General features: G+C 61.1%; 101 protein-coding genes (2 of these 101 cut by a window edge). 58 read left to right on the top strand and 43 right to left on the bottom strand.

Annotated features, from left to right (window positions below; translation table 11 throughout):
• Positions 1-528, top strand: partial view of a winged helix DNA-binding domain-containing protein gene (locus VH599_01170; protein ID HEY7346898.1) — the 3' end only. Its footprint begins 600 nt before the window's first position; only the last 528 of its 1,128 coding nucleotides appear in the window; the start codon falls outside the window, past its left edge; its stop codon occupies positions 526-528.
• Here the strand turns inward: VH599_01170 and VH599_01165 are convergent.
• Together VH599_01165 and queA are read right to left on the bottom strand one after the other, a co-directional pair.
• Positions 522-1,091, bottom strand: a complete 570-nt coding sequence (locus tag VH599_01165; protein ID HEY7346897.1) for a GNAT family protein — start codon at positions 1,089-1,091, stop codon at positions 522-524. The two genes, VH599_01170 and VH599_01165, sit on opposite strands and share 7 nt — an antisense overlap.
• A 26-nt stretch (positions 1,092-1,117) precedes the next feature.
• Positions 1,118-2,206 carry a tRNA preQ1(34) S-adenosylmethionine ribosyltransferase-isomerase QueA gene (gene queA / locus VH599_01160; GenBank protein HEY7346896.1) on the bottom strand — a complete coding sequence of 363 codons (1,089 nt, stop codon included), beginning with the start codon at positions 2,204-2,206 and terminating at the stop codon, positions 1,118-1,120.
• A 255-nt stretch (positions 2,207-2,461) separates the two neighbouring features.
• On the opposite strand from queA, the gene VH599_01155 reads away from it, so the two are divergent.
• From VH599_01155 to VH599_01110, 10 genes are all read left to right on the top strand, one after another.
• The gene (locus VH599_01155) at positions 2,462-2,722 is read left to right on the top strand and encodes a hypothetical protein (GenBank protein ID HEY7346895.1); all 261 of its coding nucleotides are present in this window, start codon (positions 2,462-2,464) and stop codon (positions 2,720-2,722) included.
• Positions 2,723-2,950: 228 nt separating this feature from the next.
• The gene (locus tag VH599_01150; protein ID HEY7346894.1) at positions 2,951-4,300 is read left to right on the top strand and encodes a class I SAM-dependent methyltransferase; all 1,350 of its coding nucleotides are present in this window, start codon (positions 2,951-2,953) and stop codon (positions 4,298-4,300) included.
• A 368-nt stretch (positions 4,301-4,668) separates the two neighbouring features.
• The gene (locus VH599_01145; protein HEY7346893.1) at positions 4,669-6,243 is read left to right on the top strand and encodes a protein kinase; all 1,575 of its coding nucleotides are present in this window, start codon (positions 4,669-4,671) and stop codon (positions 6,241-6,243) included.
• A gap of 54 nt (positions 6,244-6,297) precedes the next feature.
• The gene (gene recF, locus VH599_01140; protein HEY7346892.1) at positions 6,298-7,503 is read left to right on the top strand and encodes a DNA replication and repair protein RecF; all 1,206 of its coding nucleotides are present in this window, start codon (positions 6,298-6,300) and stop codon (positions 7,501-7,503) included.
• A gap of 482 nt (positions 7,504-7,985) precedes the next feature.
• Positions 7,986-8,456 carry a GNAT family N-acetyltransferase gene (locus tag VH599_01135; protein ID HEY7346891.1) on the top strand — a complete coding sequence of 157 codons (471 nt, stop codon included), beginning with the start codon at positions 7,986-7,988 and terminating at the stop codon, positions 8,454-8,456.
• A gap of 169 nt (positions 8,457-8,625) precedes the next feature.
• Positions 8,626-9,207, top strand: a complete 582-nt coding sequence (locus VH599_01130) for a sigma-70 family RNA polymerase sigma factor (GenBank protein ID HEY7346890.1) — start codon at positions 8,626-8,628, stop codon at positions 9,205-9,207.
• Positions 9,204-10,790, top strand: coding sequence for a PQQ-binding-like beta-propeller repeat protein (locus VH599_01125; GenBank protein HEY7346889.1), 1,587 nt, complete (start codon positions 9,204-9,206; stop codon positions 10,788-10,790). Before VH599_01130 ends, VH599_01125 begins: the two co-directional genes overlap by 4 nt.
• A gap of 167 nt (positions 10,791-10,957) precedes the next feature.
• On the top strand, positions 10,958-12,046 hold the full coding sequence (locus VH599_01120) for a hypothetical protein (protein HEY7346888.1): 1,089 nt from the start codon (positions 10,958-10,960) through the stop codon (positions 12,044-12,046).
• Positions 12,047-12,077: 31 nt separating this feature from the next.
• The gene (locus VH599_01115) at positions 12,078-13,445 is read left to right on the top strand and encodes a hypothetical protein (protein ID HEY7346887.1); all 1,368 of its coding nucleotides are present in this window, start codon (positions 12,078-12,080) and stop codon (positions 13,443-13,445) included.
• A gap of 141 nt (positions 13,446-13,586) precedes the next feature.
• Positions 13,587-13,853: a zinc-ribbon domain-containing protein gene (locus tag VH599_01110; protein ID HEY7346886.1), complete on the top strand. Its 267-nt coding sequence runs from the start codon at positions 13,587-13,589 to the stop codon at positions 13,851-13,853.
• Between the two features lie 83 nt (positions 13,854-13,936).
• Here the strand turns inward: VH599_01110 and VH599_01105 are convergent, their stop codons facing one another.
• The gene (locus tag VH599_01105; protein HEY7346885.1) at positions 13,937-14,470 is read right to left on the bottom strand and encodes a MauE/DoxX family redox-associated membrane protein; all 534 of its coding nucleotides are present in this window, start codon (positions 14,468-14,470) and stop codon (positions 13,937-13,939) included.
• A gap of 34 nt (positions 14,471-14,504) precedes the next feature.
• Positions 14,505-15,185 carry a TlpA disulfide reductase family protein gene (locus VH599_01100; GenBank protein ID HEY7346884.1) on the bottom strand — a complete coding sequence of 227 codons (681 nt, stop codon included), beginning with the start codon at positions 15,183-15,185 and terminating at the stop codon, positions 14,505-14,507.
• Between the two features lie 151 nt (positions 15,186-15,336).
• Here VH599_01100 and VH599_01095 point away from each other — a divergent pair, with 151 nt between their 5' ends.
• The 5 genes from VH599_01095 (at position 15,337) to VH599_01075 (ending at position 19,939) form a co-directional block, all read left to right on the top strand.
• A complete protein-coding gene (locus tag VH599_01095; GenBank protein ID HEY7346883.1) occupies positions 15,337-16,272 on the top strand; it encodes a hypothetical protein in 936 nt (311 codons plus the stop codon).
• An 18-nt stretch (positions 16,273-16,290) separates the two neighbouring features.
• Entirely contained in the window at positions 16,291-16,719 is a 429-nt protein-coding gene (locus tag VH599_01090) for a hypothetical protein (GenBank protein HEY7346882.1), read from the top strand.
• A gap of 152 nt (positions 16,720-16,871) precedes the next feature.
• The gene (locus VH599_01085; GenBank protein ID HEY7346881.1) at positions 16,872-18,368 is read left to right on the top strand and encodes a PQQ-binding-like beta-propeller repeat protein; all 1,497 of its coding nucleotides are present in this window, start codon (positions 16,872-16,874) and stop codon (positions 18,366-18,368) included.
• Between the two features lie 667 nt (positions 18,369-19,035).
• Positions 19,036-19,578, top strand: a complete 543-nt coding sequence (locus tag VH599_01080; protein ID HEY7346880.1) for a hypothetical protein — start codon at positions 19,036-19,038, stop codon at positions 19,576-19,578.
• Positions 19,579-19,729: 151 nt separating this feature from the next.
• Positions 19,730-19,939, top strand: coding sequence for a hypothetical protein (locus VH599_01075; protein ID HEY7346879.1), 210 nt, complete (start codon positions 19,730-19,732; stop codon positions 19,937-19,939).
• Positions 19,940-20,194: 255 nt separating this feature from the next.
• Here VH599_01075 and VH599_01070 read toward each other — a convergent pair whose 3' ends face one another.
• From VH599_01070 to VH599_01060, 3 genes are read right to left on the bottom strand one after another with little or no spacing between them, the layout of a single operon-like run.
• Positions 20,195-21,319 (bottom strand): DUF2330 domain-containing protein, encoded by a 1,125-nt coding sequence (locus VH599_01070; GenBank protein HEY7346878.1) that lies wholly within the window; start codon positions 21,317-21,319, stop codon positions 20,195-20,197.
• Positions 21,320-21,370: 51 nt separating this feature from the next.
• Positions 21,371-22,729, bottom strand: coding sequence for an MFS transporter (locus VH599_01065; GenBank protein ID HEY7346877.1), 1,359 nt, complete (start codon positions 22,727-22,729; stop codon positions 21,371-21,373).
• Complete coding sequence (locus VH599_01060; GenBank protein HEY7346876.1) at positions 22,692-23,348, bottom strand: DUF1003 domain-containing protein; 657 nt, start codon at positions 23,346-23,348, stop codon at positions 22,692-22,694. The genes VH599_01065 and VH599_01060 overlap by 38 nt, the downstream gene beginning before the upstream one ends.
• Positions 23,349-23,730: 382 nt before the next feature.
• Between VH599_01060 and VH599_01055 the strand changes: the two genes are divergently transcribed.
• A complete protein-coding gene (locus tag VH599_01055; GenBank protein ID HEY7346875.1) occupies positions 23,731-26,277 on the top strand; it encodes a CHAP domain-containing protein in 2,547 nt (848 codons plus the stop codon).
• Positions 26,278-26,325: 48 nt separating this feature from the next.
• On the top strand, positions 26,326-26,847 hold the full coding sequence (locus tag VH599_01050) for an O-acetyl-ADP-ribose deacetylase (GenBank protein HEY7346874.1): 522 nt from the start codon (positions 26,326-26,328) through the stop codon (positions 26,845-26,847).
• A 306-nt stretch (positions 26,848-27,153) separates the two neighbouring features.
• On the opposite strand, the gene VH599_01045 is transcribed toward VH599_01050, so the two are convergent.
• From VH599_01045 to VH599_01035, 3 genes are all read right to left on the bottom strand, one after another.
• A complete protein-coding gene (locus VH599_01045) occupies positions 27,154-28,389 on the bottom strand; it encodes an AI-2E family transporter (protein ID HEY7346873.1) in 1,236 nt (411 codons plus the stop codon).
• 152 nt (positions 28,390-28,541) lie between these two features.
• Positions 28,542-29,444 carry a hypothetical protein gene (locus tag VH599_01040; GenBank protein ID HEY7346872.1) on the bottom strand — a complete coding sequence of 301 codons (903 nt, stop codon included), beginning with the start codon at positions 29,442-29,444 and terminating at the stop codon, positions 28,542-28,544.
• 148 nt (positions 29,445-29,592) lie between these two features.
• On the bottom strand, positions 29,593-30,051 hold the full coding sequence (locus VH599_01035; protein HEY7346871.1) for a response regulator: 459 nt from the start codon (positions 30,049-30,051) through the stop codon (positions 29,593-29,595).
• Positions 30,052-30,388: 337 nt separating this feature from the next.
• Between VH599_01035 and htpX the strand changes: the two genes are divergently transcribed.
• Positions 30,389-31,306 carry a zinc metalloprotease HtpX gene (gene htpX, locus VH599_01030; protein HEY7346870.1) on the top strand — a complete coding sequence of 306 codons (918 nt, stop codon included), beginning with the start codon at positions 30,389-30,391 and terminating at the stop codon, positions 31,304-31,306.
• A gap of 33 nt (positions 31,307-31,339) precedes the next feature.
• The gene (locus VH599_01025; GenBank protein ID HEY7346869.1) at positions 31,340-31,918 is read left to right on the top strand and encodes a hypothetical protein; all 579 of its coding nucleotides are present in this window, start codon (positions 31,340-31,342) and stop codon (positions 31,916-31,918) included.
• Positions 31,919-32,076: 158 nt separating this feature from the next.
• Here VH599_01025 and VH599_01020 read toward each other — a convergent pair whose 3' ends face one another.
• From VH599_01020 to VH599_01005, 4 genes are read right to left on the bottom strand one after another with little or no spacing between them, the layout of a single operon-like run.
• The gene (locus VH599_01020) at positions 32,077-33,303 is read right to left on the bottom strand and encodes a mannosyltransferase family protein (protein HEY7346868.1); all 1,227 of its coding nucleotides are present in this window, start codon (positions 33,301-33,303) and stop codon (positions 32,077-32,079) included.
• Positions 33,284-33,553 carry a hypothetical protein gene (locus VH599_01015; GenBank protein HEY7346867.1) on the bottom strand — a complete coding sequence of 90 codons (270 nt, stop codon included), beginning with the start codon at positions 33,551-33,553 and terminating at the stop codon, positions 33,284-33,286. The genes VH599_01020 and VH599_01015 overlap by 20 nt, the downstream gene beginning before the upstream one ends.
• Before the next feature lie 20 nt (positions 33,554-33,573).
• A complete protein-coding gene (locus VH599_01010) occupies positions 33,574-34,458 on the bottom strand; it encodes a PspA/IM30 family protein (GenBank protein ID HEY7346866.1) in 885 nt (294 codons plus the stop codon).
• 27 nt (positions 34,459-34,485) lie between these two features.
• On the bottom strand, positions 34,486-36,870 hold the full coding sequence (locus VH599_01005; GenBank protein ID HEY7346865.1) for a tetratricopeptide repeat protein: 2,385 nt from the start codon (positions 36,868-36,870) through the stop codon (positions 34,486-34,488).
• A 360-nt stretch (positions 36,871-37,230) separates the two neighbouring features.
• Between VH599_01005 and VH599_01000 the strand changes: the two genes are divergently transcribed.
• The 3 genes from VH599_01000 to VH599_00990 are packed head-to-tail and all read left to right on the top strand — an operon-like array spanning position 37,231 to position 38,651.
• On the top strand, positions 37,231-37,725 hold the full coding sequence (locus tag VH599_01000; GenBank protein HEY7346864.1) for an isoprenylcysteine carboxylmethyltransferase family protein: 495 nt from the start codon (positions 37,231-37,233) through the stop codon (positions 37,723-37,725).
• Positions 37,726-37,751: 26 nt separating this feature from the next.
• Positions 37,752-38,180 carry an ester cyclase gene (locus VH599_00995; protein ID HEY7346863.1) on the top strand — a complete coding sequence of 143 codons (429 nt, stop codon included), beginning with the start codon at positions 37,752-37,754 and terminating at the stop codon, positions 38,178-38,180.
• A 24-nt stretch (positions 38,181-38,204) separates the two neighbouring features.
• Entirely contained in the window at positions 38,205-38,651 is a 447-nt protein-coding gene (locus VH599_00990; GenBank protein ID HEY7346862.1) for an ester cyclase, read from the top strand.
• A gap of 115 nt (positions 38,652-38,766) precedes the next feature.
• Here VH599_00990 and VH599_00985 read toward each other — a convergent pair whose 3' ends face one another.
• The 7 genes from VH599_00985 to VH599_00955 are packed head-to-tail and all read right to left on the bottom strand — an operon-like array spanning position 38,767 to position 44,832.
• A complete protein-coding gene (locus VH599_00985) occupies positions 38,767-40,125 on the bottom strand; it encodes a phosphomannomutase/phosphoglucomutase (protein ID HEY7346861.1) in 1,359 nt (452 codons plus the stop codon).
• A gap of 37 nt (positions 40,126-40,162) precedes the next feature.
• Positions 40,163-41,359 (bottom strand): phosphopentomutase, encoded by a 1,197-nt coding sequence (locus VH599_00980; GenBank protein HEY7346860.1) that lies wholly within the window; start codon positions 41,357-41,359, stop codon positions 40,163-40,165.
• A 23-nt stretch (positions 41,360-41,382) separates the two neighbouring features.
• Positions 41,383-41,811, bottom strand: a complete 429-nt coding sequence (locus VH599_00975) for an HNH endonuclease signature motif containing protein (GenBank protein HEY7346859.1) — start codon at positions 41,809-41,811, stop codon at positions 41,383-41,385.
• Positions 41,808-42,212 (bottom strand): Arc family DNA-binding protein, encoded by a 405-nt coding sequence (locus tag VH599_00970; GenBank protein ID HEY7346858.1) that lies wholly within the window; start codon positions 42,210-42,212, stop codon positions 41,808-41,810. Before VH599_00970 ends, VH599_00975 begins: the two co-directional genes overlap by 4 nt.
• A 37-nt stretch (positions 42,213-42,249) precedes the next feature.
• On the bottom strand, positions 42,250-42,756 hold the full coding sequence (locus VH599_00965) for an aminoacyl-tRNA deacylase (GenBank protein HEY7346857.1): 507 nt from the start codon (positions 42,754-42,756) through the stop codon (positions 42,250-42,252).
• Positions 42,757-42,758: 2 nt separating this feature from the next.
• A complete protein-coding gene (locus VH599_00960; protein ID HEY7346856.1) occupies positions 42,759-43,565 on the bottom strand; it encodes a Dam family site-specific DNA-(adenine-N6)-methyltransferase in 807 nt (268 codons plus the stop codon).
• A gap of 40 nt (positions 43,566-43,605) precedes the next feature.
• Positions 43,606-44,832, bottom strand: a complete 1,227-nt coding sequence (locus VH599_00955) for a 6-phosphofructokinase (protein HEY7346855.1) — start codon at positions 44,830-44,832, stop codon at positions 43,606-43,608.
• A 212-nt stretch (positions 44,833-45,044) separates the two neighbouring features.
• Between VH599_00955 and VH599_00950 the strand changes: the two genes are divergently transcribed.
• On the top strand, positions 45,045-46,265 hold the full coding sequence (locus VH599_00950; GenBank protein ID HEY7346854.1) for a peptidoglycan bridge formation glycyltransferase FemA/FemB family protein: 1,221 nt from the start codon (positions 45,045-45,047) through the stop codon (positions 46,263-46,265).
• Positions 46,266-46,371: 106 nt separating this feature from the next.
• Here the strand turns inward: VH599_00950 and VH599_00945 are convergent, their stop codons facing one another.
• Complete coding sequence (locus VH599_00945; GenBank protein ID HEY7346853.1) at positions 46,372-47,178, bottom strand: class I SAM-dependent methyltransferase; 807 nt, start codon at positions 47,176-47,178, stop codon at positions 46,372-46,374.
• 33 nt (positions 47,179-47,211) lie between these two features.
• On the bottom strand, positions 47,212-48,141 hold the full coding sequence (locus VH599_00940) for a GTPase (GenBank protein ID HEY7346852.1): 930 nt from the start codon (positions 48,139-48,141) through the stop codon (positions 47,212-47,214).
• A gap of 331 nt (positions 48,142-48,472) precedes the next feature.
• Here VH599_00940 and VH599_00935 point away from each other — a divergent pair, with 331 nt between their 5' ends.
• On the top strand, positions 48,473-49,291 hold the full coding sequence (locus VH599_00935) for a methyltransferase domain-containing protein (GenBank protein ID HEY7346851.1): 819 nt from the start codon (positions 48,473-48,475) through the stop codon (positions 49,289-49,291).
• Between the two features lie 9 nt (positions 49,292-49,300).
• Here VH599_00935 and VH599_00930 read toward each other — a convergent pair whose 3' ends face one another.
• Complete coding sequence (locus tag VH599_00930; GenBank protein ID HEY7346850.1) at positions 49,301-50,044, bottom strand: metalloregulator ArsR/SmtB family transcription factor; 744 nt, start codon at positions 50,042-50,044, stop codon at positions 49,301-49,303.
• 575 nt (positions 50,045-50,619) lie between these two features.
• Between VH599_00930 and VH599_00925 the strand changes: the two genes are divergently transcribed.
• Genes VH599_00925 through VH599_00915 form a run of 3 tightly spaced genes read left to right on the top strand, consistent with a single transcriptional unit; the run spans position 50,620 to position 53,251 of the window.
• Positions 50,620-51,618, top strand: a complete 999-nt coding sequence (locus VH599_00925) for an RIO1 family regulatory kinase/ATPase (protein HEY7346849.1) — start codon at positions 50,620-50,622, stop codon at positions 51,616-51,618.
• Between the two features lie 15 nt (positions 51,619-51,633).
• Positions 51,634-52,932, top strand: a complete 1,299-nt coding sequence (locus VH599_00920) for an MFS transporter (protein ID HEY7346848.1) — start codon at positions 51,634-51,636, stop codon at positions 52,930-52,932.
• A 22-nt stretch (positions 52,933-52,954) separates the two neighbouring features.
• Positions 52,955-53,251, top strand: a complete 297-nt coding sequence (locus VH599_00915; protein ID HEY7346847.1) for a hypothetical protein — start codon at positions 52,955-52,957, stop codon at positions 53,249-53,251.
• On the opposite strand, the gene VH599_00910 is transcribed toward VH599_00915, so the two are convergent.
• Together VH599_00910 and VH599_00905 are read right to left on the bottom strand one after the other, a co-directional pair.
• Positions 53,236-54,432, bottom strand: coding sequence for a kelch repeat-containing protein (locus VH599_00910; protein ID HEY7346846.1), 1,197 nt, complete (start codon positions 54,430-54,432; stop codon positions 53,236-53,238). The two genes, VH599_00915 and VH599_00910, sit on opposite strands and share 16 nt — an antisense overlap.
• Before the next feature lie 121 nt (positions 54,433-54,553).
• Positions 54,554-55,078 (bottom strand): hypothetical protein, encoded by a 525-nt coding sequence (locus tag VH599_00905; GenBank protein ID HEY7346845.1) that lies wholly within the window; start codon positions 55,076-55,078, stop codon positions 54,554-54,556.
• 1,062 nt (positions 55,079-56,140) lie between these two features.
• Between VH599_00905 and VH599_00900 the strand changes: the two genes are divergently transcribed.
• A complete protein-coding gene (locus VH599_00900; protein ID HEY7346844.1) occupies positions 56,141-57,763 on the top strand; it encodes a methyltransferase domain-containing protein in 1,623 nt (540 codons plus the stop codon).
• 250 nt (positions 57,764-58,013) lie between these two features.
• Positions 58,014-58,931, top strand: a complete 918-nt coding sequence (locus tag VH599_00895; protein HEY7346843.1) for a hypothetical protein — start codon at positions 58,014-58,016, stop codon at positions 58,929-58,931.
• Between the two features lie 42 nt (positions 58,932-58,973).
• Here the strand turns inward: VH599_00895 and VH599_00890 are convergent, their stop codons facing one another.
• The 4 genes from VH599_00890 to VH599_00875 form a co-directional block, all read right to left on the bottom strand.
• Complete coding sequence (locus VH599_00890; protein HEY7346842.1) at positions 58,974-59,939, bottom strand: WD40 repeat domain-containing protein; 966 nt, start codon at positions 59,937-59,939, stop codon at positions 58,974-58,976.
• Between the two features lie 322 nt (positions 59,940-60,261).
• Positions 60,262-61,698 carry a DUF4032 domain-containing protein gene (locus VH599_00885; protein HEY7346841.1) on the bottom strand — a complete coding sequence of 479 codons (1,437 nt, stop codon included), beginning with the start codon at positions 61,696-61,698 and terminating at the stop codon, positions 60,262-60,264.
• Position 61,699: 1 nt separating this feature from the next.
• Positions 61,700-62,605 carry an LLM class F420-dependent oxidoreductase gene (locus VH599_00880; protein ID HEY7346840.1) on the bottom strand — a complete coding sequence of 302 codons (906 nt, stop codon included), beginning with the start codon at positions 62,603-62,605 and terminating at the stop codon, positions 61,700-61,702.
• 86 nt (positions 62,606-62,691) lie between these two features.
• Positions 62,692-63,543: an SDR family oxidoreductase gene (locus VH599_00875; protein ID HEY7346839.1), complete on the bottom strand. Its 852-nt coding sequence runs from the start codon at positions 63,541-63,543 to the stop codon at positions 62,692-62,694.
• Between the two features lie 248 nt (positions 63,544-63,791).
• Here VH599_00875 and add point away from each other — a divergent pair, with 248 nt between their 5' ends.
• Together add and VH599_00865 are read left to right on the top strand one after the other, a co-directional pair.
• Entirely contained in the window at positions 63,792-64,886 is a 1,095-nt protein-coding gene (gene add / locus VH599_00870) for an adenosine deaminase (protein ID HEY7346838.1), read from the top strand.
• A 126-nt stretch (positions 64,887-65,012) separates the two neighbouring features.
• Positions 65,013-66,026 carry a glyceraldehyde 3-phosphate dehydrogenase NAD-binding domain-containing protein gene (locus VH599_00865; GenBank protein HEY7346837.1) on the top strand — a complete coding sequence of 338 codons (1,014 nt, stop codon included), beginning with the start codon at positions 65,013-65,015 and terminating at the stop codon, positions 66,024-66,026.
• Positions 66,027-66,061: 35 nt separating this feature from the next.
• Here the strand turns inward: VH599_00865 and VH599_00860 are convergent, their stop codons facing one another.
• Positions 66,062-67,384, bottom strand: a complete 1,323-nt coding sequence (locus VH599_00860; protein ID HEY7346836.1) for a transposase — start codon at positions 67,382-67,384, stop codon at positions 66,062-66,064.
• 114 nt (positions 67,385-67,498) lie between these two features.
• On the opposite strand from VH599_00860, the gene VH599_00855 reads away from it, so the two are divergent.
• Positions 67,499-67,714 (top strand): hypothetical protein, encoded by a 216-nt coding sequence (locus VH599_00855; protein ID HEY7346835.1) that lies wholly within the window; start codon positions 67,499-67,501, stop codon positions 67,712-67,714.
• A gap of 155 nt (positions 67,715-67,869) precedes the next feature.
• Here VH599_00855 and VH599_00850 read toward each other — a convergent pair whose 3' ends face one another.
• From VH599_00850 to VH599_00835, 4 genes are all read right to left on the bottom strand, one after another.
• A complete protein-coding gene (locus tag VH599_00850; GenBank protein ID HEY7346834.1) occupies positions 67,870-69,717 on the bottom strand; it encodes an alanine--tRNA ligase in 1,848 nt (615 codons plus the stop codon).
• Positions 69,718-70,091: 374 nt separating this feature from the next.
• Positions 70,092-71,309 carry a transposase gene (locus VH599_00845; protein HEY7346833.1) on the bottom strand — a complete coding sequence of 406 codons (1,218 nt, stop codon included), beginning with the start codon at positions 71,307-71,309 and terminating at the stop codon, positions 70,092-70,094.
• The gene (locus VH599_00840; GenBank protein HEY7346832.1) at positions 71,302-71,478 is read right to left on the bottom strand and encodes a hypothetical protein; all 177 of its coding nucleotides are present in this window, start codon (positions 71,476-71,478) and stop codon (positions 71,302-71,304) included. The genes VH599_00845 and VH599_00840 overlap by 8 nt, the downstream gene beginning before the upstream one ends.
• A gap of 74 nt (positions 71,479-71,552) precedes the next feature.
• On the bottom strand, positions 71,553-72,473 hold the full coding sequence (locus VH599_00835; protein HEY7346831.1) for a WD40 repeat domain-containing protein: 921 nt from the start codon (positions 72,471-72,473) through the stop codon (positions 71,553-71,555).
• Between the two features lie 419 nt (positions 72,474-72,892).
• Between VH599_00835 and VH599_00830 the strand changes: the two genes are divergently transcribed.
• The 9 genes from VH599_00830 (at position 72,893) to VH599_00790 (ending at position 85,955) form a co-directional block, all read left to right on the top strand.
• Complete coding sequence (locus tag VH599_00830) at positions 72,893-74,224, top strand: protein kinase (GenBank protein HEY7346830.1); 1,332 nt, start codon at positions 72,893-72,895, stop codon at positions 74,222-74,224.
• 544 nt (positions 74,225-74,768) lie between these two features.
• The gene (locus VH599_00825) at positions 74,769-76,832 is read left to right on the top strand and encodes a WD40 repeat domain-containing serine/threonine-protein kinase (GenBank protein HEY7346829.1); all 2,064 of its coding nucleotides are present in this window, start codon (positions 74,769-74,771) and stop codon (positions 76,830-76,832) included.
• A 124-nt stretch (positions 76,833-76,956) separates the two neighbouring features.
• A complete protein-coding gene (locus VH599_00820) occupies positions 76,957-78,135 on the top strand; it encodes a response regulator (protein HEY7346828.1) in 1,179 nt (392 codons plus the stop codon).
• 674 nt (positions 78,136-78,809) lie between these two features.
• Entirely contained in the window at positions 78,810-78,953 is a 144-nt protein-coding gene (locus VH599_00815; protein HEY7346827.1) for a hypothetical protein, read from the top strand.
• 226 nt (positions 78,954-79,179) lie between these two features.
• A complete protein-coding gene (locus tag VH599_00810; GenBank protein ID HEY7346826.1) occupies positions 79,180-79,713 on the top strand; it encodes a sigma-70 family RNA polymerase sigma factor in 534 nt (177 codons plus the stop codon).
• 120 nt (positions 79,714-79,833) lie between these two features.
• Positions 79,834-81,477 carry a PQQ-binding-like beta-propeller repeat protein gene (locus tag VH599_00805; protein ID HEY7346825.1) on the top strand — a complete coding sequence of 548 codons (1,644 nt, stop codon included), beginning with the start codon at positions 79,834-79,836 and terminating at the stop codon, positions 81,475-81,477.
• Positions 81,478-81,802: 325 nt separating this feature from the next.
• Positions 81,803-82,909: a Zn-dependent alcohol dehydrogenase gene (locus VH599_00800; GenBank protein HEY7346824.1), complete on the top strand. Its 1,107-nt coding sequence runs from the start codon at positions 81,803-81,805 to the stop codon at positions 82,907-82,909.
• Positions 82,910-83,062: 153 nt separating this feature from the next.
• Positions 83,063-83,872, top strand: coding sequence for an RNA polymerase sigma factor (locus VH599_00795; protein HEY7346823.1), 810 nt, complete (start codon positions 83,063-83,065; stop codon positions 83,870-83,872).
• Positions 83,853-85,955, top strand: a complete 2,103-nt coding sequence (locus VH599_00790; protein ID HEY7346822.1) for a hypothetical protein — start codon at positions 83,853-83,855, stop codon at positions 85,953-85,955. The genes VH599_00795 and VH599_00790 overlap by 20 nt, the downstream gene beginning before the upstream one ends.
• A 31-nt stretch (positions 85,956-85,986) precedes the next feature.
• Here VH599_00790 and VH599_00785 read toward each other — a convergent pair whose 3' ends face one another.
• The gene (locus tag VH599_00785) at positions 85,987-86,937 is read right to left on the bottom strand and encodes a ribose-phosphate pyrophosphokinase (protein ID HEY7346821.1); all 951 of its coding nucleotides are present in this window, start codon (positions 86,935-86,937) and stop codon (positions 85,987-85,989) included.
• A gap of 320 nt (positions 86,938-87,257) precedes the next feature.
• Between VH599_00785 and VH599_00780 the strand changes: the two genes are divergently transcribed.
• From VH599_00780 to VH599_00770, 3 genes are all read left to right on the top strand, one after another.
• A complete protein-coding gene (locus tag VH599_00780; GenBank protein ID HEY7346820.1) occupies positions 87,258-87,407 on the top strand; it encodes a hypothetical protein in 150 nt (49 codons plus the stop codon).
• Positions 87,408-87,422: 15 nt separating this feature from the next.
• On the top strand, positions 87,423-87,560 hold the full coding sequence (locus VH599_00775; GenBank protein HEY7346819.1) for a hypothetical protein: 138 nt from the start codon (positions 87,423-87,425) through the stop codon (positions 87,558-87,560).
• Positions 87,561-87,623: 63 nt separating this feature from the next.
• On the top strand, positions 87,624-90,263 hold the full coding sequence (locus VH599_00770) for a M1 family aminopeptidase (GenBank protein ID HEY7346818.1): 2,640 nt from the start codon (positions 87,624-87,626) through the stop codon (positions 90,261-90,263).
• A gap of 55 nt (positions 90,264-90,318) precedes the next feature.
• On the opposite strand, the gene VH599_00765 is transcribed toward VH599_00770, so the two are convergent.
• Complete coding sequence (locus VH599_00765) at positions 90,319-91,089, bottom strand: LLM class flavin-dependent oxidoreductase (protein ID HEY7346817.1); 771 nt, start codon at positions 91,087-91,089, stop codon at positions 90,319-90,321.
• Positions 91,090-91,640: 551 nt separating this feature from the next.
• Here VH599_00765 and VH599_00760 point away from each other — a divergent pair.
• From VH599_00760 to VH599_00725, 8 genes are all read left to right on the top strand, one after another.
• Entirely contained in the window at positions 91,641-93,446 is a 1,806-nt protein-coding gene (locus VH599_00760; protein ID HEY7346816.1) for a hypothetical protein, read from the top strand.
• 327 nt (positions 93,447-93,773) lie between these two features.
• Positions 93,774-96,269, top strand: coding sequence for a DNA topoisomerase (ATP-hydrolyzing) subunit B (gene gyrB, locus VH599_00755; GenBank protein HEY7346815.1), 2,496 nt, complete (start codon positions 93,774-93,776; stop codon positions 96,267-96,269).
• 51 nt (positions 96,270-96,320) lie between these two features.
• Positions 96,321-97,277, top strand: a complete 957-nt coding sequence (locus tag VH599_00750; GenBank protein HEY7346814.1) for a hypothetical protein — start codon at positions 96,321-96,323, stop codon at positions 97,275-97,277.
• A 467-nt stretch (positions 97,278-97,744) separates the two neighbouring features.
• Positions 97,745-99,403 (top strand): peptide ABC transporter substrate-binding protein, encoded by a 1,659-nt coding sequence (locus tag VH599_00745; GenBank protein HEY7346813.1) that lies wholly within the window; start codon positions 97,745-97,747, stop codon positions 99,401-99,403.
• A 312-nt stretch (positions 99,404-99,715) separates the two neighbouring features.
• On the top strand, positions 99,716-100,678 hold the full coding sequence (locus tag VH599_00740; protein ID HEY7346812.1) for an ABC transporter permease: 963 nt from the start codon (positions 99,716-99,718) through the stop codon (positions 100,676-100,678).
• Between the two features lie 68 nt (positions 100,679-100,746).
• A complete protein-coding gene (locus tag VH599_00735) occupies positions 100,747-101,709 on the top strand; it encodes an ABC transporter permease (protein ID HEY7346811.1) in 963 nt (320 codons plus the stop codon).
• Between the two features lie 19 nt (positions 101,710-101,728).
• Positions 101,729-102,844 (top strand): ABC transporter ATP-binding protein, encoded by a 1,116-nt coding sequence (locus tag VH599_00730; GenBank protein ID HEY7346810.1) that lies wholly within the window; start codon positions 101,729-101,731, stop codon positions 102,842-102,844.
• Positions 102,845-102,863: 19 nt separating this feature from the next.
• Positions 102,864-103,922 (top strand): oligopeptide/dipeptide ABC transporter ATP-binding protein, encoded by a 1,059-nt coding sequence (locus tag VH599_00725; GenBank protein ID HEY7346809.1) that lies wholly within the window; start codon positions 102,864-102,866, stop codon positions 103,920-103,922.
• A gap of 120 nt (positions 103,923-104,042) precedes the next feature.
• On the opposite strand, the gene VH599_00720 is transcribed toward VH599_00725, so the two are convergent.
• From VH599_00720 to VH599_00705, 4 genes are all read right to left on the bottom strand, one after another.
• Positions 104,043-107,300: a hypothetical protein gene (locus tag VH599_00720; GenBank protein ID HEY7346808.1), complete on the bottom strand. Its 3,258-nt coding sequence runs from the start codon at positions 107,298-107,300 to the stop codon at positions 104,043-104,045.
• Between the two features lie 109 nt (positions 107,301-107,409).
• Complete coding sequence (locus VH599_00715) at positions 107,410-107,925, bottom strand: hypothetical protein (GenBank protein ID HEY7346807.1); 516 nt, start codon at positions 107,923-107,925, stop codon at positions 107,410-107,412.
• Between the two features lie 46 nt (positions 107,926-107,971).
• Positions 107,972-108,559 (bottom strand): hypothetical protein, encoded by a 588-nt coding sequence (locus VH599_00710; protein HEY7346806.1) that lies wholly within the window; start codon positions 108,557-108,559, stop codon positions 107,972-107,974.
• Between the two features lie 111 nt (positions 108,560-108,670).
• A complete protein-coding gene (locus tag VH599_00705) occupies positions 108,671-109,357 on the bottom strand; it encodes a helix-turn-helix domain-containing protein (protein HEY7346805.1) in 687 nt (228 codons plus the stop codon).
• A gap of 224 nt (positions 109,358-109,581) precedes the next feature.
• Between VH599_00705 and VH599_00700 the strand changes: the two genes are divergently transcribed.
• The 5 genes from VH599_00700 to VH599_00680 all read left to right on the top strand — a co-directional run bounded on the left by VH599_00700 (position 109,582) and on the right by VH599_00680 (position 112,255).
• The gene (locus VH599_00700; protein HEY7346804.1) at positions 109,582-110,091 is read left to right on the top strand and encodes an Asp23/Gls24 family envelope stress response protein; all 510 of its coding nucleotides are present in this window, start codon (positions 109,582-109,584) and stop codon (positions 110,089-110,091) included.
• A gap of 12 nt (positions 110,092-110,103) precedes the next feature.
• Complete coding sequence (locus VH599_00695) at positions 110,104-110,577, top strand: hypothetical protein (protein ID HEY7346803.1); 474 nt, start codon at positions 110,104-110,106, stop codon at positions 110,575-110,577.
• Positions 110,578-110,602: 25 nt separating this feature from the next.
• The gene (gene amaP, locus VH599_00690; GenBank protein HEY7346802.1) at positions 110,603-111,238 is read left to right on the top strand and encodes an alkaline shock response membrane anchor protein AmaP; all 636 of its coding nucleotides are present in this window, start codon (positions 110,603-110,605) and stop codon (positions 111,236-111,238) included.
• 147 nt (positions 111,239-111,385) lie between these two features.
• Complete coding sequence (locus VH599_00685; GenBank protein HEY7346801.1) at positions 111,386-111,679, top strand: PLD nuclease N-terminal domain-containing protein; 294 nt, start codon at positions 111,386-111,388, stop codon at positions 111,677-111,679.
• A gap of 30 nt (positions 111,680-111,709) precedes the next feature.
• On the top strand, positions 111,710-112,255 hold the full coding sequence (locus VH599_00680; GenBank protein HEY7346800.1) for a DUF1269 domain-containing protein: 546 nt from the start codon (positions 111,710-111,712) through the stop codon (positions 112,253-112,255).
• A 62-nt stretch (positions 112,256-112,317) separates the two neighbouring features.
• Here VH599_00680 and VH599_00675 read toward each other — a convergent pair whose 3' ends face one another.
• The gene (locus VH599_00675) at positions 112,318-115,125 is read right to left on the bottom strand and encodes a LuxR C-terminal-related transcriptional regulator (GenBank protein ID HEY7346799.1); all 2,808 of its coding nucleotides are present in this window, start codon (positions 115,123-115,125) and stop codon (positions 112,318-112,320) included.
• 114 nt (positions 115,126-115,239) lie between these two features.
• On the bottom strand, positions 115,240-115,343 hold the end of the coding sequence (locus VH599_00670; protein HEY7346798.1) for a DUF1269 domain-containing protein. Its footprint extends 544 nt past the window's final position; 104 of the gene's 648 nt are visible here — the last part of the coding sequence; the start codon falls outside the window, past its right edge; the stop codon is at positions 115,240-115,242.

Raw genomic sequence — 115,343 nt, 5'->3', positions numbered from 1 at the left:
GAAGCGGGCGCGGAACTGGCGCGCCGCTATCTCGCGGCGTATGGTCCGGCGGGGCCGGAAGATATGGCGGCCTGGTCGGGCCTTTCGATCAGCGAGATACGGGCTGCCTGGCGTGTTATAGCCGATGATCTGCTTGAGGCGCCGCTTGCCGGGCGTCCGGCCTGGATGCTCAAGACACGCGCCGCCTGGCTGGATGAGCTTGCAGCCTCTTCGCGGGTGGTACGCTTGCTGCCAGCCTTTGACACGTATCTCCTGGGCTACCGAAGCCGAGACCTGGCGGCGCCGCCCCAGTATGCAAAGCGCATTAACGCTGGGGGCGGGATGATCCAGCCGACGCTGCTGGTTGATGGCCGCGTGGTGGGGACGTGGAGGAGCAAGCGCCAGAGAAACGGTCTGGAGGTCGTCATCGAGCCGTTTCACCCGCTTGCGCCAGAGGTGATGCCAGGGCTGGAGGCGGAGATCAGCGATCTCGCGCGCTTTCTGGGGACGGTGGCTGCACTGCGGGCGCTGCCTCCCCTCGCTCAGTGACTATGCTGGGCTTCAGTGGGCACGCCGCGCCATTCATCGGCCAGCATGGCATAGACGACCAGATCAACGAAGTGGTCATAGAGCCATTCGGCCTGGCGGAAGATGCCTTCCTGAGTGAAGCCCAGGCGTTCGGGGATGGCGCGGCTGCGGGTGTTCTCTGCCGCGCAGAGAATCTCGATGCGGTTCAGGCGCAGGTCATCATAGGTATAATCAATGAGCGCCTGGCAGGCGCGGGTGATGAGACCATGCCCTTGAAAGGGCGCGCCCAGCCAGTAGCCAAACTCTGTTCTGCTGTTCTGCCAGTCAATGTAGTTGTAGCCGATGACTCCGGCCAGCGCGCCCCCGAACCAGACGCCTGCCTGGAAGCCATTATTATTGGCGAACTGCTGCAACGCGCCGCGTATGAAGCTGCGGCTGTCGAGGATGGATTGGTTGCTGTCCACCCAGCCGAGCCACTGGCGCAGATAGAAACGGTTCTGATCGACCAGGGTAAACAGTTCCTCCGCGTGGCGCATCTCCAGCAGGCGCAGTTCGGCATCGTTCCCCAGCGGCAGAACAAACATCGTTCCCTTAAACCTCCATCGTGTGACTAGAGAATCAGCATGGCGTCACCAAAGCTAAAGAAGCGATAGCGCCGGGCGATGGCTTCGGCGTAAGCGCGGCGCGTAAGATCAGCGCCTGCGGCAACGGAGGCGGGCGCGCCCACGAAGGCGCTGACCAGCATCAGCAGGCTGGAGCGCGGCAGATGAAAATTGGTGATGAGGGCGTCCACCAGGCGAAATTGATAGCCCGGCGTGATGAAGAGCGCGGTGCGCCCCTGGCATGGCGCGACGGTGGGCGCATCGGGCAGGCTTTCCAGGACGCGCACGCTGGTGGTGCCTACCGCGATGACGCGCCCACCGCGCGCGCGGGCGGCGTTGATCTGCGCGGCAGCCTGTTCGTCCAGGGCGAAGGCTTCACTATGCATCTTATGGTCGCTGGGGTTTTCCTCTTCGACGGGGCGGAAGGTATCCAGGCCGACGTGCAGCAGCACGAAGGCGGTTTCCACGCCCTGCTCCCCAAGCTGCGCCAGCAGTTCGGGCGTGAAGTGCAGCCCGGCGGTTGGCGCGGCGGCTGAGCCTGGCTCGCGCGAGTAGACGGTCTGGTAGCGTTCGGGATTTTCCAGCGGCGCGCGGATGTAAGGCGGCAGGGGCATGGACCCAAGCCGGGCCAGTACAGCCTCTAGCGGCTCGCCAGAAGCTGGCGGCGTAAAGCGCAGGATGCGCCCCCCGGCTTCGGTGCGCGAGACCACGATGGCGGCAAGGATGGGCTGGCCGTTCGTGCCCGCGCCAGGCCGCGAGAAGAGCAGTTCCTGGCCTTCGCGGATGCGCCGACCAGGGCGCACCAGCGTTTCCCAGTATTCCGGGCCGAGGTCGGGACGGCGCGCCAGCAGCAGCGTCTCAATTGCGCCGCCGCTGTCGGCTTTGTGCCCGGCCAGGCGCGCCGGAATGACCCGGCTGCGGTTGGCAACCAGCAGGTCGCCGGGGCGCAGGTAATCGCCGATGTCGCGGAAGTGGCGATGCGCCAGTTCGCCGCTGGCACGATTGACCACCAGCAGCCGCGAAGCGTCGCGCGGCTCGATGGGCGTCTGGGCGATCAGTTCGGGTGGCAGATCGTAATCAAAGTCACTCGTTCGCATGGCACTTTATTGTATCACCTGCTCAAGCGTCTGGCTGCGATGCCACCAGCCAGGAAACCTGCGCAGTATTACCCATGTTGGTGCAACCGGTTGGCTTGCTCCCTGTCTCTTTTGCTCGCTCTCCGCGATCAGCGGAAATACAGCATCCTGCGCATGTGTTTTTACCCCTTCTTGGGTAATCTATGTATGAGATATGCATAATAGCCAGGCATCATTGAGGTTGCCCGGTTCGGCTCTTACTAGAAAGAGATTGGAATGACTCTGCAAAACAAAGAGTGGAATGAAAACCAGGAAATGAATACTAACAGCATCTATGTACCTGAAGAAAACACTGCTGAGTCTTTGGTTATTCAGCCCGCCGAAGGGGAGCGCATGAGCCTCTCACTGCTGCGTCGGCGCGTTCGGGCGGGCTGGTATGAGGATGATGTGCGCTCCAAGGAAGTGAACCGTCTGCTCTTCCTGCGCTGGCTTGTGCGCGAGGGGCTGCTGAGCGAGTGGAACGAGGGAGAAGCGTGAGTGGCGCGCCCCAGCCCCAGGCTGGGGGAAATGAGCAACTCAGGTGATTGTGTTTTGCCTGGTTTTGCGCTATGCTAATTTCAATATCCTCAAAGCGGATCGTCATCAAACGCATAGCTTGTCACGCCACCCTTGGGGTATTCTATCGGAGCATGCCGAAAGGGTCAAGTGATTTTGCACTAAGGGCGATCTCCAGCAGAGCTGCTAGCCCCATGACCTGGAACCTGTATGCCAGCGGAGCGAGAACTCTTTATAGATATTGATCGTGAGCCGGAGAACGGACATCCCCGGCTGTCTGGCATGCCCGCCGCCCAACAGGGCAGCGCCAGCCATCTCTGGCCGCCTCCAGCAGCCAGCCCCGCCAGCCAGGACCGGCGTGATGTGCGCGCCGCGCCGTCAATCTCGCGGCGCATCGGTGATCTGGCGGCGCTGCCCACGATGCCGCTGGACCTCGATCTGGTAGAAAGCCTGGCGGCCCTGGCCCCCAAATCTACGGCGACGCGCCCTCTTTCCCTGGCGGAAGCTCTGGCCGCGATGCAGACGCCCGCGCCGCCGATCACGTCCGAGCCGAATACGCCGCCGCCCGCTGCGGAGCCGCTGCCAGGGCCACCTGAGCCGCCCGCTGGCCGAGCGAACTTCGATCAGATCTATCGCGTTCGTGTCTCTGCTGCGGGGCCGCTGGCGCTGCCAGAGGAGCTATCCCCCCAGGAACCGCCCGACGATACGTATCTGGCACGGTCCTATGATCTGACTCGCCTGGCGACAGCAGAACTGTATGAGCGAGCCATTGTGCCGCTCTGGTCGGCTCCTTTTGGGCGTATGCTGCTGAGCGCCTTTCAGGGGTGTCCGCGCCAGCCTGGCTGGCAGGTGGTGGATGTTGGCTGTGGGACGGGCTACCCGACGCTGGAGGTGGCGAAGCTGCTGGAGCCGGACGGCGATGTGGCCGGGGTGGATGTGTGGGGCGCGGGCATTGAACACGCCCAGGCCAGAGCCAGAGAACTGCGCCTCAACAATGTCGCCTTTCTGGTAGCCGATGTGGCCTCCTGTGACCTGCCGGAATGCTCCTTCGATACCGCGATCTGCAATCTGGGCCTGACCAGCTTTGCCCAGCCCGATGCTGCCCTGAAGGGGATTGCGCGGCTTCTTCAGCCGAATGGCACGCTGATCCTGACGACGAGCCTGCGAGGGACGATGCAAGAGTTTTTCGAGACATATCGCGCGGTCTTGAACGATCTGGGCTTGCTCGACCTCGGTTGGGATGTCGAGCGGCTGATATACCTGCAACCAACGCTGGAACGAGTGGAGGCGCTGCTGGATATGGCGGGCTTCACTGTCGATCAAACGCTGAGCGATCATTTCGCGCTGGAGTTTCCCGATGGCGGCGCTTTCCTGCGCTCGCCCCTGGTGGGCATGCGTTTCTTGCACAGATGGCGGAACGTGATCGGCGATCTGTCGCTGCGTCGGGTGGTTTTCAATGAGGTCGAACGCCGCCTGAACGCGCGCGCCGCTGCCTGGGGGCGTCTGGACTTGATCGTGCCTATGCTCTGTGTCACGGCGCGCCGCCGGGCGCAGGGATAGCAGCTGGTTGATATAATTTATCGTGTGGTCATAAAGCGGGCCATGAACCATCTCAGATTCTGTGAACGTTGACCAGCCGATTTGCTAGCCTCCACAGCGAGCGTTGCTTGCGTAGCGTCGCCATCCCGGCGGCCAACTGAACGCATAAGGGAATGTTTGCCCTGTGGTGCAACGTCCGTCCTGGCCCAGCGTTGAGCCGCCGAGACGGCGGCGGTACGTTGGCAGACGCTGCGCCACTTGCCCGCGTCCGGGCTTGTCCAACGACCATATCATTAGGGATGGTTCATGTCAGCCCGCTACCTGGAACCTCTACCCCGGAAAGAACAGATACAAGGGCATTTTGGCTTGAGGAGGTAATCAAGGAAGAGATGAGTACTTCTTTGGTGTACTGTGCTACCTGTGGGGCCGCCAATCCGCCGGAAGCGGAAGCGTGTTTTGCCTGTGGAAATCCGCCGTTGCGGGCTGCCCCGCCAGCGTCGTCTGGCAGTAGTTCTTTTACCGGCCTGCTTGCCCCGCAATCGCTGCTCAGGCGGCGCTATCGCCTGCTGGCTCAGATTGGCAAGGGCGGCTTTGGCGCGGTCTATCAGGCGGAGGATACGGAACTGGGCGCCCGCAAGGTGGCGGTCAAGGAGATGAGCCAGCGCGGGCTGACGCCGGAAGAGTTGCAAGAAGCCACGCAGGCGTTTCGCAACGAGGCGCTGCTGCTGGCCGGGCTGACGCATCCGAATCTGCCGCGCATCTACGAGCAGTTCAGCGAGGACGGGCGCTGGTATCTGGTGATGGACTTTATCGAGGGCGAAACGCTGGAGGCGCGCTTGAGCCGCATGCCTGGGGGACGTTTGCTGGTGCAGGAGACGCTGAAGATCGGCCTGCAACTCTGTACGGTGCTGGGCTATCTGCACACGCGCCAGCCGCCGATCATCTTCCGTGACCTCAAGCCCGCCAACATCATGATTACGCCCGGCGGAGACATTGCTCTCATTGACTTTGGCATCGCGCGCCACTTCAAGCCCGGCCAGACGAGAGATACCGTCGCGTTTGGCTCGGCAGGCTTTGCCGCGCCGGAGCAGTATGGCAAGGCGCAGACGACCACACAATCCGACATCTACAGCCTGGGCGCGACGCTGCATCAGTTGCTCAGCGGCAGTGACCCGTCAAATAGCCCGTTTCTCTTTGCGCCGCTGCATCTGGCCGAACCGGAGGGGCTGGAGGCGCTGATTATGCGGATGCTGGAGGCAGACCAGGCAAAGCGGCCTCGTGATGTCCATACCATAGGCCAAGAGCTTCAACGCATCAGTGATACTCTTGTTATCAGGCAGGAGTACCCACGCGCTTCAACTGGTTCATCCTTGCCCCAAATGGCGAACGCTCCTGGAACCTCAATGATGCCATCGAAGGGAGCAGCAGCCCACTCATGGACATCATCGCCAAGTAGGAGGACAGTTGTAGATCCTTTATTCGAACGGGGCTTATCAGTAAAACAGAAGATTGGGCTGGCAAGCGTAGGAGGAGTTATCGTATTGAGCGTGGTGGCAGCAGTGATCGCCTGGTCACTTACTTTTCACCAGGCTGTTGTGACCAGCCAGGAAGTTCCATATATTCAGGTAGATACCAGCCCCGACTTTTCCCCAGACAGTCCAGAGAGGGATACGTTCCATGTTGGCGATACGGTCTATGTGACGTTCGTTCTCAGTAATACCAGCCTGTCTAGCGTCCCCGTAAAGCTTTTCTTTGGGGCCACGCTCAAACAGGCTGATACAGTACCAACTGGAGAAAGCTTAGACCATTTTTCTATCGGGATTTTTAACACACCGAAGGGACCAGTATCAGGTGTCCAGGTGACAGACACCGCAACAGTCACTCAGACTGGCATCTACAAATGGGAGGTGGATGATGATCAGGGGAATGCTGAGGCCAGCATTACTTTCCAGGTTGTTTCGTAGACTTCTCCTGGCTACGTTGGACATCGGGCATAAAAAGGCATCAAATAGGGTGGCATGTATCTGCAACGCTTGCGTTTAACCAACTTTCGCAATTATGAAACACTGGACCTGACGCTGCGTCCTGGCCTGTCGATCTTCCAGGGGCGCAACGCGCAGGGCAAGTCGAATCTGCTGGAAAGCATCGCGCTGCTCGCCACCAGCCGCTCGTTTCGGGCGGGCGGCGAGCGCGAGACGGTGCGCTGGGGCGCGCCGGGGCATTTTGCGCGGGTGGATGCCCGGCTTGCCCGCCGCGCCGGGCCGCTGAGTGTGGAGATTGTGATCGCCGATCCGAAGCCGCCCGCTCAGGGCGAAACGCGGCGACCAGAAGGTGTTGGGGCGTTTCAAGCGCCGCCCGCGCTGCGCAAGCGCATCAAGATCAATGGGTCGCCGCGCCGGGCGATGGACCTGCTGGGCCAGGTGAACGTTGTGCTGTTCGCGCCGCCCGATCTTGATCTGGTGATCGGCACGCCGCAGTATCGGCGGCATTATCTGGATGTGACGCTCTGCCAGGTGAGCCATCGCTATTGCCACGCGCTCAGCCAGTTCCAGAAGGTGCAGGCGCAGCGGGCCGCGCTCTTGCGACGCATCCGCGAGAACCAGGAAGACCCGCGCTCGCTCGCCTTCTGGGACGAGCAGTTTGTCACGCTGGGCGGCACGCTGATGCTGGAGCGCGCCCGGTTGATCGAGCGGGTGAATACCGGGGCGCGCGGCTTCTATGAGCAACTGAGCGGCGGCGCAGAAGAGATACAGGTGATCTATCGCCCATCTTTTGCAGGCGCGGGCGCGCCGACGGACAGGACGGTTGAGAGCCTGACCAGCGCCTTTCGCGCCGAACTGTCCACGCTGCGCCGACGCGAGATTCACGCGGGTGTCAATCTGCTGGGGCCGCATCGAGACGATGTGGCTTTTCTGAGCCAGCAGATGGACCTGGCGGTCTACGGCTCGCGGGGCCAGCAGCGCAGCGCCGCTCTGGCAACCAAGCTGGCCGAACTGCATTTCCTGCAAGAAGAGACGGGCGAGCAGCCTATCCTCTTGCTGGATGATGTCCTCAGCGAACTGGATGAGGAGCGCCGCAGCTATCTGCTGGGCATGGTGCGCGGTCTGGAGCAAGTGCTGCTCACGACCACCGAGCGCGCCGCGCTCCCCGCCGACCTGCTCTCGGATGCGGCGTGCTATACGGTGGTCGCTGGCGCGATACAGGAGATGAGCGCGGGCGGATAAGCCCTGGCAAGCAGAGCGATGGCTGCCTGCGTAGCGCCGCCGTCTCGGCGGCCCACCGATGGCTTGCCGAGGCGGTGCGCTCGGAGGAGCAGCAGCCCGCGCTGGTGCAGCGTTTGGCCGCCGAGACGGCGGCGCTACGGATTGAGCGCGCTTGACAAAGCCAGCCTGCGCGCGCTATAGTCATTTCCATGAACAAGCACTCTTTGCTGCCCTCCTTCATATGGAAGGCGCTCCTTCTCACAAGCCTCCTGGCCGCATAAGCACCGGCGCGTTCGCTTATGCGGCAGAACGTGGCGCCAGACTTCCTGCCCCTGCTCGCGGCTTTGCCTGAGTGAGCAGGCGCTTCCTGCTGGGGTCGGTTAGCCGCTTTCTCCCTTCGCCTCAGTTGCTCTGCCCGCTGCGTCCTTCGCCGGGTTTCGCTCATCTGGCTTTATGTCGTCTTGTTCATAGTGGATCGAAAGAGTTGACGAAGGAGCAAAACATTGCATCCAAAGTATAGGCAACGCGGCCTGCAAGCTGTCGTGAAGACGCTTACGCTGCCGCCAGGCGTCACCATTCGCCGCTGGGAGGAAGCGGATTTTCCGACGGTGCAGCGCCTTTCGGCGGCGGAAGGCTGGCCCACCACGCTTGAGCGAGCCGCTGAGGCGCTTGACGCCTGGCGGCGGTCCTGGCCCGCGCTGGCAGCAGTGGCGAATGATGAGGTGATCGGGTTCTGTCGCGCTTTGAGCGATGGATCGATCACGACCTATATCGTGGACCTGCTGGTGGCCCCTGGCTGGCAGCGCCAGGGGATCGGCTCCGCGCTCCTGGAGGCGAGCCAACGGTTGTGTCCCGGCTCGCGGCTTGAACTGCTTGCGCTGGAGACAAGCCGATCCTTCTACGCGCGCGTCGGCTTTCGCTCATTTTATGGATTTCGCCTGAGCTGGCAGGAGCGAGAAGCGAAGCGTTCGTAGAGCAGCGGCCTTCGCGTGCTGTTGGTCAGGCGAAAAACTGGAAGTTCTGTGTCCCCTTGCAGGCGGCTCATGCGATAGCTCTATAGAGGGATACTGACTCATCGTATGACCTCACCTGGCGGGGAATGATGATTGGCCGTCTCTGGCGCGTGACGGAGAAGGAAAGAACGTGAATACGTCGCGTGCGCGCGTTCCGGTGGAAACGTCCACCTTCGCTGCTCTGGTGAACCAGACGCAGCGGGCGCTCTATGGCTATCTGCGTGGATTGATGGCCGATGAAGAGCAGGCGCGCGATCTGATGCAGGATGTCTTCTGCGATGCCTGGCGCGCGGCAAAGCAGGGCATCGCGCCCTTTGATCTGGAGAGCGACGAGCGAGGCAGACAACGCTGGCTCTTTCACGTGGCGCATCACAAGGCGGTTTCGGCGCTGAGGCATCGCAGCCTGATCCGCTGGGAGCCATTGGAGGAGCCGAAGGATGGGGAAGATCGCTTTCTTCAGGAATCAGCGCCATTTGAGGAGCAGATTGTGGAAGGGGCCGTGTTGCAAGCCGCGCTCGCCAGCCTGACGCTGGAAGAGGCATCATGTCTGCTCTTGAACGTTGTCCAGGGCTTTCCCTCGGCAGAGATTGCGCAGATTGTTCATATCAGCCCTGAAGCGTGTAAAAAGCGTCTCTCGCGCGCCAGGCAGCGGCTGCGGGCTGCCTATCTGGCGCGCGCTGCCGACGGGCTTGAGGAGGCGTCGTCCTCATGAAAACACCATCTCTGGGGCCGCTTGCCCCTGGACCGGATTGCAACCAGTTTGCCGATCTGCTGCCGCTGCTGAATACCGCTGAGCTTGCAGAGGCGCGCGGCGCCGAGGCGCGCGCGCATGTAGCTCTCTGTCGCTGGTGTCGGCAGCAGCTAAAGGAATATACCGCTCTGGAAGCGGCCTTGCGACGGCATATCGCTTCACTTTCGGCTGGGTTTCCCGCTGTCTCCCCGGAAGGAGTGATTGATAGCGTTGAACGGCAAGAGACGATGGCTGCCCCGCCAGCGCCGCGCGCCGAAGCTCCCCGGCGTCCGGCGCGCCGTTTTGTTAGCTGGATGGCTCCGTCGGCTGCTGTACTGGTCGTCATTCTCCTGACCGTCGCCATCTTCGTATCGCGTGGCTCACCCTCCAGCAGCGCGCCCCCCAACATTGTGTCTCCTGGCACGCCCAGCGCCCTTCCCAGCGGTATACCCTCTCCCAGCGGCACGCCCTCACCTGTCGGGCGCATACCCGGCGTTCTCTACGCGATTACCAATGAATCCGGCGATGTCTCAAGAGTTCTGGCGTTGCGCCGGGGCGATGGGAAGGTACTCTGGCGCTCCAAACAGAGTGGAGCGTTCTCCAATCTGGTGAGCGATCAGGGCCGAGTGTACGTTCTTCTGGGCGACAGTGAGAGCGTGTCTGTCCTGGCTCTGAGCGCCAGCGATGGCAGCGTCCTCTGGCAGTCGCAGCCGCAGAAGGTCGAGTTTGAGCCGACGCTCACCGCTGCGAATGGGGTGGTCTATTTTGAGAATAGCGTCTATCACAAGGGCGATCAGGGCGATCCGGTAATCACAGTTGCGCCAGCCATTACCGCGTTTCGTGGCAGCGATGGGCATACGCTCTGGCGCTATGCCGCCCCCGACCAGATGATGTCGCCGCCAGCCGTCTTCGGCAGCAGTATGTATGTCGGTGTAGGCGCGGGGGTGGTCGCCTTGCGCGTCAGCGATGGCACGCAACGCTGGCGCGCGCCGCTGGGCCTGGAGGGTTTGCCGTACCTGGAGGGGCTTGGCGTAGATGGCAGCGGCGTCTATGCCTTCGTGGATGAGCGGATACTGGCCCCTTCGAGGGATGACATTATTCCGCATCTCTTCGCGCTGCGGGCCAGCGATGGCGGGCCGCTCTGGCGGTTCGATCCGACGCAGGATGCGGTCTCAGCGCCAGTGGTTGCCGGTGGCGTGGTCTACTTGGGAACGGGCGGCTACTGCGACTCATCGGGATTAACCTGCATAGACGTTCTCTACGCGCTGCGCGCCAAAGATGGCAAGCAGCTCTGGCGCTACGAGACGCCCTCATTCACGCCCATTATTGCCCCCTGGTCCCTGGCCGGGCCGCTGCTTGCCAATGGCGTCCTCTATTTCGTCAGCGGCGATGGCCTCCTGAACGCCCTGCGCGCCAGCGATCAAAAGCTGCTCTGGCATCAGCGTCTCGACAACCCAGGGTTGACCCCGATCCTGGCGTTGACCGATCAGGCGATCTTTGTCCAGACCGACGCCAGTGTTCTGGCGCTGTGGACCAGCGACGGCAGCGTCATCTGGCAGCAATAGACACCCCCTTGAGAAAATTGCCGATAACCCTTTTCTCTGTTCCAAGACTGCGCTATACTGAGAGACGGATGGATGTGTTGTTGGGGGAACAAATGGCGCGCTGAGGCGTCTCATAGTTGGGGGCAGGGCGCAAGCTGATACATGAGGCGGGAGGAGGTAGCTTGCTTATGGGTAATTTCTCCCACAGCGCCAGGACCGAGCGTCGGCGGGGATGGTTTGCGCGGCTGGGCGTGTGGTGGGTGTTGGTGGCGCTGACGCCGACGCTGTTGTTGGGGGCGTGCAGCAATTCCCAGCCCAATCCTGGTTTTGGCGATCAAAAAAATCATATTCACGCCATGCTGGCCCTGCCAGGGAAGCCCGGGCTGGTGCTGCTGGCGACCCATTACGGGCTGTTCCGCACGACAGATGGCGGCAAGACCTGGCAGAAGGTGATGGGCGGTCCCGGCCAGCTTGCCGAGGGATTGATGACGCAGTATCTGACGGTCAGCCCACTCGATCCGCAGCGCGTCTACGTCGAGGCGATCACTTTCTCCGATCTGCCCAAAAGTTCGGGCGTGCCGGGCATCTATACCTCAGCGGATGGCGGCGCAACCTGGAGCCTGATGACGGCGCTCTCCAACCTGCCTTCGCCTGCGGTCTATTATATGGCGGCGGGCATTGAAAACCCGCAGCAGCTTTATATCTATATGCAAGGACTCCAGAAGCAGGGCCTCTATGAAACGCTAGATGCCGGTGTGCGTTGGCAGCCGCTGGGCGCGCTGCCTGATACGCAGTCGTTGGGGCTGCTGGTTGATCCGACGAAGGCAGGGCATCTCTTCGTTTACAGCGAGGAGGGCCTGTTTGCCAGCGAAGACAATGGCGCGCACTGGAAGGCCGCGCCTGGCATCAAGGATGGCATCTTCAAGGCATTGCTCAATGGATCGCTGATCTATGCCAGCGGCGATGATGGCACGTTTGTTTCGCAGGACGGCGGCGCGCATTTTACACTGACGGCGCAGAATCTGGCCTTCCAATTCCTTTCGAGCAGCCCGACCACTCCCACAACTGCCTATGGGGTGAGCGGCTCGTCGTTCTACCAGACGACGGATGGTGGGCAGCACTGGCAGAACCTCAAGATTCCGGCCAGCCGCCTCTTTTTTGCGAGCCTGTCTGTAGAACCGAGCAACAGCCAGCAGGTCTATCTGGGCAATTCGTATCCGGTGACGGTCTACGCAAGCTCCAACGGCGGCCAGCAGTGGTCACAGGTCGCGCCCTGAGCGCCTGGAAAGTCATGAAAAAGTGATGGGTATGATGAAGAAAAGCTGGCGGTTGACCCCATTTCTCCTGGGGCTTGTGCTGGCGCCGCTGCTGGCGCTGACGATCCTGGCGGCAGGGGGAGCGCCGGAGGCGCGCGCCGATGGCGGCGCGCCAAATCTGGCCTATGTTTCGGGGACGAAGGATGGCGTGACGATAATTGACATTGCCAGCCAGCAGATCACTGGCACAGTGCATCTGGACGGCGACCCGCGCGGCATGGTGCTAAGCACCGATAGCCGCTTTCTCTATGTGGCGCTGGCCGGGAAGAACGACGTGGCGGTCATTGATGCGCGCTCCAAACAGGTGGTCAACACTTATCCCACCGGACCCGGCCCGTCGTCTTTGGCGCTCGATCTGGTAGACCCCAGCCATCTATGGGTTGCCAACAGCGGCGGCGATACGGTGACGGTGCTGAATCCCGACAGCGGGAAGCGTCTGGCAACAATTCCGGTGGGGCAGCAGCCTGCAAGTATCACGATTGCCGGCCCAACCAGCGGCATCACCGAAACGGACGCCAGCAGCGAGGTATTGGTGGCGAACCAGGAGGCGGCCAGCCTCACGGTGATTGGTTCGGAGAGCTTCAAGACGCTGGCGACAACGCCGCTGCCCGGCGGCGAAAACCCGATCTGGGTGACGGTTCCCGCCGTTGGTGGCACAGCCTATGTGGCGACGAAACAAGGCCATGTCTTCGGCTTCACCCTGGCAAGCCATCAATTCTTCGGCCCGATTTTCACCGGCCAGGCGCTGCATGGGATGGATTATGACGCCATCACCGGCGAGATATATGTGCCTGATAGCCAGGCCAACGTGATTGACGTGCTGCACCCGGTAGGCAGCGGCCAGGATGTTCCCACGCATTGGTCGAATAAGCCAGCCCAGACGCTTTCGGTGAGCGGCGGGCCAGCCTACGTGGCGATTACCAGCGATGGCTCGCTGGGGCTGGTGGGCCAGCAGGACAGCGGCGATGTAACGTTTCTGGAAGTGACGACACAAAAGACACTGGGTACGGTGCATGTGGGTGGCGCGCCGCAGTTTGTGCTGGCCGGTCCCTTTCCGCCGCTGGTCAATCGCCAGAGCGCGCAGGTGATCCTGATCGTCATCTATGTCGTGGGGGGTATCCTGCTGGTCGGCGGCGTTGCCTGGCTGGTCTGGTGGATGCGCAAGCAAGAGCGACGTATCCGCGAACTGCACGCGCTGGAAGACGAGGAATACGAACGCCAGCTCTTGGCCGCGCAGGCGCTCGATGAAATTGAAAACCAGAATGACATTGAACAGAGCGGCAACGGGGCGCGTCCGCAGCCTCGCCGGAACTCGACGAACCAGCCCAGGCAGAGGGATCAGAAGAAGCGGAAGCACTGAAGCAGGCAGAATCTTCTCCCCGCCTGATTGTTACCGCCCGTCTCCCTATACGTTTGACACCATAGAAGCTCTTCTGTGACGGTCCCTGGCGGCAGGCCAGGGCGAGAGAGCTACCTCGTCATTCATGAAGGAGACGGATTCATGATCGTTTATGGCTACAAAACGGCGAGCGCGGTGATGGGGCGCATCCAGCAGCCCTGTCCCAAGTGTCAGCAGATGGCGGCGCAAACAGTGGTGCGCAAACGCACCTGGGCCACGCTGTTCTGGATCAAGGTCTTCCCCATCTCGAAGAAAACGAGCATGCGCTGCAACGCTTGCGGCAATGAGGTGAAGATTGATAACGCGCAGGCCGATGCCTGGTTTCCTAAAGCGCCAGCAGGTGTGCCACAGCAGCCAACCGAGCGATGAGCCGCCGAGACGGCAGCGCCTGTAGCGCCGCCTGGAAGGCGGCTCATCGCTGGCCGCCTGGAAGGCGGCGCTACAAGTGGTATTCAGGGAGATATAGCATGGGCGCGCTTGCGGCGGAAGGCATCCAGTGACCAGACGCCTGGGACGATGATGAGATGGATGGCAAACAGCAGCCAGAGCACATCGCGGGCAACGCTCCCGATGCTCACGGTTTCGCGGAAGGCGCTCAGCCCCAACGTGCTGCCAAAGCAGCCACAATCGAGCGCCAGCCCCCGCGCCAGCGCCCAGGCCATCGCGGCGATGAAGACCAGCAGCAGCGCGCCCGCAGCGGCAGCCGCCCACCGCTGCATCAGCCCCAGCAGCAGATACCCACCGATCAGGATTTCCAACAGCGGCAGCGCAATCGCCATTGGCTGGACCAGCGCCGTCGGTACGATCTGATAGGCGCTGATCTCCCCGGCAAAGGCGTTTATGTCCAGTGCTTTGCTGACGCCTGCCAGCAGGAAGACGCCGCCTACTACTGCCCGCGAGACGAGCGTGGGGTAAGGACCACGCAGGAAGCTCCAGATCGCTCCCCAGCGTAATCGAGACATGCGAACGGAAGAGGGCGCTGTCATCGGGAGGGCCAATTCCTTGATACTGTCGGGCTGCTCACTGGCTGAGCGCCTGATTGACCTGTTGTTGGAGGGTCGCATAACTGGTTTCACCGCTTCCCGCATAGGTGATGACGCCTTGTTTGTTGATGATGTAGAGCGTTGGAAATCCCTGGACGCCATAAGCATCGCCCGCCTTGAGGCTGGGATCGAAGAGCGCCGGATAGTTCAGGCCATAGGTGTTGGAGAACCATTGAATGTCGCTCATCGAGATAGGCGTCTGGTCCCCCTGCTCATAGTTGCGCCCATAGGGTGAGGCGCTGACGCTCAAGACCTGCACGCCTTTCGCGCCATACTCCTGCTGAAGCTGCTTGAGCGTTGTCGTCTCGTTCTGGCAGTGCGGACACCAGGGGGCGAAGAACTCCAGCACCACGACCTTCTGCCCTTTATACTGCGCCAGGCTGTAGCTGCCGCCATCGGCTGCCGGAAGCGATGCGATGGCGGGGGCGGGCGTGCCGGTTGCCAGCAGCCCTTGCGTGCTGGATGTTCCGGTGGTCGCGCTGCCCCGGCTGGCGATGATAGCGAAGACGATAATCCCGATGACCAGCAGGCCGGTCAGGATGCCTAGCCAGCTTGCGCCGGGGAGATGCGCGATCCGCTGGCCGAGGTTCTGCCGACGCCGCCGAGGACGGCGCGCCGACGGGGGCTTCTGAGCGTTGGGGGTCTTTTTGGTAGCCATAAGGGTTGCTCGCTGTTGTTTCTATAATACCGCGTTGTACACGTCCTATTATGTGCGACGCCTGTCATTTTCCGTTTGCAACATGCTCCTGGACAGTATATGCTTTCTTTGCGCTAACCAGCTAGCTTGTCGCGCTAAGAAAGGAACCTGCATGCTCATCCGCCGCCTCTACTCAGCCTGCGCGCTGCTCTGTCTGGCGCTGCTGACTTCGTGCGGCGAAGCCTCTGCTCCACAGGGGGTCAGCCCGACGCGCACCGCTGGCCCTACAGCGACGGCCAGCGCGCTGCCGTCGCCAACGCCCATTCCCACGCCGATGCGCTACACCTCGCGGGTCATTTTGCGCAGCGTCGGACGCCCCGATGATCTGGCCTTCGATCCACAGGGACGCCTGCTCTTCAGTGACGAACATAACGGGACCGTCAGCCGCTTAAATGCCGATGGCTCGGTCATGGTGCTGGCGCGCGGCCTGCCTGGCCCGGAGGGGGTAGTCGCTTTGCCTGACGGGACGCTCATTATCGCCGAGCAGACGACCCATCAGATCGTTTCGTTAGCGCCAGGGGCAGCCAGGCCCAGGCTGCTGCGCAAACTGCCGGGCAGGCCCAGCAGCGCCCGCTGCAAGGATGGCGTCGATCAGATCGCGCTTGACCCGACGACGAACACGCTGATCATACCTGATAGCCCGACGGGCGAGGTCTATCGCATGAGTCTGGATGGAACGTCGCTCACGCTGCTGGCTTCCGGCATTGCCCGGCCTGTGGGCGCGTTTATTGATGGGCAGGGGATCATCTATGTGAGCGATGAGTGCGGCGGCGCGGTCTGGCGCATCACGCCGACAGGCGAAAAGACGCGCATCGGTGGCTTTGGCATGCCGGATGACGCTGCTCTGGACCCGCAAGGCAATCTGCTGGTCATTGATCTGGCTCCCCGGATTCACGCGCTGATTCGTCTGAACCTGGCAACCGGACACCGGGACACGCTGGGGCGCGATCAATACGCCGAACCGCAGGGGCTGGTCGTGGATGCGCGCGGGCATATCTTTGTGGCCGACGATGCGACGAATGTTATTGTCGAGTATACGCCGATCTAAACGGGAGGCCAGAACAATATGCCAACTTTAGAAGACGCTCTTTTGCTGGCGGCGCAGGCGCATCGCGGGCAGGTGGATAGAGTGGGGCAGCCCTATATTCTGCATGTGCTGCGGGTGATGTTTCGCCTGCAAAGCGAGCAGGAACAGATGCTGGCGGTGCTGCACGATCTGGTAGAGGATACCCCGTATACCTTCGATGACCTGCGGGCGATGGGCTACGGTGAGGAGTTTTTGCAGGCGTTGGACTGTTTGACGCGGCGCTCAACCGAGAGCTACGAGCAATTCATCGAGCGGGCCAGTGTCAATCCCCTGGCGCGGCGGGTCAAGCTGGCCGATCTGGAGGATAACATGGATATTCGCCGCCTTCCGGCAATTGACGAACAAGACCGGGAGCGCCTGAATCGCTACATCGCTGCCTGGCGGCGTATACGCGCCATAGATGGATGATAGATGCTAGAAGGGGTACTTGAGAGACATTTGCCCCCACGCAAGCGTCAGAAACAATAGTCGGGTTCACTATTGCTGCGGCCTGCGCTTGCTTATCCCCTCTGGTAATATGCATCGTGTGATAGGCATGCTGTCAGAAGGAGAATAACCCCATGCTTAGTGCCAGCGCATCCAATTCGGATTTTCGGCTCTTCACGAAGGTGTGCCGCTCTTTGCAAAGAGGCGGCGGCAAGGTTTCGCGTCCGCGAGGCAGCCCCGCAGGCAGGGCAACGCTGGCCTGGTTCTGCGTGTTGGCGTCGCTGCTCCTGCTGGCAGGTTGCGATAAGAGCCTTCCGCCGGAGCAGTCAGCGCATATCACGCCGATCACCCTCACTCCAGGGACGGTGACTCCTACCCCGGTGGCTGCTGTCGATTGGACGATGTACCACGCGAACCCTGCTCGTACCGGCTATGTGCCTGATACGCCTGATCCGCAGCGCCTGAGCAATCTCTGGAAGCAACCCCTCGACGGGGCGGTTTATGCCGAGCCGCTGGTGGTCGCTGGTCTGGTGATTGTGGCGACTGAAAACGATACCCTCTACGCGCTTGACGCGCAGAGCGGGAAAATCCAATGGCAGACCCATGTGGGAACGCCGGTGCCGCTCTCCGATCTGCCGTGTGGCAATATTGACCCGCTGGGCATTACGGGAACGCCGGTCTATGATCCGCAGACGGGATTGGTCTTTGCGGTGGCTGAGATAACAGGCCCGGCCCATATACTGGTTGGCCTGGATGTCAAAACCGGCCAGGTGAAAGTGCGCCGCTCTATGGACCCTGCCGGAGAAGACCCAAGGCCGCACCAGGAGCGCGCGGCCCTGGCGCTCGCCGGGGGAAGAGTCTATGTAGCCTACGGCGGGCTGTTTGGCGACTGTGGCCCCTATCACGGCAAAGTGGTCGCCTCGCGCACCGATGGGACGGGGAATTTGCTTGTCTATCAGGTGCCCACCCCGCGTGAGGCGGGCATCTGGGCGCCACCCGGACCCGTCATAGACGACCAGGGCAATCTCTATGTCTCTGTGGGCAACGGCGAAGTCACGAGAGGAAACTGGGACCACAGCGATTCGGTCTTGAAGCTCTCCCCCACGCTCAAGCTGCTCGATGCCTTTGCGCCCACAAGCTGGCCCAGCGATAATGCCTCAGACGCCGATCTCGGTTCGATGTCGCCTGTGCTGCTGCCAGGTGGGTTGATCTATGCCGATGGGAAGTTGGGCCAGGGCTATCTGCTGCGGGCTGACCACCTGGGCGGTGTCGGCGGCCAGATTCAGGCGCTCTCGGTCTGTCCGGCCTACGGCGGCGCGGCGGTGAGCGGCGCATCCTTCTTCATTCCGTGTCCTGGTGGACTACGCCAGCTTACTATCACCGACGGGCCACGAGTGGTCGTCGGCTGGAGTGCTCCCCAGCAGGTTAGCGGCTCACCAGTGATCGGCGGGCAGACGGTCTACAGCCTCGATCCCTTTGGTGGGACGCTCTACGCGCTGGACATCGCAACGGGGAAGGTGCGCACAACGATCTCCGTTGGCACAACCTCGCGCTTTGCGACGCCGACGATCTACCACAGGACGTTGTTTATCGGCACCATGACGGGTATCACTGCCGTGACCATCGCGTGAGCCTGCTGGCGGTTGAACCCGCGCCTCTACTCACATTCAGATGAAAAGTTCAGCCCATGCGGCAAGACTTGTAGCGCCGCCGTCTCGGCGGCTCAACGCTGGCCTGCCGGACCGTCGCGCTAGAGGGCGAACAGCGCGGCCTCCGCCTGTACCGCCGCCGTCCCGGCGGCCAGCACTTCGCCAGGGCGGGCGTCTCATGCCAGGGCGAGCGTTCGCCAGGGCCAGCGTTGAGCCGCCGAGACGGCGGCGCTACGGGCGAGCCGCCTGGAAGGCGGCGCTACAAGTGGCTCCCCGATAGGTGGTGGAACCGTTTCCGGCTACAGCCCTTGACAGGTTGAACCAGAAACGGTATACTACTCCCATCGCTTCCCTGTTCTCATGTCTTTTTGAGGTGTTGTCTCGCAGAACAGACAACTGAATAACGCGGATGGCATGGCGCGTCGGTGTAAAGCCACCGACACGCCACTCGCCCCGAACCCTGACATAGCCAGGAGTGGGACTGAGTGGTATTGTATCTCACTGTCCCCAAGACCGCTCAGCGGCTCTCTCCTGGTGTGGTTGCCCGACAGTATGTCGAGCAGTGCGCATCGTCGCCCTCGTGGCGTCACCAGGCGAGAGCCGTTTCGCGTCCAACGCCGCGCGTCTTGTGCGCGAAAGGAGCAGGTCTATGTTTCTCTTTGGCCCGAAACGTCCCGATGCTGGCTCGAAGCGCCCCGGGGATACGCCCTTGTCCCGGCGTTCTCAGAGGCACGCCGCGTCTGCTGCCGTCTCGCCGGAGGGGCGCAGGTATGAACTGGCGCTGCTGGTGGCCGGGCTGCCCGCTGCGGGGCAAATAGAGTGCATCCGTCGCTTGCTGCCGCTGGTCGAAAAACGTCCGGCCTGGAACGAAGAAGATGTCGGCGCTGTCCCTGCCGAACAGTGCTGCCGCTGGCGTCCCTTTGCCGATGATCGCCTGAGCCAGCAGACTCCGCGCGGCTTGCTGCTGGTCCTTCAGACCGAAATCGAGAGCGGCTTACGCAGCGCGGCCACCCCGCTCTGGCTGCTCAATCGGATTGTGCGCCGGGTCTGTCTGCTGCATCAGGGCCAGCGCGTCGGCCAGGTCTATCGAGAACTGGAGCGCCAGTTGGGTGACGCGCGGCTGGCGCTGGAATGGGTGAGCCAGATGGTGGCTGGCTTATCTCGCGTCGGCATTTTGGAGGATTGGAGCTAAGAGCGCCTCACACAACCTCCGCACGAGCAGGGGCGGGGGTGTAGCGCCGTCCTTCCAGGCGGCAGGGGTGGGGCCACCCGTCGGTTGTGTGAGGCATTCTAAAGCCGCAGGAAAGGAAAGCAACGATGGCCGATGAGAGCGATAGGCGCCCATGCTGGTGGTGCGCGCCGGGCGCGATCATCCGCGCATGAATCAGGCTATTGACGCTTTTGTAGTTGAGGCGCTCAAGCAGAACGCGCCCATCGAAGTCATCAATTATCCAGAGGGCCGTCATGGCTTTGATGGACTGGACGCGACGGACCGGACCCGGCAGATCATTCAGCAAACGCTGACATTTCTGAAAACGCATCTGAGCGGCTAATATCTCATCTTCTTGAATACTTGAGGCTGCTCCCTGTAACGCTGCCTTCCAGGCGGCGAGACGCTCGAAAGCACGGGCGCTCGCCCCCAGGTCAACGTACCGGCAGGCCAGCGTTGCGCTAGCACGGAGGCTGGCGGTACAGGCAGGTGGCCTCCGCCTGTAGCGCCGCCGTCCCTGGCGGCGAACGGCGGGGGGTGTGGCGCGCCCCGTAAACGTTGCCCTGCAAAAAAACTGTCGGGGAGAGAGGGGGCGGCCTTACTCGCCGACCCGCGCAACAGGTTTCGCCGGTTTCTTACCCCTGAAGAGCCAGACAAGTCCGGCGATCATCGCCAGCGCGATCAGCACCATCAGCACCGCTTCGGGCGTCCCCAGCGGCAGGCTGGGCAGCCAGGACGGCGGCGCGTTCTTTTCGGCGTTGTCAACGACGGCCATTGGCGCTGTGCCATAGGGGGCCAGCCGGATCACGCCCCTGGGGCTGACGCCCATATCATAGGTGACGGTATTGTTGGAAGCGTCCAGGCTGAGATAGGTCAGCCAGCTATCGGGCCGGACCCAACTCATATTGCGGTCCGTAGAAAGATCGCGGTAGAGCGAGGGGTTCAACTGTTCCTGAAAGACCACCTTCATGCCGGGCGCGCCAGGAACCTGGCTGCCCACAGAGGATTGCCCGACCACAGCGTTCATATCAGTGGTGCTGAGCGGCTGATCGGTCAGGAAATAGAGATCGGCATGCACATCGGAGTTGCCCAGGGCCAGCACTTCCAGCGGCACCCAGGGATGCGCGGTCTTCATCGTAATCAGAATGGGTACGCCGTCGCCAGAAATCTGATGGCGAGCCTGGGCAATGGATGTATCGTATTTTGCCGCCATAAAGATGGGGCTGCCCAGGGCGTAATCGAGCAGATGGGCGCGCGTTTCGTCATTGATAAAGAAACCATTCTGTTTGGCCCATTCCAGCACGGCCTGGCCGCTGCCGCGAATCACGGTCACGTTCAGCGCCTCGATCTGCACCTGTTGCAGCACATCGGCTTTATCGGGCGCTGCTGAAGCAGTGACCGCGCCAAAAGTCTCTGGCGGGGGATTCACCTCGCGCGCCAGCCGCTGTAAGGTCCAGGCGCCGCCCGCCACAATAGGACTTATTGGCTCAGCGGGCAGGGGGACAATCCAGCCCAGGCTGGAGGTATCGCCTTCGTAGGCAAAGCTGGTCATGTAGTGTTCGATGCCATCGTGCCAGGCAATGAGGGTAGCAGCGCGGGCCAGCCGCACGTCACCATCGGGCGCGATCAGCCCGCCACAGGCCAGGGCTGGCAAGGTCTGGGCTGCAAGGAGGCCCAGCGCGACCAGGGCGCCTGCGGCTACTTTCTTCAAGAGTGTCAGCATGGTGGGTTCTCCTGTTTCGTTTTACTTCTTTCGTCTCAGATTCGCTAGCGATTACCCACCTTGACGCTGCTTGTTCCCAAAAAGTTCCCGAAGCTGCTGGCGTCGCTGGTGGCTTAGCTTCAGCGTGAACCCTGCGTCTGGTTTGCGATGGGCTTCTCTTCGATGCGAACGCGGTGGAAGACGCCCCAGAGGGCCAGGTCTTGCATAGCCTTGAGGCCGCCCGCGATGATAAAGGGCAGGCCAAGCACGAGGGCTGGCCCTTGCAAGAGCAGGCCGGAGAAGACCGGGCTGGCGCTTGCGCCCGCGCTGCGCGCCAGCGAAGTGACGCTGGCCGAGGCGGTACGCTCTTCTGGCGCGACGAGGGCCATTGTGTAGGCTTGACGGGTGGGTACATCCATCTGCGAAAGCAACTGACGCAGCAGCAAGACCCCGGCGGCCAGTGGGAAGGTGGGCATGAAGGGGACCAGCGCCAGTAAGACGTTGGAAGGCAGATGGGTGAAGACCATCGTGTTGAGCAGCCCGATGCGTCGGGCAATCGCCGGAACGGCCAGAAACGAAAGCGCGCTGAACGTATTGGCTCCGAAGAAGAGCGCGGCCAGCGGGGCAAGCGGCACGCCAAAACGCAGGTGGAAAAAGAGCGCCATCAGGCTCTGCACGATCAGGCCGCCCGCCAGCGCATCCAGGCTGAAGAGCGCCGAGAGCTTGAGGACGATGCCCCGCGAGCCGTCCTAGCGCCGGGACCAGCCGCCAGCGCCTGGCTGTCTCTCTCGCGCTGTCAGAGGGCGCTTCTACAGCAGATGAGAGGCCCAGCGCCAGCACCCCAACCAGCAGCGCCAGCGCCGCGTACACACCAAACATCAGCCGGATGCCCATGCTGGCGGGCAGCCCTGCCCGCGCCAGCAGGTCTGGCAGGCCCGCTGCCAATGCGCCCAGCGCCCCGGCAAACGAGGCGGCCAGGTTGTAGCGCGCAAAGAGGCTGGTGCGCCGCTCTGGTGAGCCAATCTGTGCGAGCATCGCCTGCTCGATGGGTAAAAATGGCGCGGTCTCGGAGGCGGTGGTTCCCAGTGTGCCAAAGAGCGCCGCCAGCAGCAGCAAGGGATAGAAGTCCGTCAGCCCGAAGGTTACTCCCGTTGCCGCCATGAGCAGCGCCAGTCCAACGAGCGTGCGTCGCCGCCCCCAGCGATCAGCGACGATACCGATCAGATACGTCCCCAGGAAATCGCCGATCAGCGAGACGGTGATAATCGCGCCAATGGCGGCAGGTGAGAGGCCCGCTGCGCTGAGGGCGATGCCCAGCAGAACCGAAAGCAGCCCATAGGCGAAGGAGCGCAGCCCGCGCGCAGCGGTGATGCGCCAGGCGTCGCTCAGGCGGCTATTGCCCGGCTTCTTCTTCCTTCGGTCTGCTGGCATGCTTTTTGCTCACCCCCTGCGCTTCGTTCATCACCTGGCGTGCCACCGCAGGGTCGAGCGTGTTGAGGCGGCGCAGCATCTCTTCGTGCTGGGCTTCAAGCCGCTCGATGATTTTGATAATCAGGCTGTCCTGATGGTCCAGGTGCTCCAGGATGTGGGTGATTTCCTGCTCACCTTTGACATCGGTGAGATAGTCGTTTTGCGCCGTCAGCCGGTCTTTTTCGGCCTGGCGGTTCTGAGAGATCATAATGAAAGGGGCAGCGAAGGCGGCCTCAAAGGAGAGCATCAGGTTCAGGAGCACAAAAGGGTAATAATCCCAGCGAAATTTCCAGGCAATAGTGTTCAACACGATCCAGGCTATCAGGATGCAGCTCTGGGTAATGATAAAACGCCAGCTCCCCATGTTCGCAGCGACAGCATCGGCCACCTTCTGCCCAACGGTCAACTGCTCAGCAGCCAGTTCGTTGACGTTCCTGATCGGTTGGTGTTCGTGCTTGAAGCTGGGGAAGCGCAGGTGATGCAGGCTCTCAGGCAGGTGAAGTCCCCCGGTCCAGTGAAGTCCCTGGTGATGAGGAGCGGCTGGCGTTGAAACCATCTGCGTATTACCTGGTGTATCCATCGGTGTTTCCGGGCGCGCTGCTGGCTAAAGGCGGCAGGCGAGCGCGCGGCTCCTTTCTTGACTGAACGTAGTGACAAAACCTCGGTAGGTGAGAAAGATTATACCCTTTGTTTCTCTGGCTGAACAGCCTGCCCGAATGCGCGCAAACCTTCCCCGGATAGGGCCATTCATAACGAGTTTGTAACCTGATTGATACCAAACGCGGTTGTCTGGTTGGCGCCAATCAGGTACAATAGTCCCGATTTCGTAATCCTACAGCCGGTTTCTGGTGTATGCTGTAACAGACGCTGCTCCATGTATAATTCAGACGATAAAAGGTTATTAGCTCGTTGAAGCAATCCGGGGTAAGAAGCTCCGGGGTGTAGTGAGCAGGGGAAATGATATGCGCTTTCCGCGTCCTGCTTTTCGTGTATGGCTGCTCTCCTGGTATAGTGTTCTGAAGACGCCAGCGAACGTCACGCTGGCGGGTGACGCTGTTGACGACGCCCCCCTCGATGACGTTCTGGCCCGCATGCGTGTTCGCCGGACGCTGCGCCAGCAGCTTTTGCTGCGGGAACAGCGCCGACGGCGCGCGACGCTGGTGGTCGTCGGCGCGGCTGCTGTGCTGTTGATGAATCTGCTCAGCGCGTCGGGCAGCATCTCAACAGTGTATGCCAGGGAGTTCGCCCCCCTGGCGGCCCAGGATGGCGGGTTGCCTGCGCCGCCGACTGACGCCAGCGGCCACGCGCTCCCCCCCAGCGGGACGACGGTTCCGCAAACCGTCTCCGCTTTCGATGCCCTCCAGGCCAATCAAGCGCCAATGACCGCGCCGAAGAATCCGGCTGCCGCTGGCTGCGCGAAGGTCTACCATAGCCCGGATGGCAACCCCTATCCGGTCTGCCCTGGCCCACAGCCTTTGCGCGGCGGCAACTGTACCTGGTGGGCGTGGGAGCAGTGGCATAACCTGGGCTTTAATCTGCCGGCCTGGGGTGACGCTATCTATTGGGCGGATCGCGCTGAAGAGTATGGTTTGCAGATGGGTACCGTTCCGCGTGTCAACGCGTTGGTCGTCTTCCCGCGCGGCGATGGCGTCTGGGCCTGGGATAATGCTGGTCACGTCGCGTTTGTGACGCAGGTATTCAGCGATCTCGATACCTTCAATGTGACCTATGAGAATTACGGCGACCCAACGCTGGTTCATTATGGCAAGAATTATCGCGTCTCCATCATCCAGCAGCCCCGCTTTCAGAATGGGGAGATGCGCTTCATTTATTTCCCCGGCACAGGTGGCGCTCCTGGTGGCTCTGGCTCCGGCACGCCTGCTGCTGCTGGCGCAGATGTAATCAGCAATTATGTCGCCGATTTTGCGGGCGACGGGCGCAGCGAAGTGCTGCGCTATAACCGCAGCCAGGGCGCTTTCGATTTCCTGCAACTGAGCGATGATTTCTCGACGGTGACTGACGTTCCGCTGGAAGACACAACCACCCGCAACGGACACTGGGGCAGTTCCTGGGAAGTGTATGTCGGCAACTTTGACGCCGATTCCAGTGGAACTGCCGATCTGCTGCTCTATGATCGCAAGCATGGTATCGCCCGCTTCATCACGCTCTTCAGCGATCTGAGCGTTGCCAGTGATGTCTGGCAAACAGGCTGGAAGTCAACCTGGGAGATTTATGTTGGCTCGTTCGATGGTCATGCGGACCAACTGCTGTTCTATGATCGTGATTTAGCGAAAGATCACGGCCAGTGGACCCCCGCACCCGGCGAGCCTGCGGTTCCGGCTGGAGTGGATACCGGCGCGAATGGCAGCCAGGGCGGCGACACCAACACGAACCCGCCGCCTGGCTCCGGCGGGTCCAATACCAACCCGCCCTATGACCCCAATTCCACTGATTGGCAGCACCACCATCGCACCGCCACCCTGGCGCTGGTGAATTATAACGATGATTTCACGGTGAACCATCAGGTGACTTTTGATCGCTGGCATAATACCTTTGAGGTACATGTCGGCCAGTTTAGTCACGCCGGGCGCGATGACCTGCTCTTCTATGATCGCAAGGTGGGTGTGATGCTCATGGTAGCGTTCGATAACCACCTCAACATCAGCGCAACCTCTCAGCAGGACAAGGTTTCTGGCGCCTGGGAGGTGTATCCGGGCGATTACGATGGCACGCTGCGCAACAGCCTCTTCCTCTTTGACCGCAAGGCTGGCAAGGCGCAGGTGATGGCCTTTAATCCCGATCTCACGCTGCGCCGCCAGGTGAGCTATTCCAACTGGGGCAAAGGATGGGAGTTTTATACCGGCCATTTTGGCGGCCCCAGCAGCGCCTCGGTTGAGTTGCTGATGTATAGTCGCGGCGCGGGGATGCTTTCCTTTGTGGGCTTTGACGCCAATCTAGAGGTCGGACACCAGGCGCGCTATACTGGCTTCCGCTCGACCTGGACGGTCTTTGTCGGCCAGTTTGGCGCGCCCTGCGACAACCAGCCAGGCGCCCAGGATACCGCGACACCTACTCATACCGCAACGTCCACGCCTACTGCCACACCTACCGCCACACCGACGCCAGACCCCCATAACGACGGCGCGCCCACTTCGCCAACATCGGGTACGACGGTGACGGTCAATCAATTCTGCGCCGACAGCGTTTTGCTGGTGGACGAGGCGAAAGGCGATGCGCGGCTGATCTTCTTTACCTTTGATAACGGATTGCATGGCGGCAAGCCGACGTTCACGCAGACCACAGTCCCCTGGGTTACTCCGACGCCAACGCCAACAAAGTCACCGACGCCGACGCCAACGCCAACCAAGACACCCACGCCAAGGCCAGCGAATCCGTCGGCGCCGAGTCCAACGCCAAGTCCAACGCCAAGTCCAACGCCCAGCCCGACGCCCAGCCCAACACCTAGCCCGACGCCTAGCCCGACACCAACGGATACCCCGACGCCCTAGCTGGCGTCAGGCGCACAGGAGGGATGAGGCCCTGAAGAGAGGCGCGTGATGGAAGCAAGAATGATCGCTGCGCAGGGCGACATTACCCGACAGCAGGTGGATGCCATCGTCAACGCGGCCAATAGTGCTTTGCGGGCCGGTGGAGGCGTCTGTGGGGCGATTCATGACGCTGCGGGGCCAGAACTGGAGCAGACATGCCTGGCGTTGAGTGGCTGCCCAACGGGCGACGCGAAGATCACGCCTGGTTTCCGGCTTCCGGCGCGCTGGGTGATTCACACCGTCGGCCCTATCTGGCAAGACGGCGAGCATCAGGAAGACGCGCTGCTGGCAAGCTGCTATCAAAAGAGCCTGGCGCTGGCTGAGCAGCACGACATCCACACACTTGCGTTTCCAGCGATCAGTACGGGTATCTTCGGCTTTCCTCTGGAGCGCGCCACCGCTATTGCCGTCTCCGAAACCAGACGCTTCCTTGACGGACACGCTTTGCCGGAGCAGGTGATCTTCATGTGCTTCAGCGAGCGCGCCTATCAGGTCTATCTCAATGCCATGCAGCACCTGAGCGGCGAGTAAAATGACAGAGAAGGCGTCACCAGCAAAGAAACCAGAAGAAGCAGCGCAGAAAAAATGGGCGAAGAGAGCTGCGATAGCAACCTTCACACTCTCCGCAGTCCTTTTCGTAGGAAGCCTTATATTGATAAACGCCTTCGACGCCGTAATAGCTGGCGCTGTCGTATTGGGGGTTTCTCTAACTTTATGGGTACTTGGCGTTGGTTTCGTTCTGCTGGCCCAACCTTGATCCTTATTCATTCAGGGATAGATTGCCGAGTTGGATTAAGGAGGAAAGGCGAAGGGCAATGGGCAATAATAACTCTGCTCTCACCGCCGAGTACCCACTTCCGTATCGTTGCGGCTTTCGGCGGGTTCCGGCGCTTCCTGCGGCTGCCCCTCGTCCTCCGGCGGGCCGGGCGGAATGGCCCTGGCCTCCTCCAGTGTGGTGTCGTGGTGATCGCCGCCTGTCGCGCTGCGAATCCAGGGGGCCAGCACCCGCACGATGAAGACCTGGGCGACGGCGGCGAATGGCACCGCCAGCAGCGTCCCTTCCAGGCCAAATAAGAGCGTGCCAATCGCCAGGGCGACCACGACGGTCAGCGGGCGCAGTTGCACGACGCGGTTCATCACCAGGGGGACCAGCGTATGTCCCTCAAACTGCTGAATGAGCAGATAGACCAGCGCCACGATGATGCCTCTGGTGGGCGAGATGGTGAAGCCCAGGATGATAGCGGGCGCCGCGCCGATGAATGGCCCGACCAGCGGAATTAACTCGGTCAGTCCGGCAAAGACGCCCAGCAGCAGCGCAAACCGCAAGCCAAGCAGCCAGCAGGCCACACCGCACAGGATGCCGATCACAAACATATTGATCAGGACACCGTGTACATAGCCCCCCAGGCGCAGGCTCATGTCATCCAGCGCCTCCGCGCCCGCGCGGCGCAGACGCGGAGGGAAGAGGCTGAGGAAGAACTCGCGCAGGCCATCGCTGTACGCGGTCCAGAACAGGGCCATGAAGAGGGTGATCACAATATCGGAAAGGATGCCGATGATCGTTGTTGGGATGCTGACGATGATGGGCGTGATATTGCCGAGCACATTAGCGATCTGGTTGGGGATAGCGTCGCCTCCGGGCAGGTCTTTGAGCGCGCCCTGCGCCTGCTCGGCGAAGTTTTCCACATCCGTCGTGTACTGCGGCAGATTCTTCAAGAAGAGGTTGATCTCCTCTACCAACGGCTGGCTAATCAGATAGCCCAGTCCGGCCAGGATGCCCAGACCGATCAGATAGATGATCAGTACCCCTATCCAGCGCGGGATATGGTAGCGATTCATCCAGCGCACTGCGGGACGCATGGCCTCGGCAATGGTGATGGCGGCAAAGAGGAGCAAGAGAACCGAAATGATGCTCTTGAGAAAGAGCAGCAAGAGGATAACGCCGACAGTTGCCCCAATCGTCAGCCAGATCGTCCTGGGGGCTATGGAGATTTTGACGTGCGCCGGGAAGAGACGCCCTGTTGTCTCAGGCTGGTCCTGCTGCTGCGGGTTTTGCGGCTCTGTGCCGGACATAACGCGTACTTTCTAGCGGCTCAATCTCTCTGCCAACTCATCCCTCAGACCCACTGCAATGCTCTTAGCCAGGGGCCAGTATCAGAACCAGGGTTCTGTATTCTACAGGATACAACTACTTTGGCCTCAAGCGCAAACGCCATGCGCAGGCTCTAGAACGCCAGAGCGTCGTCCTTCTGGTTCAGGAATGCCAGCAAGAACTGATAGAGGGCAAAGAGTTCCAGGGCAAACGGCAGATAGCCGGTATAGCCCAGGATGGGCATCTCGAAGACCCTGGCAAAGCCGACATAGGGAACGGTATAGTACCATTTGGGCAGCGAAAAGAAGTTCCACATCTCCCAAAAAAAGCCGCAGGTCAGCGCGGCCAGCGGCAGCGCCACAAAAAAGCGCCAGTCGCGCACTTTGAGGTGCGCCAGAGCCGATTTGCGCCCCATCAAGTTATTCAGTGGGTCCAGCAGCAGGACAACGGAAAGCCAGATGAGCATGAACGCCTGCTGCGGGAAGAGAAAGGGCAGGATGACGCAGGCGCCACCCAGCAGCATCAGCCGCGCGGCGGTGGGCGCGGAGGCGCGCGGGCCAGTTGCATAGGCGGGCAGGCGTGGGCGCAGCCCCTTGAAGCTGGTCCAGAGTTCGGCCATCTCCATCACAACCGGCAAAACGGTGGTGAAATCGAGCGTCTGGACAAAAATCTGCTCGGCGGCGCTGTAGGTGTGATCGTAGATGTAGTGCCAGTTCTGCACAGGAATGTTGAAGGCCTCGAAGAGCCACCAGAACAGCGCGGAAAGCGCAAACATCTGCGCGAACTTCGCCGGGGCGCGCGTCATCAACGAACTGCCGGTGCGCGCTTTGTTCAGCGCGTCGAGCACGATGATGAAGCTGAACCAGAGCGGAAAGAAGCTATAGCGGTAAAAGGGGTCAATGCGAGTCCAGGCCAGGAACCAGACCGTCAGATTCAGGGCGATTGCCAGATACCCATAGAGCGGATAACGTCTCCACAAGGGCAGCGAGCGGGTTGGAACAGCCTCCTGCTCCAGCGGTGTGGTACGTACAGTCATGCAGTCGCAAACCTCGCACTTTCCAGGCGCGTAGGGATACCAGACCGGCTGCGTCGTGTGAGCAATCTGCCCTACTGCGCGTAACGCTGACTCTGCCCGGCAAGACCGACTCGTCGGATGCAGCAGGCAGGCATGACAGGTATCGGGTTCAAGCTGCGAACTGCTTGACGAGTTTCAGCAACCTTTCGACCTCGAAAGGTTTCGTGAGCGTACACGCCGCCCCCAATTCGCTCCCGCGCACGTGCGCGTATTGGTCGGCGCTGATTACAATGATCGGCGAGACCTTTACGCCCTTTTTCTGGCGCAGCGCAGCTACGACCTGCGCGCCACTCATGCCCGGCAGGGCGAGATCGAGCAAGATCAATGCGGGCGCTTCGCCGACAGCCTCTGCCGCCTGAATCCACCGCAAGGCTTCACGTCCACTGGTAACAGCGGCAACTGGATAGCCTGCCTCCTCCAGCACCCATGTCAGCGTCTCCAGGATGTCGGGATCGTCATCAATAATCAGGATGGTCCGGGTCGCAGTGGTCCCCTCACGATGGGCAGCAGGCTGCGTATCGTGTTCAGCCACAACCAGAGGAGCAGGCTCCTCCTGGGACTTGTTCATAGCTCAGACTCCATCCCTAGAGTGAGTGAGACGTATTCCTGGCAGGCTTGTTTGCAAAAGCTGGCCCACCTTAAGAATAGTAGTATTATACACAATTTCGTTAGAAGATGCCTGTGGTACAATTACCATGAGGCGTTTGATCAATGCTTTACGATGCGTCTTTTTGGGGAACATGCCCCAAAGATGCACCTTTTAGCGTGCTGGCGCGTATACTTAAGTGGGTACGTGAGAGCGTCTCAGCGCGAGTTACTCGCGTGGTTTCCCAGGTGGGTCAACGGCGCGTCTGCGCGGTTATAAGCCTCAGCGCGGGCCAACCTGGATGGGAGATACAAAAACGATGGCAAAGCGACCGACCTGGTATAAGCCGGATGTTCAACTTTCACTGCGCATGTTCACCACCATGCTGCTACTGGGCGCGCTCTATACCGCGTTTATCGTGGTGTTGTGGTATCTGGGCGTCAACTTCATCTTGCTGCTGGTGATTGCGGCGGTGATCCTGGGTGTCCAACTCTTCTTCACTGATAAGATAGCCCTTTTTTCGATGAACGCGCGCGAGGTCACTCCAGAGGAAGCGCCGCAGCTTCACGCGCTGATTGATCGCCTGTCGGCCCAGGCCAATCTGCCCAAGCCGAAAGTAGCGATTGTCAATACCAACCTGCCTAATGCCTTTGCCACGGGCCGCAGCAAGAAGCACGCGGTGATCGCTGTGACGACGGGCCTGCTGGATCGCCTGAATACCCAGGAACTGGAGGCGGTGCTGGCCCATGAACTGACCCATATCATCAACCGCGATATGGTGGTGATGACCATAGCGATGTTCCTCTCGATGGTCGCTTCGCTGATTGTCAACTCGTTCCTGTGGGGCGCGTTCTATGGCGGTGGTCGGCGCGATGACCGCGATGGCGGGGGCAACGCCTTCGTTCTGGTCTGGCTGGTGGCAATCGTCGTCTACGCGCTCAGCTTCGTGCTGATTCGCACGCTCTCGCGCTATCGGGAATACGCGGCGGATCGCGGCTCGGCGCTGATTACCGGCGAGCCGGGGAATCTGGCCTCGGCGCTCATGCGCATCGAAGGTACGATTGAGAGCGGGCGCATCCCCGACCGCGATCTGCGCCAGGCGCAGGGGGTGAGCGCGCTGATGATCATGCCGCTGCGCGGCCAGAGCGTGATGGAGCTCTTCTCGACACACCCGTCGCTGGAGCATCGCGTCGAGCGGTTGCAGCGCATCCAGAAGCAAATGGAAGCGCCCCGCTAATAATTGGCTCTTGAACACGAGGAGGCAGCAAGCATGGGGTTCTTTGAGACGCTCTTTGGGCGGCAAAAGCCGGTGAAAATGAGTCCAGAGAAGCTCTTTGCTATGTCTACAGCGGAATTGACGCTGCGTACCAGTTTGGAACTGGTTCCGGCGGGCCACGCGGGCATCTGCTTTCAAGGGCTGGCCTCCTCGCCCTTCAAGCAGTTGCAGGGCGAATTGAATCAGTTAATGCAGGTGGCAGGCCAGGGCGGCGGCGTCCAGGCGCGCCCCTGGGAAGACGACCTGGGCTATAAGTGGTTTCTAATGGAAGGCCAGGACTTCCAGGGCATGGTCGCGGCGGTGCATATGGTCAGCCAGAGTCTGCTGGAAGAGGGCTATTCCGAGCAATTGCTGGCAGCCGTCTTTCGCTTTAATGACGAGCGCGCCCGCCCCATCTACTGGGTATATAACTATAAGCGCGGCACCTTCTACCCCTTTGTCCCCCGCCCCGACAGCAGCAGCCATCACCGCGACAATGCCGAAGAACTGCGTTTGAGCGCGGCGATGGACAAAGAAATGCCCATCGAGAAAGACCTGGAACGCTGGTATGCCCTCTGGGGCTTGCCGTTCTAGCACTGCCTGCTGCGTACCCCACCACTTGTAGCGCCGCCTTCCAGGCGGCCACCCGCGTGTACCGCCGCCGTCCCTGGCGGCGAGGGTGGGGTCTGGTGTGGCCTGTAGCGCCGCCTTCCAGGCGGCAGGAGGGGCTGGGTGTGGCACAGCTTCTTCGCTCAGTTAACCCACCCGCCTGAAGTAAACTCCCAGGTGAGAAACAGCGCCAGCATGCTCCCCAGCGCCAGCCAGACTATGCGCAGCGCCGGATGGCCCCTGGCAAGCAGTTCTCCTGGCAGCACAGCCAGGGGCAGCGCCGCCAGCAGATAGCGCGCCGCGCTGATGGTCAGGCCCGCCGATTGCACCTTCGCCAATGCCAGACACCAGCAGCCGATGATGTAGAGAGCTATTCCTGGCGGCAGGCGGCGAACCGCAAACACGATAGTAATGCCCGCCAGGATAGCCGCCGCCGCGTCCAGGGGAACGGAGAGTCCCAGCGGGATGGGTATCGCATTCTGCGCCAGCGCCACGAGATCGGCGATGACGCCGGTTCCCGGCCAGGTAGAATGGAGATCCCAGCCATTCGCGGCAGCGAGCGGTTCCCAGGGAAACGGCGCGCGCAGCGCCAGGCCGACAACGAGCAGCCAGGCCAGATAGACGCCGGGTCCGGCAAGAGCGGCCAGCCCTGGCTTCCAGAGGGAAGCCGCCGCGTCCCGCCAGCAGGCGCTGGCCCATCCCTGGCGCGCGCAGGTCAGCACAGCGCCGACAAACATCGGGACAACGAGCAGCGAGAGCAAGAGTCCCTGGTGGCGCGTCAGAGTCGCCACCACCGCGAACAGCGCCATGCGCCGCCAGCGGCCTTCCAGAAACGCCAGCAGCGCCCCCAGCGCGGCCCACAGAAACAGCGACTCGGTATAACCGGCCATCAGAAAGAACGAGACGGGCAAGAGGGCGGCAGCCAGCAGCGTCCAGGGGGCAGCGTGGGGTGTCAGGCTGAGCTTTTCTGCCAGCCGATAGAGATACAGCAATGCGCCAAACGCGGCGCCTGTCGAGATCAGCAGCGCGGCGGCCAGGTATTGGCCGCCCAGCGCCACACCCAGGAGATGTACCAGCAGGGGATAGAGGGGCATGAAAGCAGTGGCGCCATAGGCCGTGTAGCCGTATTGGGCGATTCCAAGATACCAGGAGGTATCCCAATGCAGCCAGGGCGCGGTGAGGTACCGGAATACGTCGCCCGATGGGTGGCCCGCTTCCGGGCCGCCTATCCAGGCCAGGGCTGCGATGAGCGAACAGGAGGCGCGCAGCCCCAGCGTCGTCAACAGGGCCGCGCGCACATCGGGGCGTGCGAACCACTGGCGCCATGATCCTGTTGGCCGGGGCAGCGGCTTAGAGTTCGTTCTCCTCAAAGTACTTTCTGGCTTCTGCCATGCTCATATCTGGCGGGGGGATGAGGAGTTGCGATGGCGCCAATTCATCGTAGGGGACGACTTTGCCTTGCTCTCGAATGAAGCTCACCAACTGATCCAGTAATGCGCTAAACTGGCCTTCATCTGCTTGAGCGGCGGCTTTCTCCAGATCGTTATCCAGTTTGGTAATAGCCGACAGGTGAGCGTCATCCAACCGATATTGATCTTCACCGAGAATCCGTACAATCATGCTGTGTTCTCCCTGGCCGCTTATTGCCCACTGGGAAGCTGCTTTGGCCCCTGTGCCTGGTTGCCAGGGCCAAGCTGTACCTGCTGTTTCATAGCCTCCAGTTGAGCGTCCACCTGAGACTGGCTGCTGATCTGGTTCAACTGACGATCAATGTAATCACCGCCGCCAGGGCCAATCATCGCGGTGTCCTGAAGGGTGCCTTGCTCGATCAACTGGTCCATCGCCTGGGCGCGCGCCTGCATCGTCAGCACCTTATCCTGGGCGCGTTGGACAGCCATGTTGACATCGGCCATCTCTTCCGAAAGGCCCGTAGCTGCCTCGCTGATCTTGACCTGCGCCTGGGCTGCGCCATACTGCGCCTTGACCATCTCCTTCTGCGTGCGGAACGATTCCACGCGCGCGGAAAGACGCTGTTCGATCTGGACAAACTTCTCCTGCTGCGCCTTCAACTGCTCGATCTGCTGCTGGAAGCCGGTCAACTGCGTCTGAAGGTTCTGGCGGCGCTCCAGGGCCATGCGCGCCAGGTCTTCGCGGTTAGCGCCCAGCGCCTGCCGCGCCTGGTCCTCGTATTTTGCCATCTGCGTTGTCACCTGGGCCTGTTGCAGTTCCAACCGCTTCTCGTTGGTGACGACATCCGCAATAGCGCGGCGCAGGTTCTGGAGTTGCTCTAACTGCTTCTGGTAGGAGTAATCCAGGGTCATGCCGGGGTCTTCAGCCTTGTCCAGCGCCGAACTGAAGACCGTTTTAATATACGTTGTGAATCGGGAGATCAGCCCCATCGGTTCGTCCTCCTGCTTCTGCGGATGCTGCTGAATCGGCCTGCCCGCAGGAAAAGCGCCCACAAACGGCCCGCGCTCTGACGGGCCACTATCAGCATGATACAGCACCAGAGGCGCTGAAGTCAACGTATCGCGTTTTGTTAGCCCTTGCTTTCACCGCCCGGCGTCATCTGCCAGCGCGTAAGACAGCGCCTCCTCCAGCGAGAGCGCCTGACCTGCTGTCCACACCTGCTCGAAGCGTTCACTTCCCAACGTCTGCTGAGCGGCTGCGACCGTCTGGTCATAGGGTAGCTGTTCGGCGGGTGGCCTGGGCGAGCGCATCTCCTCGCGTAATCGGGCGGCTGCCGCACAAAGCCGCGCGGCGCGCTCAGGCTCGCCCAGCGCGCTGGCCGCCGCTGCCATGCCCTCGAATATCCAGGCAATGTAGGTCTTGTTGCCAAAGGTCCGATGCAGGCTGAGGCTTTCCCGATACAACGCCAGCGCGCGCGGGTAGTCGCTTTGATCGCGGGCCAGCAGCGCCAGACTGGTGAGGATGTTGGCAGTACCCCAGGTCAGGCCGATCCGGCGGGTCTGCGCCAGTGCCTCCTCGAAGACCTGCGTGGCGCGAGGATAATTGCCCCGGGCGCGGAAGACATGCCCCAGCGTAATCAGGATGCGCCCCTCGCCGCCGAGATCGCCTGCCTGTCGGCAGCGTTCCAGCCCTTGCTCAAGGAGCCTGGCTGCCAGGGGCAGATCGCCGCGCGTCTCGGCCACAACCCCAAGCTGGTTCAGCGCGTTACCCATGCCGCTCTCGTCGCCGATGCTTTCAGCCAGCGCCAGCCCTTCTTTAGCAAGCATTTCAACGCGATCATACTGGCCCAGGTCCAACAGGTCTTGCGCCAGCCCGAAGAGCGCGCCAATGCGTACCGGCGGGGTAGCTGCGCGGGCGCCAGCAGCATCATCCAGCGCCAGCAGTGCTTCGTGCCAGCCAAGCACTTCACTGAGCATCCCGCGACTGTACCATGTGCGTCCACAGGCGTTTGCCAGGCGCAGGCCCAGGCCGGTTTCGCGTTGTTCGCGTGTCCACTCCAGCGCGGCGCGCACATTCGTGTACTCCCGCATAAGCTGCGCGTCCCGCCTGTCCTGGTCTGGCCCTACGTGCCCTAGCTCTTCTGCCAGACGGGCATAATATTCAGCGTGCCGCCTGCCCAGGGTCTCGGCCTCGCCGCTCTCGCGCAGGCGCTCCAGGGCATATTCCCGAATGATCTCCAGCATGCTGAAGCGCGGCGCTTTTGCTTCGGCGTTCTCGGCGCGCAGCAGGCTTTTATCCACCAGGGCTGTCAAGGCTTCCAACACAGCGGTGGAAGCCTCATCTGCCTCGCCGCAGATGGCTTCCGCTGCTTCCAGCGCACAACCCCCGGCAAAGGCAGCCAGCCGCCTGAACAGGCGCTGTTCGCCGGGGCTGAGCAGTTCATAGCTCCAGGCAACGGCGTCGCGCATCGTGCGCTGGCGCTCCGGCAGGTCGAATGCCCCGCCGGTCAGGAGCGGAAGGCGGCTGTTCAGCCGCTCCAGCAGCGTCTGCGGCGGCAGCGCCTTCACACGGGCCGCCGCCAGTTCAAGCGCCAGCGGCAGCCGGTCCAGGCGCTGGCAGATGGCTCCTGCTGCCTGAATCGTCTCCAACGTCACGTCCAGGTCCGGCTGCACCGCCTGCGCCCGTTGCAGAAAGAGGGTGATCGCTGCTTCCTGCTCCAGCGGCGCGACGGGCAGTTCGTATTCTCCCCGGATGTGCAGCGCAGCCCGACTGGTAACAAGGATCGTGAGCCGGGGGCAGGCGCTGAGCAGTTCGGCGACCAGCGGCGCGGCATCCGCAACCTGCTCAAAGTTATCCAGCAAGAGCAGGCTCTGCCGTTCGCGCAGCGCGGTTTTCAGCAGATCGCGCGGCGCTTGCCCGGCGGCTTCGCGCAGCCCCAACGCCTGGGCGATGGCCGCCGCAACCAGCGCCGGGTCACGAATGACAGCCAGCCCCACGAACCAGACGCCATCGTCGAAGCGGTCAAGCAGATCTTCAGCGACTTGCAGCCCCAGCCGAGTCTTGCCGACTCCGCTGGGTCCGACAAGCGTGAGCAGGCGCACTTCTTTGCGCCCCAAAAGCATCGCCGCTCGCAGCGCATCTGATTCGCGCCCAATCAGCGGAGTGAGCGGAAGCGGCAAATTATGCGGCGGATGAATCTGAGGCTCCAGCGCGGCAGCAGGATCAACTATCGGGCGGGCTGCTGCAACGAGCAGGGCGCGCTTGCGTGGAGGCAGCCGCAGCGCCTGGGCCAGCAGGTCCAGCGTATCCTGGCGAGGGATGCGATTCACGCCGCGCTCCAGGTCACTGATGGCCCGCGCACTCAGCCCGGCGCGTTCCGCCAGGGCTTCCTGGGTCAGTCCAGCCGCCAGGCGGTACTGCTTGAGTGATGCTCCAAAAGACGGCTCATCTGCATTCACGGCGTTGTTCTCCTGGCGCGGCGCTTTCTCGTCTGCTGCTCCCCCATGATGCCCGCCAAAGACCATCATAGCACACGTTTCATCAACCTGGCATAGATCGGATGTGTCCCAAGTTCCACCAACTAGCGGGAGGGAGCCACTTGTAGCGCCGCCTTCCAGGCGGCGAGCGACTGGCCGCCAAGATGGCGGCGCTACAAGTAACACGCCTCGCCTGCTAACACCTCATGCGTGATGGAACTGTGTCCGAAAATGTGAGTGATGCTGTGGGTATTCTTCCTGGGCTTTTGGGCTTGAGCAGGTTACGCTGTTGGCGGTGATACGAATGCTGCCTGGCGCGCCGCCGTCTCGAAGGCTTCACTGGTGGTCGTCTGCAAGGCGCGGCTTCAGGCTGGCAGCTCCCACTACCGGGGAGAATCAGGGGAGAAAACTATGATGAATGAAACGCAAAGCATGTCAGGAGCGGCGAAGGCGCAGGAGACTTCACGGGCAGCGCCAGCGCCGGTCATTTTTGTCGCAGTGCTGCTGGTGGGCGTGCTGCTGAGCCTGGCCTTTCCGGTCAGCTTCCTCCCGCGCATCGTAACGCTGCTTGTTGGCGCTGCCTGCTTCCTGATACCATTCGCGCTTGGATTTGCCGCCCTGGGGTTCATGCGCCGCGCCAGAACCAGCGTGAACCCGTACCGGCCAACGACGGCGCTGCTCACCGGAGGGCCGTACCGCCTGAGCCGCAACCCGATGTATCTGGCAATGGCAATCCAGTATGTGGGGCTGGCGCTGTTGTTCGATTCCCTCTGGGCCATCGTCTTGCTGCCGCTGGCCCTGGTTGTCGTCCACTTTACGGTGATTCAGCGCGAGGAGCGTTATCTGGAGCGGAAGTTTGGCGAGGAGTATCTGAGCTATAAAGCAACAGTTCGGCGCTGGTTGTAAGCCGCGCCAGACAAAAGGAGCAAAACATGTCCACTGAAGTGAACAAGGCTATCGTTCGCCGTCTCTTCGAGGAAGTGTTCAACAAGGGCAACCTGACAGTCGCCGATGAGTTAGTGGCCCAGGATGGCATCAACTATGAAGCCCCTCCGGGGATTACTCCTGATGGCCCGGATGGCCTGAAGCAGGCCGTTCAGATGCTCACCCTGGCTTTCCCCGATCTCCACATGACGATTGAGGAAATGATCGCCGAAGGCGATAAGGTGGTGGCGCATACCACGTTCAGCGGCACGCATCAAGGCGCATTTATGGGTATGCCGCCCACTGGCAGGCGCTTCACGCAGCAGCAAATCCATATCGTGCGCCTGGCCGATGGCAAGGCTGTGGAGCATCGGGAGGTGCGCGATGACGTGGGCATGATGCAGCAGCTTGGGGTAATCCCTGCGCCTGGTCACTAACTCGTCAAGAAAGGAACCACACCCATGCCTCCAGCAGAAAACAACGGGGCGCCTGAACAGAACCAGGACGTGCTGCGTCGCGTCATTGAAGAGGGGTTCAACAAGGGCAATTACGCGGCCCTGGACTCGCTTTTCGCCAGCGATTACCGGGAACACCAGTTCGGGCTGAAGACGACATTGGCAGGCTTCAAAGAAGATATTCAGTACCTGCGAACCGCTTTCCCCGATTTGCATCTGACGATTGAAGACAGCATCGCCGACGCCGATACAGTCTGGATACGCATGACGGCGCGCGGTACCAATCGCGGCCCTTTCGTGGGACCGCCTACCGGCAAACCCATGACCATTACGGTCATGGATGTCTGCCGCTTTGCAAACGGGAAGATTGTAGAACACTGGGGCGTTCCTGATCGCTTCGCCGTGATGGCGCAGCTCGGTCTGCTTCCCCAGCCTGCCGGGGAGAAATCGTAGCGCCCGCGCGTACCGCCGCCGTCTCGGCGGCAAGGGGGCTGAGGGGCGGCGGTAGGGCGGCCTCTTGCCTGTACCGCCGCCGTCCCTGGCGGCGCGGGGTGGGGGTTGGTGGCGGCTAGCTGCGTATCAGCTTCAACACCTCGTCGCGCTTCGCTTCCATCAGCGCCCTGGTATCGCCCTCCAGGTTCAGGCGGAGCAGCGGCTCGGTGTTGGAGGGGCGCACGTTATACCACCAATCCTTGAATTGGACAGTGATACCGTCGAGATGATCGATCTGCGCGCCCTGCGCCTGATACTGCGCCTCAAGCTGCTTCAGCTTGCCGGGGATGTCTTTGACCTCGCTGTTGATCTCGCCGCTGCGGAAGCGCGTGTCAATCGGCTTGAGCAGCGCGGAAACCGCCTGCCCTTCTTCGCAGATCAGTTCCAACACGATCAGGAAGGCGATCAGGCCAGAATCGGCGTACCAGTTGTCGCGGAAGTAGAAGTGGCCGGAATGTTCGCCGCCAAAGATCGCGTTTTCATCGCGCATCTGCGCTTTAATAAACGAATGGCCCACGCGCGTGCGAATAGCTTTGCCGCCCGCGCGCTCGATAGTTTCGGGCGTGCTGCGCGAGCAGATCAGGTTATAGAGGATGGTCGCGCCGCGCTGCTTCTTGAGCAGGTTCTTGGAAACCAGCGCCGTGACCATATCGCCGCCGATCAGCCCGCCATGCTCATCCACGATGAACATACGGTCAGCGTCGCCATCGAAAGCCACACCAAGATCGGCGTGGTTATCGCGCACCGCTTTTTGCAGATCGACCATGTTCTGCGGCTCAATCGGGCTGGCCGGATGGTTGGGGAAATTGCCATCGAGCGCGAAATAGAGCGGAATGAGCCGACAGGGCAGGCGCTTAAAGACGCGCGGCAGGATCATCCCCGCCATGCCATTGCCCGCGTCGGCGGCAATGGTCAGCGGTTTGATCTTATTGACATCAATGAAGCTCAGCGCGTGATCGATGTAATCCTCGGTGACTTCGCGGCGGATGACACGCCCCGGCGCTTCGGGTTTGGGAAAATTGCCCTTGAGGGTCAGATCGCGGATGTCGTTCAGGCCGCTGGCCGAACTGAGCGCGATAGCCTGCTCGCGGCAGACTTTGAAGCCATTGTATTGCTTGGGATTATGCGAGGCAGTAATCATCACACCCGCCGGGTAGTTGAACTTGCCGACAGCGAAATACAACTCGTCGGTAGTCGTCAGTCCCAGGTCAATAGCGTCAGCGCCCTGATCGGTGATGCCGCGCATCAACGCCTCGGCCAGTGCGGGCGAAGAGAGGCGCATGTCGCGCCCGACAGCCACCTGAGCGGGCTTCAGATAGAGGACCAGCGCGCGGCCAAAAGAATAGGCCGCTTCCTCGTTGATTTCAGCAGGATAAATGCCCCGAACATCATACGCTCCAAAGATGTGAGCATTGATAGATGTTGGCGTCGCCATATCAGGCTCCTTCTTCTCTATGCTAGCGCAGTACCGGTTACAATGCGCTCGATAATCCAAGCTCTCTCGCAAAACTGGTTCCTGCAACCAGTGGGCCAACGCCAAAAGCGGCGGCGACGGTCTGGCCCAGGTCGGCGAAGCTGGCTCTCGTCCCCAGGTCCACTCCGCCGCGCAGCGTCGGCCCCCAGGCCAGCAGAGGCACGCATTCGCGGGTATGGTCGGTCCCATGCGCGGTAGGGTCCACCCCATGATCGCCAGTAATAAAGAGCGCGTCGCCTGGGCGCAGGCGCGCCTGCGCGTCGGGAATCCAGGCATCCACCTCGCGCAGCGCCTGGGCGTAACCGTGAGCATCGCGTCGGTGGCCCCAGAGCATATCGCATTCCACCAGATTGACGAACAGCAGGCCGGTGAAGTCACGCTCCAGACAGCGCAGTGACGCGGCCATGCCGTCTTTGTTCGTCTCTGTGTGATTGCGCTCGGTGAGGCCGCGCCCGGCGAACAGGTCTTCGATTTTGCCGATGCCAATCACGGTATCGCCGCGCGCCGCCAGCAGATCGAGCAGCGTCGTACCCAGCGGCTCCAACGAGAAATCGCGGCGATGCGCGGTGCGTACAAAATGGCCGGGCGTCCCCTCGAAAGGCCGGGCGATCACCCGCCCGACGGCGTGTTCTCCGGTCAGCATGCGGCGCGCCGTGGCGCAAATGGCATAGAGTTCTTCCAGGGGGATAACCTCTTGATGCGCGGCCACCTGGAACACGCTGTCGGCGGAGGTATACAGGATGGGTCGCCCGGTGCGCAGGTGTTCCTCACCCAGTTCTTTGATGATTTCGGTGCCGGAAGCGGCTTTGTTGCCCAGCACTTCGCGGCCAATCGCCTGCTCGAAACGCCTCACCAGATCGAGGGGGAAGCCATCGGGATAGGTTGGCAGCGGGCGATTGAGAATGACGCCGCTGATCTCCCAATGGCCGGTGGTGCTGTCTTTTCCGGCAGACCGTTCGGCCATCCTGCCCCACGCGCCCGTGGCATCGGCGCGCGGCGGCGTCCCCTCCATCGGCGTAATATTTCCCAGGCCCATCCGGCCCAGGTTGGGCAGTTCCAGCCCGCCAACGGCGCTGGCGCAGTGGCCGAGCGAGTTGGTTCCGGCGTCACCATAGGCGGCGGCGTCGGGCGCATCGCCCGCCCCCACGCCGTCCAGCACAACGATCATAGCCCGTTTCAGGATAGTTGCTGGCATAGTGTATACTCCTGCCTGATCTTTCAATCTTTTGGGGGATGCCAGCCAACCGAAGCCCAGAGTTGGCGCGCATTCACCAACTCCACCCGATTGAGCTTGACCAGGGCAACAGTTGCTCTGCCTGTGGCAGTCAGCCCAACAATGCGGTCTCCTTCAGGCGACCAGGCAAAGTGATCGCTCCAGACCTGGGTACGGGGATTGAAGAGTGGTATACGCTCACCTGTCAGTGGGTCTGCTGCAATGGTCGCATCACCTTTGTATTGGTTGCATTTTCCACACATTAGCCAAAGATTTCCCTCTTCTGTTGGGCCACCGCCTGCTTCTGGGATGATGTGATCGACATCCAATGGCTGGCCGGTAATCCGCTCCTGAGAGAGACAATAACCGCAGCGGCGGCGCGCTTGCTCTGTCACACGCTGCCGGAGCGCTTTGGGGATGTAGGCTTTGCTCATGCTTCTGTGAGCAATACATTAACATCATAGCCATGCTGTTTGAGCAGGACAGCGGCTTTGGCGCGCAGCAGCATGATCAGATCGTACTGGTGAAGCAGTTCATCCAGCTTGAACTGCTCGGCGGAGGTGAGGCTGGCGCGCTTCTGTTTCGTCCGCAACTTTTGGACCGCTTCCGCCATCTCCAGCGGAACACGGCTTCGCGCGACCCGCCAGAGCGCTTCATCATCGGCTGTCTCCAACGCGGTGAGCGCGTCGGTAATATCAGCCGGAAGCTCCTCTTCTTCCACGACCAACCCTGCTGACAATGTTTTCAGAAGTTGGGCTTCCACAGACCGATGATGCTCTTCTGCCCGCTCTTTCAGTCGCTGATAGAGGTCATCAGGGATATTCACCTGCGCCATACGTCACCTCGCTTTCCCATATTCCCATTATACCCCCTCATACTCCCTCTCGTTTGATGGGCGCTTCTGTGGCCTCGATGACCTTTGCGCCCGTGATGGCGAGCAGATCGGCCACGCGCAGCCGCAGATTGACGCCGCGCTGGCCGCCGTTGATAAACAGTTCCTCCAGGGCCGCGCCGCTGGCATCGAGATAGACCTCAAAAGGCTTATCGGTCAGCGCCAGCGGCGAGATGCCCCCCACTTTCAGGCCCGTCAGGCGCTCGGCCTCGCGCTGTGGGGCCATCTGCGCCGATTTGGCGTTGACAGCCCGCGCCACCAGACGCATATCGAGCGCGCGGTCCCCTGGCGTGATGACGAGCAAATGCCGCGCGCCATCAGCAAACACCACCAGCGTCTTGAAGACCTGGCTGGCCGGAACACCCAGCAGCGGCGCGACCTCCTCAGCCGAATGGATGCCCTCTGGATAGAAAAACGCCTCGTAGGGGATACGCCGCCTGTCCAGCAGGCGCATGGCGTTGGTTTTGGTCTTGCTCTCTTTGCTCATGCCTACCAGATGTTCTTCAAAGCCAGCACTTCTTTTGCTGGCGTCCTGTCTCCTGTGCAGCTAATCATGCGCGGAGCCTGGTAGAATCGCAGGGTGAAGCCGAGCGATTCATATAAGCGCACTATCCGCTCCGTCGCCTGATTCGAGAGCACCACTGGCCCTGGATGCCTTGCCAGCCATTCTGCCAGCCGTACCTGATCGTCCCACCCAAACCCTTCTTTGCTGTACTGCGTGAACTCAACATCGTAGGGCGGATCAGCGTAAATGAAGTCTTCCGGCTCGCGCGGAATCTCCTCGAAGGGACCGCTCATAAACTCCCAGGGAGCGAGCGCGCAGGAATACGCGGTAAACTGCGTGGTGTAGTTGATATGCTGGTATTTGCCAAAAGGCACGTTGAACTCGCCCCGGCTGTTAAAGCGGCACAAGCCGTTATATCCTGTCCGGTTCAGGTAATAGAAGAGCGCCGCCGCTTCTTTGCAGCTTCCTTGATTTTCGCGGATCAACTGGTTGAATCGTTCCCTGGAAGCGTAATAGAGTCGCTCATCGTTGCGCATCTCGATGTCAATACTTAGCCCTTCTTTGAGCCAGCGGTAAAAATTGATGGGATGCGGGTTGATGTCATTGAGCAGCGCGCGCGCTGGCGCCAGCCCAAGCGTCACCGCCAGGCCGCCGCACATCGGCTCCAGCAAACGCCGATGCGAGTGCAGCCGCCAGATGGGCTTGAGGTGTGGCACGAGCCATCGCTTGCCGCCAGCCCATTTCAAGGGGGGCGCGAGTGTGGATACCGCTGCCGTTTCAGGGGAACGCATGGGGGCAACTCCTACGAAATGCCGGGCGTCGTAATGACGCTTAGATTATACCCCCTATCAGCGCCTTCTTCAGCCGCACATGGCGCGGCAGCGGATCGCCGATGAGCGGCAGCGCGTAGTCGTAGAACGCCTGGGTGACGCTGGCGCCAGCGGTGTCGAGGAAGTCATCGGGCAGGAGGCGCTGCGCGTTGGCAATGGCCTCCAGATCGGCCAGGCCCGTTTCGCAGGCGTAGCGTGGTCCCGGCTGGCGCACCAGCGTAACCATCTGATCGCTTGCGCCGTCCAGCGCGCGGCGAACCGCCATCTGCCCCACCAGATAGGCTTCCTCGCGGTCCACAGCGGAGACGGCCACCGAGGACATACGCTGAAGGTCGCCGGGCTTCTCGAAGCGCGCCCGCAGCCCCAGCTCGCGCCTGACCAGTTCCACCAGATGCTGGGCTGTGCCGCTGAGCAGCGGATGCGCGAAGGCATCCGCGCCCTGCGCGCCAGCGGCCCCCAGCGGCTGCCCCTGCTCGTCGCGGATCGTTTCCGCGACAACGACAACGACGTAGCCCACAGCCTGATGCACTTCGCGCACCGCCGCCAGAAAGCGTTCGCGGCTGAAGGGCCGTTCGGGCGTGTAGATCAGGTGCGGCGCGTCTTCTGGCCGCTCCTTCCCCAGCGCCGAAGCGGCGGCCAGCCAGCCCGCGTCGCGGCCCATGACTTCGATCACCTTGACCGGATAGTGATGCGGGATAGCCTCGGTACACAGCGCCGAGTCCATTGTTGCCAGCGCGATAAAGCGCGCCGCGCTGCCGTAGCCGGGGCAGTGATCGGTGATCGGCAGATCGTTGTCAATCGTCTTGGGGATGCCGATCACGCGCAGGTCATACTCCGCGTCGCGGGCCGCCAGTGCCAGGCGATGAGCGGTATCCGCCGAGTCATTGCCGCCGATGTAGAGAAAGTAGCGCACGTTCAGCGCGCGCAGCGTCTCCAGCGCGCGGGCCGGGTCTTCCGGCTTCAGCTTATAGCGGCAGGAGCCGAGCGCGGCGGATGGCGTTGCCAGCGCGCGGCTCCAGGTCTCGTCGCTTTCCTGGCGCAGATCGATGATCTGGCGCTTCAGAACGCCCTCGATGCCATGCAGCGCGCCATACATGCCCCCCACCTGCTCGGAGCGCGTGGCTTCCTGTACCGCGCCCGCCAGGCTGGCGTTAATAACGGCGGTAGCCCCGCCGGATTGCCCGATCAACAGCGCGCCCTTGCGCTGCCCACGCTCTCTACTACTCATGCTTTCTCTGTCCTCTAGACAGGACGGTTCTGGTCTTATGGATGAGCTACTGCCCCATCAGTACCAGCGGCGCCAAAAAATCGCCCAATCGTTACAAATCTCAGCCTCAAGCGATATAATACTGGCGGAGTTTTGCCCATATGCGCAGCGTTTTCCGCTGCATGTGCCGGGCGCTTTGCCCATTATAGCACCACCTCGCCAGGGGGAATCCTATGGTTCAACCAATCGCCCGCGTTGCGCCAGGGAGCATCGTTCATCGCTTTCTTGATGGCTCCCAGATGACGGTCCTGGGCCAGAACGATCAGGAGATGTGGGACGCTTTTGTGGCCGATACTCCCAACGGCCACCTGCTCCAGTGTTGGGCCTGGGGAGAACTCAAGCGCACGCTTGGCTGGGAGCCGCTGCGCATCGCCCTCTGGGATGCTGATTCTGGCCGCCTGCTGGCCGGGGCGCAGGCGCTGCTGCGCCCTATTCCCCTGACCGGCTCGCTGTTTGCCTATATCCCCAAAGGGCCTGCCCTCGATTGGTCCGACGCCGCCTGCTGCGAACTCTTCCTGGCCGGCCTCCATGCCTATCTGCGCACCCGCCGCGTCGCTGTGCTGCGCGTGGAGCCTGATCTGCCAGAAAAGATCGGTGAAAACGGGGAAGCCGACCCTGCTTCCCCCTCCCAGACGCCTGCTGATCCGGCGGCCCGCTTTGGCGGCCTCTACAGCGCGGCTCAGGGCCAGGAGGTTGCCCGGCGGCTCAACAACCTGGGCTTTCGCCGCACGCCCGACCACATTCAGCAGCTTCGCACCATTGCCGTTGACCTGGCGGCTGATGAACAGACCATTGCCTCGCGGCAGAAGGCGAAATGGCGCTATAACACCAACCTGGCCGCGCGCAAGGGCATCACGGTGCGCCAGGCTCAGAGCCTGGATGATCTGCAACACTGGTACGACCTCGTGGAAATCACGCGCGCGCGTGATCGCTTTGCCAGTCGGACCCTCTCATACTATCAGCGTGCCTGGAAGTCACTCAAAGCAGGCAATCAGGCAGAGTTGTTCCTGGCAGAGCATGCGGGAACGTTACTGGCTGGTATCTTTGTCTCGCGGGTCGGCAGGCAGGGCATCTACCTCTATGGGGCGTCCAGCGACCAGAACCGCCAATTGATGCCCAATCACCTGCTCCAGTGGGAGGCCATGCGCTGGGCCAAAGCGCAGGGGGCCACGCTCTACGACCTGTGGGGGATCGCCAACAGCGATGATCCCGGCGACCCCCTGGCAGGCGTCACGCAGTTCAAGCGTGGCTGGGGTGGCAAGGTAATCCAATATATTGGCGCGTTTGATTACGTCTACGCGCCCCTGGCCTACCGCATCTTTCTGGGCGGCGCGCGTCTGCTGGCGTCCCTCACCGCCTTTCGCGCCTATCTGCTCAGGAGGCGCGGCAGCTAAGAGCGCCTCACAAAACCTCCGCACGAGCAGGGGCGGGGGTGTAGCGCCGTCCTTCCAGGCGGCAGGGGTGGGGCCACCCGTCGGTTGTGTGAGGCATTCTAAGCGTTTATGCCCTGGTCGCTTTGATGGAAAAGGTCATGGGAATGGGAATCATCCCATCTCTGACCCGCCACCAGCCATCGGCGCTTTCCTCCAGAAATGGGAACGCCTTCCAGGCGCAAACGGGAAACTCGTGCAGGAACTCGATGCGCAGCCCGGCCCCGGCCAGCGCGCTGATGATCGTACCCAGGCTGTGATTCCATTCATAGGCCGGGTGTGTCACTCTGGCGCTGGGATCGGCGTAGTCGCCGTCGCCCTCGAACTTCAGCGGCTCCGGCCCCTGGAAGTAGGGCAAACTGACGCGATAGTCGTCGGATGCTTTGCCGTCGTCGAAAGGCATCATAAACGGATGGCCCTCGACGATATAGAACGTACCCCCTGGCTTGAGATAGCGGCCAATCAGGTGTCCCCACGCTTCCAGGTCCGGCAGCCAGCAGAGCGCGCCATACGACGTAAACACAATATCGAACTGTTCTGCAAGCACGTCTGGCAGATCATAGAGATTCGTGTGAAGAAAGCGCGCCGCGATCCCCAGTTCCTGGCTGAGCGATTGCGCCAGGGCAATCGCTTCCTCCGAAAAATCAACCCCCGTGACACTGGCTCCCAGCCGCGCCCAGGAGAGCGTATCCATGCCGAAATGGCATTGCAGGTGCAGCAGCGTTTTCCCCGCCACGTCCCCTAGCTCCTCGCGCTCGATGCTCATGAGGGTGATTCTGCCGCGCTTGAAGCCTTCCACATCATAAAACGCGGAGCGCGCGTGGATGGGAGTGAGTTCGTTCCAGAGATCGCGGTTGGCGTTCATATAGTCCAGCATCTCTTGCTCCTTGAGCGTGTCTACGCCCTTTTCTCACAGGACGATTTCAACCATATCTCCATCCTGAACCGGATGGTCGCGCCCCACCTGCTGGCCGTCGAAGCGCGCCGATGGCCCCCACAGGCGGGCGCAGCGAAACGCCATGCCCAGCTCGTGATGAATCTCATCGGCCACATCGGCCACTGTCGCGCCTGGCTCCAGCGCCAGCGGCTCCTCGTCCACTGCTCCGTTGTGGCGCAGGTAGACGCGCATCAGGCCGGTGAGCTTCCAGATCGCCTCTTTGAGACGCTCCAGGCTGGCGTCGTCAATGATCGAGACACCCACTATCGGCAGATCGGGTACGGCGGCTTGCAGCGCCTCAAGCGCGCCCTCCGGGGCTTCGTCCGTCTTGGTGGCCGCCACCAGCGCGGGCAGATCGATTCCCGCCGCCGCCAACTCGGCGCGCACCGTCAGTAGTTCATCCGGCGGCGCGGCGCTGTCCTGGCAAAAGACAATGGCGTCAGCCCCGCGCAGCACCCCCAGCAGAGCGCGACCCCCGCCGCGATCCTGGGCGGCTCCCTCGATCAAGCCGGGGATTTCGACCAGTTGGACCAGGACGCCGCCGATGCGCGTTAGCGCCGGGACCGGGCGCAGGGTGGTAAAGGCGTAATCGCCAATCTTGATCTGAACCTGCGAGAGCGTGTGCAGCAGCGATGACTTTCCGGCGTTGGGCGCGCCGACCAGGGCCACCTGCGCAGCCCCTTCGCGACGCACAGCGATGCTGTCGCGCTGCATCGCGTGGGAGCGGATATGTGTCTCGTCAATCTGGCCCAGAACCCATTTGCGAATATCGGCATAAGGACCGTTACGATAGTTGGGCAGATCGTTCAGAATGGAGCGCAGTTCGCGCGCCCGCTCGGACCCCTCTTTGCCGACGAGGCGGCGTTTGATGAGCTGCATCTGAGTGCGATGTGGCATAGGCATAGCATGACCCCCTGGGATATGTGCTGAGAAGAATGCGGGAGGACATGCAAGGCTCGCGGCTGGGGATGGCAAGGATGCCGAGCCGAAGGGAGCGCGTCTGTCCCGCTGCTTACACTGACGCGGTGAACGTAAGCAGCGGTCTAGCCGTTTTTATTTGATTGCCTGGTGAGCCAGGCGTGGAAGCGTGAATCGCTCATGTGAGTAAAGCCTTTCCTGCTATCGGGTAAGGCAGCAGTAACCTTGTGGCAAATAATACCATAGACGGGGTACATGGCGCAACCCTGCTCTCCCGCTCTCAATCGCGTTTGGCGCTGTCTGAGGAGATAAACCGATGGAAGACCAATCATCTGCTGGCCGGAAGGATGTGTGGGCCAGCGGCGCGGCCTACGAACCCTATGTGGGCCGCTGGAGCCGCCTGGTAGCCCGTGAGTTCTTAAGCTGGTTGGCCGTCCCTCCAGGGAAACGCTGGCTGGATGTTGGCTGCGGTACCGGCGCGCTCAGCAAGACTATTCTCGACTACGCTGCCCCCAGCGCGGTCATGGGGATCGATCCTTCAGAGGGCTATATTGCGTTTGCCCGCCAGCAGGCGCTGGATGGGCGGATCAGCTTCGAGGTGGGTGATGCCCGCTCCTTGCCAGCCGAGGCTGGCCGCTATGATGTCGTGATTTCGGGGCTGGTCCTTAATTTTGTGCCACAGCCAGACCAGGCTCTGGCAGAGATGGTGCGCGTGACGCGCCCAGGCGGCATGGTGGCGGCCTATGTCTGGGATTACGCCGGACAGATGCAGTTGATGCGCCATTTCTGGGATGCAGCCGCGATGCTGGACCCGTCAGCCCTGGAGCTAGACGAGGGGCGTCGTTTCCCCATCTGCCAGCCTGAGCCGCTTGCTGCCCTCTTTCGCCTCGCTGGCTTACGCCAGGTGGAGACGCGCGCGATTGATGTCCCCACCGTCTTCCGCAACTTTGATGATTACTGGTCGCCGTTCCTGGGCGGCCAGGGGCCAGCGCCTGGATACCTGCTCTCGTTGAGCGAGCCGCGCCGCGCTGCCCTGCGGGAGCGCATCCGCGCCGGTCTGCCAGTTGCCCCGGATGGTTCGATACCTCTGATCGCCCGCGCCTGGGCTGTGCGTGGCCTGCTCTCCAGCGGGTAAGAGGCTTTGTCAACCCCCGCTGTTCAATGGTCCTGCCTGTGGACGGACCAGCCAGTAGCGCCCATCTTCACGCAGCATGATCTGCTCTTCGATCATGGCGCGGCGCAGGCTCGCGGCATCTTCATAGAATTGCTTGAGGATGCCGTTGACCTCGCGCTCATCATACAAACGCCCCCACTCGAATGAGTGGGCCAGTTCCTCTAGCACGACGCGCCGCTGCGTACGGTGTTTCGGAATGCTCACCAGCCGCCCATCCTGAAAGAAGACGCCCAGGACGCGCTCGCGCCCTTCTTGTCTGGTTGGCAGCGAAAAATGGTTATCGGCAAACAGCGTTTCCCGCAGATGCTGAATGTTCTCAGTATCAAGCGAGTAATACCGATAGGCGTTTTCGCGCTCTTCGCGGATAAGCCCCCCATTCTTCAGGATATGCAGGTGGTGAGAGATCGTCTGCGGCGTCACACTCAAGTGTTCGGCCAGTTCTTGCCCATACATCGGGCGCTCCTCCTCAACAAGCAAGGCCAGGATACGCACGCGCATGAGGTCACTGACAGCGCGGCCAAAGAGCATCAAGCTGGCTGCCTGCTGAGTGTATTCGGGCGGCCCACCCATATTCAGGGCTGCCTTATCGGAAGCTTGCCAGTTATGGCTTCCGCTGTATTGGCTGTAACGCGCTCGATGGCGCGCCTGTTCGCGGTACTCGTCCCGCGTGGGGTGATCACCGGGCCTGGGCGCGCGCGGGGATGGTTCTGTCATCGTCTTGCCCCCTCTCTTTTTCTATCATACAATCAAACAATGGTCTAATCGTATGATAAATCATGCCAGAGGTTCCTGTCAGCCCCTTGACACCTCCCGCCTGCCCATGCTACAATCCTGCCAGCGTCCCAGAGTCCCGTTCGATAGTTTTCCAATGACTTTCCATTCATTTCAAGGAGGCGCACATGACAGCGTTCTTGGCTACTGCTCCCCGCACCAGCGGTGTGACCAACATAGGAGAGAGTGCGCCTTGTAACCCCGCCTAAATAACGCTCACCAGCCCTCAGAGTTTGGCTTAAAGCAGTGCCCGCGCCCATCGGCAGACGCCAGGCGCGCTGACACTGGTCCTCCACTCGTCCGGCAGATGCTGCGGCCACAGGCGCGCTCAGGCGCTTGGTGGTCGTTTTTTGTGCCCGTTCTTTCCGGCCCCTTCCACAAGTGTCCTCCGCTTCGTAACTCATCCTGCGTTGCCATCCTCACGCTCGGCGTGCAGACGCCGCTGGTCCCCAGGGGGAGCTTCTCACTCTCAACCCTGCTCCGAAATTATCTAACCTCCAAAGATGCGAAGGATGGTTATGGACCAGAAACCAACTATGAAGACCAGCTACGAGAGCAGCGCCGACGTTCAGCGATGGCTTCAGGAGCAATCCCTGGAGGGCGGCGGCAAGCCGGAGTTCTCCCCGACGTTTCTTGCCGGTCAGCGCGACAAACCCTGGGTACTCTCATCGCTGGCTCAGTTCTACGAGCAAGACCTGATTACCGACGTGCTGCGCGTCATCAAAAGTGGCAAAGAGGCGACGGTCTACTGCTGCGTCGCTGATCCTGCGACCGGCAGGGAACTGCTGGCGGCGAAAGTCTATCGCCCGCGCATGTTTCGCAGCCTGAAACACGATGCCGTCTATCGGGAAAGCCGCGTCATACGTGACGTGGGCGGGCGGGTCGTGGCAGACAGCCGCCGTCGGCGGAAGGCGACCAAAAAGACCGAGCGCGGGCGCGCCGCGCAGGTCACGAACTGGATCGAGCATGAGTTTAAGACGCAGCGCCTGCTCTACGAGGCGGGAGCCGATGTACCCTGCCCGCTGGCGCAAATCGGCAACGCGGTGCTGATGGACTACATCGGCGATGAAGCGGAGGCCGCGCCGCTCTTGCGTGAAGTGGACCTGCCGCCGGAGGAGGCGCAGCCGCTCTTCGACGCCATCCTGCGTAATATCGAGCTGTTCCTGGCGTGTGACCGCGTGCATGGCGACCTCTCGGAGTACAACATCCTCTACTGGCAGGGCGCGGGTGCGCGAGCCGCAGGCGCGGGTGCGCGAACCGCAGGCGAGAATGCCGAGGCCCAGCCGAGGCAAGCGCCCGCCGCCGCAGGCGCGGGTGCGCGAGCCGCGGGCGCGGCCACGATCATTGATTTTGCCCAGGCGGTGGACCCCCGCTACAACCCGGATGATGTCTTTACGCTGCTGGCCCGCGACATCGCGCGGGTCTGCCGCTACTTTGCCCGCGCTGGCGTCGAGGCCGACGCCGAGGCGCTGGCGATTGATCTGTGGACGCGCTACCTGACCGGGGCGCTCATATAATAAGGAGTAACCTGTTTGTTTGCACAGAGTAAGAAGCTAGGCGCTTACCCAACCTACCTGATCCTGGGCGGCGCTTCCGCCTTCTTCTTCAGGATAATAGCTACCCTCAATCTGGTCTATCAGTTGCAGGTAGCGCGCCTGAATCCCCTGCAACTGGTGCTGGTGGGGACAGTGCTGGAGACCAGCGCGTTTCTCACACAGATACCCACCGGCGTGATTGCCGATGTCTACAGCCGCCGTCTGGCGGTGATTATCGGCGTCTTTCTGATCGGCGCGGGCTTTCTGCTGGAGGGCGCGATCCCGCGCTTTGAGACGATTCTGCTGGCGCAGGTCATCTGGGGCCTTGGCGCGACCTTTACCGATGGCGCCGACAGCGCCTGGATTGCCGATGAGATCGGCGAAGAGCAGGTGGGCAAAGCCTTCCTGCGCGCCGAACAGATCGGCCAGGCCGCCGCTCTGATCGGCATTCCTGTCAGCGTGGCGCTGGGCAGCGCCACGCTGAACCTGCCCATTCTGGTGGGCGGCGGGCTGTATCTGGTCCTGGGCCTGTTTCTGATCGCTTTCATGCCGGAACAGGGCTTTAAGCCGCCGCCCCGCGAGGCGCGCGCGCTCGGCTTCGCCTCGCGCACCCGCAATTCCTGGCAGGCGCTGGCCGCAACAACAAAGAGCGGCGCGCGGTTGATTCGCCGCCGCCCCATCCTGCTGACCTTCCTGGGCATCGCGCTGCTCTTTGGCGCGTCCAGCGAGGGCTTTGATCGCCTGTGGGTGGCGCATCTGGTAGACAATTTCAGCTTTCCAACGCTCGGCCACTTCTCGCCTGTTGTCTGGTTTGGTATCATCAGCGCCGGTTCCGCGCTGCTCAGCATCGGCGGGACGGAGCTTATCCAGCGGCGACTGGACATGAACCGACACAGGCTGGTGGCAGGCGTGCTGGTTGCCTTCAACGGGCTGCGAAGCGCGAGTATGATCATCTTTGCCCTGACCGGCAACTTCTTCCTGGCGCTGGCCGCGCTCTGGATCGCCAGTGTGTTCCGCGCCCTGGGTGGGCCGGTCCTCCGCGCCTGGCAGACGCAAAGTATCGCCCCGGAGGTGCGGGCGACGGTGCTGTCAATCAGCAGCCAGACCGACGCGCTGGGCCAGATCGCGGGCGGCCCGGCGCTGGGGGCGATTGCCACGTTTGGGTCGCTGCGGGCGGCCCTGGTGGGGGCGGGCGCTGTCCTGGCCCCTGCGGCGCTGCTCTTTGCGCGCGCTGGCCGCCAGAGCCACGCCGCTGCTCCTGCTGCTGAGGAGGCGGTGACAGCAATCGAACTATAATGTTTCACGTGAAACAATCCACGTGCAGCGCCGCCTTCCAGACCCCACCGTTCGCCGCCAGGGCGAACGCTCACCCTCGCGCGCCTATTGGGCGGGAAGTCCACTTGTAGCGCCGCCTTCCAGGCGGCCACCGCTGCGCCAGGGCGAGCGTTCGCCCTCCAGGCCAGCGGACCAGCAGGCCAGCGTCCAGCCGCCAAGAGGGACGCGCGAGCGACCAACGGGAGCGAGAGGACGGGGCAACAGCCGAGGCAAGCGGCCCTTCCCGAAGGGAGGCGGCGCTACAAGTGACCCGCTGCCCTCGCGTCAGGGGCCGGGATGATACACCCACGCGCCCGCTGTGAGGGTGATGCTGTTGTCGTAACCGCCGGTAACGAGCGCCGTCCCATCAGGTAAGGGGGCGACGGTTGCAAACAACCGGGCAGTGCCTATATGCCCCGCGACACCCTTGAAAGCGCCCGCCTGCGGGTCATACACTTCCACGAAGTCGCCCCCACCGGCAACGAGGACTTCGCCGTTTTTCAGCAGCGCCACCGCCGCGCCAATCTTGTAGCGGCTGGCGCTCATGCTGCCAGTCGCCGTAAAAGTTCCCGACTCTGGATCGTAAAGCTCCGCGCTGGCATAGGCTCCATACCCATCGCGCCTGTCTGCGCCGCCAATAATCAGGACTTGCCCATTCGGGAGAGTGACTGCGGCATGCTTGTAGCGCACCACCGTCATATTGCCGGTTCGGGTGAACGCGCCGGTTGCGGGAGTATAGATTTCGGCGCTGCTCAGAACCGCCCCTCTGGCGCTGTCTCCGCCGGTAATCAGTACCCGCCCATCTGACAGGCGGGCCGCCATATGCCCCAGGCGTGGGGAAGTCATAGTGCCGGTGAGGCTGAACACGCCGGTTTGCGGGTCGTAGAGTTCGGCGCTGGCCTGGCGGGCGCTCCCATCATCGCCACCCGTGATGAGCACCTTGCCGGTGAGCAGCAGGGTTGCCGTATGGCCCGCGCGCGGGACGTGCATGGAGCCGGTGGGAGTGAAGGTTTCTGTCGCAGGGTTGTAGAGTTCGGCGCTGGCAAGAGGCCGCGCGCCCCATCCCCCGGCGATCAAGACCAGGCCATTGGGCAAGAGGGTGGCCGACTGATCGCCAGCCCGACTGACGGTCATGGAAGGGCCATGTCGAAACGTGCCCGTCTTCGGGTCATAGATTTCTGTCGTGGCGCTCAGGCTGCCGCCTTCGCAGCCGTTCACGTTGGTGCAGCCTCCGGCAATGAGGACTGTGCCGTTGGGCAGCAAAACTGCCGAGTGATCGGCCCGCGCCGCGAGCATTGGCGAGATGGCAACAATGTTTCCAGCATCTGAAACGGCTGAGGGCGTCGTGGTGTTCACCGCGACACCGGCTGTCGCCGTCGGTTGTGGAGTGCTGGAACGGCCCGCATCGCACGCGGCGAGCAGCAGAACACAGCAGAGGAAACCCGGCAGCGAAAGCAGCAGACGAGACCACGAACGAGACACAGTGGCGCTCCTTCCTGACCGCAGCAGGTAGCGAACCGCGCTTACTTCATCTTCCCCACCTGGGAATATTCGTAATGACGCCTGGTAAGCGCCAGGCATCACTGGCATACAAGCGCGCCGGTTATCTGCCTGCCGCTGGAAAGAGCAGGTCGTTGATGACCGACGAGGCGCGATAGCGCAGCAGCCGTAGCTCCCATTGGAAGATGAGCAGCGCGAAGACCGAACCGGCGCGGCGCTTGAGTTCGGCGTACAACTGGCCCGCGCGCGTGCATTGTTCGGTCAGCAGGTCTTGATAGACGCCGTTTTCGGGCGCGCAGCGCACCGCTTCCAGCGCCTGCGCGGCCAGCCGTAATTCGATGGCGATCAGACGGTGCCAGCCTTCGAGCGTCTGGCGGCGCAGGTGGTCGGGATTGAAGCGCGGTTTGCCCGCGTGCTGGATCGTGAACGGGGGCGGCGCGCTGTGATGGCCCGAAGGCGTGCGCTCCCACAGATCGAGCGCGCCCTCGATGGCGGCTGTCAGGCCGCGATGGAGGGCGGTCTGCGCTTCCTCCGGGACTTCAACAAACTCGTCTGCCAGCGAGAGGGCAGCGAGCGGCGCGGACTGTCTGGCGGCGGACAAATCGAAGGCATAGGGGTCAAAGGACATGGGCGACCTCCCAGGTGTGCAAGCCACAGACCACCCCCTATCTGTGTCAACACACAAAACGGCCACCCTGCGAAGGCCGCCGATGGGGCGCTGGGAGTGGGAGGCGGCAGCCAATGAAGCACATGCTTCAGCAACGCTGCTGCCGCTCCCCTCGCCAGCGGACGCCGGGCGGGCATCCAGAAGGTGGCCGCTGAGGTCGTACTACAGTACAATGCCCTCAGCCCCACTTTCCTGTTACGGCAGGGTTTGGGGTGATGACGCGGTTGGTGGTGAAATCACCAGCCGCGCCAGCCTTGTCAAGGACGTTAAGGTACTATGGCGCTGGCAAGCAGAAGATCGCGCCTCTTTTTTGCAGCGTCTGCTCGTAGTATACTGAAGATCGCCTGCCTCGTCAAGCTTTTCGTGTCCAATAGGGCGCATTTGGGACTTCCAGGCTGGCTGTCGCTGCGCGTTGGGCTGGCGGGTCTGGGGCGCCACTTGTAGCGCCGCCTTCCAGGCGGCAGGAGGGGCCTGTAGCGCCGCCTTCCAGGCGGCAGGGGGGCTGAAGGGGCCTGTACCGCCGCCGTCTCTGGCGGCCCCCGCTGGCCTGCTGGAACGCTGCACTTCAGGGAGAGCGTTCGCACTGGCGCGGCGTTGCGCCGCCAGGGACGGCGGCGGTACAGGCGGCGTTGGCCTGGAAGGGTGGCGTGGAGAATGGCGCGCGCTGTTTATCCCCCAAATGGACACAGAGGTTGACAGGCTGTGCGTTTGTCTGCTATGCTCCCTGATGTATCCAATGATTGGATTTCTAGTAGTGAAGGTGGTTGTATGGCCTCATTTCCACAACGGGCAGGGAATTTGCTAAGGCGCACTAAAAGCCGCCCCCTAACCCCATCTGAAAGACTGAACATACCAGACTCAGGTTTGTTTACGCTGCCCCCTGTCAGCGTCGTACCCTCCCTGGAAGCATTCATTGTCTCCCCAACTTCACCAGCCTATGATAAGGCGCGCGCGCTGCAAGCGGAACGATTTGCCCGCGCTTCTATGCCAGGCGCAAAGCGTTCATCCTCCCAGAAGCCTTCTTTGCAAGATACCGTTTATCTGGGGATACGTCGTCGGGATTCGGAGCAGCCTGATTCCATTGTCGCAACGGCTGGTTTGGAGCTGGCTCCAGTAGGGACCATACAGTCTATGGTCCAGTTTCAGCCTGGTTCCTTATCTGAGCAAATTGTGGAGAAAGGCACATTTGCAGTAATCAGAGGTCTTGCTTTACAGTTTAGTCTCGAATGGGGGGAGATACTTGATATCCTCGACACTATTGCGGCTACCTATATACGGATTTGTGAACGCCTTGGAATCGAGAGGCTCATGGCGGTTCCTCGCCGACCTGCCATGAGTTTGATGCGGGCTGAGATTCATGGCTTACTGCCGCCCTATCGTTTTGCCCCATGCAATGATGTGGTCGGATGGGTAGAGCATGGTGTTGGTTTAGATGAAATCCGTGAACTACGTCTGAAAGAATTGTCCGTTTCTCCAGATACGCTGCCACTTATCTATCAAATTACTGTAGCTTTCTTAGCCGAAGACATTACCAAACGATTGTCCTTGCTAGAACAACGGCATCAAACACCCGATCTTACTGGATTACTGAGGGCTGCTATGCGCCAGGCGAACCGGCAGGTACATATGGACCTTGATCTGCTGAACAGCCAAAGAAGGCTGGCAGAGGGCAATCATCAAGATGCTCAGGAAACAACAATGAAGGTATTTAGTAAGAAGACCTCCCGGCCTCTTGGAACGACGTTATCTACTTCAACCATCGCAAAGGCAACTGAGATGACTACAGACCAGAAGGCAGCATCAGGTGACAGGCAAGGTTTCCTGCCATTTGCAGCTTCAACGGAATTTGAAGCCAACTATCTCCGCCAGGTCGTTGAGCATGGGGGAGCTACGATTCAAAGGTACAAAACCTTAAGCTACGATTTGCTCCAGATTGAGCCTGGGATGCAGGTGTTGGATGTCGGCTGTGGCATTGGAGTGGACCTGCCCGCCCTGTCTGATCGGGTAGGAGAGGATGGGCTGGTAATCGGCTTAGATCATAATCACGAACTTCTCCGGTCTGCCAAAGAGGCGATTTCGGGGCGGTTCAACTCGCGAGTGGTGGCAGCAGAGGCGCAGGAGATGCCCTTTCCCAATCGTTCCTTTGATTGCGTCCGCGCTGATCGTCTGCTCCAGCACATCCCCGAACCAGCGCCCGCGCTGGCTGAGATGTGGCGTGTCTTGCGCCCAGGAGGCACCCTGACACTTGTTGAGCCTGATTGGAAGATGGTGGCCCTATTCCCCGGCAGCCCAGCTGGAGGAAATGACGACCATACCCTGAATGCCATCCTGGCATATAAGCAGCGGGAAAGCGCACATGCGCTGATTGGCCGCCAATTCTACAGCCTTTTGCATCAGCAAGGTAGTGATGCTTGGGAAAACGTTAAGGTGCAGGTAGAAGTCCTCGCCCTCACGTCCTGGCCCGCCGTTGATGCGGCGCTCTTGCTCTCTCAGATGGCTCACGCGCTTGCAGAAGAAGAGCCAGCGATGAAAGATGAAATTAATGCCTGGTTAAAGGCTGTAGAAATAGCCGCACAACGCGGAGAGTTTCTGGCAAGTATGCAACTCTTCTTCGCTTGCGCTCGCAGAGCAAGTCCGAGGACATAAGAGTGGAGTCCTCATCTATTTTTCTGCACAGGGGGTATCCATGAGTTATCTGTCGGGCAATAGAGAGGGCTTGCCATCCTCATCAGCGAACCTTCGGCCAGCGATTTACCGGAGAGGGGGGGAGCCACCCTATGAAGACCCAAATAGCAGTGTGAGGATTGTGCAGCGTGAGGGATTATTGGGCTGGTGGCTCAATCTGACAGCTCCGCGGTGGCCTAACTACTCCATACCCATTTCAGAGCGTGAACGGTTGCGCAAAGCGGAACTGACCAGTTTCAGTATTCTTGCTACTTTTGCTTGTCTGATTGCTCTGGTCTCAAATAGCCTGGCCGATCCTACGACCGCCGAGGCAGTTGGCCTGATAGGTATCTTCCTCCTGGTCGCCGCTATCCTGAACCGAACGGGGCGTACTCGCACCGCTGCATATCTGGTTCCAAGTGTGCTCATGCTGCTCATGGCCGCTGTTATCCTTCAGGATGAAAACTTGCGGCTGACCGACCTGCCTCTTTATGATCTCTTCGCTATCCCTATTGTTCTGGTCTCCGTGATCGGGAATCGGCGCGCCCCCTGGGTATTTGCGGCTATAGCGATTGCGTTTGTAATTGGAACCTTTTTTCTCAAGCCCTATGAGGTCATTACCATCCAGGGCGTCAGCTTCAATGGGATCGATATTCAATTAAAAACGTTCGGTTATTGGGGCATGATCAACCGACATATTATTTTGCTTTTCTTCGCGGCCCTCTTTGGCTGGATGGGCGCGCGCTCGGTTGATAATGCCATCGCAAGAGCAGACCGGGCGGAAGAAGTTGCCCGGCTGGAACATGCCATTGCCGAGCAAACCCGCCAGTTGGAATACGGCATCGAAGCTATTCGGCAGACGCATGCCCGCGTCGCTAACGGCGATTTCTCGGCCCGCGCCCCGCTGGCGCAAGAGCATATCCTCTGGCAGATCGCGTACTCGCTGAACAATCTGATTCAACGCTTGCAGCGCAGCGCGGACGCAGAACACGCGCTGGTGCGCACGAAAGCAGAAATTGACCGGCTCGTGCAGGAAATCCAGCGGGCCAAGAGAGGGCTGCCACCGCTCTGGCCGCAGCCCACCGGGACACCGCTTGACCCCCTGCTCCAGGAGTTTGCGAGCGCAGGGACTCCGCACCGGGATTTTTGACGGCGGGCATGTCGCCTGGCTTCACATTACTGTGGGCGGCTTCTAGCGCACGCCCCATAGCCGAGCCGTCCCGTCATCGCTGCCGGAGGCCAGCCGCAGCCCATCGGGCGACCACGCGGCTGCCCAGAGGACGTTGGAATGTCCTCGCAGGTCCACCAGTTTCTTACCCGCGCCAGCGTCCCAGACCTGCGCCAGAGCGTTTTGCCGTGATGCAGCGATTAAGCGCCCATCCGGCGACCAGGGGACCGCGTAGGTCCATCCGAAGGAATCGCCAGGTTCCTGAAGGGTAGCCGTATTGTTCCAGGTCCGGGTATCCCAAAGCTGGATCGCGCCGGTATCGGTCCCCACAGAGAGTATGCGGCCATCAGGAGACCAGGCCAGGCCATTTGGTCCGATGAGCGTCTGGCGGATGGCGATGATTTTGCCGGTGCTGGCTTCCCAGACACGCAGCAGGCCATCGTAGCGATTCGCGGCAACGTACTGGCCGTCTGGCGACCAGCCAATGCCATAGACGGCATAGGCCAGGAGCCTTGTTGACGCGCCGTGGAGGGGCGGATCGTTTCTGGAGAGCAGGTTTTTGCCGGTGCTGGCGTCCCATAGCTGCACGAGGCCGTTGCCGTCCCCGGATGCCAGTCTGCGGCTGTCGGGCGACCACGCCACGTTGATCATCATGGTGTGCGTGGCCGGGTCTTGCAAGACTGTGAGCGGTGTGCGCTGCCGGGCATCCCAAAGCCGCACCGTGGCGTCGCGGCTGGCGGATGCCAGCATGCTGCCGTCGGGCGACCAGGCAATGCCATCAACTTCGCTGGTGTGTCCTTGCAGCTTTGCCAGGCGCTGGCCTGTGTTGGCATCCCAAATCTGGGCGTCTTTGTAGGCGCTCAGCGCCAGGGCGCTGCCATCCGGCGACCAGGCGAGGCCACGTACCGGACTGGTGTTCGCTTCCAGCACGCCCAGCAAGGTCAGCCGCCCGGCATTTTCCGGCGCGATACGCTCAGCAGGGAGCAGCATCTTGCCTGCGGTTGGCGTGGCGGGTCCGGTGGTCGGCGTGGGCGAAGCGCCGCAGCCGACAAGCAGGGCTGCGCCAGCCAGGCCCAGGAAAGCGCGTCGAGAAATGCGGGGAGCAGAGCCAGGGGTAATGATGGGGCGCCTGCCTTTCTATTTCAGGGGAGATATATATCAAAAAGAGACTATATCAATCTTGATAGAGTATACCACATCCGCCTGAAGCGGAGCGTTGTACCTGTAGCGCCGCCTTCCAGGCGGCCAGCGACGAGCCGCCTGGAAGGCGGCGCTACAAGTCGAAACCGCAAGCATGCAGCAGGATTTGGTCTTATGCTGTTGGGGGCGCTGGCTTCTGCTGCTGATCTTCCGGGCGCACCAGGCGGCGCAGTTCGCTGCGTTGGGGGAGCAGCGAGGCGACGGCGGTAAAGGCGCGATGCAGCAGAGCGGCTGAGCGGGCGTGGCGCAGGGCGTAGTCAAGCGCGGCTTCTTCCAGGTTGGTCTCGAATCCGGCGCGCAGGCTGAGTTCCCACTTGCGGTCCAGCACGCCCAGGTAGACTTCCAGGGAATCGGACTCAGAGGGGAAGTAGGCGCGCAGCAAGGTGATGGCTGGCAGGTGATAGCGTTCGTACCAATCGCGGGCGGCTTCTTCCAGCGGAATATCGTGGTTGGCGCGCTCGCTCATCAGCCATTGGTGGCGCACGAGATGCCGGTAGAACTGGCGGGCATAGGGGCGCGGGATATGCACCCCCAGCGCGTCTTGAATGCGCTGCTGATACCAGCGGGGGCGCGCCGTTTCGGCATGCGCGGCCAGCGCACGCGAGCGCAGGGTATCGCCGGTTGCCAGAATGGCGCGCCAGCTTATATCAAGAATGGAATAGCCCAGTTCGTATAGCTGCCCGGCCACGCGCTCAACGGGCGTGAGCGGGCGGGCGATATGCTCCGCTTCCGCCCCGCTGTCTTCAGGCGTCGCCGCTTGCGCTGCTGCTTCTGGCTCGTGGCGCACCTGGCGCAGCGCGGCATAGTGCCGGGCGATATACGCGGTATCTTCCTGAGTAATGAGCAGCGGCCCATAGGCGTCCCGCGACTGGCGAATATCTTCGCCGGTCCAGAGCAGCGATTCTTGCAAGGCGGCCAGGTCTTCCTGGCGGCGGTGTTCGTCCAGCGGGCCAGAATAGAGTTCGACGGTTTCGGCGTCGGCCAGCAGGGCGCGCACTTTATGCTGGCTGAGATCGATCAGGGTGTTTGCCAGCGAGGGGTCGCCCCAGAAGATGCCGCGCTCGTGCAGATTGAGCAGCAGGGCGATGATCGCGTTCCAGAGCATCTCCCGATTGCGGCGGGTGAAGGGATAGCGATAGAGCAGCGCCTGGGGGATGACGCGCTGCGCCAGACGGGTGACGCAGTAGCCCAGGTCGCCAGGCAGATATTGGGTGACGCCCGCGATTTTGCCAACCGCAATGGGTGGACCAGGCGCTACGACGACGCCCACCGGCTCCAGGGCGTAGATGCCGCGCTGCCTGATCTCGATAAGCTGGTTGATCTCTTTGCGGGCCGCTTCTGGCGAAGTTTCTTTGATGGCATAACGCCGCCCTTCGGCCTCGACAAAGAGGACGGTGTGGCGCGATTCGCCGCGCCGCGCGTAGATGGCCTGCACGCCCAGCGCGGGCCAGCCCTCCAGCGGCGCTTGCCAGGGCAGTTCGGCTAGCGCGCCGCGATCCGCCCTGGGCAGGTCAAAGCTGATGGATCGCGGCGCGGTCGTCCTCCCCATCTTAGCGCCCGGCAACCGGGATTTTCTCGACTTCCGGGACGATCTCGGCCAGGAGATCGAAAAACTCCAGTTCGTGGACGGTGGGTGAATTGACCAGGGCGTGATCAATGCCCATTGCCGCCAGTTCACCGAAGCGGTCAATCGCTGCTGCGGGAGTCAGCGCGCCGTTGCTGCCGTCGCGCGAAAGCCGCAGGGTGTCGAGGGTGGTCTTTTCGATCTGCTCGTAGGGACGGCCCAGCCGTTCGCAGTGCGCTTGCAGGACTTCCAACTTGTGCTGCACCACGTCTTTGCCCATGCGGGCGAAGAGGTTGCAGGCGTCGGCATACTGGGCGACCATGCGCAGCGTCTTCTCTTCGCCGCCGCCGCCGATCAGAATGGGCGGGTGGGGGCGCTGCGCCGACTGCGGCGAGTTGAGGGGGCGCTCCAGGTGGTAGTGTTTGCCCTCGTAGGGTTTTTCGTCTCCCGACCACATCTGCAAGGCGATCTGAAGCGTCTCTTCCAGGCGCTCAAAGCGTTCTTTCAGGGGTGGGAAGGGGACGCCCAGTCCCTTATGCTCTTGCTCGTTCCAGGCCGCGCCGATGCCGAAATAGGCGCGCCCGTGCGAGAGGACATCGAGGGTAGTCGCGGTCTTGACGAGGATGCCCGGATGGCGGTAGGTGATGCCTGTGACCATCGTACCCAGCTTGATGCGGTTGGTGCGCCCGGCGGCGAAGGCGAGGGCGCTCCAGCCTTCCAACATTTCATGCTCGGCTGGCCCGACGTTGCGAATCTGGAAGAAATGGTCCATTACCCACAGGCTATAGACGCCTGCGCGTTCGGCGCGCTCGGCGATGAGGCCGAAGGCGTCGCCCAGATGGCTCTGCCCATCTGGATAGGTGAAATTGGGAACCTGTAAACCAAGTCGCAAGTGAAAAACTCCTTACTGCTATCTAACCCAGGAGAGACCATTGTATTATCCCACTATAGAAAAGATAGCAATGTGGTGCAAGAGGTTTAAGCGGGTACAAGCTGGGTAAGCTGCTCGCTGATCTGCCAGAGCCGCCGGGCGCTGGCCGTGTCATGCGATTCTTTGGATGATGGTATCTCGCGCTTTTTGGTGAAGTACTTGCCGCTTACGCCCTCCACTTCGGGCGAGGAGGCCAGATAGATGGAGGTTTGCGCTCCTTTTGCCGGGCTGATGAAAAAGAGTCGGGCCATTGCCCGGAACAGCGGGTTGAATTCGCGGGCAAGATTGGTGGAGACGACGCCAGGATGCAGGCAATTTGCCGTGACGCCGGTCCCCTCCAGCCGTCTGGCAAGCTCGTAGGTGAAGAGGATATTGGCTAATTTGGACTGGCCGTAAGCCCCCAGCATGCTGTAGTGTTTTTCGCCTTGCAGGTCGTCGAAGTTTATGGCGCTCTGGCCGCTTGAGGCAACCGTTACGACGCGCGCCGGGGCGCTGGCCTTCAATCGCTCAAGCAGCAGGTTGGTGAGCAAAAAAGGGGCCAGATGATTCACGGCGAACGTCTTTTCGATGCCATCACTGGTGAGAGCGCGTTGGCTGGGGGAAACTCCGGCGTTATTCACCAGGACGTGTACCTGCGGATAGCGTTCTGTTATCTCCCGCGCCAGTTGGCGGATGGATTGCTGCGACGAGAGATCGGCGATAAGCAGGTCAACCGAGGGGTTGCCGCTTTGGGTCTTGATCTCTGCCTGAGCCGCTGCGCCTTTGCTCTGGTCACGGCAGACCATAACGACGGTGGCGCCCAACCTTGCCAATCCTAACGCGGTTTCTTTGCCTATTCCTGAGTTACTGCCTGTGACCAGGCATACTTTTTCACGCATAGGCGCTGCTGTTTGTTCCACGCTTCCCTCCTTTAGACACATAGACAAAAGAAACGGGCAAGAGTTCGTCGGGGATAGCTTGAGCCATGATTCATTCTAGCAGAGGTAGCTCTGGCGCGGCCCTAGCCATCTGGGCAGTTTTGCTTCTGGACCAATGGGCAGGATTATCTCACTCTTCCCAAAAAGCCTGCTGGCAGCTACAATAGAGGCAGTAGAGAGGCGCTCTGACAGCACGCCCGCCCATGCAAGAGGGTGGGTGATGGAGGATTATGCGGATTCCTGAGAACCTGGCGGCGTACCTGGGGGCCGCGCCAAAAGCGGAACTGCATGTGCATCTGGAAGGCTCGATTCAGCCCGCCACGCTCCTGGCGCTGGCGCAGCGCAACGGCAAGCAGTTGCCCGCGCAGACGGTGGAAGAGCTTCAGCAGTGGTTTCGCTACCGCGATTTCGATCATTTCCTCCAGGTCTATTTTGAGATTACGGGCTGCCTGAAAACGGCAGAAGATTATGAACTGATCGCCTACGAGTTTGGCGCGGGGATGGCTCGCCAGAACGCGCGCTACGCCGAAGTGACGTTCTCGCCCAGCACGCATTACGCTGCGCTGAGCATTCCTTTCGATACGTTCTTCAGCGGGCTGACACGGGGGCGCACGCGAGCGCGGGCCGATTTTGGCGTGGAGATGCGCTGGGTCTTTGATATTGTGCGCAATATCGAAGATGAGGCGCGGAACCGCCAGCTCGCCGAATATGTGACGGCGGTGGCGATAGAGGGGATGGCCGATGGGGTCGTGGCGCTTGGCCTGGGCGGCGGTGAGGTTGGCTATCCGCCAGAGCGTTTTGCCCCCTTCTTCGACAAGGCGCGGGCGGCAGGGCTGCACAGCGCGCCGCACGCGGGCGAGACGGTTGGCCCGGAGGGTGTCTGGGGCGCTGTGCGGGCGCTGGGGGCTGAGCGCGTGGGGCATGGCGTGCGCTCGATTGAGGACGAGGCGCTGGTGGAGTATCTGGCCGAGCAGGGCGTTCCTGTGGAGGTCTGCCCAACGAGCAATCTGCGCCTGGGCGTCTATCCCAGTCTGGCCGCGCATCCTCTACCGCGCCTGTATGGCGCTGGCGTGCCTCTCACGGTCAATTCCGACGACCCGCCGCTTTTTAATACGACGCTGAATCAAGAGGTGGCACTGCTGGCCGACCCGTTCGGCTTTGATCTTGCCGCTGTCAACACTATCTTGCTCAATGGAGCGCGCCAGAGTTTCCTGCCGCCAGAGGAGAAACGCGCGCTGGAAACCAGCTTCCAAAATGAAATGGCGAGGCTTCAGCGCGATCTGGCGCTTTCGCCAGCAGTGGTATCTGAACCAGCGCAGGGCTAGGAATGCCTCACACAACCGACGGTTGGCCCCACCCCTGCCGCCTGGAAGGACGGCGCTACAACCCTGCCCCTGCTCGTGCGGAGGGTGTGTGAGGCGCTCTAAGAGCATTTACAGAAAGAGGCTACGATGGGGACTATCGCTATTCACGGTTTTGGCAGAATCGGACGGTCCACCTTGAAGGCGGCGCTGAGCGGCAATCGCTTTACGCCGGTTTCGCTCTCCGATATTAAGGACTTGCCGACGCTTGCGGTCCTGTTTGCGGTGGATACCAATTATGGGCGCTGGCCTGAAGCCGTCAGGACTGAAGGCAGCACGCTCGCCATTGGTACCCGCGAGATGCAGTTTATTGATTCGACGCACGCTCTGCCAGATTGGCGGGCGCTAGGGGTGGAGGTGGTGGTTGACGCTACCGGCAGGGCAACGACCAGGGCGGCTGCGCAGGAGCATCTGGATCGCGGCGCAAAAAAGGTGCTGGTCAGCGCGCCCAGCAAGACGTTGCAGGACTGTGACGCGGTGCTGCTGCCAGGGATCAATCTGGATGCCTACAACCCGAAAGAACAGCACATTATCAGTATGGCAAGCTGCACGACGAATGCGCTGGCTCCGGTGGTGAAGGTGCTGCTGGAGACGTTCGGCATTAAAACCGGCTTCTTTTCTACCGTCCATGCCTACACCAATACACAGTCGCTCACCGATCAGCCGATGCGGGACCGCCGCGATTCGTGGGCGGCGGCTGAAAACATCATTCCTTCTGCTTCCGGGGCGGCCAGGGCGCTGCGCTTCATCTGGCCGGACCTGGCGATTACGGGAAAAGCCTACCGGGTGCCGGTACGTACCGGCAGCATTGTGGAGTTGAATGTTCTTGTGGAGCGCAGTACCTCAAAAGAGGAAGTGTGCGATGCGTTCCGCAGGGCGGCAGCCAGCGCCCCGCTCAAAGGCATCATGGGTGTGCTGGAGGAGGAATATGCTTCGTGTCGGGTGGTGGGCGATTTGCATTCTTCGTTGATAGACCTGCCCCTTGTTGATGTGCTGGATGGCACGATGGTGTCGGTTGCCGCCTGGTATGACAACGAGTTGGGTTACTCAACGAGGCTGGCCGAAACCGCGCAGTTTCTGGCCGCAGGCGGTCTTTCAGCATAAGAACAGTAGATACGATATGGGCAACATGGACTTTGTCAAATACTCCCGCCTAAAGGCAGGGAGCTTGGAACCGGACTCCACCGCAATTCCGCGTACCTCGTAAGGCGCGCGGCTTTGGCTTCAACGTCCGTTCCATCAGGGGCAGTTGACACCTGCCCCGTCTGTATCCAGGCTTGCCGGATACAGAGCGTTCGCAAGCTAATGTTTCTGGCCCCCACCAGATCAGCATGGAGGGTGTAATGGCAGACTTCGCAACAAAAGAGCAGCCCCTTCTTCGGGCGATTGCCTTTGCTCGTATGGCCGCAACGCGGACACGCCTGACTGGTGTAGTCGGCATCCACCTTGATGCAGAGGGAGCCTGCCAGGTGGGCCTTATAGATCAGCAGGTCGTGCAACTCGGCAAAGGCCCAGCGGCTCGCGTGTTGGTTCGCTCTGCGTTGCTTCCGGCTGGCCTTCTTCCCGTGTGTGCGTTTGGTTCTGTCTCGAATGCCCGTCAGGTCTTCCAGGCCGATCACACTGTGTGGATGGGAGTCCAGCATGTGCTTGCTGATGGTGTGATTGGTCTCCAACTTCAACCGTCTCTCTCGTGCGCCAATGGCGATGCGTCGCCGCGTGGCGCTGCGAGTGCCTTTGCGTTGGAGGCGTTTTTGCAGCCGTGCATAGTGGTCTGCTCTGGCGCGGACGGCCTTGCCAGAGAAAAATTGTACCCCTTTCCCAAGCGTGGCAACGGTGGCAAGATACCGTTGCCCCACGTCCACGCCGATGATCTGGCGCGCTTGGGTGGGCAGCGGGTCAGGGGTCTGGATAGTCAAGCTGACCAGCAGATAGAAGCGCTTCCGGGCGCGATCATACCAGAGCTTCGCCCCGCCGATGATGGCTCCATGCCCAAGCAAGGTAACATGTCGGTTCCAGCCCTGGTAGGGGACGCGGACACGCCCGGTGAGCGTGAGGATGCTCACCTCCTGCCCGGTCCTGAACGAATAGTCATGCCCATAGACGTAGGTGAGCGTAGGCGAGACGTACTTCGGCGCGTCATCCAGCCCTTTGAAGCGTTTCTTGGTATAGCCCGCCTTCAAGGCTTCCTGATCCTTGCGCCACTTCCTCCAGAGCGCTTTGTACGTGGCTCCCACCTGCCGGAACACACTGCATGCCATTTGCGAGGGCAGGCGGTATTCGCCGCGTACCCGGTCGTACAAATCATGATGCAGGCGGCGGCTGTTGCTCGTCTTGCCGTGCGCAAAGGCATGCTTGCTCACGAGATTCAGCACGTCCCGGTAGGCGAGTTGCGTCTGCCGGAGCGCGTGAAACTGCTCGCTGGTCAGCGTCAATTTCAGTTTGGCGGTAATCGTTGTTTCCATCTCTAGTATTGTAGAATACTAGAGGTTACAAGCCAAGCGGAAGGAGGGCGCGGCTTCCTCCCACGCCGCAAGCGCGTGGGTATCCGCCGCGCACGTCTCATGAAAGAGTCGCCTTTGTATCCTATTCTGGTCAAAGAGGCAAAAGCTGATGAGAGGATAGAGACGCTTCGTGGCGGCCTGGAGGGACGCTTTGGGGCGCTAAGTGGGGAGTTTATTCAGGCGCTCAAGGCTGCCGATGAAGCCACTCTTAAAGGGGTCATAAGCCATGCAGGGACTGATACGCTGGAGCAAATCCGCGAGCGCCTGGGCCTGAGCGCAGGGCAGGGATAGACGCTTTTTCCCTGGCGGTTTTTTTGCGCTGCGATGTTCGCGGTGTGCGCCACACCCCCCACCGGGCGCCGCCAGGGACGGCGGCGGTACACGCAGCCCCCCTCTGCCCCCCACGCTGGGGTACACGCGGGGGGCATGCTGTTCGCGCAGCGGCTTTAGGCTGGCTCTTCGATCAAGTCGGCGCGGACGCGCTGCACGCCCTGGCCGATGGATTCGGCTCTGGTGATCTTGAAGCGCCCCAGGCCGCCGGTATGGGAGACGTGGGGGCCGCCGCAGACCTCCATCGAATAATCGCCAATTTTGTAGACTTTGACGGTATCGGCGTAGCGTTCGCCAAAGAAGGCGAGCGCGCCCTGATCAAGCGCCTGCTGCAAAGGCATCATCTGCATCTGTGTCTGAAGGTCGCGCGCGATCTGCTGATTGACGATCTCTTCGACGCGCCCGACTTCTTCGGGTGTCAGTTTCTTGGGGTGCGCGAAGTCGAAGCGCAGCCGCTCGGTGGTGATGTTGCTGCCCATCTGGCGCACATGCGGACCCAGCACGTCGCGCAGCGCCTGTTGAAGCAGGTGGGTGGCGGTGTGCAGTTGGGTGGTGCGCTCGCTGTGGTCAGCCAGGCCGCCAGCAAAGCGGCCTTCGTTGGCCTGGCGGGAGCGTTCCTGATGCTGCTTGAAGAGGAGATCGAAGCCATCCAGGTCAACGCTCAGGCCGCGTTCCTGGGCCAGTTCCGCTGTCAGGGTCGGCGGGAAGCCAAACGTGTCGAAGAGGCGGAAGACGGCTTCGCCCGCCAGCAGATTTTCGCCGCGCTGGCGCAACCCTTCCTCTAGCTTCTGGAACTCGCGCAGCCCGCGCGCCAGCGTCTGGCTGAAGCGTTCTTCTTCGCGCCCTAGCGCGGCGAGAATCTGCTGCTGGCGCTGGGTGAGTTCAGGGTAACTCTGCCCATAGTGGCTGATGACCACGCGCGCTATTTCGGCGGCGGGCGCTTGCCTCGGCTGGTGCCCCGTCGTCTCGCTCGCTGCGCTCGCTCGCGCGCCCGCGCCTGGGATGCCCAGTTCGTGGCCGCAGCGCACCGCGCGGCGAATCAAGCGGCGGCAGATGTAGCCCTGCTCGACGTTGCTGGGCGTGACGCCATCGGCGATCATAAAGGTGGCCGCGCGCAGGTGATCGGCGGTGATGCGTGTCAGGCGCTGCTCTTGCTCTGGCGCGAGGAACGCCTGGCCGCGCTGGCACAGGGCGTGGATGCGCTCGACGATGGGCGCAAAAAGATCAGTGGTGTAGACATCCTCAACGTGGGTAATGACACAAAGGGTGCGCTCCAGACCCAGGCCGACATCTATGCTGCGCTGCGCCAGCGGCTTGAACGCGCCTTCAGTCGTTTTGGTGTATTGCAGGAAGACGTTGTTGCCGATCTCGATATATTTGCCGCAGCCGCAGCCGGGCTGGCAATCGGGGCCGTGTTTGGGGCGGCCTGTGTCGTAGAAGAGTTCGGAGTCGGGGCCGCAGGGGCCAGTCTTGCCCGCCGGTCCCCACCAGTTGTCTTTTTTGGGCAGGTAATAGATGCGCTCCTGGGGGATGCCCAGGCTCAGCCAGACCTGCGCGGCCTCGTCGTCGCGGGGGGCGTCGTCGTCGCCCGCAAAGACGGTGAAGGAGATGCGCTCCTGCTCCAGCCCCAGCACGCGAGTGAACCAGTCCAGTGTCCAGCGCAGCGAGTCCTGTTTCCAGTAATCGCCCAGGGACCAGAAGCCCAGCATCTCAAAGAAGGTGTTGTGGCTGATGTCGCCCACTTCTTCGATGTCGTCGGTGCGCAGACATTTTTGCACGTCCGCCAGCCGCCGACCCTTGGGATGGCTTTCGCCGAGCAGATAGGGGACCAGCGGCTGCATCCCGGCGCTGATGAATAGGGCGGTCGGGTCGTTTTCGGGTACGAGCGGCGCTGAGGGGATGATGGCATGGCCGCGCTCCGCAAAGAAGGTGAGAAAAGATTGCCGTAACTCCTCGCCAGTCATAGGATCGTCCTTTCTTATAGACATTTAGACAGTGAAAACGCGCATGACCAAACAAAAGGCCCGCCCTCAGCAATTGCTGAGGGCGGGCCGGAAAGCCCGTGGTACCACCTCGCTTGGAGCCAGAAGGCTCCCGCTCTGCCCGTTTCAATACCCTCAACGGGTCGTACCTGGATCAGATGGATGGTACAACGGGTTGAAAGCCGGGTTATGTATCGACCTCCAGGGTGGCTCGCGCGTCGTTCGCTGTGCTAAGCTTGCACTCTCCTTAGCTCGCTGTGGCGATTGGTGCGCTTTGTCCCTTTCATCGGCCCTGTCTTCGATTGTGATGTACACAGTATATCACTGTGGTCGGCGGCTGTGACGCTCCGCGTAGGTTACAACCCAGCGGCTTCTCGCCACTCTGGTTGCTGGTGTCCATCCAGCGGCAGCGAGCTACACCGGACGTGTGCTGTATAGCGCAGTCCAGTGGGGGGCGCCATCTCCCCAACTACGCGGGGGATACCTAACTCCCCGCGATACTTGGCCCTGATATTGATAGCTCCTACGCCATCCCGGTGATACGAGAAGCGACAGGCAGGATGCGGGCAGGTGAACACCCGGCCCTTGGGTACAGACTTCCGTCGCTGCCCACAGACCGGACACGTCTTGCTCGTATGGTGTTCATCCTGTAACACCGCCTGCATGCCGTGTCGCTCGGCCTTGTAGGTGAGATAGAAGCGGACTTTGCCTGCGGACCATTGGTGTATCTTCTGGTTGGCAACCGCCCCTTTATCGTTGTCCTGTCGAATGTCGCGCACATCGCCAATCACCAGCCTTTGCACGCCTCTCTCATGGAGCGTGGTAATAAGCCTGCTGGTTTGCTTGTGTTCGATCTCACGTATCTGGTGTTTGAGTTTCGCCAGTTGTTTCCGCTTGGAGCGGACCAGCCGCTTCCTACGGTGACTGCCCTTCTTCTTGGTGTTGATCAGGGAAGAAGGGCGTCCTTTGAGCTTATTCTGATAGCGCCGTTTGGCCCGCAAGAGTCGCCCATTGGCAATGAAGGTCCGCTGTCCATCATGGGCCACCGCCAGATGGATTTCGCCGAGATCAATCCCAGCCACTGCTGTGCCAATAGGCTGACAGTCTGCCTCAGTCTGGCGATAGGTGGCAATGGCTTCGTACTGCGTGCCGACCCAGCGAATGACCAGCGTCTTAGGCGTTTGCCAGGGCCAATCTAACACCAGCGGTGTATTGCCCCGGCCATTAGAGAGGGTGAGCAGGCCATCTCTATGGCGCATGGCTGTGTTTTTATACTCGATGCGAAAGTACCACTTGCGCTTGCGTGGGGGTCTGGCTCTGGGGTCGGTTTTCCGCCGTTCTCTCCAAGAGTTCAGAGCGGCAAAGAAGGATTGCACGCACGCATCAGAGGTATGGGCATGGAGCAGTGGAGACGTGTGCCAGCGCATGAGATGTTTTGGCTTGAGCCAAAGGCTCTGCTTGCGCACCATGCGCCAGTAGGAAACCACCGTCTGGCTGTACAACTCGCCACAAGCATGAGCCAGTGTGTCCAGTTGTGCTGTCCTGCCCAGAGAGACGCGCCGGACGTTATACATGCGGCTCCTTCTGCTCTTTAGCTCGTTCGGCTTCTAAGCGGGCCAGTTCCTGGGTTGCCATACGTTCAAGACTGCCAATGATGCGTTCATTGGCAAGCGCGGCAATGAGGCGCAGTTTTCGGTGTGTTTCTGGATGGATACGCAACGTGATGTAAGACGGGGTACTCATGCACACATCTTATCATAATGCGTGCAATACGTCAAGGGTTAGAGCTACAGAAAGTAATTGCAATGTTTGCCTCTTTATGGCGAGATGGCGAGCGACCACAGGCGCACGAGGCTGTCGCGGCTGGCGGTGGCAAGCCAGAAGGTATCGCGCTCTTTTATCTGAGGCGAGAAGGCAACGGCAGTGACGGCCTGGCGATGGTTTCCGGCGACGGCCATCAGGTGTCCGGTGGCGACTTCCCACAGGCGCGCTGTGCCGTCGGCGCTGCCGGTGGCGAGGGTCTGGCTATCGGCGCTAAAGGCCACGCTCAGCACACTGGCTGTGTGTCCCTCCAGGATGTGTTGGGGTTGCCCTGTTGACGCTTCCAGCACTATGGCCTCTCCTGTTTCCAGGCCACAGGCGATCAGATGGCCGCTGGGACTCCAGGCGACGCTGTTCACCCAGCCATTGGACTGGTAGAGGACGGCCAGCATTTGCTCGCTGGCAGCGTCCCATACACGGGTTTGCCCATCTTCCGATCCGGTGAGGAGATACTGGTCGTCTGGCGACCAGGTGAGCGAGCAGACCGTATCGGGGTGGAGCAGGCGCCCCAGGCGCGATCCTTTGAGGCTGTCGCGGATGAGGACTGTGCCATCTGCCGAGCCGGTGGCTAGCTGACTTCCATCGCTGCTGAACGCGAGCGCCAACGCTTCGGCGTCGTGTCCGCCCCAGATACCGGCGGAATGGCCGGGGCCGGTATCCCACAGCCAGACCTGTCCGGTGGCCGATGCGCCAGCCAACAGTTCGATTTTGGGATGAAAGCCGAGCGCAAAGAGCCAGGAAGTCTGGTTATGCTGGGTCAGGGTGAGTGAGGGCTGATTGTAGCCTGGTATCCAGAGTCGGACGGAGCTATCAGCGCCGCAGCTTGCAAACCGCTCGATCCTGGGATGGAAATTGATAGCAAGGACTGGCCCCGTATGCCCAGCGTAGGAGTGCATTGGCCCTAGCTGCGCCTGCATTCCATGCCCCTTCCTTCAACCTCCAGAGAGATGTCATGTCTCTGGAGGAAGAACGTCTTTCTTTATGTATACATAGGATTAGTGCAAATAGGTTTATTTTTGTTACCAGGGCTTGCATGCCGTATAGTGTATTGCTACTGCCCCTGCTTGTCAATGGGATTTGGGAGAACCTGGGAGCTGCTGGCGAACAATTGAGCGTTGCCATGCGCGCGGCTCTCAGCCCTTTTGCTCTATTTGCCGTTTTGACCTACAATAGTAATAGGGCGAGCAAAACGGTGGGATGCCCTCCCACCAGGGTATCAGAGGCTGGCGCTCGTGGCTCGGCGTGGAGCGGCCAGGTGTAAACTGCTTGCGCCAATGGCGAGCGCCGGATGGTGTGTTGGTGTGTATCGGCGCTCATTAAGGAGTATGGAACGGCTATGACCTCTTCCTCTGCGTACTGTCCTAAATGTGGCGGGAAGAACGAGCCGGAGGCGGTGGTGTGCTTCGCCTGCGGGGAGTCAATGCTGGCAGCATCGGTGCTGGAGCCGCTGTTGTCGTCGGCAGCGCCCAGGTCAACCAGAGAACTGCCCATTCTGTTGATTCGGCAACGCTACCAGATTGTGAAGCGCCTTGGTGAAGGCGGTTTTGGCGCGGTCTATCAAGCTGAGGATCGTGAGTTGGGCAACCGGCTGGTGGCGGTCAAGGAGATGAGTTACAGCGGCCTGGCTACTCAGGAACTTCAGGAGGCGACAGAAGCTTTTCATCAGGAGGCGATTTTGCTGGCGGGCCTGTCGCACCCGGGGCTGCCGCGCATCTATGATCACTTCAGCGAGGGCGGACACTGGTATCTGGTGATGGAGTTTATCGAGGGTGAGACGCTGGAGAAGCGCCTGGATCGTTCGATGAAGAAGCATCTGACGGTGAAGGAGGCGCTTCAGCTTGGCGTCAAGCTGTGTGACGTGCTGGAATATCTGCATACGCGCCAGCCGCCGATTATCTTCCGCGATCTGAAGCCCTCGAATGTGATGATGACGCCTGATGGGGCCGTCTATCTGATTGACTTTGGGATTGCGCGCCTGTTCAAGCCAGGGCAGCAGAAAGATACGATGGCCTTTGGATCGCCGGGCTATGCCGCGCCGGAACAATATGGCAAGGCGCAGACAACGCCGCGCTCGGATGTCTTTAGCCTGGGCGCGCTGCTGCATTATCTGGTGACGGGTAATGACCCATCCGATACGCCGTTCCGCTTCGCGCCGCTGACGATGCCCCGGCCAACGGGCCTGGGGACATTTATCGGTCATATGGTCAATCTGGATGAATACAAACGCCCGCCGAGCATGGGGATTGTCAAGCGCGAAATGGAGCGCCTGCTGGCCGCCTGGGCCGAACGCCAGCGGGGGCCAGCGCCTTCGATGCCGTTCCCACCGTATCAGACCGCGACGGGGTTCTTGCCCGCCATGCGGCCACCCTACCCGACCGCCACCTTTCCGACGGCTACGGGGCCACACTGGCTTCCGCCGCCGACTGGAACGATGCCGCCGTTTCAGGCAACCGGTTCTATGCGCGTGGTGGGGCCACCCCAGCCGTATCCAGCGCCCGCGCTGACTCCGGTAGCGCCGCCTCCGGCTCGCGCCAGGAGACGCTGGCCTGGTCGGCAAAACCTGTGGATAGTTTTTTTAATAGGGGCGGTTGTGTTTATCCTCCTTCTTATGCTTCTGCTTTTTGGGTTGGCGGCGCAACTAGCGCCTCCGCCTTACCCTGGTTATTAGCGGCAGGGCTATCTAGATGTTCGCTGGCGGTTCATGCCGTTTGATTTTTTCGGCGGATCTGCCCAGGCGTGCTGGCGGTTAAAACCGCGCCTGGAGGCTGCGCCGCCAAGCCTCCCTGCGGAGGCTCCCCGCCCCAAGCACGCGGCGTTTGCGTGGAAGGGCAGCGGCGCCTGGCGGCACAGCGGTTCGCCGCCAGGGACGGCGGCGGTACACGCGGCTGGCGCGGTTGTAACCGTCTGTCTTTCTGCCGTCAGCTTTTAGACAGACCCGATGGCAGACGAGGGTTCTACCAAATCTGAGGTGTTGGCAAGCGAGACGTGTCACTTGTAGCGCCGCCGTCTCGGCGGCTCCCCGTTGGCCTGCTGGTAGGTTGGCCTGGAGGGCGAACGTTCGCCAGGGCGCAGCGTTGGCCGCCAAGATGGCGGCGCTACAAGTGGCCCCAGATAATTGGTGGAACCGCAGGCGGGCACCGCTTACTGATCCCGGCCAATCCTGATATACTCTGAGGTAGAAATGTTGGGATACGAGCAAAGGATGCGCGTGGATGAGTTCTTCCCTGGAATATTGCGCGACGTGCGGCGCGGCCAACCCGCCGGGGGCCGTGTCGTGCTTTGCGTGTGGGCAGCCTCCGCTGGCTGCCGCTCCTGCCACGTCTGGCGCGCCCAGCGCGCCGCCAGCCCCCCACTCACTGTTGAAGCAGCGTTATCGCCTGGTGGCCCAGGTGGGCAAAGGCGGTTTTGGCGCGGTCTATCAGGCCGAAGATTGCGATCTGGGCAATCGGCTGGTGGCGGTCAAAGAGATGCAGCCCAATGGCCTGCGATCCCAGGAACTGCAAGAGGCGACAGAGGCGTTTCGCCGCGAGGCGCTGCTGCTGGCGGGGCTGGCGCATCCGAATCTGCCGCGCATTTATGATCATTTCAGCGAGGATGGGCGCTGGTATCTGGTGATGGATTTTATTGAGGGGGAGACGCTGGAGGCGTATCTGGGCAAAGCGCCAGGGGGACGCCTGCCGCTGGGACGCGCGCTTGAGATTGGCCTGCACCTCTGTGCCGTGCTGGAGTATTTACATACGCGCCAGCCGCCGATTATTTTCCGCGATCTGAAGCCCTCAAATGTGCTGCTGACGGCGGATGACATGCCGCATCTGGTGGATTTTGGGATCGCGCGCCTGTTCAAGCCAGGGCAGGCGAAAGATACCGTCGCTTTTGGCTCGCCAGGGTATGCCGCGCCGGAACAATATGGCAAGGCGCAGACGACGCCGCGCTCGGACATTTATGGGCTGGGCGCGCTGCTGCATCATCTGCTGACGGGCAATGATCCTTCCGAGACGCCCTTTCGTTTCGCGCCGCTGAGCGATCCCGCCCTGGCGGGGATTGGCGGGCTGATCGCGCAGATGGTGCAGTTGGATGAGGCCAGCCGCCCGGCCAGCATGGCGGAGGTGAAACGGGAATTGGAGGCGCTGGCGGCTGGGGCAGCCAACGGCCAGCGCGCCAGCAGGCAGATCGTCGGCGCGGGCCAGCCGCAGCCTTCTCAGCAGCAGGCTGCGCCCCCAGCCGACACGCGACGGAGCGTGTTGCTGAGAGGTGTGGGCATGCGGGTGCTGAAAGGGGTGCTTCCCACTTATAAGGGGCATAGGGGCCGGGTGAATACGCTGGCGTGGTCGCCCGATGGCGCTCGTATCGTTTCTGGCGGCGCTGATCGAACGGCGCAGGTCTGGGATGTGACGGCTGGCAAGACACTCTGGACGTATCGAGCGGCGTTGAAATGGGTGCTGGCGGTGGACTGGTCGCCCGATGGCGGGCTGATCGTCGTCGGGGGGGCCAGCCCGCTCTCCTGGTGGCATAATCCGGTGCTGGTGTTGGACGCCGAAACGGGGAAAAAGCTCCTCAAGTATACCGTCCATTTCAAGTGGATACTGGCGGTGGACTGGTCGCCCGATGGGCAGCGCGTGGCTTCGGCGAGCGGCGGCCTGCTTTCCCGCTGGGATGACATCGTACACGTCTGGGATGCTGCCAGAGGGACTACTCTCTCCTCTTATAGCAGGCACGCCAATACGATACACGCGGTAGCCTGGTCGCCCGATGGCAGCCGTATTGCTTCGGGCAGCGCGGATGGGACGGTGCAGGTGTGGGATGCTGCCACCGCGCAGCCCCTCTTAACCTGTCGCGGCGATAGATGGAACGGGGTCTCGGTGGAGTGGTCGCCCGTGCGCGCCCTGGCCTGGTCGCCCGATGGCAAGCGGATTGCCTCTGCTTGCGATCAGGTGGTGCAGGTGTGGGAAGCGGATGCTCAGAAGCCTGTTGGAACGCGCTCCTGGGTGCATTTTGGCATTCGGACGGTGCGGATGTGGGAGAATGATAAGCCCCTGCTCATGTATCACGGCCATAGCCAGAGAGTGCTGGCGGTGGCGTGGTCGCCCGATGGCCTGCACCTGGCCTCCGGGGGTGATGATGGGACGGCGCAGGTCTGGGATGCGGATACGGGCGAGGCGCGGATGTACTATCAAGGTCATATGGGGCCGGTCAGCGCGATTGCCTGGTCGCCGGATGGCAAACACATTGCTTCTGGCGGCGCTGATCGAACGGTGCAGGTGTGGGACGCGCGCTAAACTCTGGGGTTCATGCTGTCGTCCTGGCAGGTGGTCCCGCCTCTGTTTGTTGCAATTGCCTGCTGATTCTGGTATACTTTGAGGGTTAGTGTTCCGGCCAGGTAGCCAGATGAAAGGCCACCGTATGACGCCACGCCCGCCTTCTCCCCCGCGCCTGCTGATAGTGGAGCATGACGCCGGGGTTCGAGACCTCCTTGCAGCTTTCCTGATGGCGGAAGGCTACACAGTCTCTCTGGCGGCATCTCTGGTGGAGGCGTACAGGCTCCTCGATGAACAGACTTTCCATCTGATCCTCACCGATCTGTTCAGCAGCAATCCCAGGGACCGTTTTGGTTCTGTCGAACTGCTGCGCGACGCTGCTCGGCCCACGCCTGTTGGCGTGTTGACAGGCTGGAATATTGCGGAGGAAGAGATCGGGCAGAGGGGTTTTGCTTTTCTGGAGCGCAAGCCCTTTGATATTGAGCAGCTTTTTGCTTTGATTGTCGCCTGCCTGAGTACGCCCCCCAACCCCGGCGCGTGTGTTCCTTTGCCCCCTGGTGTGCTGCTGGTGGAACCGGATGGGGCGGCGCGCGAGTCCCTGGCGGGCGCGCTGACCCAGGAAGGGTATGAGGTTTCCGATGCTGCTTGCCTGGAAGAGGCGTGCGCCCTCGTTGATGAACGCTGCTTTCACCTGATTCTGGCTCACCTGCCTGGCGGCTCTCAATTTGGCGGGCAGGCGCATCTGCTGCTGCGGCACGCGCGGCCAACGCCTGTGGGTCTGATTACAGACCAGCGCCCGCGCGGGAATGAGGCTGCTGAGCAGGGATTTGCTTTCTTCGCGCCCGAAGCGGTTGATCTGGCGAGGCTGCTGACGCAGGTTGATGCTGCGATTACGCCATCGCTGAACGAGGAGCAGCGGTGTCAGGCCGAGAGCGTGCGGGGCCTTTTCGCTGCGATCAATGCTGAGGATCGGGTGACGCTGGAAACGCTTTGCACCGAGGATATGCTCTTCTTCCCGCCGCCCACGAGCAGGTTTCACTCGGTCAAGAGGATGCAGGGGGTGGGCGCGTATTGGGCGCAATTGGAGGCGGTGAAGCGGGTGTTTCCAGGCTACTGGCTGGACCACGTTCTGCTCTATCCCCATCCGAAGGGGCTGGCTATCCGCTATCAATCCAGGTGGCAAATGCCAGATGGCCGGACGCAGCACAGCACCGGGGCGACGCTGTTTTGCTTCAAGGGCCATCGGATTGCCCAGATTGCCGCGTGGGCGAATACTGTCCAGAATCTCGATCTGCTTGAAAAAGGGAAGCGTTCCAGCGCCTGATCAGGCGGGCGAGAGACTCCTGCCCCGCAGGCGGTTAAAACCGCGCCTACGGCGGCGGGCGCTTGCCTCGGCTGTTGCCCCGTCCTCTCGCTCGCTGCGCTCGCTCGCGCGCCCGCGCCAATGGGCGGTAAGCCGCCGCCAAGCCTCCCTGCGGAGGCTCCCCCTAGCCACGTCGGCGCAGCCGCTGCGCCTAAGAGCGGCGTTGGCGTCGGCGCGGCGGTTGGCCGCCGTCTCGGCGGCGCTACGGGCCGGACTTTTTGGCGAAACGCTTAACGTATCAAGCCAGCCTGGGCATACTACTGGCAGGCGCTTTCAATTGACGAGAGAGGAAGCGCGAGCCATCGAATGGAACGGCTGGCACGGCTGGTGACTAAACCCACCAACCGCGCCATCACCCCAAACCCTGTAGTAGCCAGGAAGAGGGCTGGGGGCATTCTATTATCAGGGAACCTCCAGCGGCCACCTTCTGGACATCCGCCAAGGCTCCTGCCGAGGCAGGGAGTGGCAACCTGTGTTTGCTGCTGCCTGGTTCTTCGGGGTGTTGGTGGGTGTTCGCAGGGTGGCCGCTTCGTATGCCGACGCAGATGATGGGGTGGTCTGCGCCGCTGCTACGAAGGAGGTCCGTTTATGGACTTTAGTCCGTCTCTGGCGCTGCCCCGGCATCTCCCGCTGGCATGTTCGACCCCGGCCTGATTGATTCGCTGCTGATCGAAGTTCCCCAGGAAGCCTGCTACTCGCTCTGGCAAGGGCTGACGCGGGCGATGGAAGGCACACTCTGGCTTCTGGAGTCTACGCCTGCCGGAAGCAGCAGGGTGTGACGTTTTTGATTCAACTCACGATATACACGATGAGGTAGCTATCTCTCGAAAGCGGCAACGCATCTGTGAGCTAGTTCACAGAAAGGGACTTCGCGTGGCTCCTATCCTGGCCTCTCTTTTCGTGGGGCTGCGGCATGACCGCCTCGGCGGTGTGACGCTTTTGATTCAACTCACGATATACAGGATGAGGTAGCTGTCCCTCGAAAGAGGATGTGGGAGAGGCACAATGCAACGACAACCAGGCATTACCAGGGTGGATGAATCACCTGCTGCTGCGCTGTATCAGGCGCATGCGCCGATAATCTTGACCTATCTGCGGCGGCACACGCCTTCGCGGGAGGATGCTGAGGATTTGTTGCTTGAGGTGTTTCTGGCGGCCTTCGAGGGGGGCAGGGTCGAGAGGCTGCCGGAGGGGGAACGTATCGCCTGGCTGCGACAGGTAGCGCGCCACAAGCTGGCCGATCACTATCGCCGGACCAACCAGCGCCTGACGGCGGGGTTGGAGGATGCCGTTGAGATAGCCTCGGACGATGAGGCGATGATTCCAGAGCAGGTCGCTTTGCAGCACGAAGAGGAGCAGCGCCTGCACGATGCGATCAGCCGCCTGCCCGATCACCAACAACTGATCGTGCGTTTACGCTTTGCCGAGGGTATGAGCAGCGCGCAAATTGCCAACGCGCTCAATAAAAACGAGGGGGCTGTGCGTATGGCCCTTTCGCGGGCGCTGAACCTCTTGCGCTCCCTGTATGGGGAGTACTAGCTTTCAATACCCTCGCGGGTCGTCATGAGGTGTTGCTTTCGCCGCGCCTGCCCTGGAATATGATACCGGCGAATACCAAAGCGATCAATGGATTTTGCACTAGGGAGAGGAAGACGTGCGATGGCACGAGATGATGCGCTCTTTACACCAGAAGCGGTGGATGAACAGATAGAGCAGCTTGCAGGAGCGCCCGGTACGCTCGCGCCAGAAAGAGGGCAGCCGACAGAGCGTCGGCTCATTCAGAACCTGCAACGCCTGTATGAAACTGAGAAAGCGGATGAGCGTTCGATAGAGGCGGTCTGGGAGCGGCTGGCGCAGCAGAATCTTGCCGGGCTTTCGCGCCGGAGCCATCCAAGCCTGGCAGGTCGTATCTTGCCGTCGGCAGGTCGGCACTCCCCCCAGGAGTATGCGCCCGCTCCCCGCGTTCGTAGAGGATGGTCGTATCGCCTGATGGGAATGGCGGCAGCCGTCATGCTGGTGGCGCTGGTCGGCGGCCTGGTGGTTGGGCTGGTGCTGGTTCATCATCCACAAAACGGGGCCGCGCCCACCGCGACGCCTGAGACAACGGCAGCCCCAACGCCGACCCAGAAGCCTACGGCGCCACCGCAAAACCTCTACGCGATCTTAGACGGAAACACCGTTGTGGCGCTTAATCCTGCCGATGGCACAGTGAAGTGGCGCTACCCTTTCAGCGGCGCGTCTGAAGCCTTGCCCCCATCGCTGACGGTGATGAATAACACGGTCTATTTATGGGTATCCCAGAATCTTGTGGCGCTCAATGCCAGCGATGGAACCCAGCGATGGGAAGCAAAGAATGTGGGTGTGACAGGGTTTATCTGGATGACTAAGGAATTGGTTTTTACTCTGCCTTCGCCTACTTCATCGGGAGTCACACTGATTGCGCTGAATGTCAGCGATGGAACGGTGCGCTGGTCCTCGCAGCAGCCGATTCATCCGATGGACGTGACTGCCAATGGCGATGCTGTCTATGTGCAGACACAACTTCCCGCTACCCTGTTTGTGTTGAATGTGAGCAATGGGAAAGAGCGCTGGCACTTCGGGGTTGCAAATTCAATCGAAAGCGTGACTGGCGATGGCGACACGGTGTATGTGACTTCAGGGCTGCCTGAAACGCTCTGGGCGCTGAATGCCAATAATGGCAACGTGCGCTGGCATGCGTCGGCGACCGATGCAACTAAGTTTATCACGCCCACAGTAGTGAATGGGGTGGTCTACGCGCCGCTGGATGGGTATATCCAGTCGGGCGGCGGGCCGGCGATCCTCTATGCCTTGCAGGCGAGCGATGGGAAGGAGCTTTGGCATTCTCCACAGGCGCAGGCGGGCATCTACTATTCGACCCCCGCTGTCAGTGATGGCGTTGTCTATACGGCTGACCAACAGTATGTCTATGCGTTCAATGCCGAAAATGGGCAGATGCGCTGGAATTCCAACGTGGGGCCTATATATGAACCCGCCGCGCCGATAGTCATGAACGGCCTGATCTATGTGGAATCGGGCCTGGGCGGCGGTTCTGGTACTCTGGCGACAGTAATTCATGCGCTCAATCCGGCTGATGGGAAGGAAGTCTGGAATTTCCATCAAGAACTCCCTGTTGATGGCTTTCCAGGCCCCTTGATCCCCCTCGTTACGAATGGACTCGTCTATGCCTATGGGCCGTCTGGAGGCGCGGTGGCGCTGGACGCCAGTACTGGCAAGCAGCTTTGGCAGAATAACAGCAATCTCAGCGATCTTGTTATTGGCTGATTGCTAGTTCTGCCCAACTTCACTCAGGCGTTGGTAGATTCTTGAGGCTCCAGCGCCTGGGTCTCTTTTCCTTGCGTGAGCGCTTCGCCCGTCATGTTTTTGCCCGCCGCAGCGATAGAGAGTGAGGCGGTTGCGCAACTGTGAGCCAGTTCACAGACAGGGAGTTCGGGCGGCGACTATCCTGGCCCCGGAAGCGGTGTGCAGGCTAGCCCCATAGGGGGAATAGTTGGGCAATTTGACCACTTTATTGGCCGTCACGCGCTATAGTAGATAGAGGATGTGAACTTCCAGCAATCTGAACCGTATATTTCAGGGAGGGCGAGATATGCAGACGCGGGCGGCAGTTGTTTATGCTTATGGAGACCCCTACCAGATTGAGCGCGTGGAACTGGACGAGCCACGCGAGCGCGAGGTGCTGGTGCGCGTGGCCGCTGCTGGCATCTGCCACAGCGACGAGCATGTGCGCATTGGCGAGATGCGCGCTCAGCTTCCGCTGGCGCTGGGCCACGAGGGCGCGGGTGTGGTGGAGCGCGTGGGGCCGGGCGTCACGCGCTGCAAGCCTGGCGATCATATTGTCTTTAGCTTTATTCCGGCGTGCGGCCATTGTCGCTACTGTCTGATGGGCCTCTCGAATCTGTGTGTCTTGCAGAACCGCACGATGGGCGGTCCCCGGCTGGATGGCTCCTATCGCATGCGCGACGGAGCGGGGCGTGAGGTCGGCCAGTTCTGCCTGATCTCCACCTTCAGCGAGTGGACCGTCGCGCCGGAAGAGTCCATTGTGGTTGTTGATGCCGATGTGCCGCTGGATAAGGCGGCGCTGGTGGGCTGCGGCGTTTCCACCGCGTTTGGGGCGGTGGTCCATCGGGCGCGGGTAGAGCCAGGGAGCAGCGCGGTGGTGGTCGGCTGCGGCGGCATTGGTATCAACGTGGTGCAATCGCTGGCGATTGCAGGCGCGGCGCAGATTATTGCGGTGGATATTCTCGATAGCAAACTGGAGGCGGCGCGCGCGTTTGGCGCGACGCATACCCTGAACGCCAGGAATGATGATGTCCCTAAACAGGTGCGCAGACTGACGGCTGGGCAAGGCGCGGATTATGCGTTCGAGGTCACGGGTGTTGCCAGCGCGATCTCCCAGGCGTTTACCGCCACGCGCAAAGGGGGGACGGTGGTGATGATTGGCATTTCGCCTGCTGACCAGCGCAGCATCCCCATTCCGCCGCAAGAACTGGTGCTGCTGCAAAAGACGGTGATGGGGACATTGTATGGTTCGGCTCAGGCGGCCAACGATATTCCCAAACTGCTGTCGCTCTACAAGACTGGCAAGCTGAAGTTGGATGAACTGGTCACACAGACCTATACGCTCGATGACATCAACGAGGGATATGCTGATCTGACCGCTGGACGGAACCTTCGCGGCGTTATCACGTTTTAATGAAGAGAAGCTAAGAATCATCATCTGGAAAAACATCTGATAGAACATTTCCCTGGGGCCATTCGTCTTCCTGGGTGGGAGGATTGAAGGGGAACAGGGCTGGCCTGGCGTTTCGCGCTGCTCGTGCGCGAGGCGTCTGTGAGGCGCGAGCGCATGCAAAAACCGATGGAGAGGGCGCCGCTGGGTCGCTCGGATTCCGCCGAAAACGCCGAAGCTGGCGAGGCGGTGGAAGAGCAGGTGGTGTGCGAAGAGGAACTGCCAGGGGAAGGTGTCCCTGCTGTGGGCGGGGCGGCTTCGCCAGGAGAGATTGCGCCTGCTGAGGGATCAGGGGCTTCGTCGGGGTCGTTCGAGGCGTTCTTTGAGAGCTATTATCGCCCTCTTGCCAGCTTCCTCTTCCGCATGCTGGATGATCCCCAGCTTGCGCAGGATATTACCCAGGATTGTTTTGTGAAGCTTCATCTGGCAATGAAAAGCGGGCAGTCGCTGGAGAACGTGCGCGCCTGGCTCTATCGCGTGGCAACCAATGCCGCGCTGGATGAGCGCCGCCGTCGCCGACGCATCACCTGGCTGCCTTTGCTGGCGAGCAGCGACCGGCAGGAGGCAGAATACCTTGATCCCGAAGATCAGATGATTCTGCGTGATCGCCTGCAACGGGTGTTAGAGGGCATCTCGCCCAATCTGACGGTCTGTTTGCTGCTCCATCTGCATCATGGCTTTTCGCATGATGAGATTGCCACTGTCCTGGGCATTTCATCCGGCGCGGCGCGCACTCGCTTGCAGCGGGGGCGCGAGGCGTTCAAAGCGCGCGGGCTGGCGCTGGAGGGGTACGGCGCGTCGGGTCGCAACGACGCCGCCCAGGTCAACCATGCGGAACCACCTGAGAGCGCGAGGCAACGGGGCCGAAGCGCCGCGCATGCTGACCAGGAACACGGGGGCAGGATACATGACACACGCGATACCTGATCGACCACATCTTTCAGATGGCGCTGCCGCGTCCGATCACCATTCCCCCCCATCAGGGCCGCCAAGGCGTTCCAGGCTCTCGCATCGTCAGGCGCGAGGGGCGCTGGCGCTGCTGCTGGACGCGACGACAGAGCGGGAACTGGTTGGGCGGCTGCGCCAGCATGTGGATGGGTGCGCGCGTTGCCAGGGCGATCTGGAGGAACTGCGCCGGGCGGAGGCGTGGCTGCTGGCGCAGCCGGTGGAAGCGCCGCAGATGGGCGCCATGCAAGAGGCGGCCTGGGCAGCCATCCAGGTACGCATCGCGGCTGAGAATGCACTGGCCCCGGTTGCGGAAAAAGTTCTATCGAATGGACACACCCCCGACGCATATCATCACGCCAGCCCTGAAGCGTCTGCCCTGGTCCCGCTCGTCGCCAGCAGCGATGGCGCGGATGCCAGCGAGGCCGACCGCCTCTATCGCCCCGTACCTGCTCGCCAACCGCTCACCTCCGTGATCATTCCCTTCAGAGTTTTTGGCAAATCTGGCGTGGTGAGTACCAGAGGCGCGCTGCTGGTGGCGCTGGCGGCCTCGTTGATTGTTGGCAGCTTTGGCGCGCTCTTCCTGGCGCATTTTTCGGCGGGTGGCGCGCCTGTCCCGACGACTCATGAAGCGCCGTCCGTTGCGGTGCTGGACCCCGGCAATGAGACGCCAACCTTCAGTTTCGATCCGACCTCGCGCCGCCTGCTCGCGCTCACCAGTGATGATCGCTTTGATTGTGAACGCGGGCGGCGCTGCCCTGCCTCGCAGACGCCCCTCTGTCTGCGGTTTTCTATGCTGGATGCCGATACCGGCAAGTCCATTGGGAATGCGCTGCCGGGCTGCATGAAGAACAGCGGCACGGGCAGCACGTATATTGATCTGCTGGATAACAGCGCCATCAAACAGGCGATGTTGATTGGCAGCGATCAGGAGGTGACGACGCTCGATAGCCAGACCGGGGCGACGGTCTGGACCTATCATCTGGCGTGCTGTCCCGCTAAGGGAACCAGCGTGGGCAAAGCCCTTTTCGATGCGCGCGATCAACTGCTGCTGACGATGGGCTTGAGCAATCAGGATCGCGGGCTGCAAACGCTGGACGCTCAGAGTGTGATGACCGGACAGGTCCAATATCAGGCGGCGCTGAGTGGCGCCCAATATCAGGCGGCTATCTTGAGCAATGTGAGCGGCTGGCTCTATCTCTGGACCGCCTGCGCAGCGGATAGTGACGCTAGCTGCGTTGAAATCTATGAGGCAGGCACTGGCCGAAAGATTGGCGATTGGCGGGAAAACTTCCAGACAACCCCGCTGGCGGCGGACCCTGCCAGCAATGTCCTCTACGTGCGCAAGGATCAGCCGGACGGCCAGGCTGAGACGCTGGTTGTTGATGGAGGCTCCGGCCAGCCGTTGAGTCGCTTGCCACCCGCGCATGCCGTCGCTGTCAACGGCTCGCTGCATCATATCTATCTGCTGGATGAGAATGGGGTGACGGTGGTGGATTCGCGCACCCGACGCAAGCTGAGTACCCTGCCGGTGCTGGTTCATGACACGGCCTGGGCGACGCCCGCCATTGATGAACAGAACAAGCGGGTCTATTTGCCGACAGTGCGCGGCAAGGTGCTGACGGCGCAGGATAACGCGGAAGGCCAGCTTCGTCTGCTGTCTCCGGCGCTTCAGGCTACGCTGGATGCCGAGCGCGCCATGACGGTTGCGTGGGCGCAAGGCGCGATGGATATAGACCCCTGGGACTTGCCGATTGGCCCAGGATCGCTCACCTTCTATTATCCGTTGGGGCAAGATGATCCTGGCGGCTGCTCGGAAAAGTCGGTTGCGGCGCGCACAGAGGCGGCGGCTACCCCGCTGAGCGGCGGCGCTTATACGGTGCAAATCTCGATGAATTGGGCCAACCCCTCGACGGTTCTGGATGCTTCGGCGCTGAGCGGCTCACCTCCCCCACTGCCAAGCTATCCGCATCAGCATACCTGGCTCTATCATATTCCGGCCAGCGGCGGCGCGGAGTGGCGCAGCGAGCAGGGCGAGGCGTTTTCCACCTGCCAGGCCGCTTAAGGATGACGCGCCCGGCTTCCGCTGCTAATGTTTAATAGCGTTCCCAGCGGAACAACTCTGAAACCGAGGTATCCTCGTGGATGTGCTGGATGGCGGCGGCGAAGAGTTTGGCGACTGAGAGGATGGTCATCTGCGGCAGACGCTTTTCGGCAGGGACGGGGATGGTATCGGTCAGGACGATCTCCGTGAACTCACCTTCGCGCAGGCGCTGGATGGCCGGGCCGGAGAGGACGCCGTGTACTGCTGAGGCGTAGACATCGCCTGCGCCCTCTTTTTTGACAAGCTGTATGGCGCGAACGATAGAGCTAGCGGTATTGATCTCGTCATCCACAATCAGCACGTTGCGCCCCTGTACCTGGCCGATAATGCCCATCGCTTCGGCGCCTTCATCGTTGCTTCGGCGGCGCTTTTCGACAATCGCCAGCGGGGCATCCAGCAGTTCGGCGAAGTTGCGCGCCTTCTTGGCAAAGCCAGCGTCCGTTGCCACTACCGTCAGATTGGGGATGCGCTTGCTAATCCAGTGGCGCGCCAGGATGTGCATCGCGCTCAGCTCATCTACCGGAATGTTAAAAAAGCCTTGAATCTGCCCGGCGTGCAGGTCCATCGTCAGCACGCGATGCGCGCCCGCCACGCTGATACAGTCGGCGATGAGGCGCGCGGTGATAGGGACGCGCGGCTGATCTTTTTTGTCGCTGCGGCCATAGGCATAGTAGGGGATGACGGCGGTGATGCGGCGGGCGGAGGCCCGCTTACAGGCGTCGATCATGATCAGGAGTTCGAGGATCGAGGTGTTAACGGGGGCGCTGAACGGCTGCACAATAAAGACATCGTGGCCGCGAATGTTCTCATTGATTTTGACGAAGATGTTTTCGTTACTAAATTGAAAGACTTCCGCCTCGCCATCGTGAAGACCAAGTTGCTGGCAGATTGCCGAAGTCAGCGCGCGGTTGGCATTGCCCGAAAACAGGCTCAGCTTCTCCATTCTCATCTCCTTTGATTGGGGGACGGCGGCATCTGGTTTCCTTGTATATCGCACACGGCATGCCTGGATGGCCGAAGCGCCAGGACGCGCAGAAAGAGACCACAAGCGGCGCTGGACCGCTGAAAACGACGCTGACTCTGATCGGGGGCCAGCCGCCAGGCGCTGATCTGGCGCGCCCCGCCGGGGCTGGCGCACAGCGTTTGTGGCGCTTGTTCAAGCGCCGGGCTGTCCACTCATAGAGTATAGCATATCGTGGCTGCGCCTGGCAACCTGCCTGCTGGGCGCCGCGAAAACGAATAACCGCCCGGTTGGAGCCGGTGATGTTACCAGACGGTGGGCTGCGCGTCACATTCTTTGAGCGCGGGCGCGCGATCAGCCGTAACGATGCGCTATTCGGCCCGGTTCTTGCTTCAGCGGCTCATATCCTGGCAACTATCCCTATCTGGTGCGATACACATCTTGATCAATAAAAGAGGAAAGAGAACATGGTGCCGCTTGCCGATCTTGTTTCCAGTGGCGGTCTGCTCTTTGCCTGGACACTTGCAACCATCATCCTCTGCCTGCTTGGCTGGCTGGCCTTCACGCTGCGCCAGCGGCAATACCACAACGACCTCGACGAATGAGGTATACTACCACCGTTCTGGTACAACTTTTCTAAAGGCTTTTTCTCAGGAAGGAGCGGCTGTTTGAGTCAGTGTGAACGGTGTTTGCAGCTTCAAGCTGTCGGTGGTGTACCCCTGGGCAACGGGGAAGAAGACCCCTATAACTTTGCGCTTCCTGGCGATAGACGCCACTACGCGCCTGATCGCCCGGCGGATGTTGCGCATGTCGCGCTGAACCTGGCGCTTGATCTGGAAAAGCAGCAGGTGAGCGGTGTGGTGACGACGACGTTTCGGGCGTTGTTCGATGATCTGCGCTCGGTGCAGTTGAGCGCCTCCGAACTGGAGATCGAGCGGGTGAGCCTGGTGGGCGGCCCGGCCTTGCGCGCCACGCAGGACGGGCGCAAGCTGGTGATTGAACTGGATCGCGCGTATCAGTACGGCGAGACGTTTGCGATTGAGATCGCCTACGCGGCGCGCCCGCGTATCGGCCTGCATTTTGTGCAGCCGGGGGCGGATGATCCGACCAGACCGGTGCAGGCGTGGACGCAAGGCCAGCCAGAGACGAACCATTTCTGGTTCCCCTGCCATGATTCGCCCAATGATCGGGCGACGACGGCGCTCTCGGTGACGGTTCCGGCGCAGTACTTTGCGCTCTCCAACGGGCGGATCGATCATGTGGATGAAGACCAGGGCAGCGGTACGAAAACGTATCACTGGCGGCATGATGTGCCGCACCCGGCGTATCTGGTGACGCTGGTGGTAGGCGAGTTTGCCGCTGTGATGGAAAGCTGGGATGGTATCCCTGTTACCTATTATGTGCGCCCTGGACGCGAGGCGGATGCGCGGGTGATGATGGGCAAAACGCCGGATATGCTGGCGTTTTACTCGGATCGCTTTGGCATTCGCTATCCCTATGAGAAGTACGCGCAGGTCGTCTGTGAACTCTATACGGGCGCGATGGAGAATACTTCGGCGACGACGCACAGCTTTTCGCTCTTGCCGGACGCGCGCGCCGCGCTGGATACGGCCTTTCCCAAGCGGGTGGTGGCGCACGAACTGGTGCATCAGTGGTTTGGCGATCTGCTCACCTGCCGCGATTGGAGCCATATCTGGCTGAACGAGAGCTTCGCTACGTATTTTGAGGCAGCCTACACCCAGCGCGACGATGGCGAAGACGAGTTCCGCTATGAACTGCGCGGCAACCTGGGCGCCTATCTCGCTGAATCGTACAAGCGGCCCATCGTCTACAACGTGTATAACCGCGATGGCTGGGAGATGTTTGACCGTCACGCCTACCAGAAGGGGTCGCTGGTATTGCATATGCTGCGTTTTGTGCTGGGCGAGCAGGGGTTCTGGCGCTCGATTCAGCATTACGCGCAAACCAATCGCGGGCGCGAGGTGATTACGCCTGATCTGGAGCGGGCGATTGAAGAGACTACGGGGCGCAGCATGGGGCGCTTCTTCCAGCAGTGGGTCTATGGCGCGGGCCATCCAGAGTTCGAGGTGTCGTTCAACTGGGATGGCGATCATGGCCTGGCCTCGCTGACAGTGAAGCAGGCGCAAAAGGTTGATGAGCATCACGCCTGCTTTGTGACGCCAGTGGATATTGCTTTTACTATTCCAGCTTCTGATGATGCGAAGGATGACGAGGCGACGACCACAACGTTCCGCGTGCAGGTCGAGGAGGCGCAGCAGCGCTTCTATTTCCCGCTGCCGCGCGCGCCGCTGGCGGTGCGCTTTGATCCGGGCGGCTGGATTCTGAAGACGCTGAAGTTCGAGCGGCCAGCGGAGATGCTGCGCTATCAACTGGCGCATGACGCGGATGTGCTGGGGCGCATCGAGGCCGCCGAGGAACTGGGCAAGCTGGGCGATCCTAAGAGCGTAGACGCCCTGGCGGCGGCGCTGCTGAGCGACTCGTTCTGGGGCGTGCGTGCCGAGATTGCCGCGACGCTGGGCAAGCTGCGCACCGGGCGTGCCCTGGAGGCGCTGCTGTCTGGACTGGAGCAGGACGAAGATCTCAGAGCGCGGCGGGCTATCGTGGAGGCGCTCGGCTCCTTCCGCGCGCCGGAGCAGCCCGAACTGGCCGAGCGAGCGGCGGCGACGCTGGCCGCCACGCTGAAAAAAGGCGATCCCAGCTATCATGTTGAAGGCGCGGCGGCGCGGGCGCTGGGCCAGACGAGGGCCAGCGGCGCGTTCGACGCGCTGGTGGCGGCGCTTGATCGGCCCTCCTGGAACGAGATTATTCGGGATGGCGTCTTTCATGGATTGGCGGCGCTGGGCGATCCGAAGGCCGCGCCAGTCCTGGTTGGCTGGCTGGACCGCGCAAAGCCGATTCAGGCGCGGGCGGCGGCGGCCAGAGCTATTGGCGCGCTGGCGAGCGATCACCGCCTGGACAGCGGCGAGGCGCGCCAGCAGATGGCGCAGGGATTGGTCGGGGCGCTGGATGACCCCTGGCCGCCTGTGCGTGGCTCGGCGGCGCGGGCGCTGGGGAGTATGCGCGAGACCAGCGCGCTGGGCGCGCTCGATCAGATGGCGAGCCGCGAACTGGATGGCGTCTTTGTCCGCGCTGCTCGACAGGCTGCCAGGACCATTCGTGAGGGCGAGAAACCAGCCGATGAGGTGCGCCAGCTTCGCAACGAGTTCGACGAGATCAAGGAGGAGAATCGCAAGCTGCGCGAGCGGCTGGAGACGCTGGAGGCGCGCCAGGACAAAGAACAGGACTGATCCTGCATCTGCTTGCAGCGCCGCTGTCCCTACCGGACGGCGGCGCTGCCGGTTGTTATGTCATCCATCTGGCCGCTTCAGCTAACTGGTCGAAGGGTCGCCAGAAGGTGAGAAAGGTGCGCATAACGCCAAGGTCTTCCCAGACCGCCAGCTTTTCGACAAGATCGCTCGGCCACTCCCAGACATAGACCGATAGGGCGACGGCTCGCGGCGCGGCGTCAATCTGCTGGCGCGCGAAGCGGATCAGCTCATCGTTGGCGTAGACGTTCACCTCGTCGGCGTATTCAATGGCGCTCTGAATCAGCCGCCGCGAACTGCCAGCGCCAACCATCACGCGGGGCAGTGGTGTGGGCGCTGGTGTGGCTGCTGCGTCTTTCAGGCGGATAAATTGACCCTCGAAGGTGATCTTTTCACCGCTCCAGATGTGGCGCAGCACGGTGACAGTTTCTTTCAGACCGGCAATGCGCTCGGCGGCATCGGGGACCGGCAGCCCCCAGGCTCTGGCTTCCTGAAAATAATCGCCCGCGCCGATGCCAAGCTCAAAGCGCCCACCGCTGGCAATGGCGAGTGTTGCGGCCTCTTTTGCCAGCACGCCGGGCAGGTAATTCAAGCGGTCAATCACCAGGGGAACGAGATGGATGCGGGAAGTTGCCAGCGCCAGCGCCCCATAGGCGGACCAGCCGCAGATGTAGGGCCATTCGAGTTTGTCGGTATGATAGTGGTCTAAAAAACCAACGGCATCGAAGCCAAGCTTATCGGCTGTCTGGGCCGCTGCGAGCATGGCGGGCCAATCACCAGTTGGCCCCAGATTCGCACCAAGACGCATCAACGATTCCTCCAATTAGTGGTATGCTTCAGGTGCATTTTTGCCCCTCAGCAGTATAGCTGCGCTTTCCTGACACCTTCCGTCAGGAAAAGATGAAACCCATTCTTGCTGATGGCTCCACCAAGTATCGGGGGTTGCTACTTGTTTGTAGCGCCGCCTCCCTTCGGGAAGGGCTTCGCCAGAGCCGCTTGACCGCGCTGGGCGCGGCCATGCTCGCTCGGCTGCGCCTCGCTCGCGCGTCTCTGCCGCTTGCCTCGGCTATGCCTCGTCGAGCGAGAGGTCCTCGCTCCCGGTGGTCGCTCGCGCGTCCCTCCCGGCGGCCACCGCTGCGCCAGGGCGAGCGTGCGCCCTCCGGGCCACGGCGCCAGCAGGCCAACGCTGGCCGCCGGGACGGCGGCGGTACGAGCGGCACCCCCATAGTTGGTGGAGCCCTTGCTGATCTGAGGCTTGCCAGTCGTAATCTGGTGTGTTACAAAAAAAGAAGAGAAACGCTGTGTTTTGTATACCAGGCATGTACCAGGCATGGGTCAGAGTCCGGCAAGGGATAATCAATGGAGCGCTGCGCTTTTTGTCAGGCGACGTTAGATGCGGAGACGCGCTTCTGCTGGCAGTGTGGGCGCGCCCGGTCCTCGATGCTGTTAAGCGAAGAGACCTCGCCATCACTGGTAATTCCTCCACCTAAGCGGCGCTGTGTTATCTGTGGCGCGGAGACGCCGGAGGGGGCGGGCCTCTGTAGCAACTGCCTCAGCGCCCAGCCAGCGGCAGAGGTGATTGCGCCGCTGCGCGAGACCTCCCCCGAAGCGCCGATGAAGCCCTGCGCGGCCTGTGGCGAGGAATCGCCCATCTGGGCGCGGTTTTGTGGCGCGTGCCGCCAGCCCTTTGCTCTACCCGCCGATGACCCAGCAGAGCTTACCCAGGCTGGTACGATAACGGAAGGGCTGGGAGAGGCTGGCGCGCTGCCCCTGCCTCGCGCCACCAATCGCCTGATGTCGGGCGCGCTGGTCGGCCCGCCAGACGATCTTACTGACGCCTTCAGCGCGCCAACGGTGGCTCACGCGCCGGTGGCGCTCGACCTGGAGACCGATCCCTGGCAGCCCATACCAGAGACCCTTGCGCTGGCTCCAGCGGCGGAGAGCAGTTCGCGCAAGAAACCCGGCAGGATGCGGATCAAGATCATCGCTGCTGTCCTTGTTACGGCGCTGGTGGCGACCACTGGTGGCGTTACCCTGGCCTATTTCCTCACCCGGCCAGAGCCAACCATCCAGGTGATGAGCGCCTCTCTGGTAGATGAGACGCCTGCGGGTTCGCCCTCAACGACGCTGCGCGTTGTCGGCCAGCATTTCTCGCGTCATTCCAACGTGAGTATCTTGCTGGATGGCAAGCCCGCGCCAGGCGCGCCAGAGGTGTCTACGGATGGGGCTGGCAACTTTAGCGTAGACCTGACGGTGACGGAAGCCTGGCGCTATGGCTTCCATACCCTGACGGCTACCGATGCCAGGGGCTACACGACGATGAGCGGCGCGCGGGTGGATATTATCCCCCGACCAGTGATTGAAGTGCAGAGCCACTATCAGCAGGGCGGCGTTCCGGCTGGCTCGACAACTACGAGTCTGCACGTCAGCGGCAAGTGGTTCTCGTATCGCTCGTCTATCACGTTTCTGCTGGATGGCAAGCCCGCGCCGGGCAGCGGGGGAACGCAGAGCGACGCGCAGGGCCGGGTAGAGGCCGACCTGACCGTGACCGGCGATTGGGGCGTGGGGAATCATACGCTGACGGCAAAGGATGACCAGGGGTATGTCACCCGGCGCGGCGCGGCGCTTGCCATCGTCACTCAAGGCGAGGCTGGCACTCCCGGCCCCAATGGCGCTCCTGCCGACGACGCCAGCTTTACGCTGGTCGTTACCATCCAGACACAAGACCCCCTTACCGGCGCGCCTCAGTCTATGCAGGAAACGCTGGTTATCACCGGCCAGGCCGACCCAGCTGGCGGGACGGTCTGCCAGGCGCGTGATAACAGCCAGCCCTTTACCCAGACCGGCAATGTGCTGGATGCGAGCGGCATGCCTACGGGGGTTACGTATCAGGAGACGCTGACCGCAACGTGCAGCGGGAGCTATAAGGGCGGCCAACTGACCTATACCGAAACGGCCACCAGCGATCAATATGTTCTCTCCAACGGCTTCACCTGCCAGGCCAGCACGCCCTATACCCTCCAGACCCTCAGCGGCTCCTTCAGCAGCGCCACTACCAGCAGCGGCAGTTGGAGTACCTCCGGCTACACCATGACGTGCGCTCAGGACCAATCCGTCACCCAGCACCCTGCTCAGCAAGGCTCGTGGAGCGGCGCGATCCAATAGCCGGACCCCCTCTGCCCCAGGATATTTGACGCCGGGCAGGTTGGGCAGTCAGGCTGTGGGAGCTGGGAATGTGAACAGGTTCACACGATCACAAAAGGGTTATCCAAAGAGAGCTATTCCGAAGGCTTCAGACTAGATGCCAACTGCTCTGAGGGTCTTTCCTTTTCCTTATAAATGTGTTACAATAGGAGAAGAGCGACTGGACGCCCCGGTCGGTGGCGACAGCCGTTTTTCATGTGTCCCAAAAGAATGGATACCTGGCCTATTCACCTGCCCTTATCACATTTATCGCCTGCCAGCTTTGTTGAGGAGGAAGGTACACCGTTTATGGCAGCTATGAAACAGATTCCTGAAACACCCGAAAATACGCTCTCTGCTGAACTTGAGAAAGACGCTGGCCGTGTGAACGGCGGCAGACATGAGAAGAACGGCAACGGCGCGGCGGCCAATAACTATGGCGGCGAGCAGATTGAGATTCTGGAGGGGTTGGAGCCGGTTCGTATTCGCCCTGGTATGTATATCGGCAGCACCGACAGCCGGGGGCTGCACCAGCTTGTCTATGAGGCGGTGGATAACAGTGTTGATGAGGCGATGGCGGGTGTCTGCGATCATATCATGGTGACAATTCATGCCGATGGATCGCTGACGAATGAGGATAATGGCCGGGGCATTCCGGTTGAACCGCATCCCAAGCGTCCCAAGCAATCAACCCTGGAAGTGGTGATGACCACGCTGCACGCGGGCGCCAAGTTTGGGGGCGAGGCATATAAGTCTGGCTCTGGTGGCTTGCATGGCGTGGGGGTGTCGGCGACGAACGCGCTGAGCGAGTGGTGTCGGGTGGAGGTGAAGCGCGACGGCAAGGTCTATATGCAGGAATATCGCCAGGGCAAGCCGGTAAAGGGCGTGCGCGTGATTGGTTCGGCAGAGGGAACGGGCACCAGGACGACCTTCTTGCCCGATCTGACGGTGATGGAGACCCGTGATTTCAATTTTGATCTGCTTGCTCAGCGTTTGCGTGAGATAGCGTATATCAATCGCGGGCTGACGATTAGCATCCGCGATGAGCGCCCCGGTCCCGGCCAGGAACGCGAGCAGACCTATTATTTCGAGGGCGGGCTGATGTCCTTTGTGCGCCATCTGAATAAGGCGCGGCAGTGCGTGATGGCAAAGCCGCTGCATGTCGAGAAGAAGATGGACCACACGCTGGTGGAGATCGCGCTGCAATATAACGATGGCTATAACGAAACCCTCTTCTCCTTTGCCAACGGCATCAATACCGTTGATGGCGGCACGCATCTGACGGGCTTCCGCGCCGCGCTGACGCGCACACTCAACGATTACGGGCGCAGGACGAATCTGCTCAAAGAAAATGAGAGCAACCTGACGGGTGACGATGTGCGCGAGGGTTTGACGGCGGTCATCAGCGTGAAGCTGCCGAACCCGCAGTTTGAGAGCCAGACGAAGAATAAGCTGAATAATGCCGAGGTACGCAATCAGGTGGAGAGCCTGCTGGCCGAGTCTCTGGCAAAGTACCTTGAGGAGACCCCCAGCGAGGCGCGCAAGATTATTGATAAGTGTCTGACCGCTTCGCGCGCGCGCGAGGCAGCCCGCAAGGCGAAAGAACTGATCCGCCAGCCCAAGGGCATTCTGGATACGACGCTCCCCGGCAAGCTTGCCGACTGCTCGGAGCGCCGCTCCGAACGCTGCGAGTTATTCCTGGTTGAGGGCGATTCAGCAGGCGGCTGTTTCTCTGGAGATACCAGGGTTGCGCTCGCTGATGGTCGCTCGTTGAGCTTTCAGGAATTGGTAGCTGAGCAGGCCGAAGGCAAGGAGCATTTCTGCTATACCATCCGCCACGATGGCAAGATTGGTCTGGAGCGCGTCATCAACGCGCGCGTGACAAAGGCGAACGCCGAGGTTATTCAGGTGACGCTGGACAATGGCGAAACCATTGTCTGCACGCCAGATCACCGTTTCATGCTGCGCGACCGGGGCTACAAGGCCGCAGCAGACCTGACGCCCGACGATTCACTGATGCCGCTGTATCACGATCTGTCAGAAATCGTTGATCAGGGGATGGCATTTGAGGTTGCGGCAGCGAATCATCGCATTGTGAAGACAGAACGGCTACAAGAGCGGCTGGATGTCTATGACATCGAAGTGCCAGGCACGCATAACTTTGCCCTGGCAAGTGGAGTGTTTGTGCATAACAGCGCGAAGCAGGCCCGTGACCGCCACTTCCAGGCGATCCTGCCGCTGCGCGGCAAGATTCTGAATGTGGAGCGGGCGCGGCTGGATAAGATGCTGGGCAATGAAGAGATCAAGAATATGGTCACAGCCCTGGGTACGGGCATCGGCGATATCTTCACGATGGAGCGCATTCGCTATGGGCGCGTGCTGCTGATGACCGATGCGGATGTTGATGGCAGCCATATTCGGACGCTGCTGCTGACGCTTTTTTATCGCTATATGCCCCAGCTTATCACCGAGGGTCGGCTCTATATTGCGCAGCCGCCGCTCTATCGCATTCAGGTCGGCAAGAACCGTCAGTATGTCTACAGCGATGACGAGCGCGACGCCTACCTTGCCAATCTGAATGGCAAGAACGCTGCGGTGAACCGCTATAAGGGCCTGGGCGAGATGGACCCGGAAGAACTCTGGGAAACGACGATGAATCCGGCCACACGCACGATTCTTCAGGTGACGATTGAGGATGCCGTGAGGGCTGATGAGATCTTCAGTACACTGATGGGGGATGAGGTGGCGCCACGCCGTCGCTTTATTGAGGCACACGCCAAGCAGGTGAAGAACCTGGACGTGTAGCGGTATGGGGGGTGTTGTGGCAAGAACACTGATACACGCTGAGGTGTTTGGATGGCGGAGTCAGGGATGGCCTCGGTGCCGATTACTCCCCCCAACGGCAGGGTCTGGACGCGCACGTTTCTGCTACGCTTCGGGGCGCTCGTGCTGGTCGGAGTCCTGGTAGATGTCCTGGTGATCCTGCTGATCCGCCAGTCAGCAGGGTTGTTTGGGTTGGCTCACCAGCCCGTTGACCTGTTCCATCACCCGTTTTTGAGCCGTTTAGACCTGATCAGCCCTGAACTCATCAATGGCCTGGCGCGCTCGCTGGCCCTCGCGCTCCTGATCGCCCTTTGCCTGAAAGGCGCTCGTTTCGCCCCATCGAGGCTGGCGCGCGGCGGCTTGTACCTCCAAGCCAGCTCAGCAGCGATGACGATCCTCCAGCTCCTCCCCTACCCCCTGATCTGGCTGATCTGGCCTGATCAGACGAATCAGGCAGCCAATTCGGAGGTGCTGAGGCAGGTGTTTCTGTTCCTGCCGCTGGTGAGCGTGCTGCTGAGCACGCTGAGTCTGCTTTGCCTCTCTTATGGGCTGGTGCGCTGGAGGCTGAGGGTGGATAGCTGGCTGGCCGCGCTGTACGTGCTGCTCAGCGTCATCGGCAGCATCATAGTCTGGAATCTGAACCGTGTGCCGCTCACCGAGCCAGTGCTGGTTACCCTGGCTTCAACGGTCTGCGTGTTTTTTGCCCTCGCGCTGCTCCTGCTGCGGCCACGGTTTTGGTGGCGCTTCCCGCTGGTAGTCCTCTTGCTCGCTCCAAGCTGGGCCTGGCTTGCCTATCTCGTGCTGACTCCAGATGCACTGGCGCCCGGATGGGCCTTTCTCGGTCTCACCGAGTTTCTGAAGAGCTATAGCCTCGTGACAGGGCGCGAGGTGGGGTTCGACCTGCTCGTGCTGCTGGGCTTTCTGGTGCTGGTGCAGGGCATGCGCGTGCAACGGGCTCAAGGAAGACCGCCTCCGCTTGCAGAGGCATGATCGTCCACCCTGACCCTTTTGATCACATTGGACAGCGTTTTGTTTAGTTACAACAGATAAAAACGGCTCACTATCAAAGTTTTCGGCCACCAAGTTTCTAAGAAACCTCTTGCGCACAATCAGGAAAGTCGTTATACTTGCGGCGTCAATAGACCTCCAGATGGCTCAGCTTGCATGTTGTAGGATTACAACATGTTCTCCAAGAGCAGGGCCGGGCTGAGATTGATGCCATGCGGCAGCAGGCCAGGAACAGAACCTGGGTCGCGCCGCCATCTCGCCAGGAAAGGGGGACCGACAAGGCCACTGTGCCGCACGCAGAGTGCGGCTGATCGCTACAGCGTCGTAAGCTCGTGAGATTTTACGACGTGCGGGCGTAGTATAAGTAAAGCTGCGTCGTAAGGGGCAGGAGTTGCCCTCTGAGCGCGCTTTACATTCCGCTCTCGTCATTTTTTTTGAGGAGGGGCTTCATGCAACGAAAGGGCAAACTTCTCTTCCTGGTGGTGGGTTTGGGGCTGCTGATCGGCCTGGCGCTGCCAGCCTGCGGGCCAACTCCTGTCTCAAACTCAAACCAACCCCAACGCGGTGGAACGATCACCGATGGTCTCTATGAGGAGCCTGATGTACTCCTTTCCAACGGCTCGAATCTAACCTATTCAATTCTGGTGGACGCCACGATCTGGGCGCCACTGGTCTACGGTGACGATAAGGGTGTCATCCACCCGGGACTGCTCAAGGAGCTGCCCACCGTCGCCAATGGTGAGATCTCTTCCGACGCCCTGCACTACACACTGAAGCTGAAGGACAATCTGAAGTGGTCGGACGGGCAGCCGTTGACCGCCGAAGATGTGGTCTTCACGATGAATCTGTGGAACACCCCGGCTTATGGCGCCAAGGGCGGTACGGCTGGGCTGGCCTCGATTGACTTCAGCACGCTCAAGGCGGTGGATGCCACCACTGTTACCTTCAGCATGAAGAACGTCTACGTGCCGCTGATCGCCTCGCAGTTTGCAGACCCAGGGCTGGCCCCCATGCCCAAGCACGTCTTTGGCACGATGGACCCGTCCACCATCCTGAAGTCTACTGAGGCGTTCAAGCCGACCGTTGTCAGCGGACCCTTTAAGATCTCTGATCGCGTCAAGGGCGACCACATCAACGTGGTGCGCAACGACAATTACTTCCAGGCGGCCCAGGGCTATCCGTATCTGGATGGGATTAACTTCAAGATCATCCCCGACGCCAGCACGGTTCTGACCGCCCTGCAAAGTCATTCACTCGATACCTCCTGGTTCCTGGACAACACCAAGCTGGATAGCTACAAAGCTCTCCAGGGCTACAAGCTCTATCTCCCCACGCAACCGGTCAACACTGAATGGATTACCTTCAACTTGCACGACCCCATCCTGGCCGACTTGCAGGTCCGCAAGGCGATCAGCACGGCGCTTGACATCGACAGTATGATCAAACAGGCCGTGAACGGGGTAGGCATACGTACCTGCGATGAGGATCTGGGTACCTTTGCCCATGAGCCTGACGTGACCTGCTACCCGTTCGATCAGGCAACGGCCAAATCGGTGCTGGATGCCGATGGATGGGCGATGGGTTCGGATGGCTATCGCCATAAGAACGGCAAGATCCTGGAACTGAACTGGAGCACGACCTCCAATAACGCGCGCCGCGCGCAGACCCAGCAAATCGGCCAGCAGAACCTGAAGGATATCGGTATCAAGATCAACATCAAGGATTTTCCTGCCGATGCCTTGTTCGGCACCATCTTGCCCAGCGGCCAATATCAGATCGGTGAGTTTACCAACTCGCTCGGCTATGACCCCGACGACTTCACCTCCTGGGGTTGCAACCAGACCGCTGCTCAGGGTGGCGGCAACTGGACCTACTATTGCAACCAGGCGGTTGATGCGGCGCTGCATGCCGAACAGCAGAACCCCGATCAGAACGCTCGCCTGGAACAGTTCAAGATCTTCCACCAGGCGATGTTGACCGATCTGCCGGTCGTCTACGTCTACTCCTATGGAGCGCCAGCCGTCGCCGGCAACAACGTCCACAACTACAACCCCTCCGCTCAGGGACCGTCGGAGACCTGGAACGTCTGGACGTGGTATAAGAGCTAAACCTCTCTCGTTTCCTGGAAGGCATCATCTCTCTGTTCAGAAGGTGATGCCTCCAGCATTCGCTTCATGAAGAGGCTTTCCGGTTGTTTGTGTGGGCAGGGTGTCAACCATATCTGGCGCCCTGCCCACATTCATAACCAGCATCTTTGCGAGTCCCTCTCTGGTAGTTTTTTATCCAATATGGTATGATTGCGGCAAATGCCGGGCTGGCCGTCTACTCAGGCTCTGGACGGGGTGCGATCACCCTCTTCTTCGTGGTTGAACGATGCAGCTTTGTGGTTGACACACAGCATTCAGCGAGGGCAAGACTCTATGGGACGCTACATCATACGGCGCCTGCTCCAGGCTATCCCCCTGCTTTTTATGGTTTCTGTGGTCGTCTTTCTCTTGATTCATCTGATCCCAGGAGGCGCCGACGCGGTTTTTCTCAACCCAAAACTCACTGGAGCCGCCCGCGCGGCAATACGCCATAACCTTGGAATCGATCAGCCACTGCCTGTGCAGTATTTCACCTGGATCAAAGGAGCCATCACTGGCGATTTCGGCCACTCCTTTAACGACGGCCAGACCGTCATCAGCGATGTTGGGGCGCGCGTTGGACCCACCATCGAACTCTTCGGGTCGGCGCTGCTCTTTGCCTTGATCCTGGCGATTCCGCTGGGCGTGACCTCAGCCGCCCGCCAGTACAGTATCGTGGACTACACGATCACGTTCTTCAGCTATTTTGGCATTTCCATGCCCATCTTCTTCTTCGCGTTGATCATGCAAGAGATCTTCTCTGTCAAGCTGGGCTGGCTCCCCGATTTTGGCCGCAGCAGCGACGAGGTGTATGCTTCGACTTTTGATTACTTCCTTGACTATACGCTGCACCTGATCTTACCGATGATCGTGCTTTCACTGGCCTTTATGGCAGGCTGGAGCCGCTACATGCGCGCGAGCATGCTCGAAGTGAAGCGCCAGGATTATATGCGCACGGCCCGGTCGAAAGGGCTGGGGCCTGTCGCCGTCCTGGCGCGTCACGGCCTGCGCAACGCCTTGATTCCAGTCTTGACCGTCGTCGCGCTGAATTTTGGCGCTATCGCAGGTGGGGCGGCAGTAACAGAAACCATCTTCGCCTGGCCGGGCCTGGGAAGCTTCTTTATTCTCTCGTTAACATCACGCGATTACCCGGTCCTCATGGCGATGCTGTTGATGTCGGCAGTAACGGTCATTACTTTCAATCTGATTGCTGATGTCCTCTATGGAGTGCTTGATCCGCGCATTCGCTACAATTAGTGACCTGTGGCGGTCAGTTGTTACCGTCCTGAATCATCGCGGCAAGGCCGCTGAAAGGAGACTCAGCAGTGAGTTTACAATCTCAGGTTGTTCCACCATCGCTGCCCGGAGATGAAAACCTGGATGAGTTGTTCGCCCTGACCCCACAACTGGCCCGGAAACGACGCAGCCAGTTGCGGATTATCTTCGATCGCTTTATCCGTAACCGATTGGCCGTCGTCGGGTTCGTGGTGCTGGTGCTGATGGGCCTGGCGGCGCTCTTTGCGCCGATACTTTACCACGCTACCACGACCTTCGATCCATCAACGAATATTGACCTCAGGAATAGCCCGGCCTTCCAGAATCCCTCGTTCCAGCATCTGCTTGGAACCGATGAGCTTGGGCGCGATGAAATGGCGCGCATCCTCTACGGCGGGCGCGTCTCCCTGCTGATCGGCATCTCTTCGATGTTTATGGCAATCTTCGTGGGAGTCACCATCGGCGCTCTCGCTGGCTACTTTGGTGGCGTTGTTGACAACCTGCTGATGCGCGCGACCGACATCATCCTGGCGATTCCACTCTACCTGCTGCTCTTTGTCCTCTCGGCCAGCTTCTCAAATGGATCGATCCTGAGCATCGTAGTGCTGATTGCCCTCTTTGGCTGGACCGAAACGTCTCGCCTGGTAAGAAGTGAGTTTCTGGCGCTCAAAGAACGAGAATTTGTCATGGCAGCGCGCACGCTGGGCGCCAGCAACCTCCGGTTGATGGTGCGGCATATCTTGCCCAATGCCATCGGGCCAATCATCGTCAGCTCGACGCTGCTGGTCGGCAATAATATTATTATCGAATCGATCCTGAGCTTCTTTGGCTTTGGCATCCAGGTGCCACTGGCAAGCTGGGGAACGATGGTCGCCAACGGCAAAGATTACTTTTTGGAGCATTCCATGCTCGTCTGGGCGCCGGGCCTGTGCATTTTGTTTGTCGTGCTGAGCTTTAACCTGATGGGTGATGGGCTGCGCGACGCTCTTGACCCCTATCTCACTGAACGGTAATGGGAAGGAGACGCTGACTGTGGGGAAGTTGCTTGAGATCAGCAACCTGAAGACGTACTTCAGAACCCGTGAGGGATGGGTGCATGCTGTGGATGGCGTCAGCTTCAGCATCAACGAAGGCGAAAAGCTCGGCATCGTCGGGGAGAGCGGCTGTGGCAAAAGCGTCACGGCGCTCTCCATCATGCGCCTTATTCCCTCCCCGCCCGGTGAGACGCTCGATGGCAGCATCATCTTTGGCGAACAAGACCTGCTGGAACTCTCCGAAAGCACCATGCGCAAAATCCGGGGCAAACAGATCGGCATGATCTTTCAAGACCCGTTGACTTCCCTGAATCCGGTGCTGACTATCGGCTACCAGATTGCCGAGGGCTTGAAACTGCATCTGGGCCTGGATAACCAGCAGGCCAGACGGCGCGCCATTGAACTGCTGCGCGAGGTCGGCATTCCAGAGGCAGAGCGGCGTCTCAATTCGTATCCCCACCAGTTCAGCGGCGGCATGCGCCAGCGCGTGATGATTGCGATTGCGCTGGCCTGCCGTCCCCAACTTATCATCGCTGACGAACCCACCACCGCGCTGGATGTCACGGTGCAGGCGCAAATCCTGGAACTGATCGACTCGATAGGCTCGGAGTATAACAGCGCCGTCATGCTGATTACCCATGACCTGGGTGTCGTGGCCGGGATGACTGATCGCGTGGTCGTCATGTATGCCGGCCATGTGGTCGAGGTGGCGTCCACCGATGAACTTTTTGCCAATCCTCGCCATCCCTACACGCTGGGATTACTGGCATCTGTTCCCCGCCTTGATGAAGAGCGACAGGAGGAACTGACTCCCATCGAGGGCGCGCCACCCGATCTCCTGCACCCACCGGAGGGGTGTCCGTTCGCGCCGCGCTGCCTCTTTGCCACCAATCAGTGCAAAGCTCCGCCGCCACTGCGCTCGGTTGGCAATAACCATGTCACGGCCTGCTGGTACAATATCAATGAACCAGCCGACCAGCAGCGCGCTGCTGCCCGGCGCGAGGCACGCGCCCGCCGCCTGGCGATGCTCGACGCGACTGCCCAGGCCATTGTTGCAGCCGGTTCAGATGGGCAAATCGCCTCTAACCCGGATGAGCAAACGGCAGCCAACTAACCCAGGAGAAGAGGATGCGATGAGTGAATCTGTACAGCAGACCAGTGTCGCAGAGGGCATACCCACACCGCGCAGCGATACGCTGCTCACGGTCAATGATCTGGCGATGTACTTCCCCCTGACATCGGGGCTGATTATCCAGCGCACGCATGGCTATATCCATGCCATTGATGGGGTGAGCTTCTCTATCCGGCGAGGCAGCACGTTGGGCCTGGTCGGCGAAAGCGGCTCCGGCAAAACGACGATTGGACGCTGCATTGTTCGCCTCTATAAGCCCACACGTGGCTCTATCCTGATGGATGGCGTTGATCTCAGCCAGGTCGCTGGCAATGATCTGCGTCAGGTTCGGCGCAAGGTGCAGATGGTCTTTCAAGACCCCTTCGCCTCGCTCAACCCGCGCTTCTCGATTGGCTCACTGATTGACGAGCCAATGCGGATTCACCGTATCGGCACCAGCCGCCAGGCGCGCGCGCGCACCGAAGAACTGCTTGAACTCGTCGGCCTCAATCCGGCCTTTTATGATCGCTATCCCCACGAGTTCAGCGGCGGCCAGCGCCAGCGTATCGTCATTGCCCGCGCCATTAGCATCAACCCGGAGTTCCTCATCGCGGACGAGCCGGTTTCCGCGCTGGATGTCTCGATTCGCGCGCAGATTCTGAACCTGATGCAGCGTCTGCAACGGCAGCTTGGCCTCACCTATCTCTTCGTCTCACATGATTTGAGTGTCGTGCGCCATGTCGCCGATCAAATTGCTGTGATGTATCTGGGCAAGATTATGGAGCTGGCGGATCGGGACGAGATTTATCGGAGGCCCAAACATCCCTATACCCAGGCGCTGCTTTCGGCGGTCCCCATTCCCGACCCGAAAGTGGAAAAAAACCGCCAGCGGGTGATCCTCGCCGGAGACCTGCCCAGCCCGGTCAATCTCCCCAGGGGCTGCCGCTTCCACACGCGCTGCCCGCTGGCGCAGGCGATCTGCCGCGAGGTCGAACCGCCCTTCGAGGACAAAACCGGCGCGGGTCATTTTGCCGCCTGCCACTTCTCCGATCAGGTAAAGGCGCCTCTTCAGAGCGACTAACCATCGGCCCAACGCCACCCCACCCCGCCCGCGCCAGCACGGAGGCTGGCGGTACACGCAGAAGGCCGTCGCGTGTACCGCCGCCGTCCCTGGCGGCGGGTGGGGGGTGTGGTATAAGCATCAGGCGCGGCTCGGCGGAGGCACGAGCGCGGGTGTCTGCAAGTCACGGACGCGCGCGTTGAATGCGGCTACGTCCGTAGCAATGAGTTCTTGCAGGCGCTGCTGATAGGCTTCGACGCGCGCCGCAAGCTCCGCAAACAGTTCACGGGATGATTGGGTTGGCGCGGCCTCGGCGCTGCTCACGGCCATGCCCAGGAACGCCAGGTGCGCGTTGAATCTGATCGGGTAATTCAGCGTGTCCTGGCGCGTCTTGGCCTTCGTCTGGATCAACTCCTCCTCCAGCGCCGTCAGCTTCTCCTTCAGCAGCCGGGCCTCTTCCCTGATCGCTTCGGCTGTCTCCTGTCCCCTGGTCTTACGCTCCCACTCTTCGACCTGCTTCCGCAGCGTTCTGAGGGTCTGGATCATATCGTGGGTCTGCGAAAGCCGGGACTGAATCTGGAGCAGCAGCTCGAACTGCGCCTGATAGTCCTCCTGACTGGCTGCCAGGCGCGGGTCAGGCACGATCTCAAACGATTCAGTATAGGAGGCATCGCCAACGGTCAGGCGCACAGCATACATCCCCGGCGGCACGACTGGTCCGGCCAGCGCCGCCTCCGAGGCGACATACCCCGCCACCTTGCGGGTATCGGGATAGCGCATATTCCAGACAAAGCGATTGGCTCCGGCTTCCTTGGGCGCGCGCGGCTCTTTCTTCTTCTCCTCTTCCTCCGTGTCAACAGCCATGTATTCGCCATTCTTGCCATTGGCTGGCCCTTCTTCTGCCTCCTCGCTGGAAAAGCTTCTGATCTCCTGGCCGTCGGCGGTGAGGAAGGTCAGCTTGATCTCCCCTTCTGGCTTCTCCTTGAGATAGTAGTTCACGATGACCCCGGTAGGCGGGTTCTCCCCGGCGTCCAACGGCTTGGAAACCTTGGCCCCGCCCGGCTTCTCCACCTGGCGCGTGGTGATCATCCAGGCGCCCCCAAACCGATAGCTTTTGCCGGTTGGCGCATCAGACCCAAAGCCAAGCCTGGGCAAAAAGCGCAGCGTCGGGCGCGGCTTGAAGAGATGCGCCGTATCGTCGGCCATGCTGGCAGCGACCTGGCGCAGCGGCGTCACATCATCCAGAATCCAGAAGGAGCGCCCATGTGTCGCTACCACCAGATCGTCCTCGTGAATCACGAGATCGTGAATAGGCACAGTGGGCAGGTTCAACTGTAACGACTGCCAGTGCGCGCCGTCATCAAAGGAGACCCGCATGCCAGTTTCGGTTCCGGCGTAGAGCAGGCCACGCCGCTGCGGGTCTTCGCGGATGGCTCGCGTAAACTCGTTTTCGGCAATACCAGATGTGATCTTCGTCCAGGTCTTGCCGTAGTCATTGGTCTTGTACAGGTATGGCTGGAAATCGTCCAGCTTGTAGCGCGTCGCCGCCATATAGGCGGTGGCCGGATCGTGGGGCGACGGCTCGATGATGCTGATCAGCGCCCATTCCGGCAAATCGCCTGGCGTCACGTTCTCCCAGTGCTGGCCGCCGTCGCGGGAGACATGCACCAGCCCATCATCGGAGCCAGCCCAGAACAGCCCGCGCTCAAGCTTCGATTCGGCAAAGGCGAAGATCGTGCAGTAATATTCCGCGCCGGTGTTGTCTTTGGTAATCGGGCCGCCAGAGGCTTCCTGCCGTGAAACATCGTTGCGTGTCAAATCCGGGCTGATCACCTCCCAACTGCTGCCCTCATCTGTCGAGCGGAATACATGGTTGCCGGTGACATAGAGGACGTTGGGGTCGTGCGGCGACAGCAGGATGGGATAGGTCCACTGGAAGCGATACTTCATGTCCTTTGCGCCCAGGCCGCTCGCCGCCTGGGGCCAGACCATGATGTTGCGCTCGTGGTGGGTCCGGCGATCATGGCGCGTCAGATAGCCTTGATAGTTTCCGGCGAAGATGATGTTGGGGTCATCGGGCCGCACCGCGATATACCCGCTTTCACCGCCGCCAATCTCCAGATACTCAGCCTCGATGATCGCGCCATAGGACGAGCGGCTGGGGACGCTCAAGGTTGAGTTATCCTGCTGCGCGCCATACACGCGATAAGGCGTCTGGTTATCGGTGGTAACGTGATAAAACTCCGCTGTTGGCTGGTTATAGATCGAAGACCAGGACTCAGAACCGTTAAAGGAGACGCACGCGCCGCCATCGTTGCCGTTGATCATGCGCAGCGGGTTGCGCGGGTCAATCCAGAGGTCATGGTTGTCGCCGTGTGGAACCTGCACCTCGAAGAAGTTCTTGCCGCCGTCAATAGATTTCCAGCAGCGCACGTTCAAGACCCAGAGCGTTTCGGCGTCCTGTGGGTCAGCGTAAATGTGCATGTAATACCAGGCGCGGGCGCGCAGGTTGCGCTCCTCGGACAGCTTCTCCCAGGTCTGACCGCCATCATCCGAGCGAAAAACAGCCCCATCCTCGGCCTCGATCAGCGCCCAGACCCGCCCCTCTTTGGCGGGCGAAACGGCCACGCCAATCTTGCCGAGCTGCCCTTTGGGCAGACCCTTGTTGCGGCTCATCTCGGTCCAGGTGTCGCCCCCATCAGTGGATTTAAAAAGGCCGCTGCCCTCGCCGCCGCTGATAAGCTGATGCGGCATGCGTCTGGCTTCCCAGAAGGCGGCATAGAGGATACGCGGGTTGTTTGGGTCCATCGCCAGATCAATCGCGCCAGCGTTCTCACTGCGGAAGAGGATCCGCTCCCAGGTCTTGCCCCCGTCGCGCGAGCGATAGACGCCGCGCTCTGCGTTGGGGCCATGCGCGTGCCCCAGCGCCGCTACATAGACCAGATCAGGGTTCTGCGGATGGATGCGTATTTTGGCGATATTGCGCGTGTCTGCCAGGCCAAGATGCGCCCAGGTCTGGCCGCCATCGGTGGACTTATAGACGCCATCGCCATGCGAAACGTTGCCGCGAATCGTCGTCTCGCCCATGCCCACATAGAGGACGTTGGGGTCCGATTCCGCGACGGCCAGCGCGCCCACCGAAGCGCGCTTGAAAAAGCCATCGGAGACGTTTTCCCAATAGCGCCCGCCATCAGTCGTCTTCCAGATGCCGCCTCCCGTCGAGCCGAAATAAAACACCTGGGAATGAACGGGGTCTCCGGCTACGGCCACGACGCGGCCCCCGCGATAGGGGCCAACCAGACGCCACTCCAACGAACGCAGCAAAGCGGGATGTATCACCGCTTCAGCCGCCGCGTGAGAAGGGTGGTCACTGTGGGTTCCATCATGTACGCTGCTCATGTCCTTAAAGCGCCCTTTCACATTGAGATATACGGATGTGTATTATAGCCTGTTCCACAAGATAGCGGAACAGGCTTCGTCCCCTCTAGAGAGGCGGTGCGTTGGTTGTCTATATGGGTGATTGGATGCTGTCGTTCCCACGACGGCGCGCGGCGATCTCGGCCTGCTGGGCAAAGCGGTCACGGACCATTGCTCGCTCCGAATAGTCGAAGAACGAGCAGCCATACGTGCGATGCACCACGGCTTCGCGCGGGTCTGCGCGACAGCGACCCAGCCCGTACCCTGCATCCAACGCCTGATAGAACCGACAGCGCCCGCAGTGGCTCTGGATGCGCTTGAGTCGGCGGTAAATGAACTCGATCAGGATCAGCAGCAGCAGCATTCCCCCGAAGACCAGAAACGGGAAGCCCAAAAATAGGAGTGGGAAGTCTGCGGGAGCGCCCTGTACAAACTCCATCCCCACAAAACCCGCCAGAAAGGCCAGGCCGATGCCAGTCAACAGTATCGCGGTTGCCAGGCCGAAAGGATCAGGTTGGTTCCAGCAGCCGCGCACCGCCAGGGAGAAGGGCCGCCGGGGCTGGCGATGCCGATACAGGCGCCCCTGCCGAAAATGAAGCACAGCCATAGATAGCGGCCTCCTCGTGATAGGTAGAACCTCGATACAGATGTGTCTACGTGGCGGCAATTTCGCCCTCCAGGACCAGGATGGGCGCTTCTGGTTCTGCTTTCGCCTCGTCGCGCGGCAGATAGTGCTCGGCGCGGCCCAGCGCGGTAAAAGCAAAGCAGATGGGAATGATCATCGTCAAAACGCCAATGACTCCATAGACCAGGACGACATTTCTGGTCCATTCAATTGCCAGCCCGCCCAGGAACGTACCCATCGGAATGGCTGACCAGGCCAACACCCCTGCAATGCTGATGACGCGCCCAAGTAACTCGTTGGGGACAATCGCCTGGCGCAGACTGCCGGTGTTAATATTAAAGAGAATGCCTAGGCCAGCGATCAGCGCCCAGAGCGGCATGGCGGCCCAATACCAGGATGTCAGCGAGAACAGCACCGTCAGCCCTCCGCTGAGCATCAGCGCGCCCAGGGCCACTGTACTAAAAGACCAGCGTTTGCGCAATGGTCCGGCTAGCAGCGGCAGCGCGAAGAGGGTAAAGGACCTCCCTAGATTGGAGATCGTCTCGCCGGTCAGAAGCTTCCAGAAATCGGTATCCAACTTGCGGGCGGGCGCCGGGGCGCTGGTGAAGGTGAACACGAACGGCTCCTTTAGAGGATACCATAGAAAATACCAACATCCCACAGGAGACTACGCCTTTTTGAGATAGACAACACCCCATAGGAGACTACGCCCCAAAGGGGCGCGTACTCACGGTCTTTGGGCGCCTGGCTTCTCAATACCCATCTGCTGTGGCGCCGCATCGGGGGCGCGCTCATGAGTAGGATAGAAGCCCATCAGAAACTCGTACAACTGCGCGCCTTCGGGGGGCGCATCGTCGTGCAGACGCTGAAACTCGTCATCCAATGCCTCCAGGCGTTCCAGATACGCACGCGCTTCCTCGGCGGTCAGCCAGAACCAGCGCCGCCCCACGTTGAGCTTGCGCTCCGGGGGCGCGTCATCCGAGAAATGCGCCAGCCCTGACCGCACACTGCGCATCATGTCGCTGTGGGTGTAATCCAGCACCGCCGAAAGGAAGACCTCCAATCCTTCGTAGCCTGCCGAGGTGGGCGCGGGCGAAAAGAGCCGCCGATCAACCGAGAGCTTATAAGCCGTGGCTTGATATTGCTTTTCCAGAATACCGGAAACCAGGCGCGTCCCCACGACGCGCACCAGCCCATGCTGCTCCAGCAAACCGATATGGTAATAGAGCTTGGTCTGTGAAAGATGCAGGGCCTTTGCCAGCTCCTTGGTGGTGCGTGGGCCGCCGCGCAGCAGATTCACAATGTTCAGGCGCAGCGGGTCCGTGACGACCTTCAGCGTCTCCAGGTCCGAGATGATGAAAAGGTCTTCCGGCAGCACCTTGTCGCGGCGTTCCTCCGTTTGCTCGGCAGGCATGAGATTATCCTTGAACATTCATAACTTTTAGAACGATTGTAACGTATCTGAAAACCAGAGTCAAGAGAGGGAAATGGCTGTTACAGCCCGCAATAATACATCTTTTGATACATGCCTTCTGCGCAATGGCATGCTAGGCTTTTGGTAATCGCAGAAGGCTCCTGGTATTGGGGCTAGAAGAGTCAATGCGCTGGCAGCAGATGACGCGCTAAACGGAGGTTCCTATGTCTGAGACACGCTTGAATTCCCCTAATTACCGGCCCATTGACCGGGTGACGCCGTTTGGCATTGCGTCCGGCAGTTCGCCGGGACCGATCATCGAGGCGTCCACGCCTCAAGGCAAAACAACCGTCGAGGATATTGTTGTTGCAAAAATTGTGGACATCGCGGCGCGCGAGATTGATGGGGTGCATGACCTGACGCCCACCAGCAGCGTGGCGCGAGCAGCGCCTGGTGGGATGACTTCAGGACTGGCCTCGCGGATCACGAGCGGTGAACAACGGGGCCAAAAGGTGAATGTGCTGGTGGGCGAACGCGAGGCCGCCGTTGATATGGGCATGATCGTCAACTACGGGGTGAGCATTCCCCAGGTGGCCGACGCGGTGCGGCGCAATGTGATTGCCCGCATTGCCGCGATGACCGGCCTGGTCGTCAAGGAGGTCAACATTGACGTGAGCGATCTGTACTTCCCGCAGGAGTCAGAGCAATCACAGCCCCAGCCGCGTGTCCAGTAAAGAGGGGAAGACGTGTCATCCTCGTGGCCCCCTGAAGAGGGGGAGAACGGCATGACCACCCATCAGGCGGATGTAGCTCATCTGCTCGCTGCCTCGATGATTAGGCCGCCTGAAACAGCGCCGGACGATCTGACGCTGGCGCGCGTTATTGCTCAGGTGGTGCGCTGCGTGCCGGGTGTGCAGGGGATGAGCGCGGGGCGTTTTGGAACCGTTGCCACGCATGGGCCGGGGGGCCGGGCGCCCGGCGTGGTCGTGCGCCGCGCTGTGTCCGGTCAGTTTGCCATTGAAATCCATCTGATAGCAAGTGAAGCCCTCCTGCGCGCCGCGCTGCCAGGGAACGCCAGCGGTTCCGCCGCGCGCCTGCCAGGGACGCCCTTCCTGCTTGCTCTGGCCGGGCAGGTGCGCGCCGCCATCCACGAAGCAGGGACCGGCCACTGGCTTTTCTCGGCGCCTGGCATTGATGTATCTATTGACGACCTCGCTTGAGGATCTCGGCTGTAAAGAAGGCGCTGTGTTGAATGCGATCAATCGTTTTATTCTGCTGCTGCTGAGCCTGGTGGTGGTGGTCTTCGCAGCCGTTGCGCTGCTTCTGATGGGCGATCTTATTCGCCCTGAATCCGTGAGTCCTGGGGGCGTGCTGCTCGGCCAGTGGCAATTCTTTGCCGGGCTGCGCGGCCAGGATTTCACCAACGTGGTGGTCGTTTGCGCCCTGCTGATGGGGGCTGGTTTGCTCTTCCTGGCGATGGAACTGCCGCCCTGGCGCAGCACTGGCGCTGCGTCGAGCGCGTATGTGCTGCTTCACGATGAGTTGGGCCAGGTGACGGTGGCGCGCAGGAGCGTGCGCGATCTGGTGCGCTACGAGGCGTCATCCGTTCCTGGGGTGATGGAAGTTCGCCCGGATGTGCGCGATGGCCCCAAAGGGCGAGGGGTGCGGGTTTCTACTCGGATTGCTCTGGCATCCGATGCGGATGCGAGCAGCGTGAAAGCGGAATTGCAACAGAAGATTCGGGCATCGGTGCAGCGTCACTTTGGCCTGTCCGTCGCTGGCGTGCGGATAGGCAGACTGAAGGTGTCTGCGGATGACGAGGCGCTGCGCCGGGGGGTGGGCTTCTCAGAGCAAGCGGTCCCTGATGCAGAAGAAGTGTAGCCTTCGCGCTCCGGCCAGGATATGTATCGAAGGATGTAGTGTTCTGGCTCAAGACAGCAGCGCAAAAATACATCTTTCGATACATGCCTTGCCCTGGAGAGCGGGATACACTTGCTCTGTATGCAGCGCGCAAAAGAGAGGCATCTCATGCGGTTTTGGGACTGGTTCTGGTTGTTCTTCTGGCTCTTTCTCATCGTCGTTCCGGTTACGGCGCTGTGGGTCTCGATCATGATTGATCTGGTCAAACGGCCTGATCTGGTGGGCTGGAGGAAGGCGCTGTGGGCGCTTGCCGTGATCTGTTTCCCCCTGCTGGGCGCGCTGGCCTATCTGATCGCGCGCCCTGCGGGGTCTGCATGGGAGATGAGCGCGCAGGAGCGACGGCGCGCGGATGAGCAGCGCGTGAGAAACGCGATTGAAGGCGGTGGGGTCGTCCCAAACTAAAGAGTTCCTCAGTGAAGAAGGAGTGTGAGCATGAGCAATTTGATTGCTATCACGTATCCCGACGAGTATCGCGCGGCGGAGGTTATGGCAACGCTGCGGCGCTTGAGCGGCGCGTATCTGATCGATCTGGAGGATGCCGTCTATGTCACCAAAGACGCCCAGAGCAAGATCAAGCTGTATCAATCCAGGAACCTGACCGGAGAAGCCGCAGGCGCAGGCGCTTTGTGGGGCGCGTTGATCGGCCTGATCTTCTTTATGCCTATCGCGGGGGCAGCCATCGGGGCAGGTATGGGCGCGCTCGCTGGCAAGTTCAGCGATTATGGCATTGACGACAATTTTGTGAAACAGCTCGGCCAGAACATGCCCCCGAACAGTTCGGCCATTTTCGTGCTGGTGCGCAAGGCCACGCCTGATAAGGTGCTGCCAGAGGTCAGTAAGTATGGCGGCACAATCATCCAGACTTCTCTGCCGAAGGAGGCTGAGGAGCGGCTTCAGGCGGCGCTGGAGCAAGGAGGCGGGCCAAAGGGTCCGTTGATGCAGCAGGAGCAGGCGCCCGGCCCAACGCCGATGGCATAAGCGAGCGCCCACTTGCAGCGCCGCCAGGGACGGTGGCGCTGCAAGTATGCCACATCTCGCTCTCAGGCAGGAGAAGAGAACGGTGAGCCAGGCGTCATCTGGATGCGCGTTGGCAGGAGCAGATAGCGTTTGTGGGCGACGGCAATCGCTTGCGTGCGGCTCTGGACGCCCAGTTTCATGAAGATCGTGTTGATATGGCGCTTCACCGTACCCAGGGCAATCACCAGATGTTCGGCGATCTCCTGGTTGGAGGCCCCTTCCGCCAGCAAACGCAGCACCTCCAGTTCGCGCTGGCTCAGCGGCTCTAGCTGGGGCGTCACTGCCGCGTCGTTGACCTGGATTCTGTGAGCCAGCAGGGGGATGGCTTTCGGCTGTGCCTGGCTTTCCTCACGTTCTTCGAGGTCACACGCGGCCAGCAATTGCTCTAAATAAGATCGCTGCTGCTCGGACGGGGCGCTGTGCTGCCTGCGCGCCTGGGCGCTGCGCAGCAGGCCAAGCAGCCGTCTCACCGTTGTCCCTCCGTCTACGATGGTGCGCACGAAGCCTTCTCGTTCTGCCAGGCGCAGCGCGCGCCTCAATTTGGTCAGGGCCGTGTGTGTCTCGCCGAAGGCTTCATATCCCACTGCCTGAAGGACCAGATTTTCCAGAACATAGCGCATACGCTCGCCAGCCTCGGCATCAACCCGGAGGCGTGTGAGGGCTGCGAGGGCTTGATGCGCTTTTCCCGTTGCCAGCGCGACGCGCGCGCTGACGAGTTTTTCCCAGTCCCGCAGGCCGCGCGGATAGCCTTCAGGGAGCGACATCTGCTCGTATTCTCTGGCCCAGGCGCTGGCCGCTTCCAGATTGCCCTGGAGGACATGCAGCCGCGCTTGATAGGAGCGAACTAGCCGCGTGGCCCAAGCCCCGGCCTCCAGATTGTTCGCCTCCAGGCATGCCTGGAGTTCTTGCCCGGCCTCCGGCGCTCCCTGGGCGGCACGCGCCATCGCCAGCCAGCAGGAGCCGATGAGCAAGGGGATCGGCGCGCGCAGCGAACGGCTGAAGGCGATACCTGCTTCGAGCGCGCTGATGGCGCCCTCCAGATCGTTCGTCTCGTAGAGCAGTGCGCCCAGGACGATGTTGATCTCTAGCCCTTCGCTCGCCAATCCACGCCCGGCTATGTCCCGCGCCGCCTTCCTCGCAAGCTGCAAGGCTTCCTGCAACCGCCCATGCAGCAAGGCCGTCTGTGCGAGCGCGGCGATAGCCCCGTATTTCAGGTAAAAAGCGTCCTGCGCCTCAGCAAGATGGATCGCTTCTGTAAGCGTCTGCCGGGCCGGGAGGATGGCCCCGTTCAGAACGTGGGCGGTTCCCAACGCCAGGAGGGCGTTCTGGCGGTTTACATCGTCAAGCCCGGGTGTCTCTAGCGCCTGGGTGGAGGCATGGATGCACGCCACGATATTCCCCCGCGCGAGCATGAGCGAGGCCCGCGCTGCCGCGATCCCCCCTTGCAGCGCCCTCTGGCGCAGTGTCTGGCCTGGCCGCAGCTTGCGCAGGCTGGCGGCCTCTGCCTGAAGCAGCGCGCGCTCGCAAGCATCCAACTGGCCGCCGAGAAGCATGACTCTTGCGGCGACGAGGGATAAAGCCGGGCGCGTTCGCAGCAGCGGATCAGGGAGGCGCCCCAGCCACTCGCGCAGGTGGGCAAAGTCTCCGCTGCCCAGCGCGCCGGGGGCGGCAGACTCGATCAGCCGGGCCGCGCGCTCAACGTCTCTGGCGGTGAAGGCGTGGCGAATCGCTTCGTGGAGCGATCCCTGCGCTTCGTACCAGCGGCTGGCGCGCGCGTGGAGTTCGGCAATGCGCTCAGGAAGCGCCTGTTCCAGACGCAGCCGCAATACTTCTGCGAAGAGCGGATGATAGCGATACCACTGGCGCTGATGGTCGAGCGGCTCGATGAAGAGATTCCGGCGTTCCAGCGTTTCTAGCTGTTCCTGGCTATCCGTTATGCCACAGACCATATCGCACGCCTGAGCGCAGAGACGCTCCAGCACTGAGGTCTGGAGCAGGAACAGTTGCAGAGAAGCGGGAAGACGCCTGAGCGCCTCCTCGGTGAAGTAATCCACCAGATAGCGATCTCGGCCACTGAAACTGGCGACAGCTGCTTCCCCCTGGTGCTGTATGGAGATCGTCGCAAACTGAAGACCGGCGGCCCAGCCTTCTGTGCGCGCGTAGAGGGTTTCGATCCTCTCGGCAGGGAGCGGCTGGCCCAGGCGCGCTTGAAGAAACGCGCCAGCCTCTAAGCGTGTCAGTCGCAGATCGGGGGCGCGCAGTTCCAGCAGCAGCCCGCGCGCCCGCAGCCTTGGAAGCGGCAGCGGAGGCTCGGAGCGGCTGGAGACCACCAGATGCGCCTGTGGGGGCAGACGCTCAAGCAATAAGCCGACCATCTCGTGAAGGGCCTGGTTGTCGCTGGCGAGCAGATGGTAATCGTCCAGCGCCAGAGCGAGGGGCGCGGTGGTGGCCTTGAGCGCGTTGATACAAAGGGTGAACGCCTGTTCGGCGACGTGTGGATGGGGTTTCTGGAGCCAGGGGTATCCGGGGGCGAGCTTCCCAGGAAGGCACGTTTCAATCGCCATGAGCAGATACGTCCAGAACCTGGCGGGGTCGTTATCGTCTGCATCAAGCGAGACCCAGGCTACGGGAAGCCGGGCGCAGGCGGCCCACATGGCGAGCAGCGTCGTCTTGCCGGAACCCGCAGGCGCGTTGAGCAGCGTCAGCGGATAGCCGGACGCCTGCCGCAAGCGATCCAGCGCCCCCGTCTGTACCAGCAGGGAAGGGCTGGTCTGCGGGATGGCGAGCTTTGTCAGAAAAAACGGTTGCTCCAGCGGCAGCGTGCGTTTCACGACGATAGTACCTCATCTGTAAGAAGGTGACGGAAATGGAAGCAGAGAAGGCTCACGAGAGAGTCGGTGTCTCTCGTGAGCACTTCTGCTGTTCAGGACGCCGCGCAGGCAGAACTATATCTGGCCTGGGTGCACTTCGCCCTGCTCTGACGTATCCACTTGCTCCGGGGGGATCGGCCTGGCTTCCTTGTCAGTGGCCTCCTGCTTATCATCAAATG

Source organism: Ktedonobacterales bacterium, assembly GCA_036557285.1.
Taxonomy (GTDB): Bacteria; Chloroflexota; Ktedonobacteria; order Ktedonobacterales; family DATBGS01; genus DATBHW01.
This window is presented reverse-complemented; position numbering and strand designations above follow the sequence as displayed.

Excerpts from the sequence above, each read along its gene's own strand:
- VH599_00785 (HEY7346821.1), bottom strand. The coding sequence starts at position 86,937 with ATGGAGAAGCTGAGCCTGTTTTCGGGCAATGCCAACCGCGCGCTGACT.
- VH599_00950 (HEY7346854.1), top strand. The coding sequence starts at position 45,045 with ATGGTTCAACCAATCGCCCGCGTTGCGCCAGGGAGCATCGTTCATCGC.
- VH599_00995 (HEY7346863.1), top strand. The coding sequence starts at position 37,752 with ATGTCCACTGAAGTGAACAAGGCTATCGTTCGCCGTCTCTTCGAGGAA.
- VH599_01040 (HEY7346872.1), bottom strand. The coding sequence starts at position 29,444 with ATGACTGTACGTACCACACCGCTGGAGCAGGAGGCTGTTCCAACCCGC.
- VH599_00940 (HEY7346852.1), bottom strand. The coding sequence starts at position 48,141 with ATGCCTATGCCACATCGCACTCAGATGCAGCTCATCAAACGCCGCCTC.
- VH599_01120 (HEY7346888.1), top strand. The coding sequence starts at position 10,958 with ATGGGTAATTTCTCCCACAGCGCCAGGACCGAGCGTCGGCGGGGATGG.
- VH599_00705 (HEY7346805.1), bottom strand. The coding sequence starts at position 109,357 with ATGCCTGCCGAGCAAACGGAGGAACGCCGCGACAAGGTGCTGCCGGAA.
- VH599_01110 (HEY7346886.1), top strand. The coding sequence starts at position 13,587 with ATGATCGTTTATGGCTACAAAACGGCGAGCGCGGTGATGGGGCGCATC.
- VH599_01115 (HEY7346887.1), top strand. The coding sequence starts at position 12,078 with ATGATGAAGAAAAGCTGGCGGTTGACCCCATTTCTCCTGGGGCTTGTG.
- VH599_00830 (HEY7346830.1), top strand. The coding sequence starts at position 72,893 with ATGACCTCTTCCTCTGCGTACTGTCCTAAATGTGGCGGGAAGAACGAG.
- VH599_00960 (HEY7346856.1), bottom strand. The coding sequence starts at position 43,565 with ATGCGTTCCCCTGAAACGGCAGCGGTATCCACACTCGCGCCCCCCTTG.
- VH599_00885 (HEY7346841.1), bottom strand. The coding sequence starts at position 61,698 with ATGGGGAGGACGACCGCGCCGCGATCCATCAGCTTTGACCTGCCCAGG.
- VH599_00820 (HEY7346828.1), top strand. The coding sequence starts at position 76,957 with ATGACGCCACGCCCGCCTTCTCCCCCGCGCCTGCTGATAGTGGAGCAT.
- VH599_00945 (HEY7346853.1), bottom strand. The coding sequence starts at position 47,178 with ATGCTGGACTATATGAACGCCAACCGCGATCTCTGGAACGAACTCACT.
- VH599_00860 (HEY7346836.1), bottom strand. The coding sequence starts at position 67,384 with ATGGAAACAACGATTACCGCCAAACTGAAATTGACGCTGACCAGCGAG.
- VH599_00990 (HEY7346862.1), top strand. The coding sequence starts at position 38,205 with ATGCCTCCAGCAGAAAACAACGGGGCGCCTGAACAGAACCAGGACGTG.
- VH599_00720 (HEY7346808.1), bottom strand. The coding sequence starts at position 107,300 with ATGAGCAGCGTACATGATGGAACCCACAGTGACCACCCTTCTCACGCG.
- VH599_01105 (HEY7346885.1), bottom strand. The coding sequence starts at position 14,470 with ATGACAGCGCCCTCTTCCGTTCGCATGTCTCGATTACGCTGGGGAGCG.
- VH599_01165 (HEY7346897.1), bottom strand. The coding sequence starts at position 1,091 with ATGTTTGTTCTGCCGCTGGGGAACGATGCCGAACTGCGCCTGCTGGAG.
- VH599_01000 (HEY7346864.1), top strand. The coding sequence starts at position 37,231 with ATGATGAATGAAACGCAAAGCATGTCAGGAGCGGCGAAGGCGCAGGAG.
- VH599_01005 (HEY7346865.1), bottom strand. The coding sequence starts at position 36,870 with ATGATGGTCTTTGGCGGGCATCATGGGGGAGCAGCAGACGAGAAAGCG.
- VH599_01035 (HEY7346871.1), bottom strand. The coding sequence starts at position 30,051 with ATGAACAAGTCCCAGGAGGAGCCTGCTCCTCTGGTTGTGGCTGAACAC.
- VH599_00715 (HEY7346807.1), bottom strand. The coding sequence starts at position 107,925 with ATGGCTGTGCTTCATTTTCGGCAGGGGCGCCTGTATCGGCATCGCCAG.
- VH599_00970 (HEY7346858.1), bottom strand. The coding sequence starts at position 42,212 with ATGGCGCAGGTGAATATCCCTGATGACCTCTATCAGCGACTGAAAGAG.
- VH599_00955 (HEY7346855.1), bottom strand. The coding sequence starts at position 44,832 with ATGAGTAGTAGAGAGCGTGGGCAGCGCAAGGGCGCGCTGTTGATCGGG.
- VH599_00725 (HEY7346809.1), top strand. The coding sequence starts at position 102,864 with ATGAGTGAATCTGTACAGCAGACCAGTGTCGCAGAGGGCATACCCACA.
- VH599_00930 (HEY7346850.1), bottom strand. The coding sequence starts at position 50,044 with ATGACAGAACCATCCCCGCGCGCGCCCAGGCCCGGTGATCACCCCACG.
- VH599_00750 (HEY7346814.1), top strand. The coding sequence starts at position 96,321 with ATGGCGGAGTCAGGGATGGCCTCGGTGCCGATTACTCCCCCCAACGGC.
- VH599_00840 (HEY7346832.1), bottom strand. The coding sequence starts at position 71,478 with ATGAGTACCCCGTCTTACATCACGTTGCGTATCCATCCAGAAACACAC.
- VH599_00760 (HEY7346816.1), top strand. The coding sequence starts at position 91,641 with ATGGAGCGCTGCGCTTTTTGTCAGGCGACGTTAGATGCGGAGACGCGC.
- VH599_00865 (HEY7346837.1), top strand. The coding sequence starts at position 65,013 with ATGGGGACTATCGCTATTCACGGTTTTGGCAGAATCGGACGGTCCACC.
- VH599_00700 (HEY7346804.1), top strand. The coding sequence starts at position 109,582 with ATGTCTGAGACACGCTTGAATTCCCCTAATTACCGGCCCATTGACCGG.
- gyrB (HEY7346815.1), top strand. The coding sequence starts at position 93,774 with ATGGCAGCTATGAAACAGATTCCTGAAACACCCGAAAATACGCTCTCT.
- VH599_00810 (HEY7346826.1), top strand. The coding sequence starts at position 79,180 with ATGCAACGACAACCAGGCATTACCAGGGTGGATGAATCACCTGCTGCT.
- VH599_00925 (HEY7346849.1), top strand. The coding sequence starts at position 50,620 with ATGGACCAGAAACCAACTATGAAGACCAGCTACGAGAGCAGCGCCGAC.
- VH599_00805 (HEY7346825.1), top strand. The coding sequence starts at position 79,834 with ATGGCACGAGATGATGCGCTCTTTACACCAGAAGCGGTGGATGAACAG.
- VH599_00935 (HEY7346851.1), top strand. The coding sequence starts at position 48,473 with ATGGAAGACCAATCATCTGCTGGCCGGAAGGATGTGTGGGCCAGCGGC.
- add (HEY7346838.1), top strand. The coding sequence starts at position 63,792 with ATGCGGATTCCTGAGAACCTGGCGGCGTACCTGGGGGCCGCGCCAAAA.
- VH599_01150 (HEY7346894.1), top strand. The coding sequence starts at position 2,951 with ATGCCAGCGGAGCGAGAACTCTTTATAGATATTGATCGTGAGCCGGAG.
- htpX (HEY7346870.1), top strand. The coding sequence starts at position 30,389 with ATGGCAAAGCGACCGACCTGGTATAAGCCGGATGTTCAACTTTCACTG.
- VH599_01025 (HEY7346869.1), top strand. The coding sequence starts at position 31,340 with ATGGGGTTCTTTGAGACGCTCTTTGGGCGGCAAAAGCCGGTGAAAATG.
- VH599_00905 (HEY7346845.1), bottom strand. The coding sequence starts at position 55,078 with ATGTCCTTTGACCCCTATGCCTTCGATTTGTCCGCCGCCAGACAGTCC.
- VH599_01045 (HEY7346873.1), bottom strand. The coding sequence starts at position 28,389 with ATGTCCGGCACAGAGCCGCAAAACCCGCAGCAGCAGGACCAGCCTGAG.
- VH599_01085 (HEY7346881.1), top strand. The coding sequence starts at position 16,872 with ATGCTTAGTGCCAGCGCATCCAATTCGGATTTTCGGCTCTTCACGAAG.
- VH599_01125 (HEY7346889.1), top strand. The coding sequence starts at position 9,204 with ATGAAAACACCATCTCTGGGGCCGCTTGCCCCTGGACCGGATTGCAAC.
- VH599_00965 (HEY7346857.1), bottom strand. The coding sequence starts at position 42,756 with ATGAGCAAAGAGAGCAAGACCAAAACCAACGCCATGCGCCTGCTGGAC.
- VH599_00780 (HEY7346820.1), top strand. The coding sequence starts at position 87,258 with ATGTTACCAGACGGTGGGCTGCGCGTCACATTCTTTGAGCGCGGGCGC.
- VH599_01070 (HEY7346878.1), bottom strand. The coding sequence starts at position 21,319 with ATGCTGACACTCTTGAAGAAAGTAGCCGCAGGCGCCCTGGTCGCGCTG.
- VH599_01060 (HEY7346876.1), bottom strand. The coding sequence starts at position 23,348 with ATGGATACACCAGGTAATACGCAGATGGTTTCAACGCCAGCCGCTCCT.
- recF (HEY7346892.1), top strand. The coding sequence starts at position 6,298 with ATGTATCTGCAACGCTTGCGTTTAACCAACTTTCGCAATTATGAAACA.
- VH599_00685 (HEY7346801.1), top strand. The coding sequence starts at position 111,386 with ATGCGGTTTTGGGACTGGTTCTGGTTGTTCTTCTGGCTCTTTCTCATC.
- VH599_00835 (HEY7346831.1), bottom strand. The coding sequence starts at position 72,473 with ATGCAGGCGCAGCTAGGGCCAATGCACTCCTACGCTGGGCATACGGGG.
- VH599_00815 (HEY7346827.1), top strand. The coding sequence starts at position 78,810 with ATGTTCGACCCCGGCCTGATTGATTCGCTGCTGATCGAAGTTCCCCAG.
- VH599_01145 (HEY7346893.1), top strand. The coding sequence starts at position 4,669 with ATGAGTACTTCTTTGGTGTACTGTGCTACCTGTGGGGCCGCCAATCCG.
- VH599_01080 (HEY7346880.1), top strand. The coding sequence starts at position 19,036 with ATGTTTCTCTTTGGCCCGAAACGTCCCGATGCTGGCTCGAAGCGCCCC.
- VH599_00850 (HEY7346834.1), bottom strand. The coding sequence starts at position 69,717 with ATGACTGGCGAGGAGTTACGGCAATCTTTTCTCACCTTCTTTGCGGAG.
- VH599_00825 (HEY7346829.1), top strand. The coding sequence starts at position 74,769 with ATGAGTTCTTCCCTGGAATATTGCGCGACGTGCGGCGCGGCCAACCCG.
- VH599_00890 (HEY7346842.1), bottom strand. The coding sequence starts at position 59,939 with ATGCTGCTCCCTGCTGAGCGTATCGCGCCGGAAAATGCCGGGCGGCTG.
- VH599_01015 (HEY7346867.1), bottom strand. The coding sequence starts at position 33,553 with ATGATTGTACGGATTCTCGGTGAAGATCAATATCGGTTGGATGACGCT.
- VH599_01155 (HEY7346895.1), top strand. The coding sequence starts at position 2,462 with ATGACTCTGCAAAACAAAGAGTGGAATGAAAACCAGGAAATGAATACT.
- VH599_01075 (HEY7346879.1), top strand. The coding sequence starts at position 19,730 with ATGCTGGTGGTGCGCGCCGGGCGCGATCATCCGCGCATGAATCAGGCT.
- VH599_01095 (HEY7346883.1), top strand. The coding sequence starts at position 15,337 with ATGCTCATCCGCCGCCTCTACTCAGCCTGCGCGCTGCTCTGTCTGGCG.
- VH599_00975 (HEY7346859.1), bottom strand. The coding sequence starts at position 41,811 with ATGAGCAAAGCCTACATCCCCAAAGCGCTCCGGCAGCGTGTGACAGAG.
- VH599_01065 (HEY7346877.1), bottom strand. The coding sequence starts at position 22,729 with ATGCCAGCAGACCGAAGGAAGAAGAAGCCGGGCAATAGCCGCCTGAGC.
- VH599_01050 (HEY7346874.1), top strand. The coding sequence starts at position 26,326 with ATGGAAGCAAGAATGATCGCTGCGCAGGGCGACATTACCCGACAGCAG.
- VH599_00790 (HEY7346822.1), top strand. The coding sequence starts at position 83,853 with ATGACACACGCGATACCTGATCGACCACATCTTTCAGATGGCGCTGCC.
- queA (HEY7346896.1), bottom strand. The coding sequence starts at position 2,206 with ATGCGAACGAGTGACTTTGATTACGATCTGCCACCCGAACTGATCGCC.
- VH599_00980 (HEY7346860.1), bottom strand. The coding sequence starts at position 41,359 with ATGCCAGCAACTATCCTGAAACGGGCTATGATCGTTGTGCTGGACGGC.
- VH599_00680 (HEY7346800.1), top strand. The coding sequence starts at position 111,710 with ATGAGCAATTTGATTGCTATCACGTATCCCGACGAGTATCGCGCGGCG.
- VH599_00775 (HEY7346819.1), top strand. The coding sequence starts at position 87,423 with ATGGTGCCGCTTGCCGATCTTGTTTCCAGTGGCGGTCTGCTCTTTGCC.
- VH599_00800 (HEY7346824.1), top strand. The coding sequence starts at position 81,803 with ATGCAGACGCGGGCGGCAGTTGTTTATGCTTATGGAGACCCCTACCAG.
- VH599_01100 (HEY7346884.1), bottom strand. The coding sequence starts at position 15,185 with ATGGCTACCAAAAAGACCCCCAACGCTCAGAAGCCCCCGTCGGCGCGC.
- VH599_00745 (HEY7346813.1), top strand. The coding sequence starts at position 97,745 with ATGCAACGAAAGGGCAAACTTCTCTTCCTGGTGGTGGGTTTGGGGCTG.
- VH599_00740 (HEY7346812.1), top strand. The coding sequence starts at position 99,716 with ATGGGACGCTACATCATACGGCGCCTGCTCCAGGCTATCCCCCTGCTT.
- VH599_01055 (HEY7346875.1), top strand. The coding sequence starts at position 23,731 with ATGCGCTTTCCGCGTCCTGCTTTTCGTGTATGGCTGCTCTCCTGGTAT.
- VH599_01090 (HEY7346882.1), top strand. The coding sequence starts at position 16,291 with ATGCCAACTTTAGAAGACGCTCTTTTGCTGGCGGCGCAGGCGCATCGC.
- VH599_00845 (HEY7346833.1), bottom strand. The coding sequence starts at position 71,309 with ATGTATAACGTCCGGCGCGTCTCTCTGGGCAGGACAGCACAACTGGAC.
- VH599_00795 (HEY7346823.1), top strand. The coding sequence starts at position 83,063 with ATGCAAAAACCGATGGAGAGGGCGCCGCTGGGTCGCTCGGATTCCGCC.
- VH599_00765 (HEY7346817.1), bottom strand. The coding sequence starts at position 91,089 with ATGCGTCTTGGTGCGAATCTGGGGCCAACTGGTGATTGGCCCGCCATG.
- VH599_00985 (HEY7346861.1), bottom strand. The coding sequence starts at position 40,125 with ATGGCGACGCCAACATCTATCAATGCTCACATCTTTGGAGCGTATGAT.